Raw genomic sequence first — 112,112 nt, 5'->3', positions numbered from 1 at the left:
TGTGCACCCGCCCGCCGTGCCGGAAGTCGAGGTAGAGCCGGTAGCTGCCGGCCGACGGCACCTCGGCGAGGAAGGTGACCTCCGGACCCGGCCGGGTCCGCCCGTCGCCGGGCGTTCCGTCCGGGTGGACGTGCAGGTACGCCAGATCGCCCCGGCGCAACGCCACCAGGTGCCCGTACGCCCCCAGGTAGGGCTCCAGGTCGGTGACCGGCTGCCCGTCCCGGCTGACGGTCAGGGTGAGTGGCGAGGTGCGGCCGGGCTGCGGCGTGCCGGCCAGGGTGACCGTGTACCCGTCGACTGTGGTGCTGGTCGCCGGGGCGGGCAGCGGTCGTTCGGTCAGCTCGCCGGGGACCGTCACGTCCACCCCGAGGATCAGCGGCTCGCCCCCGGTCGGGGCGAAGTCGGCGAACGCCCGCCACTGCCCGGGACCGGCAAGCGGGGTGTCGACCCGCCAGGTGCCGTCGGGAGCCAGGTCGGGGTGCACGTGGCGGAAGCCGGACAGGTCCCGGCGGGCGACGATCAGGTGCATCCGCTTGTCGTGCGCCACGTCGTACCTGGTCACCGGGCGGCCGTCCGGCCCACCGATGCGGAAGGCGAACTCGCCTGCCGGGGCAGCCACCGGAACGAGTGTGTATCCCCGGTCGGAGACGAGCAGGCCACCGGGAACTCGATCGGTCACCTCGTCGTGCGCGGTGGGGCCCGAGGTGTGGGCGGCGCCGCCGTCGTGCCGGCTCTGGACGGCCGGGGCGGCCGGGTCGACCACCCGGCCGATCCCGTACGCCGCGCCGAAGACCGCCGCGAGACCGAGGGCGAACCCGCCCAGCCTGGTCACCGTGTTCACCTCGGGCCTCCCGCTCACGCCTCGACGAGGTCGTAACCGGCCTCGTCGACCGCCGCCCGGACGGACTCGGTGGCCACGGGCTGCTCACTGGTGACGGTGACCCGGCCGGTGGCGAGATCCACCTGCACGTCGCGCACCCCGGCGATGGCGCCCACCTCGGCGCTGACGGCGCTGACGCAGTGCCCGCAGGTCATGCCCCGCACCTGGTACGTCGTGTCGACCATCGAATCTCTCCCTTCGTCGCCTGCCAGCGTATACCCCCCAGGGGTAATGCCGAGGCAGACTGGTGTCCGATCACGTACCGGTACCCGGTGGGGGTATCCGGTAGGAAGGGACGTTACCATACCCCCCAGGGGTACGCTATCCTCGTCGCCATGACCGCTCCCACCCCGATCCGCGGGTACACCGCCAGCAAGGACCAGCTGCTCGCGCGGCTCCGCCGCGTGGAGGGCCAGGTCCGGGGCATCGAGAAGATGGTCGACGACGACCGCTACTGCATCGACGTGCTCACCCAGATCTCCGCGATCCAGGCCGCGCTCGACAAGGTGGCCCTGGGCCTGCTCGACGGGCACGCCCGGCACTGCATGCACGAGGGAGCGGCCGAGGGCCGGGCCGACGAGATGGCCACCGAGATGATGGCGGCCGTCGGCCGACTCATGAAGCGCGGCTGAACCAACAGACCGGTCCGGCTCCCGCCGTGACTACCATTGCCGACGATGGCCCACCGGACCCCGCCACGCAGCCGGGCGCCGGCACCGCCGGACAGCGGCGCCGGCACGCACCAGCCGGGCCGCGCGGCCACTCTCCGTGATCGCCAGGTCGTCAGCCAGCCATCCGATGCGCTCGTCACCGTGTTCGTCCGGCGGAGGTGAACCGCCAGGCCCCTCGGCACGTACCCCGCATCGGATCGTTGGGAGTCTCGCATTGGGTTCCGATCACAGCCGTTCCGCTCACCCCGCCCCGCCCCGGGTACGACGGATCCTCGTCGCGACGGTGGTGCCGCTCTTCGTTGCCACAGTCGTCGCCACCGTGCTGCTCTGGCCACGGGACGGGGCACCGCGGACCGGCGGTGGCGCGGACGTGCCGCGCCACCACGGCACGGTGACCCGGGTGGTGACCGAAGCCTGCCCGCCGTCGGCCAACCCGGAGGGCGCGCCGGCCACCGGGCCGTGCGGGACCGTGGACGTACGGATCGAGGACGGGCCGAGCGCCGGCCAAGAGGTGCACACGCCCGTCCCCGCCGGGCCCGGGGCGCCACGGGTCGAGGTCGGCGACGAGGTCGTCCTGGTCGAGCTGACCGATCCGACCGATCCCGCCGCCAGCAGCTGGAACATCGCCGAACACCAGCGCGGTACGCCGCTGGTGTGGCTCGCGGTGGTCTTCGCCGCCGCGATCGTCGCGTTCGGCAGGTGGCGGGGCCTGGCCGCGCTGGCGGGGTTGGCCGCCAGCTTCGCCATCCTGCTCACCTTCGTGCTGCCGGGCATCGGTGCCGGCCGGTCACCGCTGCTGGTGGCGGTGGTCGGTGCAGCCCTGATCATGTTCGTGGTGCTCTACCTGACACACGGAGTGACAGCCCAGACGTCGGTCGCGGTGCTCGGCACCCTGGGCAGCCTGGTGCTCACCGGCGTGCTCGCGACAATCGCCACGGCTGCCACCCACCTCACCGGCTTCGGCAGCGAGGACGCCACCACGCTGTCGATGTTCCAGGCCGATGTGGACCTGCGCGGCCTGCTGCTCGCCGGGATCATCATCGGCTCACTCGGAGTGCTCGACGACGTGACGGTCACCCAGGCCGCCACCGTCACCGAGCTGGCGAACGCCAACCCCGGGCTGAGCCGGTTGCAGCTCTACCGGGCTGCCACGCGGGTCGGCCGGGCGCACATCGCCTCGACTGTCAACACCATCGTCCTGGCGTACGCGGGCGCCTCACTACCGCTGTTGCTCCTGCTCACCGCCGACAGCCGCCCCCTCGGGCAGATCCTGACCAGCGAGTTCCTCGCCCAGGAGATCGTCCGCAGCGCGGTCGCCACGCTCGGCCTGATCGCCGCCGTACCCCTCACCACCGGGCTGGCCGCGACGGTGACCGCGGCCGGGTCGACGCCGGTGCGGGGCGCGGACGCCGACGCCCTGACGCCGCGCCCCCGTGCGGACCGGACGGAGGCACTGGCCGCCCTCAGCTCGCCGTCAGCGGGTCGGCCCGACGGGCCCGATCCGGAGCGGCGTTCACCCCCATCCACCGCCACCGCCCGGTGGCCAGAGCCGAACAGGAGCACGGATACGGCATGGTGACACTCCTCAGCGTGACCGGATCGGGCATCCGCCCTGAGAACCGCGTCACTGGTCACTCAACGCCATGGCGAAATGACGCTTTTAGTGGGTATCGGGACGTAGCTCAGGCGGTGGAATCTCGGGTAACCTCGCTGCCGGTCACCGACGAAGGCGCGCAGCGGCGCCTGCGGTGCCACCGCCCAATCGCCAACCGGCGAGCCGGGGACCCAGGCACGTGGGGTGAATCCGCGCCAGCGGTAGGGGCCACTTCCGCCCCGAACCCGTCAGCTAACCCGGTCGGCGGTCGACGGAAGGGAACATTGTGACGGCACCCCTACGCCGCTGGTTGACACCCGTGGCGGCCGTGCTCGCCGCGCTGACCGTGTTCGCCGGGCCCCTCCCGGCCCACGCCGCCCCGACGACCCCCACACCGTCCGGGCACGAGCAGGAGGACGAGCCCCAGCTGCTCGACGACGTGATCGAGCAGACCAACCGGGACTACGTGGCGGCCAAGTCCAAGCTGGACCAGTCCAAGAAGCGGCAGCTCGAACGTTCGCTGGAGGTCGAGCGGGCCAAGGCCGACCTGGCGGCGCTGGCACCGCAGGTCGCGCAGATCGCCGCCCAGTCGTACCGGACCGGGCGCATCGGCGCGATCGCGATGCTGCTGGAGAGCGACGCCCCCGACTCGTTCGTCCAACGGGCCGCGGCGCTCGACGAGATGAACATGGTCAACGAGAAGAAGCTCGCCGAGGTCAACGCGGTCAAGGCCCGCGCGGAGCAGGCCAAGCTGGCCCTCGACGCGGAGGTCCGCGAGCAGCAGAAGCAGACCGCCCTGATGGCGAAGGACAAGCGCGACGCGGAGAAGTCGCTCGCGCTCGTCGGCGGTCAGGGTTTCACCGGCGGTCTGGTGGACGCCACCTCGCCTGTCGCCCGGATCGGCCCGGGTCGCACCGCCGACGGTGACTGGAAGCCGCAGTCGTGCAGCGAGAAGGACCCCACCACCTCCGGCTGCGTCACGCCGCGCACCCTGCACGCGTACAAGGAGGTCAAGCGGGCCGGGTTCAACAGGTTCGTCGGCTGCCACCGCAACGGTGGCCCGTACGAGCACCCGAAGGGCCGTGCCTGTGACTGGTCGTTGCAGAAGAGCGGCTTCAGCCCGTGGCACAACAACGACACCCGCATGTACGGCAACAACGTCGCCGCGTTCCTCATCCGCAACGCCGACCGCCTCGGCATCTACTACGTGATCTGGAACCGGCAGATCTGGTTCCCGGCGACCGGCTGGAAGTCGTACAGCGGGCCGTCGAACCACACCGACCACGTGCACATGTCGCTGCTCTGACCAACCGCTCAGGAGTCCGAGGGCCGTCCCGCATCCCGCGGGGCGGCCCTCGCCCTGTCAGGCGGCGGCAGCTGCCGGGGCGTCCGCCGGTACGGGAGTCACCGGGCGCACCACACCGGCGGCGAGCCGGTACGACATCCCCACCACCGCCAACCGTCCCTGCGCCACCTCGTCCGCCAGCACGGGCGACTGCCCGAGCAGCGTTTCGACGGTTTGGGCGATATGGATGTCGACGATGCCGTCGATATCGGTCACGCCCTCGGCTGTGGCGCGCCGCAGGCTGGGCAGTACGGCGTCGACCACCGCGGGAAGGTGCCCCGGGGGCGCGATGCCTGTGGCGGACGCCTCGCGAGCAGCCTGCACGGCGCCGCACGAGTCGTGGCCCAGCACCACCACCAGCGGGGTGCCGAGCACTGTCACCGCGTACTCCACGCTGCCCAGCACCTCCGGGCCGGCCGTGTGCCCGGCCGTACGGACCACGAAGAGGTCGCCCAGTCCCCGGTCAAAGATGATCTCGGCGGCCAACCGGGAGTCGGAGCAGCCCACGATCACCGCGAACGGGTGCTGCCCGTCGGCCACGGCGGCCCGGTGCCCGGCGTCCTGGTTGGGGTGGCGCGGCGCTCCGCTGACGAAGCGACGATTGCCGGCGGCCAGCTCTGCGTAGGCACGGGCCGGCTCGGTCGGCGTCGCCGCTCGATCGCCGGCCCGCTGCGGGCCCGGCTGCTCGCCAGGCGTACCGGAACGGCTCATTCCCGCACCTCGTCTCCACGCGTTTGACCTGCTCAACAGGGTTTTCAGCCGGGCCGGCGGTGGGCGCTGGCTCGGGCTCCACGGTCACACGCACCGCAAGAGGCGTCAAGGTATGCGTGATTTAGATTTCATACGTAGAACCGAGCCGGCCTCCGGGTGCGGGACCGGGCCGGCCCGGCGGCACCTGACCCGACCCCTCCGGCGGGCATAGGGTGGGGGGACAACAGGAGAGGTGGCTTCCACGATGGCAGGCACGGCGACGACCGGAGGCGGCCGGAACTGGACATTCCTCACCAACCATGGGCACGTGCTGCTGGCCATCGCCCGTAACCCCACCGCTCGACTGCGCGACGTGGCGGCCGAGGTGGGCGTCACCGAACGGGCCGCCCAGGCCATCGTCGCCGACCTGGAGGCCGGCGGTTACCTGCACCGCACCCGCGTGGGGCGCCGCAACGAGTACACCCTGAACCCCGCCGGCCGGTTCCGGCACCCCGCCGAGGCCGACCGCCAGGTGGGTGCCCTGCTCGCACTCTTCGCCGACGCACCCGCCGACGACGTCACGCCCCAACCCTGACCGGCGCCGGCTTCGCGCGGCGTCGTCGTACCCCGCCGTGACCGGCATCGTCGCGCCTGGCTCCGAGCCGCGCTGGCTTCGAGCGGCGGCGTCGTCCCCGCCGGAACGGCGTCGGCGGGCCGCTGCCCGACGCGGCGCAGCGGTAATCTCTGCGGGTGCGCGAATGCCTGCCGCCGAGCGCGACCGAGCCGTCCCGCCGTGCCGTCCGAGCCGTCCTCAGTGGAACGCTGGCGGCCCTGCTCGGCGCTGCCCTGGTGGTCCCCTCGTCCCCGGCGGTCGCGGCAGCACCCACCTGCGGCCCGGCCGGCGAGGACGGCCTGGTGCAGATGCCATGGGCACTGCGCCGGGTGGACCCGGCCGCGGCGTGGCCAATCTCCCGGGGCGCCGGGGTGACGGTTGCGGTCATCGACTCCGGAGTCTCCGCCATCCACCCTGCCCTCAAGGGTCAGGTGCTCGAGGGGCGCGACTTCAACAACCTGCCGGCCAAACAGGGGCAGTGTGACCTGGCTGGTCACGGCACGATGGTCGCCGGCATCATCGCCGGCAAGGAGGGCACCGGGGTGCCGTTCAGCGGTGTCGCCCCGGCGGCGCGCATCCTGCCGATCCGGGTCCTGCCGGATGCCAAGGGCACCAACGACGAGGCGCTGCCGGGGCAGATCGCCGCGGCCATCGACTGGGCGGTCGACAACGGCGCTGACGTGATCAACCTGTCACTGGTGACCCTGCCCCGAAGCGATCTGGCAGAGGCCGTCGAGCGTGCCCTCGCCAAGCGAGTGGTGCTGGTCGCCGCGGCGGGCAACCGACAGGAGACCCAGGAGGACAGGCCCGCCTACCCGGCCGCGTACCCGGGGGTGATCGCCGTCGGTGGTGTGGACGAGCAGGGCGGGCACGTCGGCACCTCGGTCAGCGGCACCTTCGTCGACGTCGCCGCACCCGGACTGAACATCGTCGGCCCGGCACCGGGTGGCTCCGGCTACCGCGCCGAGCCGACGGGCGGCACCAGCTTCGCCGCCGCGTACGTCTCGGGGGTGGCCGCGCTGGTTCGGGCCGCCTACCCGGATCTCACCCCGGAGCAGGTCGCCGACCGGTTGGAACGGACGGCGGACAACCCGCCACAGGGGCGCAACGCCGAGGTCGGCTACGGCGTGGTCAACCCGTACCGGGCGGTGTCGAGCCTGCTGGGCACCCGCACCAACCAGCCGGTCGCAAGGCTTGCCGCACCCGCCGCCGGGGCCGACCCGCTGAGCTGGCAACGCACCGTCGCGATCTGGGCCGCCGCCATCGGCGGGCTGCTCGCCGTACTGCTGCTCATCGCGCGACCGATCATGGCGCGCGGCCGCCGACGTGGCTGGCGCCCCGGCCGCCGTACCGACGAAACGATCACCGGCTGAACGGGCACCGCCCTCGGGGAGATGCGGCCGTGGAATGCGCCACGGCGCTGCTGCGGTCGGCCGCAGCAGCGCCGTGGCGCGAGAAGCTCAGCGCAGGATGCCGGAGGTGCCTCCGCCGTCCGCGCCCCACACGTCCTCGTCCTCCTCCAGCCAGGTGTTGCGGGCGGTGTCCTCCTCGCCGTAGCCGGCGCCGCTGCCCGCCCCGGCCACGCCACCGGCGCCCCGCGCACCCGCACCCCGGCCACCGGCGCCCGCGCCACGCCCGGCACCGCCCCGACCCGCGCCGGCACCGCCGCCACCGGCGACGCCACCCATGCCGCCACCGAGCTTGCCGCCTGCGCCCCGGCCACCGCCGCGACCGGCACCCGCCGCGCCGCCACCCATCATCGGGCCCATGCCCGGGGAGACCGCCCGACCGAGCGCGCCGCCACCCGCGAGTGCCCCGGCGCCGCCCACGCCGCCGCCACTGCCGAGGCCACCGGACGAGCCCAGGCCGCCGCCTCCGAGGCCACCGCCTCCGAGGCCGGAGCCGAGACCGGGCGAACCGCCGCCGCCCGCACCCGCGAGGCCGCTGCTGAACTCGTCGCCCGCGCCGCCGACGCCCGGGACGCCACCGGTGCCCGGGTAGTTACCAGTGCCGGAGTCGTACCCGCCGGAGAGGTCCGGGTGGGCGCCGGAGCCGCTGGGCAGGTTGCCGGTCTCCGGCATGGCGGTGGCGCCGATCGAGGGCGTGGCACCGAGGTCGCCGGCGGACGGACCACCGCCGAGCTTTGGCACTCCACCGCCGCCGCCCCCACCGCCGCCGCCGCCGTTGTCCAGGTTGGGGATCTGCCTCGTCGGCGTCTGATTGCCAATTTGGCCGGCGTCGCCCGGGGTGCCGGGCGCGATGGCCTGGTAGTCGCCGCTCACCTGTTGGAAGACCCTGGTCGCGTCCTCCGACTGGTCGTTGATCCAGTCGGCGATCGCCGTCACCGGGTCGAACCAGCCCAGGAAGTCCGGCGAGACCTTCGCCTCGAAGAAGCCGACCCCGAGGGTCAGCTTGGCGTTGCGCGCCTCCAGGACGTCGTTGACGCAGGTCGCCGGGATCGGAAAGTCGCGCTGGGCCGCGGTGAGCTTGTCAGCGGCGGTCTTGAGGGACTGGACGATGCCGGTGCCCTTCTCCGCGTCCGCCACGATCTGCCCGGTGTCCTTGGAGATCTGCTCGACGTGACCCTTGAACGCCTCGTACGCCGGGCCCTTCCAGGTCGTGCCCAGGTCCTTGATGTTGGTGTCGAGGCTCTGCTTGACGTTGTTCAGATTCTTGATCAGCTGTTCCCAGCCGAGGGCCGCGCTTGTCACGTCCCCCGGCCGGCCGTCGATGACGACCTTCTGGCACATCTCTTCCCAGCTCAGGCCCATCTGCCGTCCTCCCCCGTCCTAGCGACCGTCGCCGTTGCCGGCCACGTCACCGAAGACACGCTGCATGTCGGCGGCGGACATCCTGTTCTGCTCCTCCGCCGTCTCGTAGTTCTGCTTGACCTGGCGCAGCGCCTCCGCCGCGTCGTACAGGTTCTGCGAGAGCTTCCGGACACCGGACTCGGTGCCCTGGTAGAGCCCCTGGTGCTTGGCGGCCAACCGGGCCGCCCAGTCGAACCCGCCGAGCGGGCTCGGCTGCCCGCCCGCCCCGCCGGCCACGCCGCTTGTCGCGCCACCCATCAGGTCCTGGATGTCGACCATGTCGTAGGAGAGCTTGTTCAGGTACGCGGCGTGGGTCTCCAGCCAGGTGATGGCCGAGTCCAGGCTTGTCGCGTCCCACTCGGTCTTGACGCCGGCCTCGCCGGGCGCGGTGACCAGACCCTTCGGCGTCTCGGCGTGGTTGACGTTGTCGATATCCAGGCCGGTGATGGCCAGACCCGACGTCGGGAACCCGCCCACCGGCACCGGGATGTAGAGGTCGTCGTTCTCGTACCGTGCCGGCTGGCCGGTCCTGTCGTCCGTCATCGGTCCCCTCCCCGAAACCCTGACTGGTGGTCTGCGCTCACTGTTGTTGCTGGTGCGGGCCGGACGGCGGTGCCACCTGGCCCGGACCCGGCCAGCCGGACGCTCCCGGCGGTGGCACCGGAGCGGTAGGCGCCTGCGGATAGCCCTGCGCGGGGTGGCCGGGCGGCGGGTATCCGGGCCCAGCCTGGCCCGGCGGCGGGCCGTATCCCGCAGGGTGCTGCGGTGGTGGGGCGTATCCCCCAGGTTGCTGCGGCTGTGGACCATATGCCCCGGGGTGCTGCGGCGGCGGGCCGTACCCGGCCGGTATCGGCTGGGTGGCGGGCCAGCCGGGTGGCGGCGTGCCGGGTGCGCCGGGGTGCGGGCCGCCGGCCGGCGGTGGGCGCCGCTTGCGGCGTCGCAGCACCACCAGCAGGACGACCAGCGCGGCGACCGGCACGCCCAGGCAGAGCACCACCTGGACGATCGCGCCGGCCTTGTTCGTCACTCCGAACTCGACGGCGGGACCGTCATCGTCGCCGGGCCGGGCTGCGGCACCGCCGGGGCGGGTCGGGCTAGCAGCCGCGCCATCCGTCAGCGGGTTCGCCGTCACCGGGGGCACCGACCGGGTCAGCGCGGCCATCAGGTCGACAGTGCCGAAGCCGAATTGCGGGTCACGGCCGGACGGCCCGGCGTCGCGAGCGGTCTTGATCAGCCGGTTGATGACGTTGACCGCGTCGAGGTTCGGGTACTCGGAACGGATCAGCGCCACCACCCCGGAGATGATGGCGGCAGCGGAACTCGTGCCGCTGCCCACCGAGTAGCCGTTCGGCGAGACCCCCTTGGGTGCCGGCCCGATGATGCTCTCCATCGGGCCGGCGATCACCGTCTCGGGCCCCTGCACCGAGCCGGCGAAGAAGCGGCCCCGCTTGTCGAACCCGGAAACGGCGATGACGCCGGGAATGTTGGCGGGCGCGGTGACCTCACGGTCGCCCTGCTCGACGTTGCCCGCGGAAGCCACCACCACGACGTTCTTGCTCAAGGCGTAGTTGATGGCATCCACCAGATCCGGGGGGGCCGTCCTGTTGCCAGCACCGACGGAGAGGTTGATGACGTCGGCCCCATTGTCCGCCGCCCACCGGACACCCAGGAGCACATCCTGGTTGTTGAACGTGTCGCCCATCGAGACCGGGAGGATCTTCGCACCCGGGGCGATGCCCAGCTCGTGCATCGCGCCACCGCCGCGCCCGGCGATGATGCCGGCCATCGAGGTGCCGTGCCCCTTCACCTTGTCGTCGTCACGCTGCCCGTCCCGGGCGGCCGCGGCGCTGGTGCCGTGCCCCGCCAGCACCTGGCCGCGCAGGTCGGGATGGTTGGCGTCCACCCCACTGTCGATGACGGCGACCACGACACCCGCGCCCTTGGTGATCTTGTGGGCGGCGGGGACCTTGAGGTAGTCCAGGTACCACTGGAGGCCACGGACGGTGTCAGCGGCCTGAGCCGGGGCCGGCGCGACAGTCACCGCGGGGGCCAGCGCGGCGCACAACGCCAGCGCGGCCGCGGCCACGGCCCGTGTCGATCGGAAAGGCTTCCCCGTACGCATCGCTCTCCCAGAACCTATTCCGACGCCAACACAATGCGGCTCCGGCCCGGTCGAGCCGGACCGGAGCCGCATCGGTGATTGTCTCAGCCCCACACCTTCGAGTTGCTCATCTCGGTGGAGACGTAGTTCTCGCGGGCGATGCCGACGGCACCACCGATCTCGTTCAGGATTTTGTTGATGTCCCGAACTGAGGCGTCCCACTTCGCCTGGTGCTGCTCGTAGGCGGTGCGGTCCTCGCCCTCCCACTCGAGCTTGGACAGCATCGACCGCAGCGTGTCCAGCTTCTCGTCGATGGTCTTCGAGATCGCCTGCATCTGCTGGTTGCTGCTCTCGAGGACCGCGTAGTCAACCTTGATCGTCACGACTTCCTCCTCTGCTGGCTACGGATCACGGGTTGAGAGCAGAGTGGAACTTGTCCAGCATCTGCTGCTGCTCTTCGTCGTTGACCTGGTGCGTCGTACCCGACTTGTCGAGCAGGTCCGCGATGCTGTCCATCGCGGTCAGCAGGTTGCCGGTGTCTTCGCTCCAACGCTGCATGAGCGACTGGAAGCCCGTGGACGCCTGACCCTTCCACGCCATGGCCAGGTCGTCGACTACGTTCCACAGCTTCTTCAGCTCGCCGTCGACCTCGCTGCGCGTGGACCGCACGTCACTCGCGGCGGTATGGAGAGTCGCAGCTTCGACCTCGAACGCCATGCTTCACACCCTTCCGTCATGTTGTGTGGCGGCGGCTTTGCCGCGCCCCTCCCCCGCGGCAAGGCAGCAACACCCCACCGACGGACACTCCACCTGAGACCGTAGCGGAATCTGTCCAGCCATCGCAGCCCTGACCGGCCAGGATCGATGGATGGCGGTGAATCGCAGCGTCTGTGCCACCCGTTCGGACGGGATTCCGACCCGAACGGGCCCACGACCACCGCGTCGCCACCGTCGATCCTGGGCGGTCCTGTCCCGCGAGCCGGCCCGGAGCGCTCGGTCAGGCCGGCTCGGACCAGGCGGTCTGGATCAACTGCTGACCGTCGCGCCGACGGACGAGCGTGCCCCGACCGGGTGGCTGCGGGCTCGGACGCAGCGTGCCGAAGACCGCGCCCTCCTCCCGGTTGCCGGACATCAGCAGGCCGGGTGAGTCCAGTTCCCGTAGCCGTTGCAGCACCGGCTCGTAGAGCGCCCGGGACACCCCGCCTACCCGACGCGTGACGATCAGGTGCAGACCGATGTCCCGGGCCTGCGGCAGCAGCTCGTGCAGGGCACTCAGCGGGTTGCTGCCACCGGACGCCACCAGGTCGTAGTCGTCCACCAGGATGTACAGGTCCGGGCCCTTCCACCAGCTGCGGTCCCGCAGTTGGGCGGTGGTCACGTCCGGGCCGGGCAGCCGGTTGGACAGCGCGCTGCGGATCGAGCCGAGCCCCTGCGCGAACGCCTGGTTGGAAGGCGCGTAGTCGAGCAGGTGATCGCCCTCCACCGCGCCCAGCAGTCCCCGCCGGTAGTCGGCGATCACCAGTCGCGCCTGGGCCGGCGTGTACCGCTCGGTGATGCCCCGGGCGATCAACCGCAGCAGGTTGGTCTTGCCGCACTCGGCGTCGCCGAACACCGTCAGGTGCGGCTCGTTGGCCAGGTCCAGGTAGACCGGTGCGAGCGCCGACTCGTTGACACCGATCGGCAGACCGGGCGCCGACCGGTCGATGATGCGGGCCAGCTCGGACACCGGCAGCCGGCGCGGCAGCAGCCGAACCTTCGGCGCCGGACGCCCCGGCCAGTTCGCCGCCACGTGCCCGGCCAGCGCTACCGACGCCTCGCTCAGATCCTCGATGTCGCGCCGACCGTCGATCCGCGAGATGGCGGTCAGGAAGTGCAGCTTGTCCCGGGTCAGGCCGCGACCTGGCGACTTCTCCGGCACGTTCATCGCCGAGCGCCTGTCGATCTCGGACTCCGCCGCGTCGCCCAGGCGCAACTCGAGCTTGGTGCCGAGCAGATCGCGCATGTTGATCCGGATTTCGGCCCAGCGCACAGCCGTGAGCACCACGTGCACCCCGAAGCCGAGACCCCGGTTGGCGAGCGTCGTGATCGTCTGTTCCAGCTCCTCATAATCCTGGCGCAGGGTGTTCCAGCCGTCGATCACAAGGAACACGTCGCCGAACGGGTCGTCGGCGAACTCACCGGCGGCCCGGCGACGGCGGTAGCTCGCCACCGAATCGATGCCGTACTGGGCGAAACGCGTCTCCCGCTCGTCCAGCACCGCGACGACCTCGGCCACCGTGCGACGCACCGCCTCGATGTCGCGCCGGCCGGCCACTCCTGCCATGTGCGGCAGGCGCTCCAGGCTGCGCAGCGCGCCACCGCCGAAGTCCAGGCAGAAGAACTGCACCTCGCGCGGTGTGTGGGTGAGCGCCAGCGAGGCCAGCAGCGACCGCAGCATGGTGCTCTTGCCGCTGAGCGAGCCGCCGACGATGACCACGTTGCCGCCCGCGCCGGCCAACTCGACCATCATCGGGTCACGGCGCTGCTCGTACGGGCGGTCCACCACGCCGACCGGCACCGTGAGGCGACCGCGGCCGGGCCAGGACGCCGTGCAGAGCCCGTAGGTCGGGTCAACGGCCAGCGGGCCGAGCAGCTCGCCCAGGCCCGGCGGGTCCGCCAGCGGCGGCAGCCACACCTGGTGCGCGGGGCGGCCCCGACCCTTGAGCTGGTCGATCAGGACGTCCAGCATCGCGACGGCCTTGCCGTCGGCCGGCTGCTCCGGCTCCGGCACGGCGTCCACCGCCACCTGCGGGGCCTGCGCCGGGATGAAGTCGACGCCGTACGGCACGATCCGGCGCTGCACCAGGGCCTGCGACGCGGTGGCCTGCTGGCCGGGTGCCCGGTACGGCCCGGAGACGTACGCGGCCCGGAAGCGCAGCATCGTGCTGGTGTCCGTCTTTAGGTAACCGTGCCCGGGAGCGTTCGGCAGCTCGTACGCGTCCGGCACGCCGAGCACGATCCGGCTCTCCACCGCCGAGAAGGTCCGCAGACCGATCCGGTACGACAGGTGCGTGTCCAGGCCGCGCAGCTTGCCCTCCTCGAGGCGCTGCGAGGCCAGCAGCAGGTGCACACCGAGGGACCGGCCCAGCCGGCCGATCATCACGAACAGGTCGATGAAGTCCGGCTTCGCGGCCAGCAACTCGCTGAACTCGTCACAGATGATCAGCAAGCTCGGCATCGGCGCCAACGGCTCACCGGCCGCCCGGGCCTTCTCGTACTCGAAACGGGACACGTAGTTGCCCGCCGCGCGCAGCAACTCCTGCCGGCGCACCATCTCGCCGGCCAGCGCGTCACGCATGCGGTCGACCAACGGCAGCTCGTCGGCGAGGTTGGTGATCACCGCGCTGGTGTGCGGCAGCGCGTCAAGCGAGGCGAACGTCGCGCCGCCCTTGAAGTCCACCAGGACGAAGTTCAGCTCCTCCGACGAGTGGGTCACCGCCAGCGCGGCCACCACGGTACGGAGCAGTTCGCTCTTGCCGGAACCGGTCGCGCCGATGACCAGGCCGTGCGGGCCCATGCCCTCGTGCGCCGACTCCTTGAAGTCCAGTTCGACGACGTTGCCGTCCGGGCCGACGCCGAGCGGGATGCGCAACCGGTCCCGGTGACCGCGCGGCCGCCAGGTCTGGTGCACGTCCACGGCGGCGGCGTCGCCGACGCCGAGCAGGTCGGGCAGCTCCGTGCTGCGGGCCAGCGGTTCCTCGTTGCTGGCCTGCTGCTGCGACAGGCGGTACGGCGCGATCTGCCGGGCCAGTCCCTCGGCGGCTTCGGCGGTGAGCCGGTCGGGTCGCCCGAGCCGCGACGACGAGCTGCCCCGGATCAGGTCGAGGGTGCTGCCGTCGCCCACGTCCAGGCAGAGCAGCCACCGGCCGGCGTCGCGCGGCACCGTCCCGGAGAGGTCGATCAGGGTGACGCCGAGCAGGCCCTGGCCCACCAGCTGACAGGTCGGGGAGATCTCGCCACCGTCGACCACCACGACCACGTGTGGTGCGGTGGTCAGCGCCTTGGCCTCGGGGGCGAACCGGGGTCGCCCGGCCAGTTCGGCGGCGAGGGACTCCTCGGCCTCGGCCAGGCTGGCGAAGACCAGCCGGCGCGCGCCCGCGGCATCTGTCCGACCGCTGTGGTGGGCGTGGGGTAGCCACTTCACCCAGTTCCAGGTCGACTGCCGATCGGGTGCGGCGACAACGGCGACGACCAGGTCGTCCGGGGCGTGGAAGGTCGTCAGCTGGCCCAGGGCCGCCCGCGTCAGGTCGAGCACCGGCTCCCGGTCGCCGCGCAGCACCACCCGGCTGAAGGCACGCACCGACAGCGCGGTCGGCAGGTCGGGCACTGTGGTGTGTGCACGCACGAACCGACGCAGCGCGATGGCGCTCATCGGCTCCAGGTCCTCCACCGGCTTGGTCTCGGGCGGAACGATCTCCACGGCCAGCCGCTGCGGGCCGAGCGCGATCCGGGTCTCACCGAAGTCGGGTTCGGTGATCCGCCGCTCCCACAGCCGGCGGGACGCGGCGATCGACCAGAGCGCGTCGGGCTCGGGGTGCCGCCAGTTCATCGCGTCCCGCTGCTGGGCCGCCGCCCGCCGGGTGCGCTTGCGCATCTGCGCCAGGTAGCGCATGTAGTCGCGGCGGTCGGCGTTCAGCTCGGCCTTGTCGTTGCCGCCGTTGCTGAGCGAGCCGACGGCCATGCCGAGCATCGAGACCCCGAACAACCCACCGGCGACGTACGTCATCATGCCGCCGCCCCGGCCGGCGTAGAGGAACGCCATCGCGCCGACGCCGCAGACCATCGGCAGGATCATGAGCAGTTGCCCCATCCCGCGGGGCGTCGGCTCGGGTAGCTCGGGCGGGGACTCCAGCACGACCTCGCCGCGCGGCAAGGCCGGCCCCGGCTGGCGTGGGAGTCGGCGGAACACCACCGTGCTCACGGCTGTCTCCTCCCCAGAAGCGGCCCTGCTGTCGTGCCGACGCGACTCGAAGCCCGCGGGTGGGCACTGTACGTGCCCGTCATCGTAGGTAATCTCCCGTGGGCGCGGTGCACCCGCACCGTGGCACTACGGGCCCGATGATCGTAGATGGACACCCAGGAGGCCACTGTGGCGACGAAGACGGCGACCGGTGGCCTGAGCCGGATCACCATTGTGGCTCCTCGTACCCGGATGGATCTGGCCCTGCCCTCGGACGTACCGATGGCGGACCTTCTGCCCACCCTGCTGCGCTACGCCGGGGAGGACCTGGCCGACGACGGGGTGCGGCACGGCGGCTGGGCGCTGTCCCGGCTGGGTGGCGCACCTCTGGACGGCGGTCGCACGGCCGCGCAGCTCGGTGTCCGCGACGGCGAGGTGTTGTACTTCAACCCCCGGTCCGCGACCGCGCCGGAGATCGTCTTCGACGACGTGGTGGACGCGGTCGCGACCGCGACCACCCAGCGGCCGGGTTCCTGGCAGGTCGGCGCGACCCGCTCGTTCGCGGTGCTGTTCGCCGCGGCGGCGTTCGGCGCCGGCGCCGTTGCCGCACTGTTCACCGGCCCTCCCCACCTGCCCGGCGCGCTGTCCGCCGTGCTGGTCGCGGTGGCGCTGCTGGTCGGCGCGGCGGTGCTCTCCCGGGCGGCGGGTGACACCCGGACCGGCTCGGTGCTGGCGATGATCGGGCTGGTGTACGCGGGCACCGGCGGCCTGCTGCTGCTCGCCGGTGACCGAAAGCTGACCGAACTGGCCAGTCCGCACGTTCTTCTCGCGGCCACCGCCGTGGTCGTCGCCGGAGCCGTGGCCGTGCTGGCCGTCGGTGACCGGTACCCGCTCTTCTTCGCCTCGATCGGGGTGGGTGCGGGGACGGGTCTGGGCGCGCTGCTCTGCCTGGTCCTCGGCATCGATGCCGCAGCCGGAGCCGCGGTGGTGGCGGCGGTCGCGTTCGGCGTGGTGCCGGCGCTGCCGATGGTGGCCTACCGGCTGGCCCGACTGCCGGTGCCGTCGATCCCAACCGGCCCGGACGACCTGAAGACCGACAGCGAGTCGGTGAACGGGCGGCAGGTGCTCGAGCGGAGCGACCGGGCCGACCAGTTCCTCACCGGTCTGCTGTGGACGGTATCGGTGCTGGTGCTCGGCGCGCAGCTGGTGCTGGCCCTGGACGGCAGCCTGGCGGCGGTACTGCTGTGCCTGGTGCTGGCCCTGCTGTCGATGCTGCGGGCACGGCCGCTCCTGGGCCGGGCCCAGCGCGTTCCGGTGCTGCTCGCCGGCACGGTCGGTCTGGGCCTGGCCGCCGCCGCCACCTTCGCCGGCGGATCGCTTCCGGTCCGGCTCGGTCTGATCCTCGGCGGCCTTCTGCTGTCGGCAGTGGTCAGCCTGATCTACGGCCTGACCGTCGCCGGCAAGCGCATCTCGCCGGTGTGGGGGCGGCTGCTCGACATCGTCGAGATCATGCTGATCATCGCGCTGGTGCCGCTCGCCTTCTGGGTCTGCGGCCTGTACGGCTGGATCGTCAACCTGCGGCCCTGACCGTCGGGCCGCCGCGACGTCAGCGGGGTTGCCGGCCTCCGACGCCACCCAGCGTCGACGCGACTGGCGCGCTGGCGTAGACGCCCGGGGCGTGCTGCCCGTCCATCGGCCGGGCCGGCGTGCCGGCGCGGTGTGCGACATCCCGGACGACCTTGACCAGCGCCTCGACGTGGTTGTCCATGGCCGCGACCCGGAGCAGCGGCGCCGCCGCGCGCCCGTCGGGCGACACCGCCGCGGCCACCGTGTGCGAGGGGGCCGACGTGGCGGTGATGGCGTCCACCAGGGGACCGAGCGGCGCGTCCGGCCGACCCCGCAGGGTCAGGCAGCGGTGCGTCCAGCCTCCGCCGCGCAGCCCACGCCAGTTCTCCGTCGGCGGCTCCGGCACCAGGTCCAGCCCGGCGGCCGACACCACCGCGGCGCGCAGCTCGTCGCGTCCGAGCGGGCGGTGGGCCAACCCGGCCGCCGTCAGCGCCTTGCCCAACCGGCCGATCCCGGCGGCCAGCGTCCGATGGACGCCGGGCAGCCCACCGCCCCGGCTCACCGTCTCGACCCGTGCGTCCGCGACAGTGAGCCGCAGCGCCACCCAGACGGTACGGTGCGCTGCCGGCGGCGCACCGGGGGCCGGGTACCAGACCAGGGTGTGCGCGACCACCTGGGTCCGGGACACCGGGGCCGAGAAGTCGGCGAGCACCCGCAACGCGTGATCCACCGTCGACGCGTCCACCGAGTCGACCGCGGCGCCGGTGACCGGTTGCAGCGCGACCGCCGCGAACCAGCCCTGGTCGTCCTGCCCGATGCCGAGCCGGGTGCCCCGGTCGGTCAACTCGATGACGTCCAGCTCGGGCGCGAGTGCGGCCAGCCGGGGATCCACGGCGGTGCCGCCGGCCAACGCGGCCGCCGCCCGTTCGCGACGGAGGCGCAGCCGGCGACGCAGCAGCACGTCGTCGAACCACCAGCGACCGGCACGGCGGGCGAACGCGGCAACCACGACGGTCAGCGCAAGTGCGGCCACCGTGGCCAGCAGCCAGCTCGGACCGGCCGTCGCGGCCCAGACGGCGACTGCACACACCTCGAGGACGACGAGCTGGCCGACCAGCACCGGACCGATGCGACCCCGACCCGGCCGGTCGGCCGCCGGGGTGGCCCGCGCCGGAACGTCGGACGGCCTCGTGACCGCACCCGCGGGTGGCGCCTGAACCTGCGTCATCGCTGACTGTCCCTCCTGGACGGTACGGCCCGGTGCCGGGTCGACCCGGCACCGATCCGGCGGTGGCCCCGAGGACCTGCCGTCGGCCCCTTATCGTAGGGAAGCCCGCGACGGCACCCCGAGGACATCGTCGCGGATCCACCCCGCCGGAGGTAAGTCATGCGGACCCGCCGCGATCAGGTGCAGGCGTACCGCTTCGTCACCCGTCGGATCGTCTCCGCGCTCATGTCGGGCGATCCGGAGACGACAAACCTGCCGATGCGACGGCTCGGCATGGCGGTCTTCGGCAGTGTGATCGCCGCGGCGGTGGTGCTCGGCGGCGTGGGCGCGTACGGCCAGTTGACCGGGAACACCGCGCCGCTGGAGGAGAACACGCTTGTCATCGAGCGGGAGACCGGCGCGACGTACGTGTTCGCCGAGGGGCAGCTGCACCCCACGCTCAACTACACCTCGGCTCGGCTGATCCTGAACGAGCCCGACCCCGCGGTACGCACCATGTCGCAGGCCGCGCTGCGCGACAGGCCACGGGGCCAGACCGTCGGCATCGTCGGCGCGCCCGACGCGCTGCCCGACCGCAAGTCGTTGACCGGCCTGCCGTGGTCGGTCTGCGATGTGCCCGACCCGGCCGACCCGCGCCACTCCACCACCCGCGTCGTGATCGATCGGGCGCTGCCCGGTGGCGCTCCGCTCGGCGACCGGGCGGTACTCGTCACGGTGGACGGTCAGCGGCACCTGCTGACCGGCAACTCCCGGCTCGAGGTGCGCGGCGGTGACCAGGCGGTCGCCGCGCTGCGGATGACGGGCACGGCGCCGCTGCCGGTAGGTCAGCAACTGCTCAACGCCGTACCGGCCGGGCCGCCACTGCGCAAGCCGTCGCTGCCCGGGATGGGCGACCGGAGCGGGCTGAGTGTGGCCGACCGACAGGCCACCATCGGTCAGGTCTTTCAGGCGGCGGGACAGCACTACGTACTCGCACGGGAAGGGCTCGTCTCGATCAGTGAGATCACGGCCCTGCTGCTCATCAGCGGCGGTGGTCAGATCACCGACATCACGCCGGACCAGGCCGGTCGACTGTTGACCGAGCAACGGGTGGACGCGGACGGAATGCCCCGGACGCTGCCCACCCTGTACCAGGCCCGGGCCGGGCAGACACTGCTCTGCGCGACGTACCGGGCCGGTACCGGCGGTGGTCCCCCGACGACCACCCTTGAGGTCTTCGACCGCGCTCCGGCGGAGCTGACGGCGAACGAGCCCGGCTCGGTGCCGGTGCGCCAGACCAACCGGGACGCGCTCCGCACGGCCGAGTCGGTGCTGCTGCCCGGCGGCAAGGGCGTACTGGCCCAGGCCGCGCCCGGCGCCGGCACCAGCGGGTCCGGCGCCGCCGGTGCGACTGTCTACCTGATCAGCCCGCAGGGCGTCCGGTACCCGCTCGGTTCCGCCCAGACGCTGGCGGCGCTCGGCTACGAGGGGGTCACCCCGCTGGCGGTGCCGGGCTCGCTGCTCGCGTTGATCCCGACCGGGCCGACCCTGGACCTGGAGGACGCGCTTGTGCAGTTCGCGCCCGGTGACGCGCCGGCGACCGCGTCCGTGCCGCAGCCGGTGCCCTCCACTTCGGCCACCGACACCCCGGGCACGGGCGCCCCGACGAACGGCGGCACGGGCGGTGGGCTGCCCGGGGCATCGATCGGCGCCGACGACTGAGCCGTTCGGACGGGTCGCCCCGGGTCGCGGCGGTGGACTAACCTGGTTTCGCTGACGGTTGTCAACCAGAACGACGGGGATGTTGCCATGACCGGCCGTACGGAAGTCGACCTGCTGTCCCTTGAGGACTTCCACCAGCACCTGGCATCGCGGCTGAGTCAGGCCGAGTCGGTGCTGCGCAAACTCAACACCGAAATGCAGTGCAGTCCACCCGCATTGGGCGCCTTCACCGACGCCACCCAGAATTCGCGCCGCTACAGTGAGGTTCACCAGTCGTACGTGGATCAGGCCGAGCGGCTCCGGCAGGCGGTGCAGGCCGCGCAGCAGGCGACCAGCACCATCCTGGCCAACTACCGCACCGCCGAGGCGCGTAACGCGGCCAACGCCACCGACATCACGGCCGCGCTGACCGGTGTCGACCGGGCGCTGCAGCCGAAGGGGGACGCGCGTGTCTGAGTACACCCAGCGTTACGAGGGCAAGAGCCACCGAGAGCTGTACGACGCGGTGATGGCCGGCAAGCCGGAGCAGATCGACGGGATCGCCGCCCAGTGGGCCGCCCTCAAGGGCATCCTGGACGGCCTCAGCCGGGAGTTGAGCGGCGACCTCGACAAGCTCGGCAACACCTGGACGGGCTCGGCAGGTCGGGAGTTCCAGCGGCGGCTGTCCCTGATCGTCGACCACTCCGACGCGCTGGGCGAGGGCATGGCCGGCGTGAAGCAGGGCCTCACCATGATGGCCGGCCAGCTGCGCACCGCGCACAAGCAGGCCGAGAGCCCGGAAGAGACCGACGACAACGACCAGGCCGTATCCGGCGCGCTCAAGGGTGCCGCCTTCGGCGCTCCGGGCATCCTGATCGGCGGCTTCCTGGGCCACCAGCAGGACAAGGAAGAGCAGGAGAAGGCACACCAGCGGATGGTGAACGTGGTGGCCGAGCTGGCCGCCGGCTACGACCTGTCCGCCTACGACCGGGTGGTCGACCCGCCCCACCCCCACCCGGACACTCCGCAGACGGCCAACGACGATCGGCCGACGCCGCGCAGCGGCCCGGCCGTCACCACGCCGTCGGCCGCTCCGACCGCCACCGGCCTGACCGCGCACACCGGCGGCGCGACCATCGCGGCGCCCGACGGCGTGGCACCTCCGCCGGCCGGCGGGGGTGGTTCCATCCCCGGCCAGGACGCCGGCAGCTCGGTCGTCGTCATCGGGCCGGAGGGCTCCGCCAGCGGGGCCGAGGGCAGCACCACCTCCCTCGCCAGCGCCGACCCGTTGCTCGGCGGGGCGGCCGGCCTGGCCGGGCTGTCCGGGACGACCGCCGTGGCCGCCAGCGCCGCAGGCGGGTCGAGCCTGCTCTTCGGGGCACCGGCCGGTGGGGTGCTGCGCACCTCCGCGCTCGCCGGGTCGAGCAGCACGCCCGGCACGACGGCCCGGCCGACCGGTGGCGCTGCCGCCGCCGAGAGCCGTTCCGCCAGTGGCGTCGGGCGCAGCGTCGACGGTCGTCGCGGCGAGCCCGGTCGGACGGCCGGCGGACGCCAGGGCCTGGCGGGCAACGGCCGGGGCACCAACCGCCCCGGGGTGCTCGGCGGGCACGGTCGCCCCGAGGACGACGAGTCCGACGAGCGGCTGACCTGGCTGACCGAGGACGAGATGGTGTGGCGGGACGCCGGGGACGAAGCGCCGCCGGTGCTCGGCACCGCCGGCTGACCGGTCGACAACGCTCGGCACCGCCTGCTGACCCGTCGGCGGCCGGCGCCACACGAGATCCTCGAATGACCCCTGCCGCCTGCTGCGGCAGGGGTCATCCTGGTTCGGCTCCCGGGCACCCGGCGCGGCCGCGGGCCTACACCGTCCACAGTGTTCACGGTGGTGGTGGTCACCCCGATCGCGCCGGCCGTGGTGCTGCGTCACACCGGTTCGGGCGATAGGTTGGTCGGGTGTCGTCCGCAGCCCTGGTCCGCCCAGCCCGGTGGGCAGTGCTGCGGTCACTGCGGGAGCTGACCCGGCTGGCGGTCACCGCGCTGGTGCTCGCGGTCGGTCTCGGCGGCGCCCTCGCCGCCACGCCGCCGTCCGCCCAGGCGCAACTACGGCCCAGCGCCGTCAGCAGCCGCGTGGACGCCGTTCGACCCGAGGCTGTCGCGGCCACCGAGCGTACGAGCCAGCCGGCCGCGCCCCGGCCGAGCAGCGACGCCGCCGTCGCCACGCCGACCGGCCCGGTCCTCGCGGGCGCGGAGCACGCGCCGGCCGTTGCGCCCGGTCGCGGCACCCCGCCCCGACGCGGCCCTCCCACCAGCTGACCCCAGGCCGTCCGGCCACCCGACGCTCCCCGTGACCCGGCTTCGGGTCGTGCGTCCGGGTGTCCGGTCGCCGCCGCCGTCGCGCGACCCGCAGCCGGACCCGATCCGGCTCGTGAGGTCCCGCCCGGCCGCGATCGACCCGAGCCTCGGGCGGCCATCCGCAGCTCACCCCGACCACTCGGAGCCCGGCGCGTCGACACCAGTCGAGCGACCGGCCCGGTGCCGTCAGGACCCATCCGTCGATACCGTCGTTCGACCGCGAGGTGCTGATCATGCAGACCGTCCTCTCCGCCGTCCTGCCCGACATGCCCCGGGCCGCCGCCATCTGGCTGAGCCTCCTCGGGGTCGTGGTGGTCGCCGTCGCCGCGCTCCTGCTGCGACCCGGCCGGTTCCGCCTCGACCCGGCCGCCCGGATCCGCGACGCGGCCATGCCCAGCCAGCTCGAACAGGCCCAGGAGGAGCGGGAGCAGAGCCGCTACGCGCAGGAGATCGCGGTGGCCGCTGAGCGCGCCACCACCACCGCCCAGCGCCGACGGGCCGAGTGGGTGGCCGCGCAGGAGACCGTCGAAGCCGCCTGGCAGGCACTGGAGGCGGCCGAGACCGGCGTACGGCGACTCGGCGCGGCGGCCGCGATGCCCCTGCCGCACACTGTCCGGACCCCCGCCGAGTACGCCGACCGCGAGCGCTACCTGCACCGGGCCGCGCTGGACGCGTACTGGCGGCGGGAACTGTCGGTGGAGCAGCTCAGCGACGTCTTCGCGCACCGCGACGGCTGGGACCCGCGGCTGCACCCCGTCGAGCAGGAACTCGTGCTGCAGCGGGCGATCCGCGACAACCTGGCGGCCCGGCACACCGCCGCCCAGGAGCGGGAGCAGGCCGCCTGGCGGGCCGCCGAGCTGGCCGTGGCGGCGGCCCGGAGCCTCCGCGAGGAGGCCCACGCGGCGACCGGACGGCGGGTGGCGGAGTCGGCGTCGGTGCTGCCGCTCAGCGAGGTCCTCCGGCCCTCGGCCGAGCAGACCCGGGAGAACACGGTGGTCGCTCGCGGTCGGGCCGCGGTGCCGGCGTTCTGACCCCTGCGGCTGGACGCGTCCCGACCGCGGGCACCGCAGCACGCCGCGCGCGGCCGGACGGTTCGGCAGCAGCGCGCCGGGCCGGACCCGCGCCTGTGGGTTAGCGTGACGGCATGTCCCGACAGGCGTGGGTCCTCGTGGTGATCGCCGGCATCCTGGCGATCGCCACACTCGTCGGCGCGGTGGTGCTGGCGGTACGCCTGGTGCGTACGAGGCGGCTGCTGACCGGGCTCGGCGCGGGCGGCAAGGTGGCCTTCTACGGAGCGCTGATCTACACGATCTTTCGGTGGACATCCTCCCGGATCCGATCTACCTGGACGACATGGGCGTTCTGGCCGGCGCGCTGATCTACCTCACCCGGCTCGTGCACAAGCGCCGGGCGGCCGGCCGTCGCCTGCCCGGGCAGCCGGACGCGCCGCCGGAACCGAAGCGCGCCCGCTCCGTACGATGATCGGGGTTGGCGCACAGGGCGGGGGACGGGACGTGGCGGGCGATCATCGGCTGGACATCAGCGACGACCGGGTCGCCGCCTTCTGCGCGGAACGGCACCTGGCGACGCTTACCACCCTGCGTGCCGACGGCACCCCGCACGTGGTGCCGGTCGGGGTCACCCTCGACGCGGCTGCCGGGTTGGCCCGGGTGATCACCTCCGGCACGTCCCGCAAGGCGCGGCAGGTGGCCGCCGCCGGCGACACGGGCACTCCGGTGGCCGTCTGCCACGTGGATGGCCGCCGTTGGCTGACGATCGAGGGCCGGGCGGTGCTCCGGTCGGATCGAGCCTCCGTCGCGGAGGCGGAGCGCCGCTACGCCGAGCGGTACCGGACACCGCGCCCGAATCCGGAGCGCGTGGTCATCGAGATCACCGTGACCGGGCTGCTCGGGAGCCTCTGACCTGACGTCCGTTACGTGACCGTCTGACCGCTTCGGCATCGGAGCCCACACCTCGGAATCCCGCACCGCCGGCAGCCGTTACACCTGGTCACGACGCCCTGCCCGGCAGCCGGCGGCGGAATGCCGGCCGGAGCAGGGCCGTTACGTCCCCGGTACGCACGGCCGAGACCGCCACGGAGGCGGCACCCCCGAACGGAGACTCGACCATGAACCCGATCGTGCAGAAGAGTGGCCTGTCCGTCGTCGGCCTGCTGGTCGCCGGCGGTTGCGCCCTCGGCCCCGCCGTCGCCGCGCAGGCGGCCCCCGCGCAGGGCGCCCCGTCCTCGTCGAGCCAGACCAACCGCAGCGCCGAACGGATCCTCGACGTCGACTACCAGGCCCAGCCGAACTTCTTCTACTGCGGCCCGGCCGCGACCCGGATCGCGCTCTCCGCGCAGGGCAAGGCGCTGTCCCAGGACGAGGTGGCCAAGCGGCTCGGCACCACCGAGGCGGGCACGCCATCGGCCCTGGACACCACCCGCGTGCTCAACGAACTGACCGGCGGTCGCTACCGGACCACCGAGATCCGCGACTCGGTGGCCCGCCCCGACCAGGTCGAGCAGCTGCGCCGGGACGTGCTGGCCGCGATCGACGCCGGCCGTCCGGTGGTGGCCAACATCAAGGGCACGACCGTGGACACCGATGGCAACCCGCACTCGTACGAGGGCGGCCACTACCTGACGCTCGTCGGCTACCGCGACGGTGGGGACACCATCCGCGTCGCCGACCCGGCCGACCCGGCGCTTGGCGAGTACTGGATGAGCCTGCCGAAGGTCGCCAACTGGATCGCCGAGCGCGGCTACTCCTCCTGATCCGACGGTTTCACCGGGCCGGCCTCTCCCGCGCGGAGAGGCCGGCCCGGTCGCCGTCGCGCCGACGGGCGGCGAGGTGCGCTCGCCGGCGTGCCCGGGCGGCCCGAGTCGGCCGGGCGCGATGCAGATGGCCTCGAGCCGGCGGGTTGATGGCCGCCTCGCCGGCGCCGGCCGCTCTGCGCACGATCCGGTTGGCGTCGTCCGGTTCACAGCCGGCCGCCCGGAGCAGGTCGCTGGCCGCGGTACGCAGGCCGGTGACGAGCGCGTCGCCGAACGATTTGACCCCGAGAGCGGCGGATCGCCCGGCCAGCTCGGCGCACTCCTCGACCAGCTTCCGGGTGCACCGAGGGGTTTCGCCGACCCGGCACTCCCTCCGCATCTCCTCCACCGCCTGTCCCAGCCGGGCGATCGCGTCCGGCAGCTCCGACGGGATCGGCTCGTCGTACTGCAGGGCGGTCGTCGACCAGCGGGCCAGTGCGCGGGTGTCGAGCAGCAGCCGCTCCAGGTGTGAGGTGCTGCGGGCGTACTCGTGGAACTGTTGGCGGCGGTGCCAGCGCGCCGGCGCGATGGTGACCACCTCCTCCGCCCCACTCAGCGAGTCGTTCAGTCGTCCCACGTCGCCCTCGGTGCCGCGAAGCCGCTCCAGGACACCCTTCGTCCGGTCGACGTCGCGTTCGCGTACCGCCTGTGCCAGCTCGGCGAGCTGCTCGCGCAGGACCGCGAAGATCGGCGCAGCGGCGCGGTCCAGCACGCGCATCGGGTTGACCGGCACCAGCAGCGCCACGACCAGGAGACCGACCGCGCCGCCGACGACCGCGTCGACGATCCTCGGCAGTTCCAGGCCGCGCTCCATCGGCGCCAGCGTGGCGATCAGTACGGCGGTACCACCGGCCTGGCCGACAAGCGGGCCGCCCTTCCCGGCCACCAGGAGGGCGCTGGCGATGGCCAGGGCGACGACCACGCCGGTCTGCCACGGCCCGGAGCCGATGAGGAAGCGCAGCGTGTCGCCGATGACGATGCCCAGGCCGACGCCGAACAGCAGCTCGAAGGTGCGTCGGGCCCGCTGGCCGATGGCGGTGGCGATCGTACCGACGGCGGCGGCGGGAGCGAAGACGTGCGCCCCGGGGCCGAGGAAGTGCTGCGCGATCAGGCCGGCGAGCGCCGCTGCCAGCCCGGCCTGGACCGCGATCACCAGGGTGACCTCCAGCTGCCGGACCCGGATACGGCTGGCCTGCCCGCTGCGGTGCCACACCCGATCCACCGTCCGGCCGCTGCGCTCGGCGGCCTCGCCGAGCGTCGACCGGTTCCGGTCGGCTGGTGGTCGGTCGTCGGGCATGGCTGCGGTTACCCCGGGCCCGACGGGCCAATCGTGCTCCTCCGTCCCGTGCGCACCACGAACACCGGCAGCCCCCATCCGTCACCCCGTCCGAGGACGACGGTTCTCCCGTCAAATCCATCGGCGACCGTGGGTTTGCCCGAACGCTGCGGGGTACCAGGGGCCACACACCTACCGACCGCAACCGGCAAGGGGCCCAGATGACCAACCCACAGACCACCGGCGACCAGGACATCGTCGACATCCTCGTCGCCGATCACCGCGAGGTCGAGACCCTCTTCGTCGAGCTGGAGACCCGACAGGGCACTCCCGAGTACCGCCGCCAGCTCGCCGACGTCGTGATCGCCGAGCTGGTTCGGCATGCGGTGGCCGAGGAGGCGTACGTCTATCCGACGGCTCGCAAGGCACTGCCCGACGGCGACCAGCTCGCCGATCACGAGATCGAGGAACACTCCGACGCCGAACGGACCATGAAGGACCTGGAGTCCGTCGACCCGTCCGACCCCCGCTTCGACGAGCTGCTCGCCCACCTGACCAGCACCATCCGCCACCACGTGCAGGACGAGGAGAGCGACCTCTTCCCCCGGCTGCGGGCCGCCACAGCCCGGGAGGAGCTGGTCGAGCTGGCCGGCAAGGTCACGGCGTTCAAGAGGGTCGCACCGACCCGGCCGCACCCGAGCGCGCCGGACCACCCGCCGGCGAACAAGCTGCTCGCCCCCGGCACCGGGATGATCGACCGGCTGCGTGACGCACTGAGTGACCGGCCGACCTCGGTGGACGAGCTACGCGAGAAGCAGCAGCACTGACCGACGTACCGTCCGACAGAGACGATCCCGGGCCGCCGAATCCTCGGCGGCCCGGGGCATCTCCGGTCGGTCAGCGGACCTGATCGCCCTCACCGGTACGCGCCTGCGCCTGATCCACGCCCTTGTCGATCTGGTCGTCGTACTTGCCGCCCGTGCGCTTGTCGGCCATCTCGCCGGCCTTCTCCATACCCTGGTCGACCTGCTTGTCGTGCTTGTCCGCGACGTCCTTGGCCTTGTCCATGAAGTCACCCACGGCGTGCCTCCTCAGGTAGTTCCCCTTCGCGTTCCCTGGGCCGGTCAGCGCAAACGCCGACGGTCCGGGCGTGGATGGCGAAGGCCCGGCCGACCGACCCGCGTCGGCGTACGATCCGCGCGGGCGGCCGAAGGGGAAGACATCCGTTCGTCCGACGGCCCGCCCAGCGCTGGCGCGATTCGGGTGTCGGCGCAGCGCCGGCCGGGTACCGACCTCGCCGAGATCGAGGAGGGCCGACATGACGGCAGACGAACCCGGGGCGGACGCCGGGCCGACAAGCAGCGCCACGCCGACAACCGGCACGGCGACCGGCACAACGGGCACCACTCCCCCGACCGGTACCACGGCGACCGGTGAGGCCGGGCCCCGCCAGGCGTGGGCTGCCCTGCCCTGGCTGGTCCGGACCGCGGTGCTGTGGAGCGCCTGCCTGGTGGTGATCATCGCCGGGCTCTACCTGCTGGGTCGGATCGCCGTCCTGCTGGCCCCGCTGGCCATCGCCCTGGCCGCCACCATCTTTCTCACCGCGCTGCTCGATCCGGTGCTGCTCCGGCTACGCCGCCTGCGCCTGCCTGCGGCACTGGCGGCGCTGCTCACCGTCCTGCTGCTGCTCGGCATCCTGGTGGGGGTCGGCGCGCTTGTGTGGAACCTGACGGCCAGCCAGTTCGACCAGCTCAGCCAGGAACTGACCCAGGGGTTGGACCGCAGCCGAGAATTCGTCACGTCCACCCTGCCGGTCAGCGACGCCCAGCTCGACAAGCTGATCGACCAGGCCCGGGAAGGGCTCAGTGGCAGCTCTCCGGACCCGGTGGCGGGCGCCCGAACGGCCAGCGAGGTCGTCGGCTCCGCGCTGCTCGCCCTGGTGCTGCTCTTCTTCCTGCTCAAGGACGGCCGGTCGATGTGGCACTGGACGCTGTCCCGGATGACCGGCCCGAACCGGCCCGTGGTGGCCGAGGCGGGCCGGGCCGGCTGGCAGACGTTGGGCGCGTACAGCCGGGGGACCATGCTGATCGCGGCGATCGACGCGATCGGCATCGGCCTGGCGTTGGTGCTGTTGGGGGTGCCGCTGGCCCTGCCACTGGCGCTCATCACCTTCCTCGGCGGCTTCATACCGATCATCGGGGCCACGGTGGCCGGCGCGGTCGCGGTGCTGGTGGCGCTGGCGGCCAACGGGCCGACGACAGCTCTGCTCACCCTCGCCGCGGTGGTCGCCGTGCAGCAGATCGAGGGCAACCTGCTGGAGCCGCTGGTCATGAAGCGTCAGGTGCGGCTGCACCCGGCAGTGATCCTGGTGGCGGTCACCGCCGGCACCCTGATCGCGGGCATCGCCGGTGCCTTCGTCAGCGTCCCGATCACCGCAGTCCTCTGGCGGATCATCGACACCGTGCAGCGTCGCCGCTCCAGCACGGAGGCGGCGGCACACTCCTGAGGCGGCACGCCGCGTCGCTCACGAGCGGCGCGGCGCAGCCGTCGTCCGGGCGAGATGGGTCGTGAACCAGGTACCGGCATGGTCGGCCACCTGGTCGAGCGCGCCGGGCTCCTCGAAGAGATGGGTGGCTCCCGGCACCACCCACAGCTCGCCGATCTCCCCCAACTCGGTGCGCGCCCGCTCGTTGATCGTGATCACTTCCTCGTCCAGGCCGCCGACCAGCAGCAACGTCGGGGTACGCACCTGATCCAACGCCGCGCCGGCCAGGTCGGGTCGGCCGCCCCGGGACACCACCGCACCCACCCGGTCGGCGCGGGACGCGGCCGCGACAAGCGCGGCGGCGGCACCCGTGCTGGCACCGAAGAGACCGATCGGCACGTCACCGGCGGGGCGCTCGGCCGCCAACCAGTCGACGATCCCGGCCAGCCGACTCGCCAACAACCCGATGTCGAACCGCAGTTCGGCGGTACGCGCGTCCACCTCGTCCTCGGCCGGGGTGAGCAGATCCACAAGCACTGTCGCGAGGCCGCGCTCGTTCAATGTCCGGGCCACCGCGACGTTGCGCGGGCTGTGCCGCGAGCTACCACTGCCGTGCGCGAACAGCACCACGCCGACCGGCCGGGCGGGCAGCAGCAGATCGGCGGGAAGCTGGGCGTCCCGGACCGGAATGCTCACCGTGCTGCGTTGCTCATCCATGCCGCACCTCCACGTGCTCGCCTTGCGCCCGCTTACCCCGCCCGCCGCGCCACACGCGCCCGGCGCTCGCCGCGCCACACGCGCCCGGCCACCCGCCGCGCCGGACGGCCCCGATCGCGCAGGTCCAGGCACGGCGTTTGCCGGGTGGGCCGCCGGGTACGCGACGAGGAGACCGCAGACCGTGTAGGCGCAGCCGCGCCCCGACGGATCGCGAGGATCACGATGGCCAAGCAGCAGATTTCCCGGCAGCAGCAGATGACCGAGCGCGCCAAGCGTGAACAGGACGCCGAGCGCAACCAGGACTTCGGGGACCAGGCCGCTTCGGCCCGGCTGCCCGACGACCCCAAGGCGGCAGCGCCCCGGGACGCGATCGGACGCCCGTCGACAGGCGAGCCGATCTGACGTACGCCTGTGACGGCCGGGGCGGGAGCACTCCCGCCCCGGCCGTCACTGCTCGTGCTCGGGCAACCGGAGTAGCGGCGACCGGCCCGGCGGCTGCTCCGGCGCCGGCCCCGAGGGCTCGGCCGGCGGGACCGGCACGGTCACCGGCTCGTTGCAGGTGACCCGCAAGATCTGGTCGTGGTGACGCAGCTCCACCACGTCGTCCGGGCCACCGTGGCGCAGCGAGTACGTCGTCTGGTGCGGTCGGACGTCCACCCGCAGCGCCAGCCCGCGCCACTGTAGGGAGAACTCCAGGCGACTGAGCCGGCTGGAGAGTCGGGGCGCGAAGGACAGCTCGCCGTCGTGGTCGCGTAGGCCACCGAAGCCGCTGACCAGGGCGAGCCACGCGCCGGCCAGCGAGGCCATGTGCACGCCGTCACGGGTGTTCTCGTTGAGGTCGTGCAGGTCCATCAGCGCGGCCTCGCGCAGGTAGATGTGCGCCAGGTCGGGATGGCCCACCTCGGCGGCGAGCACGGACTGGGTGCAGGCCGACAGTGACGAGTCGCGTACCGTCCGCCGTTCGTAGTAGAGGAAGTTGCGCACCTTCTGCTCGGGGGTGAACGCGTCCCCCCGCCAGTGCATCGCCAGGACCAGGTCGGCCTGCTTGACGACCTGCTTGCGGTACAGCTCGAAGTACGGGTAGTGCAGCAGCAGCGGATACTTCTCGGTGGGCGTGTGCGGGAAGTCCCACTCCTGGAGCCGGGTGAACCCCTCCACCTGCTGGTGCACGTCCAGCTCGTCGTCGTACGGCACGTGCATGGAGGTGGCCGCGTCGCGCCAGCTCGCCGCCTCCTCGTCGGTGACCCCGAGGTGGAACGCCTCGTCCCGGTAGCGCATCACCACCTCGGCGGCGGTGAGCAGGTTCCGCTGTGCCATCAGGTTGGTGTAGATGTTGTCGTTCTTCACCGCGGTGTACTCGTCGGGGCCGGTGACGCCGTCGATGTGGAAGCGGCCGTGCCTGTCGTGGTGCCCGATCGAGCGCCACAGCCGGGCGGTCTCCACCAGCAGGTCCAGCCCGATCTCCCGCTCCATGGCGGTGTCCCCGGTGACCAGGACGTACCGGCGTACCGCGTCGGCGATGTCCGCGGCGATGTGGAACGCCGCCGTGCCGGCCGGCCAGTATCCGGAGGACTCCGGCCCCTCGATGGTCCGCCACGGGAAGGCGGCGCCCTTGAGGTTGAGGGTCTCGGCCCGTTCCCGGGCCAGCTCCAGGGTGCTGTGCCGCCACTGCAGGGCGCTGCGCACCGCGCTGGGCTGGGTGTACGTGAGCACGGGCAGGACGAACATCTCGGTGTCCCAGAAGGCGTGCCCGTCGTAGCCGGGGCCGGTCAACCCCTTCGCCGAGATCGGCCGCTGCTCGGCCCGGGCACCGGCCTGGAGCACGTGGAACAGACCGAACCGCACGGCCTGCTGGATCTCCGGATCGCCCTCGACCAGCACGTCGGCGGCGTCCCAGAACTCGTCGAGGTAGTTGCGCTGCTCCCGGTGCAGCCCGTCCCAGCCGTCGAGGCGAGCCCCGGCCAGCGCCGCGCCGACCTGGTCGCGGAGCGCGGGCAGCGAACGACGACTGGACCAGCCGTACGTCAGGTACTTGACCACCCGCAGCTTCTCGCCGGGCTTGAGCACGCAGCCGATGGTGGTGCGGACCCAGTCCTCGTACCCCTCGGACTCGATTGTGGTGTGGTCCGGGCCGTGCACCTCGTGCTCCATGGCGGCGGCCACCCGCAGCCCGGAGACCTTGGTGCGGTGGATGAGCTGCCCGCCGTCCGGGGTGGTCAGCTCCTCCTCGGCCTGCAACGGCGACTCCAGCACGGCCGCGACCCGGGGGTCCTTGCTCTGCGCCGGCAGTGACTCGTTGGCCACCAGCTCGGACTGGACGATCAGCCGCAGCGGGCGGTCGACCGCCTCCACCTCGTAGCTGATCGCGGCCACCGACCGTTGGGTGAACGACACGAGCCGGGTGCTGCGGACCTTGACCTCGCGGCCGGCCGGCGAGCGCCAGTGCAGCTCACGGTGCAGGGTGCCGGCGCGCATGTCGAGGGTCCGCTCGTGGGACAGCAGTTCGCCGTAGCGGACGTCGAGCGGCTCGTCGTCGACGAGCAGCCGGATCAGCTTGCCGTTGGTGACGTTGACGATTGTCTGCCCGGACTCGGGGAAACCGTAGCCGGCCTCCGCGTACGGCAGCGGACGGAGCTCGTAGAACGAGTTGAGGTACGTGCCGGGTAGGCCGTGCGGTTCGCCCTCGTCGAGGTTTCCGCGCAGCCCGACGTGCCCGTTGGAGAGCGCGAAGACCGACTCCGACTGGGCCAGCACGTCCATGTCCAGGCGGGTCTCCCGGATGTGCCACGGCTCGACGGGATAGGCCCGTTCCCGGATCACGCGCTGCCCCGCTCACCTGTCGACGCCTGGCCGGACGTGCGCGGCACCCCTGCGGCGGCGTCGCCCGCGTCGAGCAGGTCGGCGAGGTCCTTGACGACGATGTCGGCGCCGTGCGCGAGCAGTTCGTCGGCCTGCCCGACCCGGTCGACACCGATGACGTACCCGAAGCCGCCGGCGCGGCCGGCCGCCACCCCGGAGAGCGCGTCTTCGAAGACGGCGGCCTGGGTGGGGTCCACGCCGAGGATCCTGGCCCCGGCCAGGAAGGTGTCGGGTTGCGGCTTGCCGCGCAGCTTCTGTTCCCGGGCGACGAGCCCGTCGACCCGCGCCTCCAGCAGAGCTTCCAGCCCGGCGGCGGCGACCACCTCGCGCCCGTTGGCGCTCGCGGTGACCACCGCCCGGCGCAGCCCGGCGGCGGTCGCCGCCTCCAGGTAGCGCACCGAGCCCGGGTAGACCTCGACACCGGAGGTGCGCAGCTGTTCCAGCAGGAGGACGTTCTTGCGGTTGCCGACGCCGTTGACGGTGTCGGCGTCGGGTGGGTCGTCCGGGCTGCCCTCGGGGAGCACGATCCCCCGGGAGGCGAGGAACGACCGGACGCCGTCGGCGCGGGGCCGGCCGTCGACGTAGCGGTTGTAGTCGGGGCCGGGGTCGAACGGCTGGAAGGGTTCTCCGGTCGCCGTGGCGCGCTGCCGCAGGAACTCGTCGAACGTCTTCGTCCAGGCGGCGTTGTGCACCCGGGCGGTCTGCGTCAGCACACCGTCCAGATCGAAGAGACAGGCGGTCACATGAGCAGGTAGGCCCAGCACGGTACGAATCTAACCACCCGGCCGGGCCCGTAAACCCGTTTTGGACGCCCGTGGCGCGGCTCAGTTCGGTCGTAGTGTCCAGACCACCGTCATCGCCGAGGTGGGCGTGCCGTCCTCGGTGGTGATCTCCACCTCGACACCGAACTCGGGCCGCCGACCGGATTCCAGCTCGGCGATCACCTCGGGAGCCGGCCGACCGAGCCGCGCGGTGGCCAGCACCGGCCCTCGGGCCAGTTTGCGGTAGGCGATCTCGGCCCGGACGGCGAGCGGCACGGCCCGGTCGAGCAGCTGCCCGAAGGCGGCCAGCACGACCGTGCCGGAGGCCGTCTCGCCGAGCGTGAACATCGCCCCGGCGTGCGGGCCGCCGACGTGGTTGTGGGTGGCCGGCGTATCGGGGAGCCGGACGACGGCCCGCACCCCGCCGTCCGCCTCCGGGGCCACCTCGACGAATTCGATGCCGAGCGTACGGGCGAACGGCACCGCTTCCAGGATGCCGGCCGCCACCTGGCGGGAGTCGACTGTCATGGCCCGACGTTACTTCTCGGTAATGAGGGCGGCAACCAGGGTTTTCCCAGTTACGAGACGGGTCAGAGGTTGGCGATCGTCCGCAGGATCTCCGCGTAGAAGTTGCCGTCGATGCTGCGGAAGAGGGAGAAATCCTTGTCCGGGTCACCGAAGAACGGCCGCAGCGTCCACGCCAACTGGGTGCCGACGAAGCCGAAGAGCAGGATCCAGATGTAGAGCAGCGTCATGCTGGCCGGCCGCTGCGTCGGCTCACCGCGCCGCACCGGCGGGCTGCCCCACGGGCGCTGCGCCGCCGGGTAGCCGGGCGCGAACGAGGCGCCGGAGGGCTGGCCGCTCCACTGCGTCGGAACCTGCCCCGGGGCCGGTGCGGCGGTCACGGCGGTCGTCGCGTCGGGCGCGGCCCCGTTCGCGGCCGAGGCGGCAGCCGCTCCGGCCGGCACGGCGACCGGCTCGGCAACCGCACCGGCGGCCCCCGCCGACCCGGCGGACACCGTGGCAGGCACGGCACCGGCGGGCACCGTGGCGGGTACGGCACTGGCGGGCACGGCTGCGGGGGCGTCGCCCGTCGCCGGGGCGAGCAGGCCGTGGTCGTTGAGCACCTGCATCCCGCCGGTCAGGAACCGCAGCCCGACCAGCGCCGACAGCGTCAGGATCGCGACGTTGAGCAGCTTGAAGAAGCCGTAGTCGGGCGCGGTGATCAGGAAGAAGAGGCTGATCGGCGCGAACGCCACCGCGAGCATCGAGGTGACGGTGATCGCGACCATCACCAGCGCCAACGACTGGCGCACCGACAGCCGGGCGCCGAACACCAGGTTGAACAGGTACAGCGTGGGCAGGCAGATGGCAAGCGTGACCAGGAACAGCAGCGGCAGTTTCAGCGCCGACGTGAGCGCCATCAACGGGCTGTGGAACGCCCCGAGCACCGCCCCGTAGCAGGCGAGCGCGACGGCGGAGCTGGCCAGCATCCGCCCCGTCAGGGCGTTGAGGTCGCCATCGGCCACGATCTGCTGCCAGATGCCCTGCCGGTCGCGCAGGATGCGCTCGATGACGAGCGGACTGGGACGGTCACCCGACACGGGTGCACCCCTCTCGGTATGTCACAAACGGGACCAGGTGGGCAGACGGTAGGGCACCGGACGGACATCCCGCCACCCCGCCGCGGCGTGGCGTCACCGCCAACCCACGTCGATCCGGGCGCCGCGCTCGTCGAAGAAGTGCAGCGCGTCCATCCGCACCGACACGGCGAGCGGGTGACCTGCGGTGACCGCCGGGTACGGCGCCAGCCGCACCGCCAACTCCGCCGGGCGACGGTGGTGCCGACCCGGGTCGGGGAGGACGCTTGTCTGCCCGGAGGCGTTCGGTACGTCCTCGGGCTCCACCGGCTTGCCAGTGAGTCGCTGCATCACCGCACCGAAGCGGCGCAGTCCTCGCTGGCCCACCGGCGGCGGATCCAGTGGCGCGCCCATCTCGTCCACCATGATCGCGGTCGCCCCGATGTCGAGGAACGCCAGCGACTCGTGCCCGTGGTGCTCCAGGTAGCGGATCCGGCCACGCAGCACGTCACCCGGGCTGTCCGGGGCGACCGGGGTGAGCGCCTCGGCCCGCATCCCGACCACGATCCGCTCACCGTGGTAGTGCGCCACCGCCCGGCTACGGATGTCGTTCCACGGCAGGTAGAGCGACTGGTCGCCGAGGTTGAGCGTGACGTACCGGTCGAGGTGGACGTAGACCGACGCCTCCAGCAGGTTCATCCGGGGGCTGCCCAGGAAGGCTGCGACGTAGAGCGTCGCCGGGCGGCCGTACACCTGGGTGGGTGTGCCCACGTCCTGGAGCACGCCGCGGCGCATGATGGCCACCCGGTCGGCCATGGTCAGCGCCTCGGCCTGGTCGTGGGTGACGTAGACGGTGGTGACGCCCAGCTCCCGGGTCAGCCCGGAGATCTCGGCGCGCAGCTCGGCGCGGAGCCCACTGTCCAGGTTCGACAGGGGCTCGTCCATCAGGAACAGTCCGGGTCGTCGGACGATTGCGCGGCCCATCGCGACCCGCTGACGCTGGCCGCCGGAGAGCTGCCCCGGCTTGCGGGCGAGGACGTCGCTGATGCCCAGGGCACTGGCGACGTCGGTGACCCGCTCACCGCGCGGCTCCGGTTCCACGCCGGCCAGCCGCAGCGGAAAGGCGATGTTGTCGCCGACGGTCATGTGCGGATAGAGCGCGAAGTCCTGGAAGACCATGGCGATCTTGCGGTCGCGTGGCGGCAGGTCGTTCGCCAGCTCTCCGTCCAGCAGTACGGCGCCCTGTGTCGGATCCTCCAATCCGGCGATCATTCGCAGCACTGTGGATTTGCCGCAGCCGGATGGCCCCAGCAAAACCATGAACTCGCCGTCGTTCACATCCAGATTTATGCTGTCGACGGCCAACGTGCCGTCCTTGAAAATCTTGCTCACATCTTTGAGCGCGACGGTGCTCACCGTCACCTCCCCCAGGTCGTCGGCCGAACCCCCAGAAGACTGTGACTAGGATCATTGGTTTCGCACATCGGGTAAACGTCTCATGTTCGGCCCATGACACCCCAATTACGCGGCACGAGTGCCGAGGCGATCAGCAGCCCGCCGACGGTTCTGTCTGCTCGCCCAGGAACACCCGGCGCACCACCCGCTCGGCCGCCCGCCCGTCGTCCAGGCCGCAGAACCGGCCCCGGAAGTGCTGGCGGGCCTTCTGCGCGGCGTCCGAACGCACCGCGTCCGTGCGAAACAGGTCGAGCAGGTCGGCGAACGTGGTGGCCACGGCCCCCGGTGGCTCCGCGGTGACGTCGAAGTAGACACCCCGGGCCAGGCGGTACGCCTCCCAGTCCGGCGTGTAGAGCACGATCGGCCGGTCCAGCACGGCGTAGTCGAACATCGCCGACGAGTAGTCGGTGACCAGCACGTCGGCCACCAGGTACAGATCCTCCACGCGCTGATAGCCGCTGACGTCGCGTACCCGCTGGACTTCCAGAGGTCGGCCGGGCCGCCGCTCCCGGTCGTGGAAGTAGTGGCTGCGCATCAGCAGCCGCCCCGAGTCGCCGAGCGCGGCCACGAACCGGTCCGGATCGAAGGGCGGCCGGTAGCCGGGCAGGTGCTCCCGGTGCGTCGGGGCGTACAGCACCACCAGCTCGTCGGGCCCGAGGCCGAACTCCGCGCGCAGCCGGCGTACCTCGTCCGGGCTGGCCGTCACCAGCCGGTCGTTGCGCGGATAGCCCACCTCAAGCGTCGTGTAGGTCGCCGGATAGGCCCGGTCCCACATCTGGGTGGAGAAGCTGTTGGCGCTGACGCTGTAGTCCCAGCGGTCCACCCGGCGCAGCAGGCCACCGAAGTCCATCCGGCCCGCGCCGATCGGGTAGCGCTGCTGGTCCAGACCCATCACCTTCACCGGCGTGCCGTGGTGGGTCTGCACGTGCACCTGCTCCGGCCGCTTGCGCACGAAGTCGGGGTAGTTCACGTTGTTGACCAACCACCGGGCCCGCGCGAGGACCCGGTAGTACGCCGGGCTGCCGGCGACCACGTACTCCACCCCGGCCGGGACGGCGTCCACCCGGTCGCGGCGCACGATCCACACGCCCCGCACCTCCGGGGCCAGCCGGCGGGCCGCCTCGTAGATCGCGGCCGGGTTGCACGAGTATCCCCGGTACCAGTAGGCGGCGTACACCGCGAGCGTCGGGTCCACCGGCCGGCGCAGCTCCGCCCGGTAGTACTCGCGCAGCAGCCCGTCGCGGGTCAGCCGCGCGCCGCGCCGGGCCACCGGCCCGACCCGACGTCGGGCGGTACGTGCCTGCCTGCGGGCCGTGTCACGAGCCCGGCTGGCGGCCCGCAACGCGCTGAACGTCCGCCACCGGCCGGCCGCCACCAGTCGGTGCTTGACCCCCTCGACACCCTCCGGCACGGGATATCCGCCGTCCGGCAGCCACCGCGCGTAGTCGGCGGTGATCTGCGCGAAGAACGCCTCCCGCAGTTCCGGGGCGATCCGCTGACCGTTGCCGAGCACCGTCAGGTAGTGCCAGATCATCCGTTCGAAGACCGCCGGCCGCAGCGCGTCCACCGCCGGTGACCAGGCATCCATCAGGTGGAAGACCCGGTGCCACTGCGGGAACACCTCGAAGTGCCGGTCCCCGCGGGTCTTCGTGATCGCGCCGGCGCGGCGCTGCCGGTAGTTGACGCAGACCCGATCCAGTATGCCGATCCGCTGCGCCGCCATCAGCACCGGGTAGCTGAACGACACGTCCTCGTACCAGCCGTCCGAGAAGCGCAACCCCAGCTCGACCAGGAACTCCCGGCGAACCAGCCGGTTCCACGCGGTGTGCAGCAGCCGCATCGCCTCCGGCCGCTCCCGCAGTCGGAAGGTGGCCGTCCCGGGCGACTCCGGGAACACCTCGGCCATCGCGCTGCGGGTGGCGGTGTCGTTCCAGTGCGTCCGGACGTGGTCCACCAGCAGCACGTCCGGCCGGGTCGCGCGCAGTCGCTCGGCCACCTTCGGCAGGCAGTCCGGCACCAGCCAGTCGTCCCCGTCGAGAAACCACACGTACTCGCCGACGGCCTGGTCCAGCCCGATGTTGCGGGCTGGACCGAGGCCGACGTTCTCCGACAGTCGGACCGACCGGACCCGCTGGTCGCGGGCCGCGTACTCGTCGATGATGTCGCCGCTGGCGTCCGGCGAGCAGTCGTCGACGGCGATCACCTCGAGGTCGGTCTCCGACTGGCCGAGGATCGAGTCCAGGCATTCGCGCAGGTAGCCCTGCACCCGGAAGGCCGGCACCACGAAACTGAGCAGGGTCATCCGGCCGTCCCTCCGTCAGCGCGGTGCGACACCTCCCGCGCCCACCGGCGCGGCCGACGCCCGCGCGCTACGGGCCGGCCGGACGAACCAGGCCAGGACGGCGCTCGCCACGAAAACCACGAGAAGGTACGCACCGAGTGTAGCCATGCCGATACTCAGGACGCCGGCAATCGCCGCGAGGGCCAGGAGCGCCGACCGTCCGTCCCAGCCCAGCGTCGCGGCGTGCAGTGGTGGCGCCGTCTGCCGCTTCTCCAGCCGGGCGGTCAGGTCGTAGTGGTGCACGGTGAGCACGAAGACGTAGCCGAAGATCAGCCACCCCGGCGCGCCGCCGACCACCCCGACCGCTATCGCGAACAGGTACTCGGCGGCCCGCAGCGCCGCCGGGACCAGCCAGTCCAGCGGACCGTTGTGCGCGGCGCCGGCACCGAGGCCACCGGCCAGCAGCACCAGCAACGCCACCGGCACCGCCCAGCGCAGCCCGTCCGGCGCGTCACCGACCAGGGCCGCGACCAGCAGCACCGCCGGGCCGAGCGCGGCGAGCACCGCCAGCGTGAGCGGCCCCATCGGGCGGACCACCGGCATCCGGCGGGCCAACGGGCCGTCGTCGCGGTGCAGGGTCGCGTCGACCGTGTCCAGCACCGGCACCCGCATCCAGCGAGCCCGCAGCGTACGCAGGGCACCGGTGTACGCGAACGCCAACGCGCCCCAGACCAGCACCGCGATGAGGCTGACCAGCGGGTTGAACAGCGCCACGGTCAGCGCGACAAGCGCCCACCGCTCGCCGATCGGGAACACCACGGTCCGCTTCAGCCAGTACGACAGCGAGCCCGTGTCCGCCTGCACCCGTGTCGACGCGGCGTTCAGCCGGTCACCGATCCCGCCGCTGGCGCCTCCGGCCGCCCGGGGCCGGCGTGCCGCCTCGTCGTGCAGCACCCCGTACCAGGTGTCGGTCATGTGCCGGACGGTCTGCAACGTCATCGCGGCGATCGCCAACGCCCACCCGTTGCCCAGCCCGGCGTGACTCACCCCGAAGCCGAGACCGGCGTAGACCAGGTACTCCTTCGCCCGGTCGGCCATCGTGTCCAGCCAGCCGCCCCAGGCGCTGAAGTGCCTGGTGTAGCGGGCCAACTGGCCGTCGACGCAGTCCAGCACGAAGCCGAGGTAGAGCAGCACCGCGCCACCGACAAGCGCCGGCCGTCCACCGACCCCGAACAGCACCGCGGCGGCCAGCGCGAACAGCACCGAGATCACCGTGACGCCGGTCGGGGTGAGCCGCATCCGTGCCGCCAGCCGCACGACGTACGGGGACCAGGTGCTGACGAAGTACGTGGAGAAGAAGTCGTCCTTCTCCTTCACCGACAGCCGTAGCTCGGCGCGGTCCTCGTCGACAGCCGTCACCGCCGCTTCGGCGGCGACCAGCCCGGCGCTGTCCTCGACCCGGTGCGCCACGAGCAGACGTACCCGCTGAGCGAAGATCAGGGTGCCGAGTGCCGCGAGACCCGCGACGAGCCGGTCCACGGCGGACCCGGGGCCGGCGTGTCCGGCTCCCTCGGCGGCCGGCAGCGGCGACACGTCGCCGGCCGGGCCGAGCGGAACCGCGACGGGTCGCGCGCCGACGGCGGCGGCCCGCGCGGCGGCGGCCAGGGTCGGCAGGTCGTCGACGCCGACGCGCAACGCGCCACCGAACACGCCTGTGGCGTCGCCGTCGAGGGCGTCCAGCGGGCCGGCGTCGACGATCTGGCCGCGCTCCTCGCGCACGGCCGTCCGTCCGGGCACCGGTGGGTCGGTCAGCACCAGCGCCACCGTCGGCCCCACCGGGCTGGTGGCGAGATGCCGCAGTACGGCGGTGTGCGCCACCAGGTCGGTGCCGCTGACCAGCAGTGGCCCGTCGGCGGTGTCGGCAAGCGCGGCCAGCTCGTCGAGGGTGGCGGCGAAGCGCACCTCGGTCGCCCCGGCCCGGCGCAGCTGGGTCGCGAGACGGTCGGCCAGCGGCTCACCGGACGCGGTGGTCAGGCCCGTCGCGGACGTCCCGGCGGCGAGCACGATCGCGAGCGTCACCGCGGAACCGCGGCGTGGTACGCGTCGAGCGCCTCGGCGATGGTGCCGTCGAGCGTCAACCGGCCCGCGTCGAGGTACAACCCCCGACGGCAGAACCGGGTCAGGTCCTTTTCGTTGTGTGACACCAGCACCAGCGTGCGCCCCTCTCCGAGCAGACGATCAATCGTCGCGTAACACTTCTCGCGGAACTCCGCGTCCCCGACCGCGGTCACCTCGTCCATCAGCAGGATCGGGTGCGGCAGGTGCGAGATGATCGCGAAGCCGAGCCGCACCTTCATTCCCGACGAGTAGTGCCGCACCGACGTGTCGATGGCCCGTTCCACCTGCTCGCCGGCGAACTCGACGATCTCGTCGAAGTGCCGCTTCAGGTAGCTCGCCGACAGTCCGTGCAGCCCACCGACCAGGTGCAGGTTCTCCCGCCCGGTCAGGTCGTTGGAGAAGCCGGCGGACAACTCCAGCAGCGGCGCCACCGCCCCGTGCACCCGGATGTCGCCCTCGTCGGGGATGAGCACCCCGGCGATCAGCCGCAACAGGGTGCTCTTGCCGGTGCCGTTGCGGCCGATCACCCCGACGGTCTCGCCCGGCTCGAGGGCGAACGACACGTCGCGCAGCGGCCAGAACTGGCCCGGCAGGGCGCCGCGCCCGCCCCGGTGGATGAACAACTCCCGCAACCGCAGTTGGCGGCGACGGTTGCGGACGAACCGGATGCCCAGACCGTCCGCCTCGATGATCGGCGCGGCCACGTCAGAGTTCCTTGAGCACTGCGGGCTCCAACCGGCGGAACGACCACCAGCCGGCGGCCAGCACCAGCAGGCTGCCGCCGACGGTGGTGGCGAGCAGCCGGGCGTCCGGGAACTCGTCCGGGTACCAGATCGCGTGGTGCAGTTGGAAGATCCCGACCAGCGGGTTCAGCTCGTACACCACCTTCAGCCAGCCCGGCAGGTTGGACTCCCGGACCAGGCTGAGCGGATAGATGATCGGCGTGGCGTAGAACAGCACCCGGATGATCAACCGCAGGACCCGCTCCACGTCGCGCATCAGCACGTTCCACGCCGACAGCAGCAGGGCCAGCCCGACCAGCAGCACCGCCTGCACCGTCACCGCGAGCGGCAGGGCGAGCAGCGACCAACCGGGGTGGATCCGACCATGCGCCGCGTAGATCACCGCGATGGCGATCAGGATCGGCAGGCCGGCCGCGTACTCGGCGAACCGCCCGGTGACCCGACCGATCGGGAAGACCTGCCGTGGCACGTTCATCGTGGTGATCAACCGGGACTGGCCGGTCAACGCGTTGGTGGCCTCACTCAACGCCGAGCTGGCCCACATCCAGGCGAAGATCCCGGTGATCAGGAACAGCGGGTACGAGCCGGCCGCCTCGCCGAGGTGCCGCCCGGTGTCCCGGGAGTAGAGCACGCCGAAGACGAACCAGTAGATGGCGCCCATGCCGAGGGGCTCGATCAGCGACCAGAAGTAGCCCAGCACCGACTGCTGGTACTTGACCGCCAGATCCCGTCGGACCAGGATGCGCAGCGAGTTGCGGTGCGACCACAGGGCCGCGACGCCAGAGGTCACCGCAACCTCCCGCCTCCTGAAACGGACGACAGGCTAGCAGTCGGTGAACGACTGCCCCGAATCGACCGGACTCAGCACTCGATCACGTTGACGGCCAGACCGCCGCGCGCCGTCTCCTTGTACTTGACCTTCATGTCGGCGCCCGTCTCCCGCATGGTCTTGATGACCTTGTCCAGCGACACCTTGTGCACACCGTCGCCGCGCAGGGCCAACCGGGCCGCCGTGATCGCCTTGATGCTAGCCACCGCGTTCCGCTCGATGCAGGGGATCTGCACCAGGCCACCCACCGGGTCACAGGTCAGGCCGAGGTTGTGCTCCATCCCGATCTCGGCGGCGTTCTCCACCTGCTCCGGGGTGCCACCGAGCGCCTCGGCCAGCCCCGCCGCCGCCATCGAGCACGCCGAGCCGACCTCACCCTGGCAGCCGACCTCCGCGCCGGAGATCGACGCGTTCTCCTTGAACAGCACGCCGATCGCACCGGCCGTCAACAGGAACCGCACCACGCCGTCGTCGTCGGCGTTCGGAACGAAGCGGCTGTAGTAGTGCAGCACCGCCGGGATGATCCCCGCCGCGCCGTTCGTCGGCGCGGTCACCACCCGCCCGCCTGCCGCGTTCTCCTCGTTCACCGCGAGCGCGAACAACGTCACCCAGTCCATCGCGTGCAGCGGGTCCGCCGTCCCGGCCTCCGCCTCCAGGCCGCGCCGCAGCTCCGCCGCACGCCGCCGGACCTTCAAACCCCCAGGGAGTACGCCGTCCCGCTCGCAGCCGCGCTGCACGCACTCCCGCATCACCCGCCAGATCTCCAGCAGGCCCGCCCGGATCTCCGCCTCGCTGCGCCACGAGCGCTCGTTGGCCAGCATCACCTCGCTTATCGACAGCCCGGTGCGCGTGGTGACCTCCAGCAGCTGCGCCCCGGTCAGGAACGGGTACCGCACCCGCGTGCTGTCCGGCTTGATGCGGTCCGCGCCCGCCGCCGCCTCGTCCACCACGAAGCCACCGCCGACGGAGTAGTAGCTCCGCGCCCTCACCTGCACCCCGGCCGCGTCGAAGGCCACGAAGGTCATCCCGTTCGGGTGGTACGGCAGCGACCGGCGGCGGTGCAGCGTCAGGTCCCGGTCCGGATCGAAGTCGATCTCGTGCGCGTCCAGCAGGCTGATCCGCCGCTCGGCGCGGATCCGCTCGACGCGAGGACCGACGGTGTCGGTGTCGACCGTCTCCGGCGCCTCGCCGGCCAGCCCCAGCAGCACCGCCCGGTCGCTGCCGTGCCCGTGCCCGGTGGCGCCCAGCGAACCGAACAGCTCGGCCTGCACCCGCGCCGTCTCGGTGAGCAGCCCGTCGGCCTTGAGCCCCGCCACGAACGTACGGGCGGCCCGCATCGGCCCGACCGTGTGCGAGCTGGACGGCCCGATGCCGACGCTGAAGAGGTCGAAAACACTGATCATGGCTGCGCTTCCTCGGCGTCGTCCCGTGGTGCGGGAGCCGCCCGGTCGTGGCCACCGGTCTGGCAGCCCCGCTCGTGGCCGCCCGGTCGGGTGGCCGCCGGCCACCCGGGATGTGGGTGCCCGACCAGCGAGCCTACCCGCCCAGCTCACCACCCTCCCGGCAGCTCACCGCCGCAAGATCCGGGGGACGGGTGTGGGAGGAGTCGGGGAGGGTTGGCCCGGGTAATGCACCTACGGGTCCACGAGTCGCCGATCCTCCTCGGGACCGAGGGCGGGATGGCCACCCCTTCGTACCGTGGATTGCAGACGCGGCGCACCGCCGCAGAGTGGGAGTACGACGATGAGTCGCAAACTGGTTCGGCCCCGCCAGGGGCGCATGCTCGCCGGTGTCTGCGCCGGCCTCGGTCAGCGGTTCGGCATGTCCGCCGGGATGGTTCGGCTGCTGTTCCTGCTGTCGCTGCTGCTGCCCGGCACCCAGGTGATCGTCTACCTGATCCTCTGGGTCCTCATGCCGAACGAAGACCGCTACCTCGCCTCCACCGGCCACTGACCACTGCCCCGAAACCCGCCCCGACCGCAGATCTTGAACGGAGGGCCGGCGCGGGCCGCGCGCGGCACTACAGGGAAGCGCCCGCTCCGACGGTCGTCGGGGCGGGCGCTTCCGCGCGGTACGGCGGAGGTGGGGAGGTGTCCCGGGTCAGGGTGCGGTGTAGGTGACAGTGACCTGCTGGAAGCCCAGCGAGCGCAGCAGCCCCTCCAGCATCTTGCGGGTGTTCTCCTCGGCGCGGGCGGAGAGCCCGCTGTCCCGGGCGGCGGCGGTGATCCGTTCCTCGGCCAGCTGGTAGACCTGCTGCTGCCGGTTGGGGTCGTTGCCGACCAGGTCGCCGAGCCGGTTGAGCAGACCCCGCTTCTCGGCGAAGACGTAGCTCTTCTCCATGTCGAGATTGGTCTCGCCGAGCTGCGGCGCGGGCAGTTTGATCTCGACCGACTTGCCGTCGGCGGACTGCACGATGGCACCCTCACCGATCTTGGTGAAGTCGACGTACGCCTCGACGCTGCCGGCCCCGACGAACAGGGTGCGTTCGTTGAGCAGGAAGTCCGGGACGTTGCGCCTGTCGTTCTGGGTGTCGACCACTACCTGGAAGTTGCCTTCGGCGGCCACGTAGCGGCTGAGGTCCTGGATCGACTTCAGCAGCGGCGGCTGGCTGCGGTCGGTCTGCTCCTTGGCGAACGGGTTACGGAAATCGGGCAGGAACCCGGTCGCCTGCACGCCGAGCAGCACCACCACGGCCAGCGCGGCGGCACCGAGCAGCAGGAGCAGCCCGCGGGCCGCACCACCGCCCCCGTTCGCACCGCCGCCCCCACCGGCTCCGCCTTGCCCACCGCTCGGGGGGCCACCGGGTGTGTCCGTCATCGGGTCGGGTGTCGCCGCCGAGCGCTCCTTGAGGTCGTCGCCGGTCGGGTAACCGGGGAACTCCCTCGTGGGCTCGTTGATGCCAGCTTCGCGGGCCATCACACTCACCGTCCTCGTCAGACACGTCGTCTACCAATGACGGTACGGCCCCCGTACGACAGCCGCGCGTCGAGCGGCCGGAATGCGTAAACGGGCAGGTCAGGCGAACGCGGAGAGCCCGGTGAGCCGCTGACCGACGACGAGCTGGTGGATCTCGGACGTGCCCTCGTACGTCAGCACGCTCTCCAGGTTGTTCGCGTGCCGCATCACCGGGTACTCCCCGGAGACGCCGTTGGCGCCGAGGATGGTGCGGCACTGCCGGGCGATGGCCAGGGCCTCCCGCACGTTGTTCAGCTTGCCCACGCTCACCTGCTCCGGGCGGAGTCGGCCGGCGTCGGCGAGCCGGCCGAGGTGCAGCGCGAGCAGTTGACCCTTGACCAGTTCGACTGCCATGTCGGCGAGCTTGGCCTGGGTGAGTTGGAACCCGGCCAGCGGCCGACCGAACTGGGTACGGCTGGTGGCGTACGCCAGGGCGGTCTCCAGGCAGTCCCGTGCCGCGCCGAGCGAGCCCCAGACGATGCCGTACCGGGCCTCGGTGAGGCAGCTCAACGGCGCCTTGAGCCCGACCGCCTCGGGAAGTTGGGCGTCGGCCGGGAGCCGGACGTCGTCGAGCGCGATCTCGCCGGTCACCGACGCGCGCAGGGACATCTTGCGGCCGATCTCGCGGGCCGTGACGCCGGGCGTGTCCATGGGTACGGCGAATCCGCGTACGCCCTCGTCGGTGCGTGCCCAGATGACTGCCACGTCGGCGATCGGCGCGTTGGTGATCCACATCTTGGCGCCGGTGAGGATCCAGTCGTCCCCGTCGCGCCGTGCGCGGGTGGTCATGGACGCCGGGTCGGAGCCGTGGTCGGGCTCGGTCAGGCCGAAGCAGCCGATCGCCTCGCCGGTGGCCATCGCCGGCAGCCAGCGCTGCTTCTGCTCCTCGCTGCCGTAGCGCCAGATGGCGTACATCGCCAGTGAGCCCTGCACCGAGACCAGTGAGCGGAGCCCGGAGTCGCCGGCCTCCAGCTCCTGGCAGGCCAGCCCGTACGCGACAGCGGAGGCGCCGGCGCAGCCGTAGCCGGTCAGGTGCATGCCGAGCAGACCGAGTTTGCCGAACTCCAGGGCCAGCTCGCGGGCCGGCACGCGGCCCTGCTCGTACCAGTCGGCGACGTGCGGGCGGACCCGGTCGTCGACGAGCTGGCGGACGACGTCGCGGATCTGCCGCTCCTCCGCGCTGAGCGAAGGGTCCAGGTCGAGCAGATCGAGGGCAGTCATGCCGTCACCTTAACGAAGCCTCAGCCAGCGTCGCTTCACTCGATCGGCCCGCTGAGCACCAGCACGCGGGCGTGGATCTGGTTGCGCTGTTGCAGGGCGGCGCGCAGGGCGCGGTGCAGCCCGTCTTCCAGGTAGAGCCCACCGTTCCACTGGACCACGTGCGGAAAGAGGTCGCCGTAGAAGGTCGAGTCCTCGGCGAGGAGCTTGTCGAGCGCCAACTCGCGCTTGGTGGTGATCAACTGATCCAGGCGCAGCGGACGGGGCGGAATCTCCGCCCACTGCTTGAGCGTCAGGTTGTGCTCCGGGTAGGGACGCCCGTCCCGGACCGCTCTGAAGATCACGACGGCACGCTCCCCTCCCCGTGGCCGGGCCGACCGACGACGCCGAGCCGGGCCGCGGCGGGCACCGCGTGGCGCGGCACCGATGACCGTGCCAGCCTAGCCGCCCAGCGCACGAGTCGTTCTGCTCCCCGATGTCAGTTTCGCTATCGCTCGTCCGATCCTCAAGCCGGACGAACGGGACGGCCCGCTCAACTCCACCGTCCGCGCCGTACCACCTCGTCCATGCCGCGCCGTCCCCGGCGCAGCGACGGTGACCGATGGTCCGGTGCGCGGTAACCGATTGTGACGGCGCCGATGGGCTGGTACTCCTCCGGCACGCCGAACGCGTCCCGGTAGGCGGCCAACCGCTGCGGCGGAATCCCGAAGAAGCACGCCCCCAGCCCCTCGTCCACGGCGGTGAGCAGCATCAGCAGCGCGGCGAAGCCGGTGTCCACGTGCCAGTAGGGCACCGGCCAGCGGTCGGCCGACCGGTCCGTCCAACCCTTGTCCGGCTCCGCGTACCGCCGCAGGTAGGCGGACTCGTTGGCGTGCGGCACCACGATGAGCGGCGCCCGGCGCATTCCCGCCAGCCAGCGCTCCCGGCCTCCGCCCTCCGGGGTGGTGGCGGCCCAGAACAGTTCCCGGTCGGCCGCCTCCTCCAGCACGAGGAAGCCCCAGCCCTGGGCGAACCCCGCCGACGGGGCGTGGACGGCGTGGTCGAGCAGCCGGTCCAGCACGTCGGGCGGGACGGGACGGTCCGGGTCGTAGTTGCGCACCATCCGCCGACGGCGGACGACCTCGGCGAACTCCATCAGGCTCCGGGACGGATGCCCCAGGCACCCCGCCAGGTCGTGCCGGGCTTGAGGGTGAGCACGTCCTTGCCCGAGCGGAACGCGTCCGGCGGGCAGGTCATCGGCTCGATCGCCACCGAGCGCCGGTGCCGCTCGCCGGTGAGCGCGTCCCCGGTGAACACCTGCCACCAGCCGAACTCCGCGTCCGCCCAGATGCTCACCCCGGACGACGAGTCCGGCGCGGCCAGGCTCACCGAGGAACCGCCGTCGGCGTCGCGGATCACCTCGCCGAAGCAGGCGTCCAACTCCGCGCCGCCGATCCGACGCGGGCTGGTCCAGTCGTACTCGGTGCCCGCCACCGGGGTCACCCCGACCGGGAGCAGCCGACCGTCCACCAGCACGCGGGTACGCGCCGGCAGCCGCATGACCAGGTCGTCCACCGCGACACCCGGCAGTTGCAGGTACGGGTGCACGGAGAAACCGAACGGGGCCACCTCGGCGCCGATGTTCGTCACCTCGTGCTCGGCGCGCAGACCGTCCGCGCCGACGCTCCACCGGCTGACCAGTCGCAGCGGCCACTCGTAGCCGGGCTGCGGCGGCAGGTCGTAGCCGAGGGTCACCGCGTCTACGGACTGCTCCAGCAGCCGCCACGGCACCCAGTTGACCAGCCCGTGGATGGCGACGTGCCGCTCCGGCTCGGTCAGCGCGAGCTGGTGCGTCCGGTCGGCGAACGGGTAGCGGCCGTCGCGGATCCGGTTCGGCCAGGGCGCGAGCACCTGCCCGGCGCAGCCGGGGCACACCTCGTCGGCGCGGTACCCGTCGAGCAGGTCGACGCCGTCGTGCCGGTACGTCCGCAGCCCGCCGCCCACCTCCACGATGACGGCCTCGTGGCCCGCGGCGGCGATGGTCCACTGTGCGCCGGAGAAGGGGCGCTGGTCGGGGCTTTCCATGTCGGCGACCCTAACCGGTCACGGCTTGTCGCCGCTCGACGCCGTCGTGGCCCGGTAGCGCAGCAGCGCCGGGAAGGCGACCGCGAGCACCACCACGAGCACCGCCGAGGCGAGCCCACCGGCGACCCAGGCCACCCCACCGCCGAGACCGGCGGCCATGGTGCCGGCCCGCAGGTCACCCAGGCGCGGCCCGCCGGCCACCACCACCGTGTTGACGCCCTGGAGCCGACCGCGCATCCGGTCCGGCGCGTACACCAGCAGCATGGACTGGCGCAGTACGGCGCTTACCAGGTCGGCGGCGCCGGCCACGGCGAGCAGCAGGACCATCAGCCAGAGCTGGTGGGCGAGCCCGGCGGCGGCGATCGCCAGGCCCCAGCCGACCACCGCGACCACCAGGCCGACCCCCTGCCTGCGGAGCCGACCGATCCAGCCGGAGGTCAGTCCGCCGATCATGGAGCCGATCGCGATGGCGCTGTAGAGCAGGCCGACCGAGCCGCCGCCACCGAACCGCTCGTGGGCGATCTCCGGGAACAGCGCCCTCGGCATGGCCAGGATCATCGCGATCAGGTCCACGCCGAAGGAGAGCAGCAGCACCGGCGTGGTGGCGAGGTACCGGAATCCGTCGATCACGCTGGCCAGGCCGGCACGTCGGGCCTGGCCGTCGGCGGTCGGCTCGGGCGGGAGCGAGGGCAGCCGCAGCGCGGCCCACAGCATGGCGGTGAACAGCACCGCGTCCAATCCATACGCGATCGGCAGGACGACAGTGGTGTCCGGCGAGGCGGAGAGGATCAGGCCGGCGGCGAGCGGGCCGGCGACCGAGGCCGCGGTGAAGGTCGTGTAGTTCAGGGTGGTGGCCGACGCCACCAGGTCGTCCGGCACCAGCCGGGGCAGCATGGCGCTGCGGGCCGGCGAGGTGATCGCGAACGCCACGGACTGCACCGCCATCAACGCCAGCAGCAGCACCGGGCTGCCCACGTTCAGCAGCGCCTGGACCAGCAGCCCGAGGGTGGATGCCCAAAGCAACAATGACCCGCCGAGCAGCACCGCCCGGCGGTCGCGGGCGTCGGCCACCGCGCCGCCCCAGAGCCCGAAGATCAGCAGGGGTACGAACGCAGCCACACCCAGCAGGCCCACCCAGAACGAGTCCCGGGTCAGCGCGTACATCTCCACCGGCACGGCGACGGCGGTGAACTGGAAGCCGAACATCGCCACGGTGTTGCCGAGCCACAGCCGCCGGTACGCCGGTACGCGCAGCGGGCGGACGTCGATCGCCCAGCGGCGCGCTCCGCGCGGCCGGGCCTCCTGTACGCCCGTCACGGCGCCAGCCGCTCGACGACCCAGTCGCCCGCGTCGAGGCGACGGAAGCGGAGCCGGTCGTGCAACCGGCCGGCCCGCCCCTGCCAGAACTCCACCGAGTCCGGCCGGACGCGCAGACCACCCCAGTGCGGCGGGGTCGGGATGACGTCCGCGTCGGCGTACCGGTCGGCCACCTCCCGGTAGCGCTCCTCCAGCGCGGCCCGGTCCGGCACCACCTGCGACTGCGGGCTGGCCCACGCGCCCACCTGCGAGCCGCGTGGCCGGCTCGCGAAGTACGACTCGGTCACCGCCTGGTCGACCGGGGCGATCGACCCGGCGACCACCACCTGACGCTGCATGGGAAACCACGGAAAGACCAGGCTGGCGTACGGGTTGGCGGTCGCCTCGACGCCCTTGCGCGACAGGTGGTTGGTGAAGAAGACGAAACCCTCCGGGTCGTACCCCTTCAGCAGCACCGTCCGCCCGCTCGGCCGGCCGGCCGGGTCGGCGGTGCCCACCACCATCGCGTTCGGCTCGGGCAGCCCGAAGGCCACCGCGTCGGCGAACCAGCTGTCGAACTGGGTGTGCCAGTCGGCGGCCAGGTCAGCTTCGGTCAGGCCCAGGTCCGCGGCGTACTCGTTACGCATCGCGGCCGGGGCGGGTGTGTCGCCCGTCACGTCCCCACTCCTCCTCGGCGACCCGACCAGCACCCTCCCGCGCTGGCCAGTCCGCATCGCCCAGTCTCACCGAGTGACGCGGAGAATGCGCGTCCTCAGATGTCGTGTGCAGCACAGTCGCAGCGGGTCGCGTATCCGGTTACACAGCAGGCAAGATGTTCCGAACACATCCCTGAGGGTCGCCTAAGGCGCTCGGCCGACCGGGCCGACTCAGCTGATCAGGCGCACCGAGCAGATGCAGGAGAGCGACATGGCCGATTTCAAACCCGGTCTGGAGGGCGTCGTCGCCTTCGAGACCGAGATCGCCGAACCCGACCGCGAGGGTGGCGCGCTGCGCTATCGCGGGGTCGACATCGAGGATCTGATCGGCCAGGTCTCGTTCGGCAACGTCTGGGCGCTGCTCGTCGACGGCCGGTTCGGGCCGGGCCTGCCGCCGGCGGAGCCGTTCCCGGTGCCTGTGCACTCCGGCGACATCCGGGTCGACGTGCAGTCGGCGGTCGCGATGCTGGCCCCGTACTGGGGGCTCAGCCAGCTGCTGGACATCTCCGACGAGCAGGCCCGTGCCGACCTCGCCCGGGTGTCGGTGACCGCGCTCTCCTTCGTCGCACAGTCCGCCCGTGGCCTCGGCCTGCCCGCGGTGCCGCAGAAGGAGATCGACAAGGCGCAGACCATCGTCGAGCGGTTCATGAAGCGCTGGCGGGGCGAGCCGGACCCCCGGCACGTCAAGGCCGTCGACGCGTACTTCATCTCGGCCGCCGAGCACGGCCTGAACGCCTCCACCTTCACCGCGCGCATCGTCGCCTCCACCGGGGCGGACGCCGCGGCCTGCATCTCGTCGGGCATCGGCGCTCTCTCCGGGCCGCTGCACGGCGGCGCGCCGTCGCGCGTGCTCAGCATGTTGGAGGCCGTGGAGCGCAGCGGCGACGCGGAGGGCTACGTCAAGGGCGTCCTGGACCGCGGCGAGCGGCTGATGGGCTTCGGCCACCGGGTCTACCGTGCCGAGGACCCGCGCGCCCGCGTGCTCCGGCGCACCGCCAAGGAGCTGGGCGCACCGCGCTTCGAGATCGCCGAGGCGCTGGAGAAGGCCGCCCTCGCCGAGCTGCAGGCCCGCCGCCCCGACCGGGTACTGGCCACCAACGTCGAGTTCTGGTCGGCTGTGGTCCTGGACTTCGCCGAGGTGCCCGCGCACATGTTCACGTCGATGTTCACCTGCGCCCGGATGGGCGGCTGGAGCGCGCACATCCTGGAGCAGAAGCGTCTGCAGCGGCTGGTCCGCCCGTCCGCCCGCTACGTCGGCCCGGACACCCGCAAGCCCAGCGACGTCGAGGGCTGGGCGGCCATCCCGCACGGCGTCTGACCGGTACGCAGGGCCCCTTCTGGCGACTCACGTCCAGGAGGGGCCCTTTCTGTGCGGCCCGGACATCGACACCGGGGTGTGGCGAAGGACTCAGGCCGGCCCTCGGGACCCCGACTTCCCCGGCCCGGCCCGGGTGCGAGGATGAGGGCCGGCAGTGTCGCCGGATCGCCGGTACGGATCCCGGCCGCCGTGCGCCCCGTACGCGCCCGCCGCCGGTCCGCGCCGAGCCCTCCCTCGCCCATGCGGAAGGACCTTCAAGACCGTGGCTGACGCACCGATCATCCGGATTCCCGACGAGATCAAGCCCGCCGACGGACGTTTCGGCTGCGGCCCGTCCAAGGTCCGTCCGGCGGCCGTGTCCGCGCTCGCCGAGGTGGCGACCAGCTACCTGGGCACGTCGCACCGGCAGAAGACGGTCCGCGACCAGGTGGCCCGCCTGCGCTCCGGCATCGCCGAGTTCTTCTCGCTGCCCGAGGGCTACGAGGTCGTCATCGGCAACGGCGGCACCACCGCGTTCTGGGAGGTCGCCACCTTCGGTCTCGTCCGCGACCGGGCGCAGTTCGCCAGCTTCGGCGAGTTCGGCGCGAAGTTCGCCAAGTCGGTCTCGGACGCCCCGTTCCTGGGTGAGCCGACCGTCCGCAAGGCCGCTGCGGGCAGCGCGCCGACGCTGGTCGCCGAGGCCGGCGTGGACGTGTACGCGACGCCGCACAACGAGACCTCGACAGGTGTGGCGGTGCCGATCAGCCGGGTGGCCGGTGCGGACGAGGGCTCGCTGCTCCTGGTCGACGCCACCTCGGGCGCCGGTGGCCTGGAGGTAAACGTCGGCGAGACCGACGTCTACTACTTCGCGCCGCAGAAGTGCTTCGGTTCCGACGGCGGCCTGTGGCTGGCCCTGATGTCGCCGGCCGCGCTGGAGCGGGCCGCCGAGATCAAGGCGTCGGGGCGCTACATCCCGGCCTTCCTGGACCTGGTGACCGCGATCGACAACTCGCGGCTGGAGCAGACGTACAACACCCCGGCGCTGGCCACCATCTTCCTGGCGGCCGAGCAGACCGACTGGATGAACGCGCAGGGCGGTCTGGCCTGGGCGGCCAAGCGCACGGCGGAGAGCGCCGCGACTGTGTACGGCTGGGCGGAGCGGTCCACGGTGGCCACCCCGTTCGTCACCGACCCGGCGCTGCGGTCCAATGTGGTTGCGACCATCGACTTCGCCGACGGCGTGGACGCCACCGCGATCGCCAAGGCGCTGCGGGCCAACGGCATCGTGGACACCGAGCCGTACCGCAAGCTCGGCCGCAACCAGTTGCGCGTGGCGCTGTTCCCGGCCGTCGAGCCGGCCGATGTCGAGGCGCTGACCGCGTCGATCGACTACGTGGTCGAGCACCTCTGAGCATCGTCACGGTGGGTGGTCGTCGAGGGCTCGACGGCCACCCACCGTGATCATCGCCGCAGCTCAGTCGCGACATGCGGGGTGTCGCTTCCCCCACCCCGAGACAGATGCGCGTACGGTGGTCCGAGACGCCTGGGTGGCCGACTCGTGGCGTGCGGCCAGCGAAGCGGGACGGAGGCAACGTTATGCGCCCAGTACGCTTCGTCGCCCTCTCCGAGGACGGCCAGGCCCTGGTGCTCGCCGACGAGGTCGGGCGACTCCTCGCCCTGCCGATCGACGAACGCATCGCCGGCGTGATGCACCCCGAGCCGGGTGCCCCGCCGCTCGCGGTGGCACCGACCACTGCCGATCCGATTCCCTCACTGTCTCCTCGGGACATCCAGGCCCGCATTCGCTCCGGTGAGTCCGCGGAGGATGTCGCCCGGATCGCCGGGGTGCCTGTCGACCGGGTGCTGCGCTACGCCGGCCCGGTGTTGCAGGAGCGGGCGATGCTCGCCCAGCACGCCCGCCGCACCCGCCTCAAGGGCGCGGAGAAGCCCACCCCGCTCGCCGAGGTGGTCAACGGCCGGCTGAGCCAGCACGGCATCGACACCGAGAAGATCTCCTGGGACGCCTACCGGCGCGACGACGGCACCTGGCGGATCATCGCCACCTGGCCGTCCGGCAAGGCCACCGCGCAGGCCATCTGGGACATGGACAAGGCTCGGCAGGTGGTCACGCCGCACGACGACATGGCGCAGTACCTGTGCGCCGAGCGGCCCACGCCGATCCTCGGCCAGGAGCCGGCACCGGAGCGGACCGGGCACGGCCTGCCCGGCCCGTCGCGTGGCGAGCCGAGCCGTGGTGGGCACGGGTTGCCTGCCGCGTCTGAGCACCCGCGCCCCGGCCGCGATCCGATCCGGGCTGGCCGGGACGCGCTGCTCGCCTCCCTGGACCGCCCGCTCGGCGGCTCGTCGGGTCGTGGCCTTGAGCCGCGTACCCCGGCTGCTCTGGCCGGGTCGGACTCTCCCCGGCAGCGGCCGGTCGGCGGCGGCGCTGCCGCGCTGCTCGGCGGCGGTCAGGGCTCGGCCTTCGACGACGACTCGGACGCGCCCAAGGAGGTCCCGGCCGTGCCGTCGCTGGCGGTGCTGCGGCCCCGCCGGACGGGTACGGCCGCTGCGGCGGCCGGCGGCGAGTCCACCGACGCCAACGGCAAGCCGCGCAAGCGCCTGCCGAGCTGGGACGACGTGCTCTTCGGCAGCGGCCCGGCGGCCCGCGAGTCCTCCTGACGCGTGAGACGTCGGCGGGTCGGCTGACCGCCACCGCCGACACGCGGCAGTCACTGCGTGATCCACGCGGCATCAAGGAAACCGGGCCATCGATCCGAACAAGAAGCCCCGACTTCCAAGAACCCGAGTGGATCACGCCTGGCTCGACAAGTCAGAGCGGCCAGGCGGCGAGGCGGTCGTAGCGCGACCGGAGGCCGAGGTGGCTGCGGACCAGCACCAACTCGGTCGCCCGCCACTCCGGTCCCTGGTAGTCGTTCAGGGCGACCCGGTCGGCGTCGACGGCAGCCGAAGCCACCCGGTCGCCGGGCCGGGCCACGGTCAGGTGCGGGCGGAACGGCCTGTCGTCGTACGGCAGCCCGACGTGGCGCAGCCGATCGCGGATCAGCCGGGCCAGTGCGTGCAGCGCGTCGACGTCGCCCCGGACATCCGTCCAGAGCACTGTGCGTCGACCGTCGCCGAACACGCCGCCGCCGCCGAGACTCAGCCGGGGCGAGGCGTCCCTGTCGTCGCGGAACCCCTGGGCGGCGAGCCCGAGCGCGCTCCGCACGTCGGCCAGGCGGGCGGTCTCGACCTCACCGAGGAAGGCCAGGGTGAGGTGCAGGTCGGCCGGGTCGGCGAGCCGGACGGCGGTGCCGGCGGCGGCCGCCGCGCCGACCCGCAGCCGGACGACCTGCGCGCCGAGATGGGTGATCGCCTCGACGGGCGGGTAGACGGCGACGAAGAGCCGCATCGGTCGGCCGGTCAGCGGTGCCGTTGGCGGTGTCCGGCGCGGGCCGCCGGCAGGGTCAGGCCGGCGGCGTGCAGCACACCCTCCACGCGTATCCGCTCGATCTGCTGGTCGACGCCGCTCAGCTCGGCGAGGTGTTCGGTGATGCCGAGGGCGCGGCAGGCCAGCCGGAGTCGGTCGTCGTACGCCTGGAGCACCGCGCCGTGCCAGACCATGGACCGGGCGTTGCCGCCGAGCCGCTGACCACCGAGGCGGCGCAGGTCGGCGGCGAGCTGTTCCAGTGGGCGGCGGTCGGCGCGGTCGAACTCGCTGAGGTCGATGTCGCGGGTCAGCGCGTCGGCTTCGATGGCCCGGTCGAGGCGGGCGATGGTGCGGCGTTCCCGCCGGCGCTCGCGCCACTCGGACCAGCCGCAGACCACGCGGTCGATGATCTCGTCGGCGCAGAAGAGCAGGGCGAACGCGGCCGGGAGGCTGGCCACGGCGAGGAACGCCAGGGCGAGCATCAGCGCGCGTTCGACTCCCACATATCGACGCTAAGCCCCGTCGTCCCGCCCCGCCACCGAATTGGCCGCATCCGCGCTATCCGCCGATCCGGACCTCCGCACGTTTCCCGACCGTGCGCGCGGGCCCCGTTCCGGTCGGAAGGGGCCCCACGCGCGGCTCAGCAGTCGGTGGAGGTGACGTAGAAACGGGGCATGGGCAGCACCCGGAAGCGCAGTCGCGCACCGGCGCGGCGCAGTTGCCAGGTGAGGGCGATCAGCGCGGTGGCCAGCGAGATCAGCCCGCCCATCCAGATGCTCGCGCCGGCGCCGAAGTGCTCGGCGACCCAACCGATGAGCGGTGCGCCGACCGGGTTGGTGCCCAGGAACACCAGCACCCACAGGGCCATCACCCGGCCCCGGAAGGCGGCGTCCACCCCGAGCTGGACGCGCTGGTTGGCGGCCTGGGCGAAGAAGACCATGAAGAAGCCGGTGGGCACGAGCAGCACGACGACCAGCCAGTACGTCGACGCGAAGCCGACCAGGGTGCCGAAGCTGGCGCAGGCGATCGCGGCGCCGAGCACCAGCCAGACCGAGGGTCGGCTGCGCCGACCCGTGCCGCTGAGCGCACCGCACAGCGCGCCGACGGCGAGGGCGGTGCTGAACAGGCCGAAGGACGCGGCGCCGGTGTGGAAGACCGTCTTGGCCAGCGCGGCCAGGGTGAGCTGGAAGTTGAACAGCGACATGCCGATCACCGACATCACCGCCATCGGCAGCAGCAGGTCCGGTCGACGCCACACGTACCGCAGCCCGTCGACGACCTTCGCGGACGCCCGCTCGTCGCGCGGTGGGAGTGCGTCGCGCTGCAGTTCGCTCGTCCGCATCCGGACCACGTTGACAAGTGGCGCGATGGAGCTGACGGCGGTGAAGAGGAAGACCGGGCCCACGTCGAAGGCGGCGATGGCCAGGCCGGCGACCGCCGGGCCGACGATCCGGGCGGAGTTGAACACGGCGGCGTTCAGCGACAGGGCGTTGGGCAACAGCGGCGTGCCGACCAGTTCGGAGACGAACGCCTGGCGGACCGGGGTCTCCACGGCGTTGGCCGTGCCGAGCAGGGCGGCGAACGCGAACACGTGCCAGAGCTGCACCAGGTCGGTCAGCACCAGCAGGGACATCCCCAGCGCCAGCACCGTCCAGAAGGCGTTGGCGGCGAAGAGCAGCACCCGCTTGTCGTACCGGTCGGCGAGGCGGCCGGAGAGCAGGGTGAGCAGCAGCACCGGGGTGAACTGCAGCGCGGTGACCACGCCGAGCGCGGTGGCCGAGTTGTCGGAGAGCTCGAGGACGAGCCAGTCCTGGGCGATGAACATCATCCAGACGCCGATCAGTTTGATCAGCTGCCCGGACGCGAAGAGCCGGTAGTTGCGGACCTGTAGGGACTGGAACATCGTGCTCAGCTTGGCCTGCACTCTTGGTGCGCCTCCTTCGGACGTACACGTCATCGACAGGTGACGGCACGGCCGGAGTGGCGCGGGCGCGGGCTCAGGCGCGAGCGAGCTGCTGGAGAATCTCGGCGGCCCTGTGCAGGGTCTCCCGGTCGTTCTCGTCGAGCTCGGCCAGCCGGTGGGCCAGCCATTCGTTGCGGGCCCGCTCGAACTGGTCGAGCACGGCCTGCCCCCCTTCGGTCGCCGCGAGGATGACCTGCCGGCCGTCGGTCGGATGGGGGGTCCGCTGCACGAGGCCGCGGTCCTCCAACTTCGCGACGATCTTGGTCATCGTCGGTGGCTGCACCCGTTCGACATCGGCCAGTTCCCGAGGCGTCAGCGCGCCCGCCAGCCGCAGGCTGGTGAGCGCGGAGAGCTGGGTGACCGTGAGGTCGCCGACCGGTCGGGCCTGGCGGACCCGCCGGTTGAGTCGGGTGATCGCATCTCGCAGCTGGGGAGCCAGCTGCGCCGGTGGCACGCGTTCCGCCGTCACCGTCCGCTCCGTCACGATAGTTAGCTTAACTAATGAGCCTGGCTAACGACATCCGTTATGACCAGGCTCACGGGGACGTTTGTGCTGTTCCGGGCGGGGAATCCTGCTCGGCTCCCCGCCCGGACGGCAGGTCAGAGCACCAGCGACTCGATCGGCCCGCGCAGGAAGTACAGCACGAAGAGCACTGCCACCCCGTACAGCAGGGGGTGGATCTCCCGGGCCTTACCCCGGGCCAGCTTCAGCACCACGAAGGTGATCAGACCGGCGCCGATCCCGTTGGAGATCGAGTACGTGAACGGCATCAGCACGATGGTGAGGAACGCCGGAATGGCGATCTCGTAGTCGGACCAGTCGATCGTCCGCACGGCGGTCATCATCAGGAAGCCGACCACCACCAGGGCTGTCGACGCCGCCTCGAACGGCACGATCACGACCAGCGGCGCCAGGAACATCGCCAGCAGGAAGAGCACGCCGGTGACCAGGCTGGCCACGCCGGTCCGGGCACCCTCCCCGACACCGGCAGCACTCTCGATGTACGACGTGTTGCTGGAGGTGCTTGCCGCACCGCCGGCCGCCGCGGCGATCGAGTCGACAAGCAGGATCTCCTTGGCCTTCGGTGGCGTGCCCCGCTCGTCGAGCAGGCCACCCTCCTGGCCGACCGCCACCATCGTGCCCATGGTGTCGAAGAAGTCCGTGATCAGCAGCGTGAAGACGAACATCAGCACGACCACCCAGCCGGCCCGGCCCCACGAGTCGAGCACGTTGAACTTGCCGAGCAGCGACAGGTCCGGCACGTCCACCACCGTCTTGGGCAGCTCGGGCACGTTGAGCGCCCAGCCCTTCGGGTTGGGTTTCCCGTCGACGAACGACGGGCCGATGTTGGCGACCGCCTCGACGATGACCGCCAGCACTGTGGAGGTCAGGATCCCGATCAGGATCGCCCCCTTCACCCGGCGGACCACAAGCACCAGCGTGAGCAGCAGGCCCACCACGAAGACCAGCAGCGGCCAGCTCACCAGCTTGCCGCCGATGCCCAGGCCCACAGGCACCGTGGTGTTCGCGACGTCCGGGATCCGCCGGACGAAGCCCGCGTCCACCAGACCGATGATGGTCAGGAAGAGGCCGATGCCGACGCCGATCGCCGTCTTCATCTGCGTCGGCACCGCGCGGAACACAGCGGTACGCAGGCCGGTGAGCACCAGCACGGCGATGATCACACCCTCGATCACCACCAGGCCCATCGCGTCGGCCCAGGTCATCTCGGGGGCGATCTCGTACGCCACCAGGGCGTTGACGCCCAGGCCGGCGGCGAGCGCCAGCGGGAACCGGCCGACCACACCCATCAGGATGGTCATCAGGCCGGCGACCAGCGCGGTCGCCGCGGCCAGCGCCGGAATCGGGAGGGACTTGCCGTCACCGTCGACGGCGCCGCCCAGGATCAACGGATTGAGCACCACGATGTACGCCATCGTGAAGAAGGTGGCCAGGCCACCGCGTACCTCACGGCTCAACGTCGAGCCGCGGGCGGAGATCTCGAAGAACCGGTCGAAGCCGTTACGCGGATGAGCGGGGTTGGGAGGTGTGCCGTTCTCGGGCGGCGCTACTGCCATCAGGACCTCGCAGGTGATCTTCCGGTTGTCGCGCGCATCGTCCCAGATCACCGGCGGGCAGGGGAAGCGGATCGCGTACGCTTGCCCGATGCCGAACGACCAGCCACCGCGTCCCGCGCCGCTGGACCCGCCGATGGTGCCGTTCGCCGTCGCCGGGCTGATCGCCTGGGCGGTCGTCGGGCTGGTGCTGCTGGTGTTCTTCCGGGGCTGGCTGACCGAGCACGATCACGAGAACTGGCTCTGGACCTGCCTGGCCGGTTTCCTGTGGGGGTTCCCCGGCCTCGCCGTCATGCTGCGTCACGACGCCAACCGACGCCGCCGCCGCGCGAACTGAGCGCACCCGGCCACGCGCGAGCGCTCAGGGGTGCCCGTACGGCTCCGCCGGCTCGGCCGCCTCCACCGAGCCCGGGGCACGGCTGACCGACATGGCCTCCACCGCGCTGTCGTCGTACACCGTGGGAAGATCCTCCACCGCGGTCTCGGCGGCCTCGATCAGCGTCTCGGAGTGGGCGCCGCAACCGTGGTCGGCGCTTACCACCCGGCCGTCGTCCGGGGCGTAGAAGTTGCCGCAGGCGCCGAACGCCTGCCGCAGCGAGCCGGCCAGCGGCAGGTAGAAACCGCAGGTCCCGCAGCGGGCGGCGGCCGGGGCGGCGGTGGAGATGGCCGCCGTGGGGCCGTGGTCGCCGTCGTACCAGCGCTGTGCCGCGTCGGCGCGCCCCTCCCGGGAGAGCACCCGTGCCCGACCGAGACCCAGCTCCCAGGCCGTCTCCTCGACCGCCGGGTCGTCGGAGAGCAGGTAGCCGGGAGCCAACCGCTCGTCCTCCGGGGAGGTCGGCAGCAGGTCACCAGGGCCGAGGTCGCCCGGCTTGAGCCGCTCCTGCCAGGGCAGCCAGCCGGGCGCGAGCAGCGCGTCCGGGCCGGGCAGCAGCACCGTCTCGCAGATCGTCACCGTCTTGCTGCGCGCCACGCGGGTGACGGTGACCGCCCACCGCCAGCCGCGATAGCCGGCGAGGAGGCACTCGAAGTAGTGGGTGACCAGCCGTTCACCCTCGGCAACGACCTGCAGGTGGTCGCCGACGTCGTCGGCGTCCACCTCGGTGATGCCAGCGCGGGCCACCTCGACGGCGGCGGCGCAGACCTGGTCGAGACGGGCGGCACGGGTGGAGACGGGCCTGGTCACCCGACCATTGTTCCCCATGCTCCCCGCAGGGGTGACAGGGACTCCCGGGGAACCTTTCACCGCAGTGGTGCGGCGTACCTGGATCAGATGGGCGAGGATGGTGCACATGCCGTCGTACTCCCGCTCCGGGCGATCCGTCCTCGGGCGGACCGTCGGCACCGGCATTCGGGCCGTTCGCCTGCTCCTGCGTGGTTCGGTGGGCGGCGGCCGCTGGGTGACCCGCCGGGCCGGCCGGGCCCGGACCCGAGGCGCCGGCGGCGAGGTCGGCATGATCCGCCTGTTCGACCTGCACGCCGTCTCCTGCGCCGGTGACACGCTCATCGCCATCGGCCTGGCCGGGACGATCTTCTTCAACGTGCCGCTCGGCGAGGCCCGCAGCAAGGTCGCGCTCTATCTGCTGGTGACCATGGTGCCGTTCGCGATGCTCGCCCCCGTGGTGGGCCCGCTGCTGGACCACTTCCGGCACGGCCGGCGGTACGCGCTGGCCGCCACCATGCTCGGCCGGGCGTTCCTGGCCTGGCTGATCTCCGACTACATCCACGGCTTCGGGCTCTATCCGGCCGCGTTCGGTGTGCTCGCGCTGTCGCGTGCCTACGGCGTGGCCCGGTCCGCGGCGGTGCCCCGGTTGCTGCCGGAGGGGCTGGGCCTGTCCCAGGTGGGCGCGCGGGCCAGCGTCTACGGCACGGTGGCGGGTGCGCTCGTCGCGCCGATCGGGTTGGCGGCCTTCTGGTTCGGGCCGCAGTGGCCGCTGCGCGTCGCGTCGGTGATCTTCCTGATCGGCATGGTGATCTCCCTGCGGCTGCCGCCGAAGGCGGACTCGGAGCCGCCGGAGCGGGTGCCCCGCGCGCTGCGTGCGCTGGGTCGCCGTAAAGACCGGCCGCTGGGCCGGGGCCGACCGGCCGGGCGGCTGGTGATCGCCACCCTGGTCGGCGCCGCGACCCTGCGCGCGGTGTACGGCTTCCTGCTGCTGTTCCTCGCCTTCGCCATCAAGAAGGGTGACCTGACCACCGGCGTGTTCGGCCGGGACCTGGGCGCGGAGTGGGCGCTGGGGCTGATCGGCGGTGCGCTGGCCGTCGGCAGCTTCCTGGCGACCGCCGTCGGCACCCGCTTGCGCATCCACCGGCCGACCGCCATCCAGTCCAGCAGCATGATCATCGTGGCGGGGGTGGGGGTGCTCGCCGTCATCCAGTTCTCGCTGCTGATGGTGGCCCTGCTCTGTCTGGTCACCGCGCTGGTCAGTGGGGTGGCCAAACTCGCCGTGGACGCCTCGATCCAGGAGCGCATCCCGGAGCGGCTGCGGGCCAGTTCCTTCGCCCACTCCGAGACGGTGCTGATGCTCGCCTTCGTCGTCGGTGGCGGGCTCGGGCTGGTCCCGTTCGACGGCCGTACCGGCATCGCGGTCGCCGCCGGCGTGGGCATCCTGGCCGCCGTCCGGGGGATACTGGTCGCTGCCCGGCTGCGCGCCGAGAAGCTCGCCGGCCGGCCGCTGGGTGACGACGAACTGGCCGAGGACGAGCCGGAGGCCGAGCCCGCGAACGTCGCACCCACCTCGCCGGCGCCCACCCAGGCCAACCCACCGCAGCACGACGAGCCGGGGCTCGCGCCGCCCGGCTACCACATCTACCGCCCCTCCTCGTCGGTCGGCGGCCCGGGCGGCGGAGCGGACGACGAGACCCGCCGAGAGTCCCCCGGCTCGCTCTCGTGACCGGCCTACTGGTGGTGACCGCGGTGCCGGCCGAGGCGGACGCCGTACGCGCCGGCCTGACCGACGCCAGCGTCACAGTCGCCCCGATCGGGGTGGGCCCGGCCGTCGCGGGTGCCGCCACGGCACGGCTGCTGGCCCTGGCCGAGGCGGCCGGCCGTCCGTACCGCGCGGTGGTCAGCGCCGGTGTGGCCGGTGGCTTCACCGGGCGGGCCGCCGTCGGCGACACGGTGCTCGGCACCGCGAGCATCGCCGCCGACCTGGGCGCCGAGTCGCCCGACGGCTTCATCGCTGTCGACGAACTGGGCATGCCACCCGCGCTGCTCGGTGGAGGCAGCATCATGCCCGCCGACCCGGGCCTGCTCGCGGCGCTGCGGGCGGCCCTGCCAGCGGCTACGACCGGTCCGGTGCTCACCGTCAGCACGGTCACCGGCACCGCCGCCAGCACCGACGAGCTGCGCCGCCGGCATCCGGAGGCGGTCGCCGAGGCCATGGAGGGGTACGGAGTCGCGGTCGCCGCCGCGCAGGCCGGGGTGCCCTTCGCCGAGCTGCGCACCATCTCCAACCCGATCGGTCCCCGCGACCGCGACGCCTGGCGGCTGCGCGAGGCCCTCACCGCGCTGACCACAGCGGCTCCAGCGTTGCGCTGAGCGTGCGACTGGCCGGCGCCGCCCTCGCTCACCTGTAACTCAACCGGCCTGGCCGACCCAGCCGCAGTGCCGCGGGCCGGCGGGCCTCGATCTCGAAGCCGCACGCCAGCAACAGCTCGATGCCGGCGTCCTCGGCTATCGCGGCGGCGTCGTCGATACCCGCCTCACGCATATCGGTGACAAGTGCAGTGACCAGCCTCCGCCCGAGCCCCAGCCGTCGGTGACGGGGATCAACGAGCACCCCGTCGAGCGCCATCTCCCGCTCCGGTAACTGCGGGTCCCATTCCCCGTGCTCGAGGTGCGGACTCCGTTCATGGGCCCGCAGCTCGCCGACCAGCTGCCCGTCGGGAAGCTCGGCGACGTACCGCCAACAGACGGACGGCAGGTCGCCACCCACCACCCGGCGTACCCGGGTCGTCCGTCGGATCTCCGCACCCCACCGTCTGTTGTCGCGGTAGCGCCGGTTCAGCTCGTAGGCCGCCGGCGGCAGCGGCAGGGGATAGCGCTCGGGCGGCAACCTGTACCACGCCGCCCACCACGCGCCCGGCCAGTCCCGAGGCTCGTAGACCGGCCAGACGTCCAGATGCGCCGGGTACCGCCGCTCTGCCATGTCCCGCATGTCGTCGTGCGGGACAGACGTCGGTTCGATGACGGCGGGTCTCGCCGTTGGCGTGCCGAACGCGACCTCCCCTCTCGCGGCCCGGACGAGGCGCTCCACCGTCCGGAATCGCGGATCGGCGACCCGCCCCGACTCGATCCGCGCCAGCGTCGGCTGCGGCACGCCGGCCCTCTCGGCCAACTGCCGCTGACTCAGATCGGCCTGGCGACGCAGAGCACGGATCACCTTGCCCAGGTCGGCTCCGACAGTCTCGATGGTGCGGTCAGTCACGTCGGTCACAGGGCGATGTTTCCGCGAGCTCAGAGGGCTATCAACACCCTCGCCGGACCTGTGGATAAGCCTGTGGACAACCGCCGGGACCGGTGGACGGTGGATGGTCCACCCCGCCGTCCTTTGGAGCTGATGCCGCAAACGAATCACCACTTCGGCTCCGCTACTGCCCGAGGCCCACGGATGTCGCTTTCTGGCCGTCTGGATTCGGCCTCGCGCAGTGATGCATTGACGGCATCAGCTCCAAAGGAAGCCCGAGGCAGGTGCCCGGTCCCGCCAGACCGGCCCGGCCAGCGCGGCCCCGACGCCAGCCCGCCAGGCCAGACCGGCCCGGCCCAGCCACACGGGCCCGCCCAGTCGGTCGTGGATCACAGTGGGCGGGGCGCGCACGGGCCGCGGGTCGGGTGCGGGACTAACGTGAGGGTGTGGCGCTCTCCCTGGCGATCTCGCCCTGCCCCAACGACACGTTCGTCTTCGACGCCCTGGTGCACGGGCGAGTGCCCGGCGCGCCGCCCGTCGAGGTGACGTACGCCGACGTGGACGTCACCAACACGGCAGCCGAGCGGGGCGCGTTCGACCTGGTGAAGGTGAGCTACGCGGCGCTGCCCTGGCTGCTCGACGACTACCACCTGCTGCCCTGCGGGGGCGCCCTCGGTCGCGGGTGTGGACCGCTGGTCCTCACCAGGGGTGACCGCGCGGACCTGGCCGGCGCCACGGTGGCGGTGCCCGGCGATCGGACGACCGCGTACCTGCTGTTCCGGCTCTGGTCGGCCGGGCAACCACCGGCCCGGATCGAGGTGGTTCCGTTCCACGAGATCATGCCGGGCGTCGCGGCTGGTCGCTTCGATGCCGGGCTGGTCATCCACGAGGCCCGGTTCACCTACCACCGGCACGGGTTGACCGCGCTCGTCGACCTCGGCGAGTGGTGGGAAGCCGACACCGGGCTGCCCATCCCCCTCGGCGCGATCCTGGCCCGGCGCGGCGCGGTCGACCCCGTGGCCGCGGCCGGCTGGATCCGCGAGTCGGTCCGCCAGGCCTGGGCGGACCCGACGGCCAGCCGGGAGTACGTCCTCGCGCACGCCCAGGAGATGGAACTCGACGTGGTGGACCGGCACATCGGCCTCTACGTCAACGAGTTCACCGCCGACCTGGGCGACGCCGGCTTCGCCGCGGTGACGGCGCTCCTCGACCGCGCCGCCACCGCCGGACTGGTGCCTCAGACCTCCAGCTCGCGGGCCACCGCGTGGACCAGCTGAGCGATCTTCTGCGCCGCCTTCTTGTCCGGGTACCGGCCCCGACGCAGGTCCGGCTGGACCTTCGCCTCCAGCACCTTGATCATGTCTTCGACCAAGCCGTGCAGTTCCTCAGCCGGCCGACGTCGCAGCTCCGCCATCGACGGCGGCGCGTCCAGCAGCTTGACGCCCATGGCCTGTGCGCCCCGGCGGCTGTCCACCACGCTGAAGTCGACCCGCTGACCACCCTTGAGGTCGGTGACGCCCGCCGGCAACGCGGCCTTGGGCAGAAACACGTCGCCGCCCTCGTCACTGGTGACGAAGCCGTATCCCTTGGCCGTGTCGTACCACTTCACTCGACCCGTAGGCACCTGAAAACCCCTGCTTCACTTGAGCCGCTACTGCTTCCAGGCTAGCTGGATCAAGCCGTCGAGCGCCGCTGGGAATCCGGTGAGATCGTCCAGCACCACTGCCGCGCCAGCGTCCCGCAGCTCATCCGGGGAGCACGGCCCGGTCGCGACAGCGATTCCGGGCACCCCCGCCGCGCCCGCCGCCACCATGTCCGCCACGTGGTCACCGACGTAGTGGGTCGCGCCGTGCTCCCGCAGGGCTGTCGCCTTCTGCTCGGCGAACAGGTCACCGGCCAGCTCGTCGACCGTGAGACCGAGGTGCTCCAGGTGCAGCCGGGCCAGCCGGGCGATCTTGGACGTGACGACAAGCACACGACCGCCCCGCGCGCGGATCGCCTCGATGGCCTCCCGCGCCCCGGGCAGCGGAAGCGTCGGGGTGATCGCGTACGCGGGGTAGAGCTCGCGGTACGTCAGCACAGCCGACTCGACCTGCTCCGGCGGGAACCAGTGCGCGATCTCGGTACGCAGCGGCGGGCCGAGCCGGGACACCGCCAGCTCGGCGTCGACAGGCACACCTGTCCTCGCGGTCAACGCCCGGTACGCGGCGGCGATGCCGGGGCGGGAATCCACCAGGGTCATGTCGAGGTCGAATCCGACGGTCAGTGCGGGCATGTCGAGAAACGTACCGGTGACCCCCAACCGGCCGGACGTCCGAGGGGCGCGACAGCCCCACCCCGGGCTAGCGTGGAAAGACGATGACCACCTCACTCGCCGACCACCTGCGGTCGCTGCCCGACGAGTCGCTGGCCGCGCTCCTCCAGCTCCGGCCGGACCTCGTCGTGCCCGTGCCCGCCGATGTCTCCGCCCTGGCCATCCGCGCCCAGTCCCGGGTCTCGGTGGCCCGTGCCCTGGACGGGCTGGACCAGTTCACCCTTCTGATCCTCGACGCCGCCCGGCTCACCCGACACCCGGACGAGGGCACCACGGCCACCGACGCGGTGCTCGCGATGGCGACCGCCGGGCCGCACCCGCCGGCACCGACCGCCGTCCGGGCCGCCGTGGGCCGGCTACGAGCACTTTTCCTGCTGTACGGCCCGGAGCACGCGCTGCACGTGGCGGGCGCCGTCGACGAGGCGACCCCGTACCCCGCCGGCCTCGGTCGACCGGCTGCGGACCTGGACCCGCGCACGGCAGCGCTCTGCGCGGACCCGGCGAAGCTGCGCCGGACGCTGCTCGCCGCGCCCCCGTCGGCCCGGGCGATCCTGGACCGGTTGGCGGCCGGACCGCCCGTCGGGAGCGTGCCCCCGGGCGCGTTGCAGGCACCGCCGATCGGCACGCAGGACGCCGTTCTCGCCGACCCGACGAACGGTGGCGCGCCGACCGGCTCACCGGTGCGTTGGCTGGTCGACAACAGGCTGCTGGTCCCCATCTCCTCCGGCTCGTCGACGGCCAGCGGCACGGTGGAGCTGCCCCGCGAGGTGGGTTTGCTGCTGCGCCGCGACAGCGGCCCGCTCGGGCCGTTGCGCAGCAGTCCGCCGCCGGTGGCCGCCGCCCCGCGTGAGCCGAAGGCCGTCGACTCGGCCGGCGCCGGCCAGACCATGGAGGCGGTACGGCACACCGAGGGGTTGCTGGAGCAGCTGGCCGCCGAGCCCGCGCCGGTGCTGCGCTCGGGTGGCATCGGCGTTCGGGACCTGCGCCGACTGGCGCGTACCGCCGGGCTGGACGAGCCGACCACGGCCCTTCTGCTGGAGGTGGCGTACGCGGCGGGGCTCGCCGGTGAGCTGGAGATGTCCGGTTCGGCGAGCGGCCGGTACGGCGCGGATCAGCAGGTGCTGCCGACCGGTGGGTACGAGGTGTGGCGTGCCGCCTCGCTGGCCCAGCGGTGGGAGCACCTGGCCCGTGCCTGGTTGACGATGACCCGGCAGGTCGGCCTGGTCGGCCGGCGGGACGACCGGGACCGGCCGATCACCGCGCTCTCCGCCGAGGCCGAGCGTGCCGGCGCACCAGCCACCCGGCGGGCGGTACTCGGGGTGCTCGCCGACCTGGAACCGGCGACCGCGCCCACCCCGGAGGAGGTGCAGGCCCTGCTGGACTGGCGTGCGCCACGGCGCAGCCGGGGTCGGGAGGCCGCCCACCGGGAGGTGCTGGCCGAGGCGGCGCAGCTCGGCGTGACAGGCCTGGGGGCGCTCACCTCGTACGGGCGGTTGTTGCTGGGCGAGCTGACGTCGGCCGATGAGCCGGACGGCGACCCGCTGGGGTTGCACGTGGACGCGGAGAGCGGCGACCCGTCGAGTGCCGCGCGGGCGTTGGACGCGTTGCTACCCGCCCCGGTCGATCACTTCCTGGTGCAGGCCGACCTGACAGTCGTGGTGCCCGGGCCGCCGGAGCCGGCGCTCGCCGCCGAGCTGGAGGCGACTACCGAACCCGAGTCGGCCGGCGGGGCGAGTGTGCACCGGGTGACCACGGCGAGCGTGCGGCGGGCGCTGGACGCCGGTTACACGGCCGACGACCTGCACGAGTTGTTCCGGCGCCGGTCGCGCACCCCGGTGCCGCAGGGGCTCAGCTACCTGGTGGACGACGTGGCTCGGAAGCACGGCGGGTTGCGGGTCGGAGCGGCCGGGGCGTACCTGCGCAGCGACGACGAGGCGCTGCTCACCGAGGTGCTGGCCGACCGCAGGCTGGAGCAGTTGGCGTTGCGCCGGCTGGCGCCGACGGTGCTGAGCACCCCGTACCAGGTCAGCCGGATGCTCGTCGCGCTGCGGGACGCCGGGTACGCCCCGGTGCAGGAGGACGGCACGGGCGGCACGATGCTGTCCCGGCCACGGATCCGGCGTGCTCCGGCGCGGGTGCCGGTGACCACCCGGACGTTGGACCCGCTGGCCGCGCCGAAGCTGCCGATGCCCCGGCTGCTCGGGGTGGTGGAGCACATCCGGCGCGGCGACGCGGCGGCGCGGGCGGCCCGGCGGGCGCCGGCAGTCGTCCGAGGCGGGGCGGCGGGGCTGGGCGGTGGCCCGGTGCCCGCGCACACCCACACCGAGGCCCTGGCGGTGCTTCAGCAGGCGGTCCGCGACAAGGCGCTGGTCTGGGTCGGTTATGTCGACGCCCACGGGGCTACCGCGTCCCGCCTGGTCAAGCCGGTGTCGATCGGCGCGGGCTACCTGCGGGCCGAGGATGAGCGGACCGAGATGCTGCACACCTTCGCACTGCACCGGATCACGGCTGCGGTGCTGGCGGACTGAGCAGGGGCACCGCCGCCGGCCGTGCTCGGTCCGCGGCGGCTGCCCGCTCGGTCAGCGGCGGCTGCGTCGGAAGGTGCCGACCACCGAGACGATCAGCAGCAGGGCGAAGCCGGCGCCGGCGGACTCACCTACCGAGTCGACGAAGCCCTGTCGCAGCACCAGCCAGCCGAAGAGGAACCATCCGACCAGGAGCGCCGCCGCGAGGGCGTACGCGGCAACTGTCGCGCGGGACACCTCGTCGGGTGGCGCCTGTTCATGCTCTGCGATCACGTCCCGGTCGACAGTCATGCCCAGCCTCCCCGCCCGGTGCGGCCCTGGACTCCCAAGAGTGTCACTACCGGGACGCGTGTGACAGGGGATAAACCCCGAGTCGGGCGGGATGTTCAGGTGCCGGGGCGGCGACCGATCAGCACCACCCGGGTGCCGACCTTGCCCAGCTCCCACATCCGGACGGCGTCGGCGTGCAGCAGGTTGACGCAGCCGTGCGAGCCGATCGACTTGTCGTGCAGGTAGGTGGTGGTCTCGTGGAACCCCATGCCCTGGGTGAAGTGCTGCCAGTAGGGCAGCCACACCTCGTACGGGTTCGACCACTCCCTGGGGTTGCGGTAGTTGACCGTGTAGGTGCCGGACGGGGTGCGGTAGCCGGACATGCCGGTGCGGGTCACCGTCGGCCCGAGGACCACCTTGCCGCCCCGGAGGGCCCAGACGGTCTGCCGGGTGAGGTCCACGCAGAAGGTGGTGCCGGCGCCGGCCTTGCAGCGGGTCGTGTCGGTGGTGGCGAGGCGCTGGGCCACGTCGAGGGTGGTCGGTCCGGCGCGTCCCTCGACGGGGCGAATCCCGTACCTCTTCTGGAACTTCTTGATGGCGGCGCAGTCGGCGGCGGACTGCCGCCCGTCCACGGTCACCGGCCCGAACCCGCCCAACCGGGCGAGGTACGTCTCCACGGCGCGCTGGTGCTGGCCCTGGGGGCAGCCGGCGACGGTAGGCGTACCGCTGGCGGGGGTCGGGGTGGGAGCCGTGCGGGTCGGCTTCGGTGTGGGTTTCGGTGTGGGTTTCGGTGTGGGCACGGCCGGTGTGGGCCGGCCGCGCTGGTCCGGCCCGGACGTGCCGCTCGCCCCCGATGCCTGTTCCGCCGCACCGACCGGGGCGGCTCCCCCGCCACCACTCCCGCCGGACTGCGGATCGAACGTGCACGCGCCGGCACCGACCAGCACGACCACCGCCAGGGCAATCAGCAGGGAAGTGTTGCGGACACGCCTCATGGCACCTCCCCTGGACGATCGTCCCTTTGCTAGACGTTCGTGAGTGCCGTCTTGGTTGCACCCGGTGCTCATCTTTCTTTCGACGTTCTCCGCCGTGCAACACTGGATGGTCGGCCAGCGGCGGGTATGCGACCCGTTCCGGCCGGACGGCCAACCGAGGAGAGGACGCTGGCGTGAGTGGTGGACCCCTGATCGTGCAGTCGGACAAGACCCTGCTGCTGGAGATCGACCACCCCGACGCGCAGGCCTGCCGGATGGCGATCGCTCCCTTCGCGGAGCTGGAGCGCTCTCCGGAGCACGTGCACACGTACCGGCTGACCCCGCTCGGGCTCTGGAACGCCCGGGCAGCGGGGCACGACGCCGAGGGCGTGGTCGACTCGCTGATCAAGTACTCGCGGTACCCGGTGCCGCACGCGCTGCTGGTGGACGTGGCCGACACGATGGACCGGTACGGCCGGCTCCAACTCGCCAACGACCCGGCGTACGGGCTGGTGCTGCGTGCGCTGGACCGGCTGGTGCTGATCGAGGTGGCCAAGAGCAAGAAGCTCGCCGGGATGCTCGGCGACAAGATCGACGACGACACGATCCGGGTGCACCCGTCCGAGCGTGGCCGGCTCAAGCAGGCGCTGCTCAAGCTGGGTTGGCCGGCGGAGGACCTGGCCGGTTACGTCGACGGTGAGGCGCACCCGATCGAGCTGGCCGAGGCCGGCAAGGACGGGCGTAAGCCGTGGACGCTGCGGTCGTACCAGCGGGAGGCCGTGGAGGCGTTCTGGGCCGGCGGGTCGGGCGTGGTGGTGCTGCCCTGCGGCGCAGGCAAGACCCTTGTCGGCGCGGCGGCGATGGCCGAGGCGAAGGCGACCACCCTGATCCTGGTGACCAACACGGTGGCCGGCCGGCAGTGGAAGCGGGAGCTGATCGCCCGCACGTCGCTGACCGAGGAGGAGATCGGCGAGTACTCGGGCGAGCGCAAGGAGATCCGCCCGGTCACCATCGCCACGTACCAGGTGCTCACCTCGCGGCGCGGCGGCGCGTTCACCCACCTGGACCTGTTCGGCGCCCGTGACTGGGGCCTGGTCGTCTACGACGAGGTGCACCTGCTGCCCGCGCCGATCTTCCGGTTCACCGCGGACCTCCAGGCCCGCCGTCGGCTGGGCCTCACTGCGACTCTGGTACGCGAGGACGGCCGCGAGGGCGACGTGTTCAGCCTGATCGGTCCGAAGCGCTACGACGCGCCGTGGAAGGACATCGAGTCGCAGGGCTGGATCGCCCCGGCCGAGTGTGTCGAGGTCCGGGTGACCCTTACCGACGCGGAGCGCATGTCGTACGCGACGGCGGAGGCCGAGGAGCGCTACCGGATGGCGGCGACCGCCCGCACGAAGCTGCCGGTGGTGAAGGCGCTCGTGGACAGGCACCCGGACGACCAGGTGCTGGTGATCGGCGCGTACATCGACCAGTTGCACCAGATCGGCGAATATCTCGACGCGCCGATCGTGCAGGGCTCGACCACGAACAAGGAGCGGGAGCGGCTCTTCGACGCGTTCCGTACCGGGGAGATCCGCACGCTGGTGATCTCCAAGGTCGGCAACTTCTCGATCGACCTGCCGGAGGCGGCGGTGGCGATCCAGGTGTCGGGCACGTTCGGGTCGCGGCAGGAGGAGGCGCAGCGGCTGGGTCGGGTGCTCCGGCCGAAGGCCGACGGCCGGCAGGCGCACTTCTACACGGTGGTCTCCCGGGACACGATCGACACGGAGTACGCGGCGCACCGGCAGCGCTTCCTCGCCGAGCAGGGGTACGCGTACACGATCGTCGACGCCGACGACGTCCTCGGCCCGTCCCTCCCGACCTTCGACTGAGTTGTTGTCTCCTTGATCGACTCGGTTTCCAGGAAATCGCGGTGTCCGAGGCGCTTTCATGCCACGGCTTCCTGGAACCCGAGTCGATCAGAGCGGCGGATCAGGAGAAGTTGACCAGGAAGTAGTAGTTGGTCGGGTTTGACCACACACCGTCTGCCGTACGCCCGCGCACGCTCATGGTGTGCGAGTTGGTCGAGGTGGGCGTGTAGGTAACTGTGGCGACCCCGGCCGCGTTCGCCGCCACCGTCGCCGGCTCCCCGTTGTCGATCGTGTACTCGAACTCCACCATCCCGGGGCCGCCCTGGGTGAAGGTGAAGTCGCCCGGAACGCCGACGCCACCTGCCCACTGGCTCTCCGGGTAGGTGGTCGACACCACCCGCGGCGCGGTGCCGACCAGGAACGGGTAGTCCGTCTGCGGCGTGTACTCGCCCGCCTCGGTGCGACCCCGCACGGAGAACACGTTCGCGCCGTTGCGATCCATGGTCACCGAGATGTCGGTGACCAGCGAGTCGGTCTCCTTCGGCACGCTCTGCCAGGCACCGCCGTTGAGCTGGTACTCGTAGGTCTTCACCTCGCCGATCTCGGTGTCGACACCGAACCTGCCGACCGTGCCGATCCCGCCACGCGGGGTGTACTCGTCGTACACGCTGCTCACGTTGACCCGCGGATCGCGGACCCGGAAGTAGTACCGCCGCTCGGCGCTGGCCGTGCCGTCCGCCGCTCGGCTGGTGACCGTCAGCAAGGTGTAGCCGTCGTGCATGGGCGCGATCTCGACGGTCGCCTTGCCGTCCGGTCCGGCGGCCACCACCTGCTCCTCGCCGCTGTACTCCAGCACGTAGCGGTACTCCACCACGTCGGAGCGGCCCGGGTTGAAGGTGAAGCGACCCGGCTGGCCGGGCTGGCCTCCGTCGCCGTTCTCCGGGTATTCGCTTGACGTCACCACCGGAGCATCGCTGACCTCGAACGTGTAGGTCCGCGTCGGCGAGAACGATCCGTCCAGGAAACGCGTACGGACCGTCAGCGTGTTGCTGCCGGAGCGCTCGGGGGTGATCGTCGCCCGAGCCCAGCTGTACTCCGGGTCGACGGTCTGCTCGGGACCGTCGTTGAGCCGGTAGAGATAGGCGTCCACATCCGGCATCGCGGTGTCGAAGTTGAACTCACCGGGGATGCCCACACCGCCCCACGCGCCGAACTCGTAGTAGTCGCTGGAGGAGACGGTCGGCTTGGTGTCGATGACGTTGAACTGGTACTGCTCGACCTCCGAGACGGTGCCGTCGGCGGTGATGCTGCGCACGTTGAGCGTGTACCAGTTCGGCTCGGTAGGCGTCCAGGGCAGCACGGCGGTGCCGTCCGCCGCCGCGTCGACGCGTCGCATCTCGTCGTACTGGAACGCGTACTCGTACGCCACCACTCCCGTCCGCCCAGGCCGGAAGGTGAAGCTGCCCGCGCGGTCCACCACGCCGTCGTGGTCCGGGAAGGAGAAGTCGGCCGACTCCACGATCGGGGTGTCGCGGACCTGCACGTCCTCGGTGTACGCGCCGACCATCTCGGCGCCGACGTAGCTGCGCACCTGGACCCGGACGAGACCGGTCTGGGTGAACACCACCGGGACGACAGTGGTCCCGTCGGCGTTCGCCGGCACCCGAACCTCCGCGCCGTCGCCGATCCGGTAACCGAACTCGGTGACCCCCTCGACGTTTGTCGAGATCGCCAGTTGGCTCGGCAGGCCGACACCGCCCATGGTCACCCGGACCCCGGGGGCCGTGGACTTGACGAAGAAGTCGTACTCGGCCACCTCGGAGGAGTTCGAGGCGCTGTCCACGCTGCGCACGCTCAGGTACTCGACGAACGAGGTGGGCGTGTATTCGAGGGTGACGTCCGCGCCCGGCTTCGGAGCGGCGATGTAGTTGTACGTCTCGCCGAAGCGTCCCCAGTAGTAGCCGACCACGTCCTTCGATCCGTTCGCCTTGAAGGTGAACGTGCCGGGTACACCCGAGCCGCCGTGGGGTTCGCCGTCGTCCGGGTACTTGACCGAACTGATCAGGGGTGTGGCCGGCCGCTCGCCGTCCACCTTCACGAAGCACTGCTTCGCCCAGGATGAGTAGTCGTGACCGTCGTAGGCGCGAGCGGTCCACGCCACCACGGTGCCGTGCGGGTACTGCCCCATGTCCCAGGTGACCTTGGAGAGGGCGCCCGAGTAGCTCGATCCGGACAGCTCGGAGCGCTGGTCCTCGTGGCCGACCGGCCAGGCGGCGAACTGCCCCCAGTAGTCGTAGTCGTAGGGGTCCGCGTCCGCGCCCTGGACCATCAGGGTGTAGTTGCGCGCCGCCACGGGCTGCGGCTTGTCCCTGGTGCCGCAGGACCACGACGGAAACTCAAGCCCGATCTGCGTCACGGTCGGCGCGTGGTTGGCCTCGGTACGGATCGACGGGTACGGGCGGAGCTTACGGCCGTGGGAGAGGTCGCCCTCGTAGCCGTGCGGCACCCGGAACTCGACGGTGAGGGTCTTCACGCCCTGCTTCGCCAACTTCTGCAGGGCGGGCATGACGTCCCACGCCAGGTAGCCGGGGCAGGTCGCCTCGCCACCGGCCTGCACGGTGCCGAGCAGTTCACGTCGGCGCGGCGCCGAATCCCAGCTCGTGGTGGCCGTGATCGCATCGGTGCGCCACAACTCGACCGGCTGCGCCGAGGCGCAGTCGGCAGCGGACGCCTCGGCGATGACCAGATCCGCCTTGTGGATGACGGCGCCGCTGAAGCGTGTGATGTCGAAGCTGAAGTAGGACCGGGACCTGTGCTTCTTTCCGCCCGCATCGGTCCACGCGCCGATCGGCGCGTCCCCCGACGGGTTGACGAACGACTTCTTCGGCAGCTGGGAATCCGTGTAGGCCCAACCGGACTTGTTCACGTCCCACTGCTGGTAGGCCTGAGCCGGCGCGGCGGTCACGCTGACCAGACCCGCGCCGAGCACTATGCCGAGTGACCCGGCCAGCAATCTTCGTGCGCGCACGACGATGCCCTCCCCCGTAGGCGATGGCGTGCATCGCCATCGAGGGGCCAGAGCATATCGAGGCATGGCCAGGTGTCGGCTAGCCGATTCGGCTGGTCTCTGACAGTCATCCGGACCAAGATCACCCTTGCGGCGTAACGCGATCCGGCGTCCAGTCGGCGCGGGTCAGCGCTTGCCGGACTCCGCGACGAAGACACCGCGCCCCGGCCGACCAACCAGCACACCCTGCTTGCGCAGCGTCGCCACCGCTCGGCTGATCGTGGACTGCGAGACGTCATACTCGTCGGCCAGAACCCGCCCGGACGGAAGCTGCGAACCAGGCGCGTAGGTCCCGTTCTTGATCTTCTCGAGAAGATCGGCGAGCAGCTCGTCCATTGTGGGCGGGATAGGCACGTGGAGCCCCTTGCAGTCGGTTGGCCCGCCCAGTATTGATCAGCCGCCTCGACACAGGCAACGCATGTAGTGCGAGTGACATAAGTGGGTAGATGACTCGGCGACATGCTTGACATAGGTGACTCGGTGGCAATAGCGTCGCTCTCGGTGATGCGGTGCTGCTGCGGTCGGTTGGCGCCTCTCGTATCGGTCTCGCATCGCCGCCGAGACCTCATTCACCGCGCTCCCCCGGCGCGGCCTGCCGCCGTACCTCCGGAACGGCTGCGGGGTGGGGCGGCCTCCGTCGACCGCAACCGACGGAGGCCGCCCCGCACGTCGATCCCGTCCGACGAAGGGCAGCCGTCGATGAGCGAGCGTTGGGTGATCCACCTGCCGATCACCGCGCCGGACCTGCTGCGCGCACGGATCTTCGCGCGTACCGCAGCTCGGGTGCTGGTCCGGCTCAGCGCGCGGGTCGAGCCGGGCGGGGTGACCGTCTCGGCGGAGGACCAACAGGGCGTACGCCATTGGGTGTTCTGTGACCGGCCACTGCCCGGCGGCGCGCGATGTGCGCTGCCGGTCGACCACCTCGCGCCCTGCGCGCGACGGCTCGGTCAGCCCTGACCGACGCCTCTCAACGGGAGAAGCGGTCCACCAGCACCGCCAGCCGGCGGTCGTGGCCCTCGCGGCGGAGCCGGCCGCTGCGCATCAGCGTGACCAGCCCGTGCAGGCCACTCCAGAACGTCTCGGTGACCACTTCCAGGTCGTCGTCACCGGCCGCCGGGCGCACCGCCTCGGCCAGCTCGGCGAAACCCCGGGCCAGATCGGTCGGGACATCCTGGCTGGCGAACGGCAGGGTCACGGCGAGGGTGAACATCGCGTCGTAGAGCGCGGGCCGCTGCTCGGCGAAGGTGGTGTACGCCGCGGCCACGTCGGCGACCGCCCGCCGAGGGTCGGCGGCCGAGGTCCGGGCAGTGGCCAGGGCGGTGGCCAGCTCGGCGAAGCCCTCGACGGCTACCGCCGCCATGATGGCGTCCTTGCCCTTGAAGTGGCTGTAGAGGACGGGCTGGCTGTATTCGATCTCGGCGGCGAGCCGGCGGGTGGTGACCGCGTCCCAGCCTTCCGCCAGGGCCAGATCGCGGGCCGCGGCGATGATGGCCCGTTCCCGTTCCGCCCGCTCGCGCTCCCGGCGCGTCTGAGTCGACATGACCGCAATACTAGCACCGCTAGCGATCCTGCCGTTGCTCTGCTAGCGTCGTTCTTGCATCTAGCGGCGCTAGCAATTGGAGCGGACCATGTTGTCACCCCTGGCCTACGGGCTCGCCGTCGTACTCAGCCTCTTCGTCGTCTTCATCGGCGCGCGGTTCCTGCTGGTGCCGCAGGCCGCGGCCGCCGGGTACGGCGTACCGGCCCGATCGGACGGCGACTCCGCCTACCTGACGGTCAAGGGCCTGAAGGACCTCACCTTCGGGCTGCTCGGCCTCGCCCTGATCGCCTTCACCACCGCCGAGTCGGTCGCGTGGTTCATGCTGATCGTCGCGCTCGTCCCGCTGGGCGACACACTCATCGTGCTCCGCAACGGCGGAACGAAGGCCGTGGCCTTCGGCATCCACTTCGCCACCGCCGTGGTCGTCCTCCTGGACGCCGCACTCCTGTTCGCTCTCTAGCGCGCGCCACTTGATCGACTCGGTTTTCAGGAAGTCGCGGCATCCGACGCGGGACGATGCCCCGGTTTCACGGAAACCGAGTCGATCAAGCACGCCGGCCCGGGACCAGCAGTGGTCCCGGGCCGGCGTCACACGAGCCTGACTACTTGATCAGCCTCCAGGGGCCGCTCTTGTCGCCCGGCTCCTGGCCGCGCGTCCACCACTTCGCCTCGTACACGTGGCCCTTGAAGGACACCCGGTCACCGGCGTTGTAGACCTTGGTGAGCGTCCAGGCCGCCGGGCTGTTGTCCGGTGGGGTCGGGGCGATCTCCTCCCAGGAGCCGTTGCGGTCACCCGGCTTCTGGTTGCGGGTGTACCACTGGGCCCGCCACTTCTTAGCGTCGTACATGGCGAAGTCACCCGAGTTGAAGATCCGCGACGCGGTCCAGATCGCCGTACCGTCCTCGGCCATGGCGATTTCCTGCCACGCGCCGTTGGCGTCGGCGCCCGGCTTCTGGTTCTTCGTGTACCAGGAGGCCAGGAAGACCCTGCCCTGGTAGGTGACCCGGTCCCCGGCGTTGTAGACGGTCGACGAACTCCACTGCGTCGGCAGGTTCACCGTCAGGACGGCGGTGGCCTCCACCGGGGTGAGGTGGTCGTCACCCGCGTACGACGCGGTAAGCGTGTGCTGACCGCCCGCGAGGCCCACCGGGAGGGTGAACGTCGCGGTCCCGTTGGTGAGCGTGGTCGAGCCGCGAACTGTCGTACCCTCGCGCAGCTCCACAGCGCCGGCGACAGGCGTGCTGCCGGCCGCGACGCGCACGGTCACCGTCGCCGCGGTGCCCCAGTTGGTCGGGGCGGCGGTGACGGTCATCGTCGGGACCTGCTTGGCGATCGTGAACACGGCCGGCTGGGCCACCGCCTCGCCACCGTCGGCGCTCCTCGCCGACACGATCCAGCCGTACGAGGTGCCCGGCAGCAGCTTGTCCCAGGTCGCCGTGGCGACGCCGTTCGAGGTCACCTCGTCGGTGCCGATCGTGCCGGACGGCACGTACGCGGCGAGCGAGTCGGTGGTGAACGACGTCTTGCGGGTGCTGAGATCCACCGGCAGGGTCAGGTTGTCCTCCGACCCGTTGTAGCGCGGCTTGGGCTGGCTGCCGTCCTGGCGGACGTCGTACTCGGTCGCCCCGAAGTTCTTGAGGAACGGCGAGTACGTGTCGATGTGCATCTCGGCGCGGTCCACGTCGAACTGGAGCAGGCGCAGGAAGCTCGCGCCGAACTGCAGCCGGTCGGTGGCCCTGTGGTCCGGGGTGCCGTCGCCGTTGACGTCGATCGTGCCGTCCGGGGCGACCCGCGTCGGCCACAGCTCGGCGGCGGTGACCGTGTAGAACTGGTAGTCCGCGAGCAGCTCGACGACGTCGTGGCTGACCGTGACGCCGATCTTCGACTTCAGGTTGGTGCCGACGCCGTGTTCGTGACCGGCGAGGACCAGGAAGACGTTCGGGTTGACCTCGACGACCTGCTTGAACAGCGGCGAGCCGTCCGGTGCGGAGAAGTCCGCGCCGCGACCGTCCGGGTTGGGCGACGGCTTCAGGTAGTCGTGGGAGAGCAGAATCCCGTTGCGGTCCTTGTACCGCTTGAAGATCGAGTCAGCCCACTTGGCCTCGGCCGGCGTTACGCCGTACGACAGGCCGACCGCCACGAAGTCCAGACCACCGGCGGAGAACAGCAGGTAGTTGTTCTGATTGTCCCTGCCCGGCGTGACGGACCCGTCGGCGTTCGTCTTCTCGTCCCAGGCGTGGTATTCGGTGCCCTTCGGCCAGCCCTTCGCCGTGCCGTAGTACCTGTCGGCGCTGAAGGTCCGACTGAACCGGGACGTGGGGCCCGTCTCGGCGCCCAACTGGTCGTCGTGGTTGCCCGCGATGACCTGGTTGACGACGCCGTTGTCGTCGAGGATCTTCTGGAAGCCCGAGGCGGTGGCGAGTTCCTTCTCGACCTGCTCGTGCAGACCGGGCCGCTTCAGCGAGCCGTCCGGGTTCTTGGCCAGCGGGTCGTAGTAGTCGTTCTCGATGACGTCGCCTGTGTGCGCCGCGTACGCGATCTTGCGGCTGGCGGCGTTGTCGGCGATCCACTGCATCTGGTCGCGGTACGCGGCAGACCAGATCGCCTGCTCCTCGGCCGTCTCGACATCCGTGGGCTCGGCGTTGCCGTCGAAGTCGTCGTACGTGCCGCCGGCCGCGCCCTCGGTGACGTACTGGGTGTCGGTGAAGTGCGCCAACGAGAAGTCGTACGACGCGGGATCCTCGAAGCGGTCCTTGTCGTTCTGCGCCGACGCGTCGTGCGGCGACAGGTCGTCGGCGAACGGGTCCTCGCCTGTGACGAGCACGTGCACGACGCCGCCGTCGCGGTAGCCGGCCTCGACCTGCGCGGTCAGGACGGTGTCCTGCCCGGCCTGCCCCCGCGAACTGGTCAGCACGACCCACTTCTTGGTGGCCGGGTCCCACGCCCGCAGCGCCACGATCCGCGCCGGGTCGATGGTGCCCGACCAGCGCAGCGTCGGCTCCTGCTTGGTGGCGCCCAGCGGCAGGTCGTACCGCTGGAAGATCACCCCACGGCTGGACGGGGTGTCGATCGTCGCGCCGTCGAGCGGACGCAGCGAGGCGACGTCCACTGTCTTGTCGTGCTGCACGTCCAGCGTGGTCGGCACGTCGGCCGCCTCGCCCTGGTAGCCGCCAGTGGGCAGGACCACGTCCGCCCTGGTGAAGGTGGCGGTCAGCCCGACGCCCTCGGCGCCGGGGATCCGGGCGGACAGCTCGGCCGAGAGCGGATCGGTGCTCTTGATCGTCGAGTTCAGCTCGGTCGGAACGTCCGGGATGCTCGCGCTGCTGAACCGCACCTCGCGGGTGGCGGTGTTGCCGAGCGCGTCGGTCGCCGTCAACGCGATGGTGTGCTCACCGGCCGGCAGGCCGTGGCCGATCTGGTCGCCCTGCTTGACGGCCGTGCCGTCGAGGGTGATGGCCGGCGTACCCACCACGCCGGAGGCGTCCTTGATCTTGACGTTGAGCGCGACTGTCGAGGTCAGCCGCTGCCCGGCCGCCGGGACACTGCTCTCGACCTCCGGGGCGGTGTTGTCGGTGGTGAAGCGCCGCGTCGAGGTCTTGTCCCCGACGACCGCCTTGATGGTGTGCGCGCCGTCCGGGATCGTCGTCGTGTCCACGTCGGCGCGCTTGCCCAGCGCCGGCAGCGCCGCGCCGTCGGGTGCGGTGACGTCGAACAGGACCATCTTGGTCAGCACCGAGTTGTAGCTGCTGCCACAGGTGCCATCACCGAGGTACGTGGTCACCTGGGAACCGGCGGGGTAGCTCGCCGAACCGATGGTGACAGTCGTCTGGGCGGTCGAGCGGGTCAGCTGCGTCGCCTTCGCGTCGGTCGGCAGCAGCTGGAAGTCCCGCAGCGTGTAGTCGTCGAAGTTGTCGCAGCCGCCCGGCTTGGCGCTGCCGTGGTCGTTGCCCGCGACGAACTCCACGGCGTTGACGCCCGGCACCAGCCACTCGTTCGGGAACGCGAGGTCGGCGGTCTCCTTCTCCCACATGCCGATCTCCAGCGGGATGCCGTTGATCAGCACTCTGTTGTCGTACCCGTTGTCGCTGCCGTTGCCGCCGACGAACACCTTCAGGTGCGCGTCGCCGCCGCTGCCGAGGGTGTCGACAGTACGGGTCGTCGGCGCGCCCGCGACGGTGAAGTGGAGTTCGGCGTCCCTGTTGGCCGCGCAGGTGCCGTCGCCCAGCGCCAGCGTGGCGGCGGTCGTCTCCGCCTTCGTCACGGTCGTGCCGCTTGTGGTGACGACGTACGTGGTGCCGGCCGTCACCGTGCCCGCGGTGCTCAGGGTCAGGCTCGTGGCCTCCCGGTTGAGGGTGAAGTCGTCATGGTTGGCGCAGGTCGCGCCGTTCAGGGTGCCGTTGTAGTCACCGGTCCGGACCTCGACGACGTTGTCACCGAGGCGCAGGAACCGATTGGGGAACGCCAGCCTGACGTCCTCCGCTCCGGTCGCGCCGTAGTCGCCGCCGAGGTCGACCCGGTGGCCGTTGACAAGCGCGTAGCTCTGGTAGCGGGCCTCGATCGAGTTGCCCGCCTCGACCCGGAGGCCGAGGGTTGCGGTGCCGGTGGCCAGCACCTCCGCGTTCTCGGCGGGCTTGTCGTCGATGGCCAGCGACTCGACGTGGTCCCTGCCGCCGCTGGGCAGAGCGGCGATGACCGGCCGCGTGCCACGGACACGGGCACCGTCACCGGGGGTAACGACCGCCGCGCCGGCCGGCGAGTTGTTGACGTCGACAGTCACGGAGGTCTTCGCGCCCGACAGGGTGGTCGCGCTGACGGTGTGCGTACCGTTTGTCAGCTTCGTGGTGTCCAGGTCGGCGCGCAGGCCGGACGTGCTGCCCGGCTCGCCGGAGATGACGAAGGTCAGGGCCTGGTTGAGCAGCTTCGCCGAGCTGCCGCAGGTGCCGTCGCCGAAGCTGTAGCTGAACAGGTTCTGCTCGCCGTCGGCCACCACGCCGAGCAGGCTGAGGCTGATGCTGCTCAACGCGTAGTCGTCGTAGTTGGGGCAGCGGCCACCCTCGCCGTTCGGCAGCTCCTCGTAGCCGACGGTGGTCTTGGTGGTCGTGTCGACCCAGTTCGCTCCGGCCTGGACGGTGACGGTGTTGGTGCCGGGCTGCAACCAGTCACCGGGGAAGTCGAGGGTGCCGACCTGCCCGCCCGGGATGTTCGGGAGGTACACCCGGTCGGCCTCGGCGGTGTGACCGTTGACGGTGATGTAGTTGCGGTACCGGGCCTCGGTGCCGTTGCCGCCCATCTCGAAGGCGAAGTGGGCGGTGCCGGCCGTCTTGTCGGCGCCGATCCGGTCACCGTCGACGGCGAGGGTGGTGACCGAGTCGTTCTCGGTGACCGGCTCGACGACGACGGGGACCTTACCCTCGACGTTCTGCCCGTCGCTCAAACTGATCAGCGGCGCGTTACCGCTGGTCGTGACCGTTTGCGCTCCTGCGAGGGTGGGGCTGACGATCGTCGCCGGTCCGGCGATGAGCAGGAGCGCCACCGCGGACAGGAGTCCGCGTGTTCGCTCCCTACGCGCACGTGGTGCGTGCGTCATGGCGAGGTTTCTCCTTCGTTGGGGTGCGATTTCGTTGGGTGCGAGGAACCGCCGACGCCGAGCACCGGAATGCCGACCGCGGCGGGCAGGGGGGCCAGAGCGGTTGGCCGGTCTCAGGAGGGGCGGGCGAGGGCGACCCGTCGGCGACGTACCTGACGCCGCAGCAGCACGACGACGGCCGCGACGAGCAGCAGGGGGCCGACGCTCCCGGCGACCTTCCAGCCGGTGGCGGGGCCGTGGTCGGGCACGCTCGCCTCGCTGGCGGCGGGCACGTCGCCGAGCACCCAGTCATGGGCGTACCGGCCGGGGCCGTACACCTGGCGCTGGCCGCGCGGGCCGGTCGCCACCGTCTGGTACGCCTGGTCGAGATCGCTCAACATCCGGACCTCGATGCGGGCCGCGCCGACCGACCCCACGCAGGCGTAGTCGACGTCCACACCGGAGCGCACGAGGTCGCGTGGCGGGTGGACGGTTCCGGCGCACGCATGCCCGTCGCTGCTGACCGTCATCTGTGCAAGCAGGTAGCTCGCGAACGGCGCGGACGAGGCAAGCACCGTCGAGTCCGAAGGCTGGAAGGAGATCGCGCCGTCGAGCAGAACACGGTCCTGCGGCAGCAGGCCGAGTTTGACGCCGAGCAGAGTCAGTTCGTCGACGCCGCCCGCCTTCCACGTCAGACGCACCACCTCGGGGCGGGTCGCGTCCGCCGCGACGGCCACGGTCTGCGGATAGCCGTACGGGTGCGCTCCGGCGGGAACCGCCATCGCGAGCAGGGTGACTGTGAACGCCACCGCGATCACGACGCGGCGGGGCCACCGTGCGGTTGAGGGCATGCCAGCGCTCCGGTCTACAGGTGCTGTGGCACGCCGGTGGGCGCGGCCGTTCAGTGACCCTGCCGGCCGTTGGCGAACTCGCCAGGCGAGCTTGATGAGAAACGGGCGCAGCGGGGATGAACAGTTAGTTGATCAACTGCGCTTTCGCGCGTGTCGTCAGCTGCCCGACCGCTCAGGCGGCGCTGACGTCCTCGGCCCGAAGCTGCCGACGGGTCGACTGATGCAGAGCCGTCGCGCTGCCCGCCGTGTCGAGGTGCTGGTGAGCGGTATACCGCAGAGGTATGAATATGACTCTGAGGTATACCGCTGACGACCGCATCCGCCCCCACGGAGGTGACCGAGGGTCACCGCAGGCCACCGGCGGACTGCCGGCTGCGCCCCAGCCGGGGTTAGGGGAAATCACTCGTCCAGGTGGACTCCGCGACGAAAACGCCGCGACCCGGTCGGCCAACCAGCACACCCTGCTCCCGCAATGTCGCCACCGCCGGGTGCTGGCCCGGCGGCCGGTGTGCCCGCCGACCACACCGCGCCCTGCTCGCCCCGGCTGAACCGGCGGTGATGAGGGACGGAAAGGGGCTGGCGGGGCACACCCCGCCAGCCCCCGACACTGCTTGCGTCAGCCGGCGCCGCCGGCGCGGAACGCCACCCAGGCGTCGCTCATCCGGTCGGCCTGACCTGCGGTGAACATGTCCATGCAGGAGTCCTGCGTGTAGTCCATGAAGTTGTGGATCGGGTCCAGCCCGGGTGCGGTGCAGGTGTCCGCGCCCACCGGGCAGTCGAACTGAGGCGCCGCCTCGCGCGGGGTGTCCGCGACGAAGTCGCCGGACGCGGAGCAGCCGTGCGCGAAGGTGTGCTCCAGCATCAGCCAGTGCCCCACCTCGTGTGTGAGCGTGTCACCGAGGGCGTACTTGCCGGCCGTGCCGCCCGGCATCGACTCGTCGAGCATCACCACGCCGTCGATGTAGTCGCGGCCGTTGTTGTAGCCCTTCGGGAAGTACGCCCAGCCGAGCAGGCCACCGCCGATGTTGGCCGCGTACACGTTCAGGGTGCGGGAGTCGCCGGTGTAGAGGGCCTTCTTCATGTCCCGCTCGTTCTTGCCCGGCTCGACCGTGTACCAGGCGCTGTTCACCGTGAACGTGGTGTCGACGAGCGAGAACCGGAACGGGGTGTCCGAGGCGTTGGCTGCCGTACGGCCCGCGTACGAGTCGTTGAGCACCGCCATCTGGGCCGCGATCAAGGTGTTCCACCTGGTCGTCTCGGCGGCGCTGAGCGGATGGTCGGAGACCATGTGGAAGACGGTCGGCACGGTGACGCTGCCGTTGGGCAGGCGTGGCGCGTCCTTGATCACGCCGTAGGCGTTGGCCTCGTTCTTGGAGTACAGCGCCGGTTCCTGGGCTGTGGCGCCCTCGGCGGCCCGCGCCGCAGTGCCCGGGTCGCACGCCGCGACACCCGGGGAGGCGGTCACGGGGGCGGCCGTGGCGAGCGCTCCGGAGGCGCCGCCGGAGGCCAGGAACGTGGCGGTGGTGGCGGTGAGGACCGCCAGTCGGAAGACAGGTCTCCTGTGCATCGGTGCACCTTTCAGTGAGGGAGCGGTGCGCTGTCGATGACGTCGTCGTTCGGGTATGAGACCACGTTGGTGACACCGGCAAAAGACCTGCGTACGGCCCTGATGTGGGATGTAACGGCAGGGGCACGGGGCGCGCTGTTAGGGCCCGACGTCAGCGGCTCAGGACGTTCTCCCGCCGCATGTGGGACAGCTTCTCCGGATTGCGGACAGCGTAGATCCCCGTGATGAGGCCGCCCTCGATACGCACGGCCACGACGGTGTCCAACTCGCCGTCGAGGTGGACGATCAGCGCCGGGTAGCCGTTGACCTGCGCCGGCCGCCACGACGTGCTGCCCGCGACCTTGCCCCAACCAGAGGCCAACGCGCGGGCCACCTTGTCGGCACCGAGGATGGGCCGCGGGACGGCCTGCTTGATCCCACCACCGTCGCCGAGAAACACCACATCCGGCGCGAGGATGTCGAGTAGGCCCTGCAGATCCCCCATGTCGACCGCCCGCTGGAACGCGTCGAGCGCGCACCGGGCCTCCGCCGGGGAGACGACCTGGCGGGGCCTGCGGGCCGAGACGTGTGCCCGGGCCCGGTGCGCGATCTGGCGGACGGCAGCGGGGCTCTTGTCGACGGCTTCGGCGATCTCGTCGTACTCGAGGTCGAACACCTCGCGCAGCACGAACACCGCCCGTTCGGTCGGCGCGAGCGTCTCCAGCACCAGCAGCACGGCCATCGAGACGCTGTCGGCCAGCGCGACGTCCTCGGCCACGTCGGGCGCCGTGAGCAGCGGCTCGGGCAGCCAGGATCCGACGTAGGACTCCTTGCGGCGACCGAGCGTCCGCAACCGGGTGAGCGCCTGGCGGGTGGTGATGCGGACCAGGTAGGCGCGTTGGTCGTGGACTGCGCCCAGGTCGACGCCCGCCCACCGCAGCCAGGTGTCCTGGAGTACGTCCTCCGCGTCGGCGGCCGAGCCGAGCATCTCGTACGCGACGGTGAAGAGCAGGTTGCGGTGGGCGAGGAAGGCCTCGGTGGCCCGGTCCGGCCGGTCGTCGGCTGCGGTCTGCGGCATGTCCACCACTGTGAACTCCTGTTCGCTGTCGACTGCGTCACCCACCAGATGCCGGAGCCAGCCGTTCTGTGACACCTTCCCGCCTGTGGCGGTGGTCACCCTGCTCGACCGTCACAGGGCTGCGCTCACCGGCATCTCATGGTCGTCCGATCGAACACCACGGCTAAGGACGGTAACCATGGACGCCCGGTTCAACATGTTCGAGAACGAGTTCGCGATGAAGTTCTTCAAGCGGTTCGCGAACGTCGGCATGGTGCTGCAGCAGTCGCCGCTGCCGAAGTCCACGCAGGAGCTGGTGTCGCTGCGCGCGAGCCAGATCAACGGCTGCGGCTGGTGCATCGACACGCACGTCAAGGAGGCCGTGGCGGCCGGCGAGAGTGCGGTTCGACTCAGCCTGGTCGCCGCCTGGCGCGAGTCGACCGTTTTCACCGAGGCCGAGCAGGCCGCGCTCGCGCTCGCCGAGGAGGGCACCAGGCTCGCCGACGCCTACCAGGGAGTGTCCGACGAGACCTGGGCTCAGGTGCGCAAGCACTACGACGACGACCAGGTCGCCGCGCTCGTCGCGCTCGTCGCCCTGATCAATGCGGCCAACCGGCTCGCCGTGATCGTGCACCAGCGGGGTGGCTCCTACGAGCCCGGCATGTTGGCCGCCGCGTTCGGCTGAATCGGCAACGGACCCGGCCCGGGATCATCCGATCCCGGGCCGGGCGCACGTCAGAGGACCCGGGTCACCTGCTCGGCGGCGATCACCGCGTCCCGTCGCGCCGGGTCGAGGTTGGCGCTGATGACCACTGACGCGCCCGCCGACAGCGGCGCGAGCAACCACTTCAGCGGCTGCTCGGTCTCGGCGGCGTCGACAAGCAGCCGGTCGCCGGCACGCAGGTCGAGCATCGTGGCGAACTCCCGGGCGAGCGCTCCCCACTGGCCGTAGGTCGTGCCGTCCGCGGTCGCGGGATCCGACGGGTGGATGGCGGTGTGGTCGGGCGTCACGTCGGAGTGGCGGAGCACCTCGGCGGACCAGTCCAGCCAGCCCAGCGGCACGTCGGCCAGCCGCCCCGGCCCGGTGCCGACGAGGTAGCGGTGCGGGGCGTCCGGCACGTCCTCCAGCCAGTCGTCCTGCCGCTCGGGAGTCACGAAGACCGCGTCGAACGGCCGGTCACCGCCGGGCTCCAACGCCGCCAGGCCCGCCGTGGCGCGCGGCCGGAACGACACCGCCAGGCCGCAGGCCCAGGCACCCATCAACACCGCGGCGGTACGCCAGTGCGGCGGCAGCAGGACCGCCACGCGGCTGCCGGGGCCGAGACCGCAGCCGTCGCGCAGCAGGCTCGCGCTGCGCGCCGCCCAGACGCCTACCTGATGTGCGGTCAGGTCGACGCGCTCGCCCGTCGCCTCGTCGCGGTAGCTGAGCAGTGGGCTATCGGCGGCGGCGGGCGGGACCGAGAGGTCGGCCGTGGCGTGTGACTGCATCTGCGTGCTCCCCGGGTGACGACGTCGCCACCACCCTACGCAACGACTTTGGTCGTACGCCGCATCGTCGGTGCCGCTCTGCTGTCCTTCTGGCGGAACCCGCGGCCGCGGCCCACGGATCCGTCGAGCGCCGGGGCGACCCTGGCCGGCGACATCGCGGTAAGCGTCGTCACGGTGGTCCTGGTCGGCGGCGCCTGGTGGCGGCTGCGCCGTGCTTCGCCGACTGTTCATGTCGGCGCAAGCTGAAGCTCCCCGACAACTGTCAGCCTCCGTGCGGGTACGACCTAACGGAGGAAGTCCTTGACACTCAGAAGAGCATTCACCGCGCTCACCGCAGCCGGTGTCGCCGCCGCCAGCCTGACCGGGGCCACCCCCGCGTCGGCCGGCGCGCACCACCACCCTTCGCTCGCCTTCGACCGGGTCGCCACGTACCCGGTGTTCCAGAACCGTCCGGCCGGCGAGGATTCGGCGACCGCGACGGTCGCCGAGATCTCGGCGGTCAGCGAGGACGGCCGCACCCTAATCCACACCGACGCGCTGGCCCGACGCATCGGCTTCCTGGACATCTCCCGTGCCGACCGGCCGCGCGGCCTCGGCACGCTCTCCCTGGCCCAGCTCGGCGACGCCGAGGACGAGCCGACCTCGGTCGCCGTGGTCGGCCGGTACGTGCTGGTGGTGGTGAACACCAGCGCCAGCTTCACCGAGCCGTCGGGCCGCCTCGACGTGATCGAGCTGGCCGCTCGGAAGCGGGTGGCCAGCTTCGACCTCGGCGGTCAGCCCGACTCGATCGCGATCAGCAAGGACCAGCGGTACGCCGCGATCGCCATCGAGAACGAGCGTGACGAGGAGGCCACCCCGCCCGGCGGCGAGGAGGGCGACCTGCCCCAGGCGCCCGCCGGTTTCGTGCAGATCGTCGACCTGACCGGGAAGTCTCCCGCCGGTTGGCGGCTGCGGCCGGTCGCGCTGACCGGGGCGGACGGCAGCGCGCTGCCCGCCCTGGCCCAGGCCGGCCTCGCCGCGCCGACCGACCCCGAGCCGGAGTACGTCTCGATCAACAGCCGCAACCAGCTGGCCGTGACGCTTCAGGAAAACAACGGCGTTGCCCTTGTCGACCTGCCCACCGGCCGGATCACCACGGTGTTCAGCGCCGGCACCGTCACCATCAGCGGTATCGACACCAAGAAGGACGGTGTCATCGACCTGACCGGCGGCATCACCGACGTGCCGCGCGAGCCGGACGCGGTGGCCTGGGTCGACGACCGCTATCTCGCCACGGCCAACGAGGGCGACTGGCACGGCGGCACCCGTGGCTGGTCGATCTTCGACAGCCGCAGCGGACGCGTCGCCTGGGACGCCGGCAACACCTTCGAGCGGCTCGCCGTCAGCTACGGGCTGCACAACGAGGACCGGGCCGGCAAGAAGGGCACCGAGCCGGAGGGCGTGGCCGTCGCCGAGTACGACGGCGTCCGGTACGCCTTCGTCGGCTCGGAGCGGAGCAACTTCGTCGCCGTCTACGACCTGGGCAACCCCACCCGGCCGGTGTTCCGGCAGGTCCTGCCGACCACAAACGGGCCGGAGGGGCTGTTGCCCATCCCGTCGCGCGGACTGCTCGCGGTCTCCAGCGAGGAGGACGACGCCGCGGTCAACGTCCGGGCCTCGGTGTCGCTCTTCCAACTCGGCAAGGGCACCCCCGAGTTCCCGAGCATCGTCTCCGGCGCGGACCGCACTGGCACCCCGATCGGCTGGGGCGCGCTCGGCGCGTTGAGCGCGGTGCCGGGCAAGCGGGACCAGCTCTACAGCGTCACCGACGCGGCGTACAGCCAGACTCGGATCCTCACCATCGACGCGAAGCGGTCGCCGGCCCTGATCACCGGCGCGCTGCCGGTGCGGGATGCGGCCGGCACACCCGTCGGGTACGACGCGGAGGGCGTCTTCGCCCGCCCGCAGGGCGGCTTCTGGCTCGCTGTCGAGGGTGCCAAGGGCGCGGAGAACAAGCTGGTCCGGCTCGACGCCGCCGGGGTGACCCGGCAGACCGTTGCGCTGCCCGCCGAGGTCGCCGCCGGCCTGGGCAAGCAGGGCCTGGAAGGGGTCACCGCGACTACCGACCGGCAGGGCCGGGAGGTCGTCTGGGTAGCCGTGCAGCGGGAGCTGAGCACGGACCCGGCCGGGATCGTCCGGCTCGGCCGCTACGACGTCACGGCAGGCACCTGGAGTTGGTACGGATACCAGTTGGGCACCACCACCGTGCCCGGTGACTGGATGGGCCTCTCCGAGATCACCGTGGTCGGCGACCGGCTCGCGGTCATCGAGCGGGACAAGCTGAGCGGCCCGGCCGCCACGGTCAAGCGGATCTACACGGTGCCGCTGCCCGCTGCGGCGGCGACCGGCCCGCTGACGGTGCTGCCGAAGAAGCTCGCCGTCGACGTGCTCCCCGCGCTGCGCGCCACGAACGGCTGGACGCAGGAGAAGCTGGAGGGTCTGACCGTGGCCGGCAACGGCGAGGTGTACGCGATCACCGACAACGACGCGGTCCAGGACGCCACCGGTGAGACGGTGCTCCTGCGTCTCGGGTCCAGCCGAAAGGTGTTCGGACACCGCTGATCCGTCGTCCACCTCGGCCCGGCGTCCACAAATGGGCGCCGGGCCATTTTTTGACCATGACGACGACGTCGGGTGTCTACGGGCGCCGTTGACCTGTTGTCCGCCCGTCGTCGAGCAGTGGGCCACCCTCCGCAGGCCGGACGGTGCTCAGGGCTGGTCGCGGGCCCCGGAGCCGGCCTGGATGAGCCGGTCCAGGACAGCACGAGCGGCGGCGAGCCGGTCGATGGACGTGGTGATCCGGTTGCGCTCCACCGCGAGCGCGTCGAGGAGTTCTGGGCAGGTGGGGGCCAGCACGGTCACGTCGTCGGGGATGCAGGGAAGGATCTCGCCGATCGCCGTGGTGTTCAAGCCGGCGGACAGCAACAGTTGGATGTGCCGCACCGTGCCCACCGCCTGCGGCTCGTAGTGGCGGTAGCCGCTCGCGAGACGAGCCGGTCTCAACAGCCCCTGCTCCTCGTAGTAGCGCAGCGCCCGTGGGGTGCTGCCGGCCTGCCGCGCCAATTCACTGATCCGCACACCCAGAGCAGATCAGCGCTTGACCTTCACGTCAACGGCAAGGTTTACCGTCGTCGCTGTGACTCACCCCAATCATGAGGACAACCAGCCCGCCACCGTCGCCGTCCTGGGGCTCGGCCCGATGGGCCGGGCGCTGGGCGCCGCGTCGCTCGCCGCCGGTCACCCCACCGTGGTCTGGAACCGAACACCCGGCCGGGCGGCCGCGCTCGTGGCCGCGGGAGCGGTGCTCGCTCCGACGGTGGCCGATGCGGCACGCCAGGCATCGGTCGTCATCGCCTGCGTCATCAACTACCGGGCAGCGCGCGCCGTCCTGTCGGGCCTCGAAAGCCCGCCGAGAGGACCATTCGTCAACCTCGGCAGCGGGCACGCAGCCGAGGCGCGGGACATGGCGACCTGGGCCGCGCAGCGGGGCATCAACTACCTGGACGGTGCCATCCTGACGCCAGCGCCAGCCATCGGGACACCGGCCGCAACGATTCTCTACAGCGGTCCGCGGGCCCTCTTCGACGACAGCCTTCCGTCGTTGGAGAGCTTCGGCGGTTCCAGCATCTACCTCGGTGCGGACGTCGGCACGGCAGCAGCGTACGAAATGGCGTTGCTCGACCTGTTCACCATGTCCGTCGGCGGACTCGCGCACGCCTTCGCCCTGGCCCGTGCCGAGGGCATCCCGCCGGCCGCGTTCGCCCGTTTCGCCAGAGGAATCGGTGGCCTGTTGCCCGACATGGCCGACCGGTTCGCCGAGCAACTCACATCCGGAACCTTCGCCGCCGACGTTTCCAGCATCGCGTCGGCGGGCTCGGCGGTCACCCACGTCGTCGATGCCGCCGCCGCCCGCGGCATCGAGACCGCACCGCTGCGGGCCGTGCAATCGATCATCGACCGGGCCGTCGCGGCGGGCCACGGCGGCGACAGCTACGCCCGGCTCGCCGAATCGCTCGTGCCGGTCGACCACCCGTAGCCGGAGACGTCAGCGGAAACCGCTGTGACCTGGCCATTACACTCGCGCTCACACCAGTTGGGCGGTGGGCGCAGCCGGCGGCGGGGTGACCGCCGGTCACCTCCGTGGGGGCGGACGCGGCCGTAAGCCGTATACCTCAGAGTCATATTCATACCTCTGAGGTATACCGCTCACCAGCACATCGGCACGGCGGACAGCCACAGCGGATGGCCAGCGCCCTTCGCCGCCACCCCAGCCCGTCTTGAGTCGGGACTTACTCGTCTAGGCCGGCAACTCGGGCCCACCGTCGAGCAGCGCGGCCAGCAAGTCCCCGTACTCCTCGACCCTGGTCAGGACCTCGGCGGCGGTGAACGGGCGGACGGCCGGTCGCCGGCCGCGGGCGCCGGCCTCGACCTCGTCCCAGGTCAGTGGCGTCGACACCGACGGCACCGACTGGGCGCGCAGTGAGTACGGCGCCACAGTCGTCTTCGCCGCGTTGTTCTGACTCCAGTCGATGAAGACCTTGCCGGGCCGCAGGTTCTTGGCCATCTTCGACACGATCAGCTTCGGGTGGGCCTTCTCCAGCTCCTGGGCGATCCGGCGCGCGTAGGCGGAGACGTCATCGGCGGACTGGGTGCCAGCGATCGGACAGCACAGTTGCATGCCCTTCTTGCCTGACGTCTTCGGGTACGAGTCGATGCCGTCGTCGGCGAGCCGGTCGCGCATCAGCACCGCCACCGGGCAGCACTCGGCGAGCCCGGCCGGCGGCCCCGGGTCCAGGTCGACCACCATCATGTCCGGGTCCTCACCGACCTTCCACTGCGGCGTGTGCAGCTCCAACGCGGCGAGGTTGGCCAGCCAGACAACCGTGGGCAGATCGTCGGCGACCACATAGTCGATCGTCTCCCGACCCTTCGTCGACCCGGGCGCGGGCAGTGTCTCCACCCGCACCCAGTCCGGGGTCGCGGCGGGCTTGTTCTTCTCGAAGAAGGACTTGTCGTCCACCCCGTTGGGGAAGCGGATCCGGGTGACCGGGCGGTCGCGCAGGTGCGGCAGCAGCACCGGGGAGATCCGGGTGTAGTAGTCGATCACCTCGCCCTTGGTGAAGCCGACCGCCGGATAGAGGACCTTGTCCAGGTTGGACAGCTCAAGCGGGCGGCCCTCGACGTCCACCCGTAGCTTCTCAGCCGGCATCGTCGACCTCCTCCGGCGGCTTGTCCGGGCGCAACCGCAGCACCCGGGGGAAGCGCAGCCGGCCGTCGGGGGTGCGTTGGCCGTACTTCACCTCCACCACCACCCGGGGTTCTACCCAGATGGCGCCCCTGGCATCCTCGCGCGGCACGCCCGGCGCGAACGGTGACACGCCCGAGCGCAGCGGCTCCAGCTCGGCGAGGAGCTGCCGTTCGATGGCCGCCCCGATCCCACCGCCGACCCGGCCCCGATAGATCAACCGGCCGTCCGGGCCGGGCACCCCGACCAGCAGCCCGCCGATCCGGCGCGCGCCCGGCCGCCAGCCACCCACGACGAAGTCGCCCGTCACCTCCAGCTTGACCTTCACCCAGTCCGGGGAGCGCACCCCGGGGCGGTAGACGGCGCCGACCCGCTTGGCCATCACGCCCTCCAAGCCGTGCTCGCCGGCCGCCTCGTAGGTCGCCGGACCGTCGGCGAAGACCGGCGGCACCGCCCACCGGGCACCGCCGAGCCCGAGCGCGTCGAGGGCCTCGCGGCGGCGCTCGTACGGCCAGCCGGTCAGATCCTCACCGCCGCGGCGCAACAGGTCGAAGATCATGTACGTGACCGGCATGACCGCTGCCAACCGGGCCGCCTTGTTGCGGTCCCGCACGTGCATCCGCTCGGCGAGGGCAGTGAACGAGGGTTGCCCGCCTTGGCCGAGCAGCACCACCTCGCCGTCGAGCAGCACGTCGTCGACCTGCTCGGGAAGGGTGGCCAGCTCGGGGTACGCGGCGGTGATCTCCACGCCGGAGCGGGCGTACAGGTGCTGGACGCCGCCGGAGATGTGGGCGAGCGCGCGGACCCCGTCCCACTTGAACTCGTACGCCCAGCCGTCACCCGCCGGGAGCGGCCCGGTCATCGCGAGCATCGGCTTGAGCGGCGCGCCGGGCACGACCCGACTGTAGTAGCAGGCGGAACACCTCGCGTCATGTTCTTTCGGATGCGAGCATGGTCGATACCGGGGAAGGGAGCGCAGGATGCGTGCCATCTGGAAGGGAGCCGTGTCGTTCGGGCTCGTCTCGATCGGGGTGAAGCTCTACTCGGCGACCGAGGAGAAGGACATTCGGTTCCACCAGGTGCACCGTGAGGACGGTGGCCGGATCCGCTACAAGCGCACCTGCTCGGTCTGCGGCGAGGAGGTCACCTACGACGACATCGCCAAGGGCTACGACATCGGCGGCGGCGAGATGGTGATCCTCACCGACGAGGACTTCGCCGACCTGCCCCTGACCAGCTCCCGCGCGATCGACGTGCTGGAGTTCGTGCCCGCCGAGCAGGTCGACCCGATCCTCTACAACAAGGCGTACTTCCTGGAGCCGGAGGGCACCGCCACCAAACCGTACGTGCTGCTGCGCGACGCGCTCATCGACTCGGAGCGGGTGGCAATCGTCAAGGTGGCGCTGCGCCAACGTGAACAGCTCGCCACGTTGCGGGTCCGCGAGGGCGTGCTGCTGCTCAACACGATGCTCTGGCCGGACGAGATCCGTACGCCGGACTTCGGCTTCCTCGACGAGGACCTGAAGGTGCGCCCGCCCGAGCTGGCCATGGCCAGCTCGCTCATCGACTCGATGACAGGCGAGTTCGAGCCGGACGTCTTCACCGACGACTACCGGGCCGCGTTGCAGGAGGTCATCGACGCCAAGGTGGAGGGTCGTGAGGTCGTCCAGCCGGAGGAGGCCGAGGAGGCGCCGGCCGCGGCGGTGGACCTGATGGCCGCGCTGAAGGCATCGGTGGACCGGGCCCGGGCGGCACGCGGCGAACAGCCCGCACGCGGGGGCGGCGGTGGCGAGCCGACGCCCATCTCGTCGGCCCGCTCGGCGCAGAAGGCAGCCGAGAAGAAGGCCGCAGCAAAGGCACCGGCGAAGAAGACCACGGCGAAGAAGACGACCGACAAGAAGACCGCCGCCAAGAAGGCCGAGCCGGCGAAGAAGGCCGCCGCGAAGAAGGCGGAGCCGGCGAAGAAGACGGCCGCGCGCAAGACCGCACCCCGCAAGAGCGCCTGACCGTACGGCGGCGACGACTGGTGTCCGCCGGACCGGGTACGCTCCGCCGGCTGTTGGCCACCGGAGGAGCCCCCATGCCGTACACCCCTGACCTGGACCGGTTGTTGACGCCCGGTGCCCGCTTCACCGACGAGTACGGCGCGTACCTGATCGAGGCCCACCGGGTGGACGACGTCGTGCTGCCCACCGGCCAGGTGGTCGGGTGCGACCCGCTGGTGTGCCCGGAGGCCGAGCCGTACACGGTGACAGTGGCGCCGGGGCGGTATTCCGCCCGCGCCTGGGTGGCCGTGGTGCTCCGGGAGGGCGCCGAGGTGGACCGGCGGGTGGCCGCGCTGCAACTGGTGGTCTCGGACGAGCCGGCGGTCCGCTGGGAGCCGGCCGTCGCGGGCGACCAGGACGTCGCCGCGCTCGGCCCGGACGACTACTTCGGGTACGGGGTGGACGCGGGCGCCGGCACGCTCGCCGACCCGACGGCGCTCGCCGTCCTCGACGGCTGGGACTACGACCAGGTGGAGGAGGTGTTCATCCCGAACGAGCTGCCCATGTCGCCGGTCCGGGGCCTGATCACCGCCGTTCTCGACGAGGCCACCGGCGCCAACGTCGTCACCGTGGCCACGGGTTGGGGCGACGGCTGCTACGGCACGTGGATCGGACGCGCGGCCGACGGCGGCGTGACGTCGTTCGTGACCGACTTCATGGTGATCCCGAAATAACGTCCCGCGTGGGCGTCGCTGGGCGATCCGAGGCATCCGGGGCGGGCACGGCGGGCCGCCGGGCGAGTACCGTGTGCGTCGGCTTTCCCCCCGGCACCGGGTGCCGGCCACACCTTCGCAGCAGGGAGTCGACGACGTGAGCGAGCGCACGCAGGAGAACCGGTCGGAGGGCCAGAGCCCGGCGACGAAGGCGGGGCGGCGGCTGGCCGCCCAGCTGGCGGCGCAGAAGGCCGCCGAGGCGAAGCGCCGCCGCCAGGCGTGGGCGGGCGGTCTCGCCGGCGTCGCCGTGATGGCGCTGCTGATCGGCGGTTTCGTGTGGATCGACCGGAACCGGAGTGACGACAAGCCCGCCAACCAGGCCGGCGCGACCCCGTCCGCCTCCGCTCCGGCTGCGGACGTCCCCACTGCACCTCCCGCACCGCAGCTGCCCGAGGGCGCCGACCCGGCGCTGGGCAGCAAGCCGACGGTGGCGGCGGGCAAGGGCGAGCTGAAGAAGCTCACTGTCACCCCGGTGATCAAGGGCAGCGGCCCGGCGGTGAAGAAGGGCCAGACCATCACCACCAACTACGTGGGTGTCTTCTACAAGGACGGCAAGGAGTTCGACTCGTCCTGGAACGCCGGGCAGCCGGCCACCTTCGCCATCGGCGTGGGTCAGGTCATCCCCGGTTGGGATCAGGGCCTGGTCGGCGTGACCGTGGGCAGCCGTGTCCAGCTCGACATTCCGGGTGAGCTGGGGTACGGCAATGACGCGGCCAAGGCCGGCGGTCGTCCGACCGGTCCGCTGCGCTTCGTGGTGGACGTGCTCGCCGCCCAGTGACCCGTCCGGATCGCCCCGGTTGTCGCCGGCACGCGATGGACTTGTTCACATGGGGCTTCCTGCCCGTCACCCTCCGGCAGTAGGTTCGGCGTCACCCCGGGCGGCCCGCCGTCCGGGGTGACCATGCGGACGCGGGATGCGGAGGTGCACGTGACGGCGCTGGACGAGCCCGGGCGGACGGCCCGGTTGCTGTGGACGCACTTCGAGCCGGTGCACGCGGTCACGTACTTCCATCCTCGGGCCCGTGCCGCGACCGAGGCGGTCGGCCTGCGCGGCTACTGGCGGGGCTACTTCGCCGGGCGGGCCGCGCCGCTGGGCGCCGTCGAGGCCGCTCCGGTCATCGCCGCGTTCTTCAACTTCGCGCCGCCGATGGTGAGCCGGGCCCTGCCGGCAGTCTGGCGGCTGGCCACCCCGCAGGAGGCGTTGCGCGCCCGGCTGACCGGCGCGGTACAGGCCCTCGCGGAGCTGACCTACGAACTTCCCGAGGGGCACCTGGCCGAGGCCGCAGACCTGCTGGAGCGGGCCGCCTCGGCAGCGCAGACCTCCGGTCGGGTGCTCGGCTCGGCCAACGCGGCGCTGCCGATCGGGGAATACCCCCTGGCCCGCCTCTGGCAGGCCGCCACCACGCTGCGGGAGCTGCGCGGCGACGGGCACAACGCCGCACTGGTGGCCGCCGGCCTGGACCCGGTGGAGACGCTGGCCTGGCGGGTCGCGGTGGACATGTCGGCGGAGAACCTGCTCGGCCGGGGCTGGTCCGAGGAACAGTGGCGGGCCGCCCGCGAGCGGCTGACGCAGCGCGGGTGGTTGACAGCCGACGGCACGGCCACCGACGTCGGTCGCGCCGGGTTCCAGGCGGTCGAGGACGCCACCGACCTGGCCGCCGAGCATCCGTGGCGGGCTCTCGGCCCGGACGACACGGACCGGCTGCGTGAGCTCCTGGAACCGATCGCCCGGTCCTGCCACACGGTGATCCCGCCGAACAGCCCGATCATGCTGCCCGCACTGCCCGGCTGACCGGAGGTCGACCTCTCGGGCAGGATGGGCCCGTGGCGGATGCGGTGGTTTTCGACCTGGACGGCGTGATCGTGGATTCCGAACCGGTCTGGGAGGAGGTCCGGCGGGCGTACGTGGCGACACACGGTGGGGCCTGGCAGCCGGACACCCAGCGCCGGCTGATGGGCATGAGCACCGGCGAGTGGGCCCGTTACCTCAGCGGTGAGCTGGGCGTGCGGCGCAGCGCCGAGCAGGTCGCCGACGAGGTGGTGCGGGAGATGGCCCGGCGCTACAAAGAGCACGTCCCGTTGATCGACGGCGCCGACGACGTGGTGCGTCGCCTGGCGGCGCGGTGGTCGCTGGGGTTGGCCAGTTCGTCGCCGACCCGGCTGATCGCGGCGGCGCTGGAGGCCACCGGCCTGACCGGCGCCTTCGCCGCGACCCTGTCCACCGAGGAGACCGAGCGGGGCAAGCCGGCCCCGGACGTGTACCTGACCGTCGCGCGACGCCTCGGTGTCGACGCGACCCGGTGCGTGGCAGTGGAGGACTCGTCAAACGGTGTGCGGTCGGCAGCGGCGGCGGGGATGCGGGTGGTGGCGGTGCCACACCTGTCGTACCCCCTCGACCGGGACGCCGCCGGGCTCGCGGCCGTGACGCTGACCTCGATCGGTGAGTTGACGCCGGAACTGGTGGAGGGGCTGGGTTGACGCCTGTCGAGCGGGGTAGAAACGACTGATGAAAGCCATCGTGTACGAGCGCACCGGCGACCCTTCGGTGCTGGAACTGGTCGACCGCCCGGTGCCGGAGCCGGGAGCGGGCGAGGTGCTGGTCCGGCTGGCGGTGTCGGGGGTGAACCCGACGGACTGGAAGTCGCGGCGGGCCTTCCCGCCGGACGGGTGGCAGATCCCCGGGCAGGACGGCGCTGGTGTGGTGGAGGCGGTCGGCGAGGGCGTCGACCGCGAGCTGATCGGCCAGCGGGTCTGGATCTGGGAGGCGGCCTGGCAGCGGCCGTGGGGCACCGCAGCGGAGTACACGCTGGTGCCGGTGCGGCAGGCGGTCCCCCTGGGCGACGCCTCGTTCGAGTTGGGTGCCAGCCTGGGCATTCCGTTCCTCACCGCGCACCGCTGCCTGACAGCCGGCGAGTTCATGCCCGACGCGCTGCGCGCCGGCGCGCTGGCCGATCACACAGTGCTGGTGCAGGGCGGGGCGGGGGCGGTCGGCAACGCGGCGATCCAGCTCGCCCGCTGGGCCGACGCCACGGTGATCGCCACGGTGAGCAGCGCGGAGAAGGCACAGCTCGCGGCGGCGGCCGGCGCCTCCTACGTGATCAACTATCGCGAGCAGGACGTCGTCGACGAGGTCGGCAAGATCGCCCCCGACGGGGTCCACACGATCGTGGAGGTAGCGCCGGCCACGAACGCTGCGGCGGACGTGCAGATGATCCGGCAGGGCGGCGCGGTCTGTGTGTACGCCGACAACGGCGGCACCGAGGTGACGCTCCCGATCCGCCCGCTGTACGTGGTGAACGCCCGCTGGCAGTTCGTGCTTGTCTACACGGAGCCGAAGGCCGCCAAGGCGCAGGGTGTGGTCGACGTGGCTGCTGCGGCCAACCAGGGCGGCGTCCGGGTCGGCGCGGACGCCGGTCTGCCGCTGCACCACTACCCGCTTGCCGACACGGCCGGGGCGCACCAGGCGGTCGAGGACGCGGCGGTCGGCAAGGTCCTGATCAGCACCAGCGACGCCTAACGGGTCGCTGGACACCCGATTTCCCCGTCATCGGGACAGACGCGAACAATTTTCGCAACAATGACGGTGCGGGGTCACCCGTGTGGAGCGGGCGGCCCCGGCGCGGTGCGAACGCCGGGGCCGCCCCTGGGGAGGAATGTCAGGAGTACTCCTCTACCCAACAGGCGACAGTGCCCGGTAAAACGTTACGGTGCTGTCAGCTCCCGGACACTGAGCTCGCCGTCGGCGTACCGCGAACGGACGACCTTCTTGTCGAACTTGCCGACGCTTGTCTTCGGCACCGTGTCGATGAACGCCCACCGCTCGGGCAACTGCCACCGGGCCACCGACCCGGCCAGGAAGTCCCGCAGCTCCTCGGCGGTCACCGACGCACCCTCGCGGACCACCACTGTCGCCAGTGGCCGCTCGTCCCACCGCTCGTCCGGCACGCCGACCACGCACGCCTCCAGCACGGCCGGGTGCGCCATAAGCGCGTTCTCCAACTCCACCGACGAGATCCACTCGCCGCCGGACTTGATCACGTCCTTCGCCCGGTCGGTGAGCGTGATGTACCCGTCCGCGGACAGGGTGCCCACGTCGCCGGTACGCAGCCAGCCGTCGCGGAACTTCTCCTCGTCCGGGGCGTCGTCACCGACGTACCGCGCGGTCACCCATGGCCCGCGGACCTCCAACTCGCCCACGGCCGTGCCGTCGGCGGGCAGCGGGTCGCCCGACGGGCCGACGATGCGCGCCTGCACGCCCGCCGGCACGCGGCCCTGCGTGTAGCGGTAGCGCCACTCCTGTTCGCCTGTCGCCCCCGCGGGCGGGCGGGCGACCGACCCCAGCGGCGACATCTCGGTCATCCCCCAGGCGTGGACGACGTCGATCCCGTGCCGCTCGTCGAACGCGTGCATCAACGCCGGCGGGCAGGCCGAACCACCGACGATCACCTCGGTGAGCGAGGACGTGTCCACGTCGTGGCTGTCCAGGTAGGCCAGCAGGTCGGTCCAGATGGTCGGCACCGCCCCGGCAAGGGTGGGCCGCTCGGCGGCGATCATCTCGGCGATCGGCGCGGCCTGGAGGAACCGGTCCGGCATGATCAGCGACGCGCCGGAGAGGAACGCCGCGTACGGCAGGCCCCACGACATGGCGTGGAACATCGGCACGATGGCCAACTCCCTGTCGGTCGGCCCGAGACCGAAGCCCTCCGGCATGCAGACCTGCAAGGAGTGCAGATAGATCGACCGGTGCGAGTAGGCGACGCCCTTCGGGTTGCCTGTGGTGCCCGAGGTGTAGCAGAGCGCCGCGGCGTCCCGCTCGTCCACCTCCGGCCAGTCGTACGTCTCCGGCCGGTCGGCCAGCAGCGCGTCCCAGTGGTGCACGGTGATCCGGTCGCCGGCGGCGGCCACCAGCGGCGCCGGGTCGCCACCGCCGACCACCACCACGTGCCGCACGGTGCTCAGCTCACCGACCACCCGGGCCAGCAGCGGGATGAGCGTGCTGTCGACGAGCACCACCCGGTCCTCGGCGTGATTGGCGATGTAGGCGACCTGGTCGGGAAAGAGCCGCAGGTTGAGGGTGTGCAGCACCGCGCCCATGCTCGGCACCGCGAAGTAGGCCACCAGGTGCTCGTTGTTGTTCCACATGAAGGTGGCGACCCGCTCGTCGCCGGTGACCCCGCACTCGTCGCGCAGCGCGTGGGCCAGCCGGGCAGCGGCGCGACCCACCTCGGCGTACGTCATCCGGCGGGGTTCGCCGCCCGTCCAGGTGACCACCTCGGCCGTGCCGTGCACCCCTGCGCCGTGGTCGAGGATCCGGGAGACCTGCAGGGGGGCGTCCATCATCGTGCTACGCATGGGTAACAAGCTAGTGTCGGCGGTCACACGTTGGGAACCCCCGTAAATTGTCGCTGGTGAGCATCTCCTGGGCCGACTCGTACGTGGGGCAGTTACGCGCGCTCGCCGGGGACCGGACGCTGATGTTCGTCGGCGCCCGAGCCGTGGTCAACGACGACGCGGGGCGCATCCTGCTCATCAAACGCTCGGACAACGGCCAGTGGGCCATGCCCGCCGGGGCGATGGAGCTGGGCGAGTCGATCGCCGACTGCGCGGTCCGCGAGGTCCGCGAGGAGACCGGCCTGCGGGCGCTGCGGGTCTGCGCGTTCGCCCTCTACACCGGCCCGGACCGGACCAGCACCAACATGTACGGGCACACCTACCAGGTCTTCACCACGGCGTTCAAGGTCGAGGAGTGGGACGGGCAGCTGACCCGGGTCACCGACGAGACCACCGACGCGGGCTTCTTCCCCCGCGACCGGTTTCCCGCCCCACTCTCCGGCTCGGTGCTGGAAACCCTGGCCGACCTGGACGTCTTCGAGCAGACGAACCGGCTCATCCTCAAGTAGGGCCTTGCCTCACTGCGGGTGGCGGAGCCCGGCGAAGTAGCCCTCCTGGATCCAGTTCGGGTACGCGACGGGCAGCTTGGTGGCCTCGTTTAGCTCGGTGAGGTCCTCCGCGGTGAGGGTGAGGTCCGAGGCGGCGATGTTGTCGATCAACTGCCCCTGCTTGCGGGCACCGACGATCACGCTGGTCACCGCCGGCCGGGACAGCAGCCAGGCGACCGCCACCCGGGCCGGGCTGACCCCGTGCCGCTCGGCGACGGCCTTGAGCACGTCGACCACGCGGAAGGCGTGCTCGGGGTCGAAGGGCGTGAAGCTGGAGTAGCCGGGCTGGGCGCTGCGTGCGCCGCTGTCGGCGACGGCGCCGTCCCGGCCGACCTTGCCGGAGAGGAAGCCACCGGCCAGCGGGCTCCACACGGTCAGCCCGATGCCCTCGTCGAGCGCCATCGGCACGACGTCGCGCTCCACGTCCCGGCCCAGCAGGGAGTAGTACTCCTGCACCGAGACGAAGCCGGCCAGCCTCTCCCGCGCGGAGATGCCCAACGCCTTGGAGATCTGCCAGGCGGCGAAGTTGGCGCACCCGATGTAGCGGACCTTGCCCTGCCGGACGGCGTCGTCAAGCGCGCGGAGCATCTCCTCCATGGGAGTGACCTGGTCGAAGTTGTGGATCTGGTACAGGTCGATGTGATCGGTGCCCAGCCGGCGCAGGCTGTCCTCCAGGTTCTGCATGATGTGCAGCCGGGAGGTGCCCACGTCGTTCGGGCCGGGGCCCGTGCGGGAGTGCACCTTCGTCGCCAGGACGACGTCGCGGCGCCGCTTGCCGAGCGCCTGGCCGAGCAGTTCCTCACTCTCTCCGTCGCTGTAGCCGTCGGCAGTGTCGACGAAGTTGACGCCCGCGTCCAGAGCGGTGTCCACCAGTCGCTGCACCTCGGGCAGCGCCAGCCCGCCGAGGGTGCCCCAGAGCGGGTGCCCGCTGCCGCCGAAGGTCATCGCGCCGAGCGAGATCTCCGAGACGTACACCCCGGTGCTGCCCAACAGTCGGTACTTCACGTGTGTCGCTCCTCTGGTGCAGGGCCGTCGGCACTCCGGCGGTCACTGTGTCGGACACTGTGTCCGGCAATGAGCGTACGTCGTCGGTCGCGCCCCCGGCCACCTAGGATCTCGACCATGCCCTCGATCACCCGACGTCGCCCGCCCAACCCGGAGGGGCGGGCCGCTGTCGAGGCACGGGTGTTGGCGGCCACCGAACGGCTGCTCCAGGAGGGCGTCCGCTTCACCGACCTCGGGGTGCAGCGGATCGCCGCCGAGGCCGGCGTGGCCCGGTCGACCTTCTACACCCACTTCCGGGACAAGAGCGAACTGCTCATGCGCCTCGCCGGCACCATGCGGGAGAGCTCCTTCGACCGCACCGGCAGCTGGGATCCGGGCGGGCCCGACCCGCTGGCCAGGCTGACCGAGGTCTTCGCCGACGTGATCCGGATCTACCGGACGTACGCCCCGGTGCTCGCGGCGGTGAGCGAGGTCGCCGCGTACGACGAGGCGGTTCGCGAATACTGGGCGACAGGGCTGGAGCAGTTCGTGTCGCGCACCGTCGAGGCGCTTCGCATCGAGCAGCGGGCCGGGCGTACACCCGCCGACCTGGACGTGGTGGCCGCAAGCCGGCTGATTGTGGTCGGCGGTGACCGCTTCCTCGCCGACCACGTCAGCACGACCTCGCCGGACCCCGCCGCCGACGCGGCAGCCGCCCGGGAGTTGGCCGCAACCTGGTGGTACGGCGTCTACCGCCGCCCCGCCTGACCCATCGTCGGCCTGGTCGGGTGGTCCGCCGAACTATTCGGCTCCCGCCACGAAGACACCTTGCCCCTGCTGGCCGTAGACCAGGTTCCGCTCGTGCAGCTCTTTCACGGCGCGATAGGCCGTGGAGCGCGCGACGTTGTAGATCTCGCCGATCTCGGAGACCGACGGCAACTGATGGCCGGGCGGATACTCCCCGGACTTGATCTTCTGCTCGATGTCGTCGGCAACTCGGCGGTAGTGCGGTGGCCTGGTCGGCATGGCGGCTCTCCTGGACTTCAGCGGAGATCATGTTTCCAGCCCAGGCCCGATTCAGACAACCCGACAATCCAGCAGAGTGGCTACAGTGAGAACTTGACTACAGTGAGACAGTAGATACAGTGAGACAGTGACTGATCGGCTCCTGGACTTCAGCACCCTGGGAGTTCTCCAGTCTCTCCGCCCTGGGGAGCACGACGCATGGACTCTGCCCCCGGGGCGGGCCACTCGTGTCCACCCGGGGGAAGGTGCCGACCATGCCAATCGACGAACCGGCGTCCAAGGCAACCGAACTGTTCGTGGCGAAGCAGGTTCTCGATGCTCACTGGTCAAGGGCACTCGACCGACCGTGGCGAGCAGGTGGGTGCCTGGAGTGCCGGGGTCGCGACAACTGTCCGCAGCTCGATTGGGCCATCACCCTCATCGCGGACACCGCTTCGGTGATGTTTCAGAAGTAGAGTTGCTTGATCGACTCGAGATCGCCGAAGTCGGGGTGTCCCCGGCGCTCGGATACCCCGACTTCGGCGATCTCGAGTCGATCAAGTCGGGCTCGGGCGGCTTCGTCAGGCCGCCGCCGAGGCGGCGACCTCCGCCGCGCTCGACCGTCTCAACAGCCAGCACGCGCAGCCGCTACGCCTCGTGGCCGGGTGACACCGGCCGCCCCGGCTCGGGGCGGCCGGCAGGTAGGCACCTGTCAGATCATCGTCTGGGACTTGGATTCCATGTCCGCGGCTGCCTCTTCCTTCGATTCCTTGGTCAGCGGCTTACCGCCCGGCGCGGCTGCCTTGCCACCCAGCGGGTCGGCGCCGCCTGTGGCACCCTCGGGGCCGGCCCCGCGCAGCGTGCTGTTGGGCATCGCCAGGGTGACAAGCACCGCCACGATGGCGACGAGCCCGGCGGTCAGGAAGACCAGGTGCAGCGACTCCACGAACGACGCCTGGATCGCTCCCCGGACGGCGCCGGGCAGCGCCATGATCGTGGCCGGGTCGTTGATCGAGATGTTCGTGCCGCCGCTCGCCGCGACCGCCGCCCGCTGCTCCGGCGGGAGCTGGGCGATCGCACCGGGCAACCGGTCGGCGAGCTGCGAGTTGAGCCGCGACGACAGCACCGTGCCGAGGATCGCCACCCCGAACGAACCGCCGAGCGACCGGAAGAACGTCGCCGAGGAGGTGCCTGCGCCCAGGTCGCGGACGGACACCGCGTTCTGCACCGCGAGGACCAGCGACTGCATGCACAGGCCGAGGCCGACGCCGATCACCACCATGAAGCCGAACGCCACCCAGAGCGACGTGCCCACCTGCAACCGGGTGAACAGGAACATGCCGACCAGCAGGGTCACCGACCCGGCCACCGGGAACCACTTGTACCTGCCGATCCGGCTCATCGCCCGCCCGGTGAGGATCGAGGTCACGATGATGCCGGCCATCATCGGCAGCATCAGCAGACCGCTGCGGGTCGGCGAGGCGCCCTTGACGATCTGCAGGTACAGCGGGATGAAGATGATCGACCCGAACATCACCAGGCCGAGCACGAAGCCTGCGGAGTTGGCAAGCGCGAACGTGGCGCTCCGGAACAGCCGCAGCGGCAGGATCGGCTCGGCGACCCGCGCCTCCTGGAGCAGGAAGAGCACGGCCAGCACCGCACCGGCGACGAAGAGGCCGATGATCAGACCGGAACTCCACGGGTACTCGTTGCCGCCCCAGCTCAGCGCGAGCAGCAGGCAGCTCACCCCGGCCACCAGCAGGCCGGCGCCGAGCCAGTCGATCGCGTGGTTCCGCCGCTCGAACGGGATCAGCCGCATCACGTGGTAGCAGACCACGATGGCCAGGATCGCCAGCGGCACGTTGATGTAGAAGATCCACCGCCAGTCGGTCTCGGCGAAGTACCCACCGACCAGCGGGCCGGCCACCGACGCGATTCCGAACACCGCCCCGAAGAGACCCTGGTAGCGGCCTCTCTCGCGGGGTGAGACCACGTCCGAGATGATGGTGAACGCCAGCGTCAGCAGACCACCGGCGCCGAGGCCCTGGATGCCCCGCGTGATGATCAGCTGGGTCATGTTCTGCGACAGGCCGGCCAGCAGCGACCCGAGCAGGAACGTGCCGATCGAGAAGAGGAAGACCGGACGACGCCCGTACAGGTCGGCCATCTTGCCGTACAGCGGGGTCGACGCGGTCGAGGCGAGCAGGTACGCCGTCACCACCCACGAGTAGTGGTTGATCCCGCCCAGCTCACCGACGATTGTCGGCAGGGCCGTACCGACGATGGTCTGGTCGAGCGCGGCCAGCAGCATGCCTGTCATCAGGCCCAACATGAGCAGCCGGATCTGCTGGCGATTCAGTACCGGCGCGGCAGAGGCTTCGGTGGTCATCAAGCCCTCTTTCCCGACCACCCCAGAACATGCTCCCGACCACCCCAGAACATGCGTTGATCATGAAGTTATTGCCCCGACACGCCGAACGGGGAGGCAATAACTTCATGATCAACGGGGTCTGGCTGGGGGGTCAGGCGGCGAAGGTTTTGGTGATCTTCGCGCAGAAGGCGGGGAGGTCGTCGGGCTTGCGGCTGCTTGTCAGGTTGCCGTCCGTTACGCACTCCTCGTCCACCCAGGTGGCGCCGGCGTTGGTCAGGTCGGTCCGCAGGCTGGGCCAGGAGGTGATCCGCCGACCACGCACCACGTCCGCCTCGACAAGCGTCCACGGGCCGTGACAGATCACCCCGACCGGCTTGCCGGCGTCGAAGAACGCCTTCACGAACCGCACCGCGTCCGGGTCGGACCGCAGGAAGTCCGGGTTCGCCACCCCGCCCGGCAGCACCAGCGCGTCGTACCCGGCGGCGTCCGCCTTGTCCGCGGTGACGTCCACGTCGTACGTCTTGGACTGGTCCAGGTGGTTGAAGGACTGGATGGAACCGGGCTTGAGCGAGACCAGCTCGGCCGTCGCGCCGGCGTTCTCGACGGCCTCGCGCGGCTGGACGTACTCGACCTCCTCGACGCCGTCGGCGGCCAGGAAGGCGATCCTCTTGCCCTGCAATGTCGCTGCCATCTCGGTACATCTCCTTTCCGGGGTACCTCAATTCCCTTCCCGCCCCCCAACGCCCGAAACACCCCACGCCGGTGACGACCGGCACCGCACCGACGAGGGCGGGACGAAAGGCCGTCGGACCTGCGGCGCAGCCGCCTCGGCGCAGGTTTGTCCCGAGGGCCGCTGGGGACCCGGGGAGGCATGGCAGGAGCAGCAGCGGAACAGCGCCGGCTCGCCAGCGTCGTGGAGAGCTGGCTCGGGCGCCCGGTCCTCATCGTCGGCGACGCCATGCTTGACGAGTGGCGGTTCGCCGACTCCGACCGGCTCTGCCGGGAGGCGCCCGCCCCGGTCCTCACCCTGCGGCGACGGATCTCCGCAGCCGGTGGGGCCGCGAACACCGCAGTCAACGTCGCCACCCTCGGCGGTCGAGCCGTGCTGGTGGCGCCGGTCGGCGCGGATGTGGCCGGCGACGAACTGCACGACTGTCTGGACCGGGCCGGCGTCTGGGACCGTACTGTCAACCAGCCTGGTCGGCCCACCCCGGTGAAGCGGCGGATGCTCGCCGGCAACCAGATCCTGCTCCGGGAGGACTCCGGCGACGCCGACGACGCGCTCGACCCGGACGGGGTGGCCCGGCTGCTCACGGCCTTGGACTGCGCCACGGAGGAGCTGCGCGCGGCCGCCGGCGGAGAGGCGCCGACCCTGGTGGTCTGCGACTACGGCCTGGGGGCACTGCCCGCGCCGGTCCGCGCGTGGCTGGTGGAGCAGCGCGAGCGGTACGCCACAGTCGCGCTGGACGCGCACGACCTCGCCGACTGGCGGGGGCTCGCACCGACTGTGGTCACACCCAGCTTCGCCGAGGCGACCCGACTGTTGGCCCGTGCCGGTGGCGCGCACCGCTCGACCGCCGGCACCGACCTGCACCTGGAACACCCGGACAGCGATCCGGCCGACGGGCCGTCCGAGCTGAGCGTCGGCGCCGCTCCCGGCGGGGCCCGCGTCGACGACCGCCCCGGCCCGGTCGGCGAGCCCACACTCAGCGAGGGCCGGGTGGCTCTCACCGGCGACGGCCTCAGCGTCACCGGCACCGGCGTCACAGTGAACACCGAGGCCGGAGCGGGCGTGGACCGGGCCGTACTGGCCGAGTCGCGCCTCGCCGAGCTGCGCGCGCACACCGGCGCGGACGTGGTCGCGGTGACCCTGGACACCGACGGCGCAGTGGTCGGCGGCGCGGACGGGGAACGGCGGCGCAGCCACAGCACCCCGGTGCCCGCGAGCCACGCCGTGGGGGCCGGAGACGCGTACCTGGCGGCCATGACACTGGCCCTCGCCGCCGACGCGCCGCTGCCCACCGCCGCGCAGCTCGCCCAGCTCGCGGCCACCATCACCGTGTCCGACACCGGTACCTGCGTGTGCCTGCGGGACGACCTGCTCGCCGCCCTCGACATGCCGTCGGAGGCCACCGGGCACCCGGCCGTGGTCGGCACCGACGAACTGGACGCGATCGTCGCCGAACATCGCGAGGCGGGCCGGTCGGTGGTGTTCACCAACGGCTGCTTCGACGTGCTGCACCCCGGGCACGTGCGCTACCTGGAACAGGCCCGCGCCCTGGGCGACCTGCTCATCGTGGCGGTCAACTCGGACGGCAGCGTACGCCGGCTCAAGGGGCCGGACCGGCCGGTCAACCCGGTCGAGGACCGGGGCGCCCTGCTGGCCGCGCTGTCCTGCGTCGACCACGTGGTGGTGTTCGAGGAGGACTCGCCCGCCGCGCTCATCGAGGCGGTCCGGCCCGACGTGTACGTCAAGGGCGGCGACTACCCGCCGGAACTGGTGCCCGAGGCGCCGCTGGTGCGCCGGCTCGGCGGTCAGGTGCGAACGCTGGGGTACGTGCCGGACCGGTCCACCTCGGCGATCATCGAGCGGATCCGGTCGCACAGCCAGGACCCGTCGCCGCATGCCGCCGACCCGTCGCTGAGCCCCCGCACCCAGGCGTCGTGAACCGGCCTCTCGCCCTCGGCAACCCGGCGGAGTTCCGCGCCGACCGGCCGGTCGACGTGCTGATTCCGACCCGTAACCGGCCCGCCGAGCTGGCCGTCACCCTGGCCGGGCTCGCCGCCCAGGGCGGAGTGCCCGGCTTCGGTGTGGTGGTCAGCGACCAGTCCGACGGAGACCCGGCGTACGCCCACCCCGCAGCGGCCACCATGGTCCGGGCGCTGCGCCACGCGGGCCACCCCGTGCTGTTGACCCGCCGGCTGCCGCGCCGCGGGTTGGCCGAGCACCGCGCCTACCTGCTCGCCGCGTCGTCGGCCCGGTACGTGCTCAACCTCGACGACGACGTCTGGCTGGAACCCGGGGCGCTGCACCGACTGGTCACCGCGATCGAGGAGCTGGGCTGCGGGTTCGTCGGCAACGGCGTGCACGGTCTGTCGTACACCGACGACGTACGACCGGACACGCACCGGCACTACGAGGAGTGGGTCGGCCGGCCCGTTCCGGAGCGGGTCCGGCCGGGCACCCCGGAGTGGGACCGGGCCCGCATCCACTCGGCAGCCAACCTGCTGCACGTCACCGCCGAGCTGGCCCTGCCGTCGGGCGCGTGGCGGGCGTACAGGGTGTCCTGGATCGGCGGGTGCGTGCTCTACGACCGTGCCAAGCTCGTCGACTCCGGGGGCTTCGACTTCTGGCGACGGTTGGACGAGAAACACCAGGGCGAGGACGTGGCCGCCCAGCTCGCGGTGCTGGCCCGCCACGGCGGGGCGGGAATCCTGCCCAGCGGCGCCTACCACCTGGAGTCCCCCACCACTGTCACCGAACGCGACGTGGAGGCGTGGGAGGTCGTCCTCGCCGACGAGGACACCCCGCAGCCGGCCTGAGCCCCGCCTACGGGCTGAGCAGTTCGCGGGCCGCCTCGCACACCTCGGCCGTCGGCACGTCGGCGACGAACGAGTCGCGGTGCGGGCACTCGCCGTCGCCGGGCCGGTGCGGGTAGATGCCCGGCGTGCAGTCCACCCCGCAGACCGGGCAGTGCACCATCCAGGAGCTGATCGGCCGGTGCCGGCCCCGCAGCGGTGTCGCCGTGTTGATCAAGTTGCCGACCCAGAAGATGCCCACCGTCGACGCGCCCACTGCGGCGGCCAGGTGCAGCGGACCGGTGTCGTTGGAGATCACCAGCGCGCAGCCGGCGTAGCAGCCCGCCAACCCACCGAGGCTGAGCGTGCCTACCTGCGGCCGGACCGGCACCCCCGCCGCAGCGACCACCTGGTCCACCACCTCCCGCTCGGAGGGTGTCCCGGTGACCAGTACCTCGTACCCGTCACCGTGCAGCTCGCGGGCCACCTCGGCGAACCGCTCGGCAGGCCAGCGGCGGCGGGTGTCGCTGGCGCCGGGATGCAGCGCAACCCGAGGACGGGTCGGCGGGCCGAGCACCTGCTCCGCCTCGGCCCGGTCGGCGTCGGTGACCGTAAGCGTCGGCACGATTGTGGTCGCCGGGGCGCCCACCAGGGCCACCGCCTCCAGATAGCGGATCACCTCGTGCTGGTAGTACACGTAGCGGACCCACCGGTCCAGCGGCGGCGCGTCCTCGGCGCGCAGGCCCGCCGTCACCCGGGCACCGAGGCGGCTGATCAACGGGTTGGAGTTGGCGCCACCGCCGTGGAGCTGCACCGCAAGGTCGAAGCCCTCGGCGTTGGCCGCCGCCACGAAGTCGTCCATCGTGGACGTCGACTCGCCGGGCTCGGGCTCCCGGATGCCGGGGCCCGGCGGCACCACAAGCACCCGGTCCACCGGGCCGGGCCGGTCGCGCCAGAGCTTCGCGTGCCACGGCGCGCCGAGCAGCACGATCTCCGCCGAGGGGTACGCGGCGCGCAACGCCTCCAACGCCGGCAGGACGAAGATGAAGTCGCCGAGGGCGTTGGCGCGCAGCACCGCGATCCGGCGCACGTCTTCGACTCGCCCGGCCGTCGGGCCGAGCAGGGACGGGGTGACCACGTGGCGCGCTACGGCCGGTCGATCTCGCTGGCGGAGTCCGGGTGGTGCATCTCCCGGTCCGCGGCGGGATCGGCCGGGATGGGCGTACCCCCGGCGAGGCCGCCGGAGCGTGGCCCGGTGCGGCCGACGGTGATGGTGCGCGTCGTGGGCCGTGCCGCACGGGGCAGGCGGACCCGCAGCAGCCCGTGGTCCATCACCGCGTCGATGCCCTCCGGGTCGACGCGGGACGGCAGGTCGACGCGGTACTCGAAGCCGCGGGTCTCGAAACCCCCGGGGATGCCCTGCTCGGCGTTGACCTCCGCCTCGGAGCGGGCCCGCACGCACAGCTCGCGGTCGTCCAGCTCGACGGCCACCTCCTCGGGCGCGACGCCCGGCAGCCGGACGACCACCTGCCAACCGTCGGCGGTCTCGGTCAGCTCGACGTCGGACGACCCGGCCCGGCCGCCGACCAGCCGGCTCAGCTCGGCGCGCAACGACTGCAGCTCGCCCATCGGGTCCCACCCCTGCTGCCGTCCGCGCCAACCCCGGCCGGAACCGCCGGCCTGCTGCTGCTCGCTCATCGCGCGTCTCCGATCCGCTGGGTGGCCGTGGTGGGCCGCAGTGAGCTGGGCGCGTCCAGGCCGGCGTCGCGGTCGACGCCCACACCGAGCCGGTCGACCAGCTCACCGCCGAGCCAGGCGCTGATACCGAGGATCGCCACCGCGACCACCTCGATGGCGATCAGCGAACCACCGGCGGCCCGCGAGTCAGCGTTCAACCGGACCGCCCACACGGCGACGAAGAGCAGGATCACCGCGACGTTGGCACCCGCGTGGAGCAGAGCCACCCGCTTCGCGCGGGTGCCGGTCGGTATCGCCAGCAGGTCGAACGAGCCGGCCGCCGCGGCGAGCAGACCGCCGACCAGGCCGACGGTGATGTTCCAGTACGCGACCTCACCGAGGAAGTCGGGCCCGCCGACCGTGTCGACGATGTCGAACAGCACCGCGGTGACCAGCAGCGCGACCGGGAACATGACCAGCATCGGATGGACTGGATGACCCAGCACCTTGAGTCGGCTCTCCATCTCCCGGCCTCCACTGGTCGGCGTTCCTGCGGACGGTACGTGCGGCGGGCGTGTCGGAGGAGGCCGTACCCCCGGCGACCGAGGGCAAACCTCACGCTGGTCACGCGGGCCTAGGCTGGCAGCGGTGGCGCCGCCACCCGGGTCAACGGCTGGAGGAGGATCACGTGACGGTGGAGATCACCTCGCACGAGGAACTGCGGGAGCTGCTCGGCACGCCGGGCGTACGCGCCGCGAACAAGGAACGCGCCCGCCTGCACGAGCGGGACCGGCAGTGGCTCGCCGCCGCGCCGTTCTGCCTGATGGCGACGGCCGGCGCGGACGGCACCTGCGACGTCTCACCCAAGGGCGACCCGGCCGGGTTCGCACTGGTGCTCGACGACACGACGATCGCGCTCCCGGAGCGGCCGGGCAACAAGCGGGCCGACGGCTACCGCAACATCCTGGACAACCCGCACGTCGGGCTGCTCTTCCTGATCCCGGGTCGCACCGACACGCTGCGCGTCAACGGGCGGGCCCGGCTGGTCCGCGACGCGCCCTGGTTCGACGACATGGTCGTCAAGGGGCACCGGCCGGTGCTCGCAGTGGTGGTGGACATCGAGCAGATCTTCTACCACTGCGCGAAGGCGTTCCTGCGGTCCGCGCTGTGGCAGCCGGAGACCTGGCAGCCCGACGCGCTGCCATCCCGCGCTCGCCTGATCAAGGAGGTCGAGGCGCCCTCCGAGAGCCTGGATGACCTGGAGAGGCACTACGGCCCGGAGTACGCCAAGAAGATCTACGTCTGATCCTCCGGGGTGACCGACACCATCCACAGGTGGCCGTCCGGGTCGGCGAAGACGCCCGCGTACCCCCAGGGTTGTGGGGTCGGCGCGGTGACCACCTCGCCGCCGGCGGTGTGCGCCCGCTCGACGATCGCGTCCGCCTCGGCAGGGGTGGTGGCGGCGAGGCCGAGCAGGCACTCGCTCTGCCCCCTCGGCGCCACCTCGTGTCCGCCGATCACCCAGCCGAAGCCGCCGGTCGGGATGAGCATCAGGCGCAGTCCGTCGTTCACCACGAACTGCAACGGCTCCGGGATGCCGTCATCGGCCAGCTCGCCCACCGCCTCCAGGTCGAGACCGTCGCGATAGAAGCGGTACGAGGTCGGGCGGTCGGCGATCGGCAGGCTGATGATCAATGGCGTAGGCGGCATGGACGGCACCTCC

General features: G+C 71.8%; 106 protein-coding genes and 1 riboswitch (1 of these 107 only partly in view). Of the genes, 45 read left to right on the top strand and 61 right to left on the bottom strand.

Features of this window, described 5'->3' with window-relative positions; all coding sequences use genetic code 11:
* Together ACLQ26_RS15890 and ACLQ26_RS15885 are read right to left on the bottom strand one after the other, a co-directional pair.
* Window positions 1-841, bottom strand: partial view of a hypothetical protein gene (locus ACLQ26_RS15890; protein ID WP_425745121.1) — the 5' portion only. Its footprint begins 116 nt before the window's first position; 841 of the gene's 957 nt are visible here — the first part of the coding sequence; it begins with the start codon at window positions 839-841; the stop codon falls past the left edge of the window.
* 14 nt (window positions 842-855) lie between these two features.
* Entirely contained in the window at window positions 856-1,065 is a 210-nt protein-coding gene (locus ACLQ26_RS15885) for a heavy-metal-associated domain-containing protein (protein WP_007454941.1), read from the bottom strand.
* A gap of 150 nt (window positions 1,066-1,215) precedes the next feature.
* Here ACLQ26_RS15885 and ACLQ26_RS15880 point away from each other — a divergent pair, with 150 nt between their 5' ends.
* From ACLQ26_RS15880 to ACLQ26_RS15870, 3 genes are all read left to right on the top strand, one after another.
* Entirely contained in the window at window positions 1,216-1,512 is a 297-nt protein-coding gene (locus tag ACLQ26_RS15880; RefSeq protein WP_030329541.1) for a metal-sensitive transcriptional regulator, read from the top strand.
* A 253-nt stretch (window positions 1,513-1,765) separates the two neighbouring features.
* Window positions 1,766-3,130, top strand: a complete 1,365-nt coding sequence (locus ACLQ26_RS15875; protein ID WP_425745120.1) for a YibE/F family protein — start codon at window positions 1,766-1,768, stop codon at window positions 3,128-3,130.
* Between the two features lie 166 nt (window positions 3,131-3,296).
* Window positions 3,297-3,427, top strand: a riboswitch (cyclic di-AMP (ydaO/yuaA leader).
* Window positions 3,428-3,431: 4 nt separating this feature from the next.
* Window positions 3,432-4,451 (top strand): coiled-coil domain-containing protein, encoded by a 1,020-nt coding sequence (locus tag ACLQ26_RS15870; protein ID WP_425745119.1) that lies wholly within the window; start codon window positions 3,432-3,434, stop codon window positions 4,449-4,451.
* 57 nt (window positions 4,452-4,508) lie between these two features.
* Here ACLQ26_RS15870 and ACLQ26_RS15865 read toward each other — a convergent pair whose 3' ends face one another.
* Complete coding sequence (locus ACLQ26_RS15865) at window positions 4,509-5,201, bottom strand: carbonic anhydrase (RefSeq protein ID WP_425745118.1); 693 nt, start codon at window positions 5,199-5,201, stop codon at window positions 4,509-4,511.
* Window positions 5,202-5,445: 244 nt separating this feature from the next.
* Between ACLQ26_RS15865 and ACLQ26_RS15860 the strand changes: the two genes are divergently transcribed.
* Both ACLQ26_RS15860 and mycP read left to right on the top strand, forming a co-directional pair.
* Window positions 5,446-5,775 (top strand): helix-turn-helix transcriptional regulator, encoded by a 330-nt coding sequence (locus tag ACLQ26_RS15860; protein ID WP_425745117.1) that lies wholly within the window; start codon window positions 5,446-5,448, stop codon window positions 5,773-5,775.
* 155 nt (window positions 5,776-5,930) lie between these two features.
* A complete protein-coding gene (gene mycP, locus ACLQ26_RS15855; RefSeq protein ID WP_425745116.1) occupies window positions 5,931-7,166 on the top strand; it encodes a type VII secretion-associated serine protease mycosin in 1,236 nt (411 codons plus the stop codon).
* 87 nt (window positions 7,167-7,253) lie between these two features.
* On the opposite strand, the gene ACLQ26_RS15850 is transcribed toward mycP, so the two are convergent.
* The 6 genes from ACLQ26_RS15850 to eccCa all read right to left on the bottom strand — a co-directional run bounded on the left by ACLQ26_RS15850 (window position 7,254) and on the right by eccCa (window position 15,664).
* Window positions 7,254-8,564: a WXG100 family type VII secretion target gene (locus ACLQ26_RS15850; protein ID WP_425745115.1), complete on the bottom strand. Its 1,311-nt coding sequence runs from the start codon at window positions 8,562-8,564 to the stop codon at window positions 7,254-7,256.
* Window positions 8,565-8,582: 18 nt separating this feature from the next.
* The gene (locus ACLQ26_RS15845; protein ID WP_425745114.1) at window positions 8,583-9,146 is read right to left on the bottom strand and encodes a hypothetical protein; all 564 of its coding nucleotides are present in this window, start codon (window positions 9,144-9,146) and stop codon (window positions 8,583-8,585) included.
* A gap of 37 nt (window positions 9,147-9,183) precedes the next feature.
* Entirely contained in the window at window positions 9,184-10,689 is a 1,506-nt protein-coding gene (locus ACLQ26_RS15840; protein WP_425745113.1) for a S8 family serine peptidase, read from the bottom strand.
* A gap of 119 nt (window positions 10,690-10,808) precedes the next feature.
* Window positions 10,809-11,087: a WXG100 family type VII secretion target gene (locus ACLQ26_RS15835; protein WP_425745112.1), complete on the bottom strand. Its 279-nt coding sequence runs from the start codon at window positions 11,085-11,087 to the stop codon at window positions 10,809-10,811.
* Window positions 11,088-11,112: 25 nt separating this feature from the next.
* Window positions 11,113-11,421, bottom strand: coding sequence for a WXG100 family type VII secretion target (locus ACLQ26_RS15830; protein ID WP_363684829.1), 309 nt, complete (start codon window positions 11,419-11,421; stop codon window positions 11,113-11,115).
* Between the two features lie 280 nt (window positions 11,422-11,701).
* Window positions 11,702-15,664, bottom strand: a complete 3,963-nt coding sequence (eccCa, locus tag ACLQ26_RS15825; RefSeq protein WP_425745111.1) for a type VII secretion protein EccCa — start codon at window positions 15,662-15,664, stop codon at window positions 11,702-11,704.
* A gap of 147 nt (window positions 15,665-15,811) precedes the next feature.
* On the opposite strand from eccCa, the gene eccD reads away from it, so the two are divergent.
* The gene (gene eccD / locus ACLQ26_RS15820; RefSeq protein ID WP_425745110.1) at window positions 15,812-17,230 is read left to right on the top strand and encodes a type VII secretion integral membrane protein EccD; all 1,419 of its coding nucleotides are present in this window, start codon (window positions 15,812-15,814) and stop codon (window positions 17,228-17,230) included.
* A 19-nt stretch (window positions 17,231-17,249) separates the two neighbouring features.
* Here the strand turns inward: eccD and ACLQ26_RS15815 are convergent, their stop codons facing one another.
* The gene (locus tag ACLQ26_RS15815; RefSeq protein ID WP_425745109.1) at window positions 17,250-18,437 is read right to left on the bottom strand and encodes a type VII secretion protein EccE; all 1,188 of its coding nucleotides are present in this window, start codon (window positions 18,435-18,437) and stop codon (window positions 17,250-17,252) included.
* 159 nt (window positions 18,438-18,596) lie between these two features.
* Between ACLQ26_RS15815 and eccB the strand changes: the two genes are divergently transcribed.
* The 9 genes from eccB to ACLQ26_RS15770 all read left to right on the top strand — a co-directional run bounded on the left by eccB (window position 18,597) and on the right by ACLQ26_RS15770 (window position 25,242).
* Window positions 18,597-20,138 carry a type VII secretion protein EccB gene (eccB, locus tag ACLQ26_RS15810; RefSeq protein WP_425745108.1) on the top strand — a complete coding sequence of 514 codons (1,542 nt, stop codon included), beginning with the start codon at window positions 18,597-18,599 and terminating at the stop codon, window positions 20,136-20,138.
* An 87-nt stretch (window positions 20,139-20,225) separates the two neighbouring features.
* A complete protein-coding gene (locus tag ACLQ26_RS15805; protein WP_425745107.1) occupies window positions 20,226-20,594 on the top strand; it encodes a hypothetical protein in 369 nt (122 codons plus the stop codon).
* Window positions 20,587-21,840, top strand: coding sequence for a WXG100 family type VII secretion target (locus tag ACLQ26_RS15800; protein ID WP_425745106.1), 1,254 nt, complete (start codon window positions 20,587-20,589; stop codon window positions 21,838-21,840). Before ACLQ26_RS15805 ends, ACLQ26_RS15800 begins: the two co-directional genes overlap by 8 nt.
* A 230-nt stretch (window positions 21,841-22,070) precedes the next feature.
* Window positions 22,071-22,430: a hypothetical protein gene (locus tag ACLQ26_RS15795; protein WP_425745105.1), complete on the top strand. Its 360-nt coding sequence runs from the start codon at window positions 22,071-22,073 to the stop codon at window positions 22,428-22,430.
* Between the two features lie 272 nt (window positions 22,431-22,702).
* Window positions 22,703-23,500 carry a hypothetical protein gene (locus tag ACLQ26_RS15790; protein ID WP_425745104.1) on the top strand — a complete coding sequence of 266 codons (798 nt, stop codon included), beginning with the start codon at window positions 22,703-22,705 and terminating at the stop codon, window positions 23,498-23,500.
* Between the two features lie 113 nt (window positions 23,501-23,613).
* Complete coding sequence (locus ACLQ26_RS15785; RefSeq protein ID WP_425745103.1) at window positions 23,614-23,847, top strand: hypothetical protein; 234 nt, start codon at window positions 23,614-23,616, stop codon at window positions 23,845-23,847.
* On the top strand, window positions 23,823-23,951 hold the full coding sequence (locus ACLQ26_RS15780) for a hypothetical protein (protein WP_425745102.1): 129 nt from the start codon (window positions 23,823-23,825) through the stop codon (window positions 23,949-23,951). Before ACLQ26_RS15785 ends, ACLQ26_RS15780 begins: the two co-directional genes overlap by 25 nt.
* A 32-nt stretch (window positions 23,952-23,983) precedes the next feature.
* The gene (locus ACLQ26_RS15775; RefSeq protein WP_425745101.1) at window positions 23,984-24,391 is read left to right on the top strand and encodes a pyridoxamine 5'-phosphate oxidase family protein; all 408 of its coding nucleotides are present in this window, start codon (window positions 23,984-23,986) and stop codon (window positions 24,389-24,391) included.
* 206 nt (window positions 24,392-24,597) lie between these two features.
* Complete coding sequence (locus ACLQ26_RS15770; protein WP_425745100.1) at window positions 24,598-25,242, top strand: C39 family peptidase; 645 nt, start codon at window positions 24,598-24,600, stop codon at window positions 25,240-25,242.
* 10 nt (window positions 25,243-25,252) lie between these two features.
* On the opposite strand, the gene ACLQ26_RS15765 is transcribed toward ACLQ26_RS15770, so the two are convergent.
* A complete protein-coding gene (locus ACLQ26_RS15765) occupies window positions 25,253-26,578 on the bottom strand; it encodes an FUSC family protein (RefSeq protein WP_425745099.1) in 1,326 nt (441 codons plus the stop codon).
* Between the two features lie 200 nt (window positions 26,579-26,778).
* Here ACLQ26_RS15765 and ACLQ26_RS15760 point away from each other — a divergent pair, with 200 nt between their 5' ends.
* The gene (locus tag ACLQ26_RS15760) at window positions 26,779-27,384 is read left to right on the top strand and encodes a hemerythrin domain-containing protein (protein WP_425745098.1); all 606 of its coding nucleotides are present in this window, start codon (window positions 26,779-26,781) and stop codon (window positions 27,382-27,384) included.
* A 70-nt stretch (window positions 27,385-27,454) separates the two neighbouring features.
* Here the strand turns inward: ACLQ26_RS15760 and ACLQ26_RS15755 are convergent, their stop codons facing one another.
* On the bottom strand, window positions 27,455-27,625 hold the full coding sequence (locus ACLQ26_RS15755) for an antitoxin (protein ID WP_425745190.1): 171 nt from the start codon (window positions 27,623-27,625) through the stop codon (window positions 27,455-27,457).
* 250 nt (window positions 27,626-27,875) lie between these two features.
* Between ACLQ26_RS15755 and ACLQ26_RS15750 the strand changes: the two genes are divergently transcribed.
* Complete coding sequence (locus ACLQ26_RS15750) at window positions 27,876-29,063, top strand: AI-2E family transporter (RefSeq protein ID WP_425745097.1); 1,188 nt, start codon at window positions 27,876-27,878, stop codon at window positions 29,061-29,063.
* A gap of 18 nt (window positions 29,064-29,081) precedes the next feature.
* Here ACLQ26_RS15750 and ACLQ26_RS15745 read toward each other — a convergent pair whose 3' ends face one another.
* Window positions 29,082-29,759 carry a dienelactone hydrolase family protein gene (locus ACLQ26_RS15745; protein ID WP_425745096.1) on the bottom strand — a complete coding sequence of 226 codons (678 nt, stop codon included), beginning with the start codon at window positions 29,757-29,759 and terminating at the stop codon, window positions 29,082-29,084.
* 222 nt (window positions 29,760-29,981) lie between these two features.
* Between ACLQ26_RS15745 and ACLQ26_RS15740 the strand changes: the two genes are divergently transcribed.
* The gene (locus ACLQ26_RS15740; RefSeq protein ID WP_007454876.1) at window positions 29,982-30,161 is read left to right on the top strand and encodes a hypothetical protein; all 180 of its coding nucleotides are present in this window, start codon (window positions 29,982-29,984) and stop codon (window positions 30,159-30,161) included.
* A 45-nt stretch (window positions 30,162-30,206) separates the two neighbouring features.
* On the opposite strand, the gene ACLQ26_RS15735 is transcribed toward ACLQ26_RS15740, so the two are convergent.
* The 10 genes from ACLQ26_RS15735 to ACLQ26_RS15690 all read right to left on the bottom strand — a co-directional run bounded on the left by ACLQ26_RS15735 (window position 30,207) and on the right by ACLQ26_RS15690 (window position 43,788).
* Entirely contained in the window at window positions 30,207-32,579 is a 2,373-nt protein-coding gene (locus ACLQ26_RS15735) for a glycoside hydrolase family 65 protein (RefSeq protein ID WP_425745095.1), read from the bottom strand.
* Window positions 32,576-33,382, bottom strand: a complete 807-nt coding sequence (locus tag ACLQ26_RS15730) for an HAD family hydrolase (RefSeq protein ID WP_425745094.1) — start codon at window positions 33,380-33,382, stop codon at window positions 32,576-32,578. Before ACLQ26_RS15730 ends, ACLQ26_RS15735 begins: the two co-directional genes overlap by 4 nt.
* A gap of 60 nt (window positions 33,383-33,442) precedes the next feature.
* A complete protein-coding gene (locus ACLQ26_RS15725) occupies window positions 33,443-33,907 on the bottom strand; it encodes a DUF4442 domain-containing protein (protein ID WP_425745093.1) in 465 nt (154 codons plus the stop codon).
* A 62-nt stretch (window positions 33,908-33,969) separates the two neighbouring features.
* On the bottom strand, window positions 33,970-34,983 hold the full coding sequence (locus tag ACLQ26_RS15720) for a hypothetical protein (RefSeq protein WP_425745092.1): 1,014 nt from the start codon (window positions 34,981-34,983) through the stop codon (window positions 33,970-33,972).
* A gap of 93 nt (window positions 34,984-35,076) precedes the next feature.
* Window positions 35,077-36,375 (bottom strand): ABC transporter ATP-binding protein, encoded by a 1,299-nt coding sequence (locus ACLQ26_RS15715; RefSeq protein ID WP_425745091.1) that lies wholly within the window; start codon window positions 36,373-36,375, stop codon window positions 35,077-35,079.
* A gap of 130 nt (window positions 36,376-36,505) precedes the next feature.
* On the bottom strand, window positions 36,506-38,716 hold the full coding sequence (locus ACLQ26_RS15710; RefSeq protein WP_425745090.1) for a bifunctional glycosyltransferase/CDP-glycerol:glycerophosphate glycerophosphotransferase: 2,211 nt from the start codon (window positions 38,714-38,716) through the stop codon (window positions 36,506-36,508).
* Between the two features lie 15 nt (window positions 38,717-38,731).
* Window positions 38,732-40,774, bottom strand: coding sequence for a DUF5941 domain-containing protein (locus tag ACLQ26_RS15705; RefSeq protein ID WP_425745089.1), 2,043 nt, complete (start codon window positions 40,772-40,774; stop codon window positions 38,732-38,734).
* The gene (locus ACLQ26_RS15700) at window positions 40,771-41,517 is read right to left on the bottom strand and encodes an ABC transporter ATP-binding protein (protein ID WP_425745088.1); all 747 of its coding nucleotides are present in this window, start codon (window positions 41,515-41,517) and stop codon (window positions 40,771-40,773) included. Before ACLQ26_RS15700 ends, ACLQ26_RS15705 begins: the two co-directional genes overlap by 4 nt.
* Window position 41,518: 1 nt before the next feature.
* On the bottom strand, window positions 41,519-42,346 hold the full coding sequence (locus tag ACLQ26_RS15695; protein ID WP_425745087.1) for an ABC transporter permease: 828 nt from the start codon (window positions 42,344-42,346) through the stop codon (window positions 41,519-41,521).
* A gap of 71 nt (window positions 42,347-42,417) precedes the next feature.
* Complete coding sequence (locus ACLQ26_RS15690) at window positions 42,418-43,788, bottom strand: L-serine ammonia-lyase (RefSeq protein ID WP_425745086.1); 1,371 nt, start codon at window positions 43,786-43,788, stop codon at window positions 42,418-42,420.
* 340 nt (window positions 43,789-44,128) lie between these two features.
* On the opposite strand from ACLQ26_RS15690, the gene ACLQ26_RS15685 reads away from it, so the two are divergent.
* On the top strand, window positions 44,129-44,338 hold the full coding sequence (locus ACLQ26_RS15685; RefSeq protein WP_234589045.1) for a PspC domain-containing protein: 210 nt from the start codon (window positions 44,129-44,131) through the stop codon (window positions 44,336-44,338).
* Window positions 44,339-44,485: 147 nt separating this feature from the next.
* On the opposite strand, the gene ACLQ26_RS15680 is transcribed toward ACLQ26_RS15685, so the two are convergent.
* From ACLQ26_RS15680 to pdxH, 7 genes are all read right to left on the bottom strand, one after another.
* Entirely contained in the window at window positions 44,486-45,301 is an 816-nt protein-coding gene (locus ACLQ26_RS15680; protein ID WP_425745085.1) for a DUF4230 domain-containing protein, read from the bottom strand.
* 99 nt (window positions 45,302-45,400) lie between these two features.
* Complete coding sequence (locus tag ACLQ26_RS15675) at window positions 45,401-46,561, bottom strand: acyl-CoA dehydrogenase family protein (RefSeq protein ID WP_425745084.1); 1,161 nt, start codon at window positions 46,559-46,561, stop codon at window positions 45,401-45,403.
* Between the two features lie 35 nt (window positions 46,562-46,596).
* A complete protein-coding gene (locus ACLQ26_RS15670; protein ID WP_089002310.1) occupies window positions 46,597-46,902 on the bottom strand; it encodes a type II toxin-antitoxin system VapB family antitoxin in 306 nt (101 codons plus the stop codon).
* 188 nt (window positions 46,903-47,090) lie between these two features.
* On the bottom strand, window positions 47,091-47,693 hold the full coding sequence (locus ACLQ26_RS15665; protein ID WP_425745083.1) for a nitroreductase family protein: 603 nt from the start codon (window positions 47,691-47,693) through the stop codon (window positions 47,091-47,093).
* Window positions 47,693-48,622 (bottom strand): aldose 1-epimerase family protein, encoded by a 930-nt coding sequence (locus tag ACLQ26_RS15660; protein ID WP_425745082.1) that lies wholly within the window; start codon window positions 48,620-48,622, stop codon window positions 47,693-47,695. Before ACLQ26_RS15660 ends, ACLQ26_RS15665 begins: the two co-directional genes overlap by 1 nt.
* A gap of 18 nt (window positions 48,623-48,640) precedes the next feature.
* Window positions 48,641-49,939 (bottom strand): MFS transporter, encoded by a 1,299-nt coding sequence (locus ACLQ26_RS15655; protein WP_425745081.1) that lies wholly within the window; start codon window positions 49,937-49,939, stop codon window positions 48,641-48,643.
* Window positions 49,936-50,652 carry a pyridoxamine 5'-phosphate oxidase gene (pdxH, locus tag ACLQ26_RS15650; protein ID WP_425745080.1) on the bottom strand — a complete coding sequence of 239 codons (717 nt, stop codon included), beginning with the start codon at window positions 50,650-50,652 and terminating at the stop codon, window positions 49,936-49,938. Before pdxH ends, ACLQ26_RS15655 begins: the two co-directional genes overlap by 4 nt.
* 193 nt (window positions 50,653-50,845) lie before the next feature.
* Here pdxH and ACLQ26_RS15645 point away from each other — a divergent pair, with 193 nt between their 5' ends.
* The 3 genes from ACLQ26_RS15645 (at window position 50,846) to sepH (ending at window position 54,610) form a co-directional block, all read left to right on the top strand.
* Entirely contained in the window at window positions 50,846-51,952 is a 1,107-nt protein-coding gene (locus tag ACLQ26_RS15645) for a citrate synthase 2 (RefSeq protein ID WP_393290092.1), read from the top strand.
* Window positions 51,953-52,214: 262 nt separating this feature from the next.
* A complete protein-coding gene (gene serC, locus ACLQ26_RS15640) occupies window positions 52,215-53,342 on the top strand; it encodes a phosphoserine transaminase (RefSeq protein ID WP_425745079.1) in 1,128 nt (375 codons plus the stop codon).
* 185 nt (window positions 53,343-53,527) lie between these two features.
* Window positions 53,528-54,610, top strand: coding sequence for a septation protein SepH (gene sepH, locus ACLQ26_RS15635; protein ID WP_425745078.1), 1,083 nt, complete (start codon window positions 53,528-53,530; stop codon window positions 54,608-54,610).
* 151 nt (window positions 54,611-54,761) lie between these two features.
* On the opposite strand, the gene thpR is transcribed toward sepH, so the two are convergent.
* The 5 genes from thpR to ACLQ26_RS15610 all read right to left on the bottom strand — a co-directional run bounded on the left by thpR (window position 54,762) and on the right by ACLQ26_RS15610 (window position 59,400).
* Window positions 54,762-55,340, bottom strand: coding sequence for an RNA 2',3'-cyclic phosphodiesterase (thpR, locus tag ACLQ26_RS15630; RefSeq protein WP_425745077.1), 579 nt, complete (start codon window positions 55,338-55,340; stop codon window positions 54,762-54,764).
* Window positions 55,341-55,351: 11 nt separating this feature from the next.
* A complete protein-coding gene (locus ACLQ26_RS15625; protein ID WP_425745076.1) occupies window positions 55,352-55,861 on the bottom strand; it encodes a hypothetical protein in 510 nt (169 codons plus the stop codon).
* Between the two features lie 137 nt (window positions 55,862-55,998).
* Window positions 55,999-57,282, bottom strand: coding sequence for an MFS transporter (locus ACLQ26_RS15620; RefSeq protein ID WP_425745075.1), 1,284 nt, complete (start codon window positions 57,280-57,282; stop codon window positions 55,999-56,001).
* Between the two features lie 73 nt (window positions 57,283-57,355).
* Window positions 57,356-57,805: a MarR family winged helix-turn-helix transcriptional regulator gene (locus ACLQ26_RS15615; protein ID WP_425745074.1), complete on the bottom strand. Its 450-nt coding sequence runs from the start codon at window positions 57,803-57,805 to the stop codon at window positions 57,356-57,358.
* A gap of 116 nt (window positions 57,806-57,921) precedes the next feature.
* Window positions 57,922-59,400 carry an NCS2 family permease gene (locus tag ACLQ26_RS15610; protein ID WP_425745189.1) on the bottom strand — a complete coding sequence of 493 codons (1,479 nt, stop codon included), beginning with the start codon at window positions 59,398-59,400 and terminating at the stop codon, window positions 57,922-57,924.
* A gap of 88 nt (window positions 59,401-59,488) precedes the next feature.
* On the opposite strand from ACLQ26_RS15610, the gene ACLQ26_RS15605 reads away from it, so the two are divergent.
* The gene (locus ACLQ26_RS15605) at window positions 59,489-59,734 is read left to right on the top strand and encodes a DUF2530 domain-containing protein (RefSeq protein ID WP_007454822.1); all 246 of its coding nucleotides are present in this window, start codon (window positions 59,489-59,491) and stop codon (window positions 59,732-59,734) included.
* Window positions 59,735-59,758: 24 nt separating this feature from the next.
* On the opposite strand, the gene ACLQ26_RS15600 is transcribed toward ACLQ26_RS15605, so the two are convergent.
* Window positions 59,759-60,688: a DUF3027 domain-containing protein gene (locus ACLQ26_RS15600; RefSeq protein WP_193376564.1), complete on the bottom strand. Its 930-nt coding sequence runs from the start codon at window positions 60,686-60,688 to the stop codon at window positions 59,759-59,761.
* Between ACLQ26_RS15600 and ACLQ26_RS15595 the strand changes: the two genes are divergently transcribed.
* Together ACLQ26_RS15595 and ACLQ26_RS15590 are read left to right on the top strand one after the other, a co-directional pair.
* Window positions 60,687-62,285, top strand: a complete 1,599-nt coding sequence (locus tag ACLQ26_RS15595) for an MFS transporter (RefSeq protein WP_425745073.1) — start codon at window positions 60,687-60,689, stop codon at window positions 62,283-62,285. The genes ACLQ26_RS15600 and ACLQ26_RS15595 overlap by 2 nt on opposite strands.
* Complete coding sequence (locus ACLQ26_RS15590) at window positions 62,282-62,932, top strand: futalosine hydrolase (protein WP_425745072.1); 651 nt, start codon at window positions 62,282-62,284, stop codon at window positions 62,930-62,932. The genes ACLQ26_RS15595 and ACLQ26_RS15590 overlap by 4 nt, the downstream gene beginning before the upstream one ends.
* A gap of 28 nt (window positions 62,933-62,960) precedes the next feature.
* Here the strand turns inward: ACLQ26_RS15590 and ACLQ26_RS15585 are convergent, their stop codons facing one another.
* Window positions 62,961-63,830: a helix-turn-helix domain-containing protein gene (locus tag ACLQ26_RS15585; RefSeq protein ID WP_425745071.1), complete on the bottom strand. Its 870-nt coding sequence runs from the start codon at window positions 63,828-63,830 to the stop codon at window positions 62,961-62,963.
* Between the two features lie 416 nt (window positions 63,831-64,246).
* On the opposite strand from ACLQ26_RS15585, the gene ACLQ26_RS15580 reads away from it, so the two are divergent.
* Complete coding sequence (locus ACLQ26_RS15580) at window positions 64,247-65,077, top strand: 1,4-dihydroxy-6-naphthoate synthase (RefSeq protein WP_425745070.1); 831 nt, start codon at window positions 64,247-64,249, stop codon at window positions 65,075-65,077.
* Here ACLQ26_RS15580 and ACLQ26_RS15575 read toward each other — a convergent pair.
* Both ACLQ26_RS15575 and ACLQ26_RS15570 read right to left on the bottom strand, forming a co-directional pair.
* Entirely contained in the window at window positions 65,038-65,424 is a 387-nt protein-coding gene (locus tag ACLQ26_RS15575; protein WP_358096360.1) for a cold-shock protein, read from the bottom strand. The two genes, ACLQ26_RS15580 and ACLQ26_RS15575, sit on opposite strands and share 40 nt — an antisense overlap.
* 27 nt (window positions 65,425-65,451) lie before the next feature.
* On the bottom strand, window positions 65,452-66,075 hold the full coding sequence (locus ACLQ26_RS15570) for an HAD family hydrolase (protein WP_425745069.1): 624 nt from the start codon (window positions 66,073-66,075) through the stop codon (window positions 65,452-65,454).
* A gap of 83 nt (window positions 66,076-66,158) precedes the next feature.
* Between ACLQ26_RS15570 and ACLQ26_RS15565 the strand changes: the two genes are divergently transcribed.
* Window positions 66,159-68,642 (top strand): helicase-associated domain-containing protein, encoded by a 2,484-nt coding sequence (locus ACLQ26_RS15565; RefSeq protein WP_425745068.1) that lies wholly within the window; start codon window positions 66,159-66,161, stop codon window positions 68,640-68,642.
* Between the two features lie 51 nt (window positions 68,643-68,693).
* Here the strand turns inward: ACLQ26_RS15565 and ACLQ26_RS15560 are convergent, their stop codons facing one another.
* Both ACLQ26_RS15560 and ACLQ26_RS15555 read right to left on the bottom strand, forming a co-directional pair.
* Complete coding sequence (locus ACLQ26_RS15560) at window positions 68,694-68,930, bottom strand: hypothetical protein (RefSeq protein ID WP_425745067.1); 237 nt, start codon at window positions 68,928-68,930, stop codon at window positions 68,694-68,696.
* 95 nt (window positions 68,931-69,025) lie between these two features.
* Window positions 69,026-69,904: a L,D-transpeptidase family protein gene (locus ACLQ26_RS15555; RefSeq protein WP_425745066.1), complete on the bottom strand. Its 879-nt coding sequence runs from the start codon at window positions 69,902-69,904 to the stop codon at window positions 69,026-69,028.
* A gap of 173 nt (window positions 69,905-70,077) precedes the next feature.
* Here ACLQ26_RS15555 and ACLQ26_RS15550 point away from each other — a divergent pair, with 173 nt between their 5' ends.
* On the top strand, window positions 70,078-71,757 hold the full coding sequence (locus ACLQ26_RS15550; RefSeq protein ID WP_007454807.1) for a DNA repair helicase XPB: 1,680 nt from the start codon (window positions 70,078-70,080) through the stop codon (window positions 71,755-71,757).
* 100 nt (window positions 71,758-71,857) lie between these two features.
* On the opposite strand, the gene ACLQ26_RS15545 is transcribed toward ACLQ26_RS15550, so the two are convergent.
* Together ACLQ26_RS15545 and ACLQ26_RS15540 are read right to left on the bottom strand one after the other, a co-directional pair.
* Window positions 71,858-74,764 carry a hypothetical protein gene (locus ACLQ26_RS15545; RefSeq protein WP_425745065.1) on the bottom strand — a complete coding sequence of 969 codons (2,907 nt, stop codon included), beginning with the start codon at window positions 74,762-74,764 and terminating at the stop codon, window positions 71,858-71,860.
* Window positions 74,765-74,929: 165 nt separating this feature from the next.
* The gene (locus ACLQ26_RS15540) at window positions 74,930-75,139 is read right to left on the bottom strand and encodes a GntR family transcriptional regulator (protein WP_425745064.1); all 210 of its coding nucleotides are present in this window, start codon (window positions 75,137-75,139) and stop codon (window positions 74,930-74,932) included.
* A gap of 363 nt (window positions 75,140-75,502) precedes the next feature.
* On the opposite strand from ACLQ26_RS15540, the gene ACLQ26_RS15535 reads away from it, so the two are divergent.
* Window positions 75,503-75,760, top strand: a complete 258-nt coding sequence (locus ACLQ26_RS15535; protein ID WP_425745063.1) for a hypothetical protein — start codon at window positions 75,503-75,505, stop codon at window positions 75,758-75,760.
* 10 nt (window positions 75,761-75,770) lie between these two features.
* Here ACLQ26_RS15535 and ACLQ26_RS15530 read toward each other — a convergent pair whose 3' ends face one another.
* Window positions 75,771-76,343: a TetR/AcrR family transcriptional regulator gene (locus ACLQ26_RS15530; RefSeq protein WP_425745062.1), complete on the bottom strand. Its 573-nt coding sequence runs from the start codon at window positions 76,341-76,343 to the stop codon at window positions 75,771-75,773.
* Window positions 76,344-76,431: 88 nt separating this feature from the next.
* Here ACLQ26_RS15530 and ACLQ26_RS15525 point away from each other — a divergent pair, with 88 nt between their 5' ends.
* Window positions 76,432-76,803 carry a DUF4267 domain-containing protein gene (locus ACLQ26_RS15525; RefSeq protein WP_425745061.1) on the top strand — a complete coding sequence of 124 codons (372 nt, stop codon included), beginning with the start codon at window positions 76,432-76,434 and terminating at the stop codon, window positions 76,801-76,803.
* Window positions 76,804-76,945: 142 nt separating this feature from the next.
* Here ACLQ26_RS15525 and ACLQ26_RS15520 read toward each other — a convergent pair whose 3' ends face one another.
* The 4 genes from ACLQ26_RS15520 to ACLQ26_RS15505 form a co-directional block, all read right to left on the bottom strand.
* Entirely contained in the window at window positions 76,946-81,931 is a 4,986-nt protein-coding gene (locus tag ACLQ26_RS15520) for a carbohydrate-binding protein (protein WP_425745060.1), read from the bottom strand.
* 113 nt (window positions 81,932-82,044) lie between these two features.
* Complete coding sequence (locus ACLQ26_RS15515) at window positions 82,045-82,761, bottom strand: hypothetical protein (protein ID WP_425745059.1); 717 nt, start codon at window positions 82,759-82,761, stop codon at window positions 82,045-82,047.
* A gap of 616 nt (window positions 82,762-83,377) precedes the next feature.
* Window positions 83,378-84,328, bottom strand: coding sequence for a zinc metalloprotease (locus tag ACLQ26_RS15510; RefSeq protein WP_425745058.1), 951 nt, complete (start codon window positions 84,326-84,328; stop codon window positions 83,378-83,380).
* 151 nt (window positions 84,329-84,479) lie between these two features.
* Entirely contained in the window at window positions 84,480-85,484 is a 1,005-nt protein-coding gene (locus tag ACLQ26_RS15505; protein WP_425745057.1) for an RNA polymerase sigma-70 factor, read from the bottom strand.
* A gap of 79 nt (window positions 85,485-85,563) precedes the next feature.
* Here ACLQ26_RS15505 and ACLQ26_RS15500 point away from each other — a divergent pair, with 79 nt between their 5' ends.
* On the top strand, window positions 85,564-86,049 hold the full coding sequence (locus ACLQ26_RS15500) for a carboxymuconolactone decarboxylase family protein (RefSeq protein WP_425745056.1): 486 nt from the start codon (window positions 85,564-85,566) through the stop codon (window positions 86,047-86,049).
* A 50-nt stretch (window positions 86,050-86,099) separates the two neighbouring features.
* Here ACLQ26_RS15500 and ACLQ26_RS15495 read toward each other — a convergent pair whose 3' ends face one another.
* Window positions 86,100-86,852, bottom strand: coding sequence for a TIGR03089 family protein (locus ACLQ26_RS15495; protein ID WP_425745055.1), 753 nt, complete (start codon window positions 86,850-86,852; stop codon window positions 86,100-86,102).
* A 300-nt stretch (window positions 86,853-87,152) separates the two neighbouring features.
* Between ACLQ26_RS15495 and ACLQ26_RS15490 the strand changes: the two genes are divergently transcribed.
* Window positions 87,153-89,453, top strand: coding sequence for an esterase-like activity of phytase family protein (locus ACLQ26_RS15490; RefSeq protein WP_425745054.1), 2,301 nt, complete (start codon window positions 87,153-87,155; stop codon window positions 89,451-89,453).
* Window positions 89,454-89,600: 147 nt separating this feature from the next.
* Here ACLQ26_RS15490 and ACLQ26_RS15485 read toward each other — a convergent pair whose 3' ends face one another.
* A complete protein-coding gene (locus tag ACLQ26_RS15485) occupies window positions 89,601-89,969 on the bottom strand; it encodes a MerR family transcriptional regulator (RefSeq protein WP_425745053.1) in 369 nt (122 codons plus the stop codon).
* A gap of 58 nt (window positions 89,970-90,027) precedes the next feature.
* Here ACLQ26_RS15485 and ACLQ26_RS15480 point away from each other — a divergent pair, with 58 nt between their 5' ends.
* Entirely contained in the window at window positions 90,028-90,927 is a 900-nt protein-coding gene (locus tag ACLQ26_RS15480; protein WP_425745052.1) for an NAD(P)-dependent oxidoreductase, read from the top strand.
* 261 nt (window positions 90,928-91,188) lie between these two features.
* On the opposite strand, the gene ligD (ACLQ26_RS15475) is transcribed toward ACLQ26_RS15480, so the two are convergent.
* A complete protein-coding gene (gene ligD, locus ACLQ26_RS15475; RefSeq protein ID WP_425745051.1) occupies window positions 91,189-92,100 on the bottom strand; it encodes a non-homologous end-joining DNA ligase in 912 nt (303 codons plus the stop codon).
* A complete protein-coding gene (gene ligD / locus ACLQ26_RS15470) occupies window positions 92,090-93,031 on the bottom strand; it encodes a non-homologous end-joining DNA ligase (protein ID WP_425745050.1) in 942 nt (313 codons plus the stop codon). Before ligD (ACLQ26_RS15470) ends, ligD (ACLQ26_RS15475) begins: the two co-directional genes overlap by 11 nt.
* Before the next feature lie 85 nt (window positions 93,032-93,116).
* Here ligD (ACLQ26_RS15470) and ACLQ26_RS15465 point away from each other — a divergent pair, with 85 nt between their 5' ends.
* The 6 genes from ACLQ26_RS15465 to ACLQ26_RS15440 all read left to right on the top strand — a co-directional run bounded on the left by ACLQ26_RS15465 (window position 93,117) and on the right by ACLQ26_RS15440 (window position 98,411).
* Window positions 93,117-94,142, top strand: a complete 1,026-nt coding sequence (locus tag ACLQ26_RS15465) for a Ku protein (RefSeq protein WP_425745049.1) — start codon at window positions 93,117-93,119, stop codon at window positions 94,140-94,142.
* Between the two features lie 74 nt (window positions 94,143-94,216).
* Entirely contained in the window at window positions 94,217-94,855 is a 639-nt protein-coding gene (locus tag ACLQ26_RS15460; protein WP_425745048.1) for a DUF4241 domain-containing protein, read from the top strand.
* A gap of 100 nt (window positions 94,856-94,955) precedes the next feature.
* On the top strand, window positions 94,956-95,672 hold the full coding sequence (locus ACLQ26_RS15455; RefSeq protein ID WP_425745188.1) for an FKBP-type peptidyl-prolyl cis-trans isomerase: 717 nt from the start codon (window positions 94,956-94,958) through the stop codon (window positions 95,670-95,672).
* Window positions 95,673-95,795: 123 nt separating this feature from the next.
* On the top strand, window positions 95,796-96,686 hold the full coding sequence (locus ACLQ26_RS15450) for an SCO6745 family protein (RefSeq protein ID WP_425745047.1): 891 nt from the start codon (window positions 95,796-95,798) through the stop codon (window positions 96,684-96,686).
* Window positions 96,687-96,718: 32 nt separating this feature from the next.
* Window positions 96,719-97,372 (top strand): HAD family hydrolase, encoded by a 654-nt coding sequence (locus ACLQ26_RS15445; protein WP_425745046.1) that lies wholly within the window; start codon window positions 96,719-96,721, stop codon window positions 97,370-97,372.
* Between the two features lie 28 nt (window positions 97,373-97,400).
* A complete protein-coding gene (locus tag ACLQ26_RS15440) occupies window positions 97,401-98,411 on the top strand; it encodes an NADPH:quinone reductase (protein WP_425745045.1) in 1,011 nt (336 codons plus the stop codon).
* A gap of 185 nt (window positions 98,412-98,596) precedes the next feature.
* Here the strand turns inward: ACLQ26_RS15440 and ACLQ26_RS15435 are convergent, their stop codons facing one another.
* Window positions 98,597-100,246 carry a fatty acid--CoA ligase gene (locus ACLQ26_RS15435; protein ID WP_425745044.1) on the bottom strand — a complete coding sequence of 550 codons (1,650 nt, stop codon included), beginning with the start codon at window positions 100,244-100,246 and terminating at the stop codon, window positions 98,597-98,599.
* Window positions 100,247-100,302: 56 nt separating this feature from the next.
* On the opposite strand from ACLQ26_RS15435, the gene ACLQ26_RS15430 reads away from it, so the two are divergent.
* A complete protein-coding gene (locus ACLQ26_RS15430) occupies window positions 100,303-100,794 on the top strand; it encodes an NUDIX domain-containing protein (protein ID WP_393290172.1) in 492 nt (163 codons plus the stop codon).
* Between the two features lie 9 nt (window positions 100,795-100,803).
* On the opposite strand, the gene ACLQ26_RS15425 is transcribed toward ACLQ26_RS15430, so the two are convergent.
* Window positions 100,804-101,838 (bottom strand): aldo/keto reductase, encoded by a 1,035-nt coding sequence (locus ACLQ26_RS15425; RefSeq protein ID WP_425745043.1) that lies wholly within the window; start codon window positions 101,836-101,838, stop codon window positions 100,804-100,806.
* Between the two features lie 117 nt (window positions 101,839-101,955).
* Between ACLQ26_RS15425 and ACLQ26_RS15420 the strand changes: the two genes are divergently transcribed.
* Entirely contained in the window at window positions 101,956-102,585 is a 630-nt protein-coding gene (locus tag ACLQ26_RS15420; RefSeq protein ID WP_425745042.1) for a TetR/AcrR family transcriptional regulator, read from the top strand.
* A gap of 33 nt (window positions 102,586-102,618) precedes the next feature.
* Here the strand turns inward: ACLQ26_RS15420 and ACLQ26_RS15415 are convergent, their stop codons facing one another.
* The gene (locus ACLQ26_RS15415; RefSeq protein ID WP_425745040.1) at window positions 102,619-102,843 is read right to left on the bottom strand and encodes a GntR family transcriptional regulator; all 225 of its coding nucleotides are present in this window, start codon (window positions 102,841-102,843) and stop codon (window positions 102,619-102,621) included.
* Window positions 102,844-103,097: 254 nt separating this feature from the next.
* Between ACLQ26_RS15415 and ACLQ26_RS15410 the strand changes: the two genes are divergently transcribed.
* Window positions 103,098-103,298: a hypothetical protein gene (locus ACLQ26_RS15410; RefSeq protein ID WP_425745039.1), complete on the top strand. Its 201-nt coding sequence runs from the start codon at window positions 103,098-103,100 to the stop codon at window positions 103,296-103,298.
* Window positions 103,299-103,534: 236 nt separating this feature from the next.
* On the opposite strand, the gene ACLQ26_RS15405 is transcribed toward ACLQ26_RS15410, so the two are convergent.
* Both ACLQ26_RS15405 and ACLQ26_RS15400 read right to left on the bottom strand, forming a co-directional pair.
* The gene (locus ACLQ26_RS15405; RefSeq protein ID WP_425745038.1) at window positions 103,535-105,211 is read right to left on the bottom strand and encodes an MDR family MFS transporter; all 1,677 of its coding nucleotides are present in this window, start codon (window positions 105,209-105,211) and stop codon (window positions 103,535-103,537) included.
* 133 nt (window positions 105,212-105,344) lie between these two features.
* Window positions 105,345-105,884, bottom strand: a complete 540-nt coding sequence (locus tag ACLQ26_RS15400; RefSeq protein WP_425745037.1) for a type 1 glutamine amidotransferase domain-containing protein — start codon at window positions 105,882-105,884, stop codon at window positions 105,345-105,347.
* Window positions 105,885-106,064: 180 nt separating this feature from the next.
* Between ACLQ26_RS15400 and rfaE2 the strand changes: the two genes are divergently transcribed.
* Both rfaE2 and ACLQ26_RS15390 read left to right on the top strand, forming a co-directional pair.
* Window positions 106,065-107,861: a D-glycero-beta-D-manno-heptose 1-phosphate adenylyltransferase gene (gene rfaE2, locus ACLQ26_RS15395; RefSeq protein ID WP_425745036.1), complete on the top strand. Its 1,797-nt coding sequence runs from the start codon at window positions 106,065-106,067 to the stop codon at window positions 107,859-107,861.
* Complete coding sequence (locus ACLQ26_RS15390) at window positions 107,858-108,736, top strand: glycosyltransferase (RefSeq protein WP_425745035.1); 879 nt, start codon at window positions 107,858-107,860, stop codon at window positions 108,734-108,736. The genes rfaE2 and ACLQ26_RS15390 overlap by 4 nt, the downstream gene beginning before the upstream one ends.
* 7 nt (window positions 108,737-108,743) lie before the next feature.
* Here the strand turns inward: ACLQ26_RS15390 and ACLQ26_RS15385 are convergent, their stop codons facing one another.
* The 3 genes from ACLQ26_RS15385 to ACLQ26_RS15375 are packed head-to-tail and all read right to left on the bottom strand — an operon-like array spanning window position 108,744 to window position 110,913.
* Window positions 108,744-109,850, bottom strand: a complete 1,107-nt coding sequence (locus tag ACLQ26_RS15385; RefSeq protein WP_425745034.1) for a glycosyltransferase family 9 protein — start codon at window positions 109,848-109,850, stop codon at window positions 108,744-108,746.
* Between the two features lie 8 nt (window positions 109,851-109,858).
* On the bottom strand, window positions 109,859-110,410 hold the full coding sequence (locus ACLQ26_RS15380; RefSeq protein ID WP_425745033.1) for an Hsp20/alpha crystallin family protein: 552 nt from the start codon (window positions 110,408-110,410) through the stop codon (window positions 109,859-109,861).
* The gene (locus ACLQ26_RS15375) at window positions 110,407-110,913 is read right to left on the bottom strand and encodes a DUF2231 domain-containing protein (RefSeq protein WP_425745032.1); all 507 of its coding nucleotides are present in this window, start codon (window positions 110,911-110,913) and stop codon (window positions 110,407-110,409) included. Before ACLQ26_RS15375 ends, ACLQ26_RS15380 begins: the two co-directional genes overlap by 4 nt.
* A gap of 164 nt (window positions 110,914-111,077) precedes the next feature.
* Between ACLQ26_RS15375 and ACLQ26_RS15370 the strand changes: the two genes are divergently transcribed.
* Window positions 111,078-111,695: a pyridoxamine 5'-phosphate oxidase family protein gene (locus ACLQ26_RS15370; RefSeq protein WP_425745031.1), complete on the top strand. Its 618-nt coding sequence runs from the start codon at window positions 111,078-111,080 to the stop codon at window positions 111,693-111,695.
* Here the strand turns inward: ACLQ26_RS15370 and ACLQ26_RS15365 are convergent.
* Window positions 111,686-112,099 (bottom strand): VOC family protein, encoded by a 414-nt coding sequence (locus tag ACLQ26_RS15365; protein ID WP_425745030.1) that lies wholly within the window; start codon window positions 112,097-112,099, stop codon window positions 111,686-111,688. The two genes, ACLQ26_RS15370 and ACLQ26_RS15365, sit on opposite strands and share 10 nt — an antisense overlap.
* Between the last annotated feature and the right edge of the window lie 13 nt (window positions 112,100-112,112).

The sequence above is a fragment of the Micromonospora sp. DT43 genome (genome assembly GCF_049841645.1).
Classification (GTDB): Bacteria; Actinomycetota; Actinomycetes; order Mycobacteriales; family Micromonosporaceae; genus Micromonospora.
The sequence above is the reverse complement of the archived record's forward strand: the minus strand, read 5'-3'. Positions and strand labels throughout refer to the sequence as shown.

What these genes read in the sequence shown, in the direction of transcription:
- ACLQ26_RS15885 (WP_007454941.1), bottom strand. Translation starts at nt 1,065, where the DNA reads ATGGTCGACACGACGTACCAGGTGCGGGGCATGACCTGCGGGCACTGC.
- ACLQ26_RS15880 (WP_030329541.1), top strand. Translation starts at nt 1,216, where the DNA reads ATGACCGCTCCCACCCCGATCCGCGGGTACACCGCCAGCAAGGACCAG.
- ACLQ26_RS15865 (WP_425745118.1), bottom strand. Translation starts at nt 5,201, where the DNA reads ATGAGCCGTTCCGGTACGCCTGGCGAGCAGCCGGGCCCGCAGCGGGCC.
- ACLQ26_RS15860 (WP_425745117.1), top strand. Translation starts at nt 5,446, where the DNA reads ATGGCAGGCACGGCGACGACCGGAGGCGGCCGGAACTGGACATTCCTC.
- ACLQ26_RS15850 (WP_425745115.1), bottom strand. Translation starts at nt 8,564, where the DNA reads ATGGGCCTGAGCTGGGAAGAGATGTGCCAGAAGGTCGTCATCGACGGC.
- ACLQ26_RS15845 (WP_425745114.1), bottom strand. Translation starts at nt 9,146, where the DNA reads ATGACGGACGACAGGACCGGCCAGCCGGCACGGTACGAGAACGACGAC.
- ACLQ26_RS15830 (WP_363684829.1), bottom strand. Translation starts at nt 11,421, where the DNA reads ATGGCGTTCGAGGTCGAAGCTGCGACTCTCCATACCGCCGCGAGTGAC.
- eccD (WP_425745110.1), top strand. Translation starts at nt 15,812, where the DNA reads ATGGACACCCAGGAGGCCACTGTGGCGACGAAGACGGCGACCGGTGGC.
- ACLQ26_RS15815 (WP_425745109.1), bottom strand. Translation starts at nt 18,437, where the DNA reads ATGACGCAGGTTCAGGCGCCACCCGCGGGTGCGGTCACGAGGCCGTCC.
- eccB (WP_425745108.1), top strand. Translation starts at nt 18,597, where the DNA reads ATGCGGACCCGCCGCGATCAGGTGCAGGCGTACCGCTTCGTCACCCGT.
- ACLQ26_RS15805 (WP_425745107.1), top strand. Translation starts at nt 20,226, where the DNA reads ATGACCGGCCGTACGGAAGTCGACCTGCTGTCCCTTGAGGACTTCCAC.
- ACLQ26_RS15790 (WP_425745104.1), top strand. Translation starts at nt 22,703, where the DNA reads ATGCAGACCGTCCTCTCCGCCGTCCTGCCCGACATGCCCCGGGCCGCC.
- ACLQ26_RS15785 (WP_425745103.1), top strand. Translation starts at nt 23,614, where the DNA reads ATGTCCCGACAGGCGTGGGTCCTCGTGGTGATCGCCGGCATCCTGGCG.
- ACLQ26_RS15780 (WP_425745102.1), top strand. Translation starts at nt 23,823, where the DNA reads ATGGGCGTTCTGGCCGGCGCGCTGATCTACCTCACCCGGCTCGTGCAC.
- ACLQ26_RS15770 (WP_425745100.1), top strand. Translation starts at nt 24,598, where the DNA reads ATGAACCCGATCGTGCAGAAGAGTGGCCTGTCCGTCGTCGGCCTGCTG.
- ACLQ26_RS15765 (WP_425745099.1), bottom strand. Translation starts at nt 26,578, where the DNA reads ATGCCCGACGACCGACCACCAGCCGACCGGAACCGGTCGACGCTCGGC.
- ACLQ26_RS15760 (WP_425745098.1), top strand. Translation starts at nt 26,779, where the DNA reads ATGACCAACCCACAGACCACCGGCGACCAGGACATCGTCGACATCCTC.
- ACLQ26_RS15755 (WP_425745190.1), bottom strand. Translation starts at nt 27,625, where the DNA reads ATGGACAAGGCCAAGGACGTCGCGGACAAGCACGACAAGCAGGTCGAC.
- ACLQ26_RS15750 (WP_425745097.1), top strand. Translation starts at nt 27,876, where the DNA reads ATGACGGCAGACGAACCCGGGGCGGACGCCGGGCCGACAAGCAGCGCC.
- ACLQ26_RS15745 (WP_425745096.1), bottom strand. Translation starts at nt 29,759, where the DNA reads ATGGATGAGCAACGCAGCACGGTGAGCATTCCGGTCCGGGACGCCCAG.
- ACLQ26_RS15740 (WP_007454876.1), top strand. Translation starts at nt 29,982, where the DNA reads ATGGCCAAGCAGCAGATTTCCCGGCAGCAGCAGATGACCGAGCGCGCC.
- ACLQ26_RS15725 (WP_425745093.1), bottom strand. Translation starts at nt 33,907, where the DNA reads ATGACAGTCGACTCCCGCCAGGTGGCGGCCGGCATCCTGGAAGCGGTG.
- ACLQ26_RS15710 (WP_425745090.1), bottom strand. Translation starts at nt 38,716, where the DNA reads ATGACCCTGCTCAGTTTCGTGGTGCCGGCCTTCCGGGTGCAGGGCTAC.
- ACLQ26_RS15690 (WP_425745086.1), bottom strand. Translation starts at nt 43,788, where the DNA reads ATGATCAGTGTTTTCGACCTCTTCAGCGTCGGCATCGGGCCGTCCAGC.
- ACLQ26_RS15685 (WP_234589045.1), top strand. Translation starts at nt 44,129, where the DNA reads ATGAGTCGCAAACTGGTTCGGCCCCGCCAGGGGCGCATGCTCGCCGGT.
- ACLQ26_RS15680 (WP_425745085.1), bottom strand. Translation starts at nt 45,301, where the DNA reads ATGGCCCGCGAAGCTGGCATCAACGAGCCCACGAGGGAGTTCCCCGGT.
- ACLQ26_RS15675 (WP_425745084.1), bottom strand. Translation starts at nt 46,561, where the DNA reads ATGACTGCCCTCGATCTGCTCGACCTGGACCCTTCGCTCAGCGCGGAG.
- ACLQ26_RS15665 (WP_425745083.1), bottom strand. Translation starts at nt 47,693, where the DNA reads ATGGAGTTCGCCGAGGTCGTCCGCCGTCGGCGGATGGTGCGCAACTAC.
- ACLQ26_RS15660 (WP_425745082.1), bottom strand. Translation starts at nt 48,622, where the DNA reads ATGGAAAGCCCCGACCAGCGCCCCTTCTCCGGCGCACAGTGGACCATC.
- pdxH (WP_425745080.1), bottom strand. Translation starts at nt 50,652, where the DNA reads ATGCGGACTGGCCAGCGCGGGAGGGTGCTGGTCGGGTCGCCGAGGAGG.
- ACLQ26_RS15645 (WP_393290092.1), top strand. Translation starts at nt 50,846, where the DNA reads ATGGCCGATTTCAAACCCGGTCTGGAGGGCGTCGTCGCCTTCGAGACC.
- sepH (WP_425745078.1), top strand. Translation starts at nt 53,528, where the DNA reads ATGCGCCCAGTACGCTTCGTCGCCCTCTCCGAGGACGGCCAGGCCCTG.
- thpR (WP_425745077.1), bottom strand. Translation starts at nt 55,340, where the DNA reads ATGCGGCTCTTCGTCGCCGTCTACCCGCCCGTCGAGGCGATCACCCAT.
- ACLQ26_RS15610 (WP_425745189.1), bottom strand. Translation starts at nt 59,400, where the DNA reads ATGGCAGTAGCGCCGCCCGAGAACGGCACACCTCCCAACCCCGCTCAT.
- ACLQ26_RS15605 (WP_007454822.1), top strand. Translation starts at nt 59,489, where the DNA reads ATGCCGAACGACCAGCCACCGCGTCCCGCGCCGCTGGACCCGCCGATG.
- ACLQ26_RS15595 (WP_425745073.1), top strand. Translation starts at nt 60,687, where the DNA reads ATGCCGTCGTACTCCCGCTCCGGGCGATCCGTCCTCGGGCGGACCGTC.
- ACLQ26_RS15600 (WP_193376564.1), bottom strand. Translation starts at nt 60,688, where the DNA reads ATGTGCACCATCCTCGCCCATCTGATCCAGGTACGCCGCACCACTGCG.
- ACLQ26_RS15570 (WP_425745069.1), bottom strand. Translation starts at nt 66,075, where the DNA reads ATGCCCGCACTGACCGTCGGATTCGACCTCGACATGACCCTGGTGGAT.
- ACLQ26_RS15565 (WP_425745068.1), top strand. Translation starts at nt 66,159, where the DNA reads ATGACCACCTCACTCGCCGACCACCTGCGGTCGCTGCCCGACGAGTCG.
- ACLQ26_RS15560 (WP_425745067.1), bottom strand. Translation starts at nt 68,930, where the DNA reads ATGACTGTCGACCGGGACGTGATCGCAGAGCATGAACAGGCGCCACCC.
- ACLQ26_RS15555 (WP_425745066.1), bottom strand. Translation starts at nt 69,904, where the DNA reads ATGAGGCGTGTCCGCAACACTTCCCTGCTGATTGCCCTGGCGGTGGTC.
- ACLQ26_RS15540 (WP_425745064.1), bottom strand. Translation starts at nt 75,139, where the DNA reads ATGGACGAGCTGCTCGCCGATCTTCTCGAGAAGATCAAGAACGGGACC.
- ACLQ26_RS15535 (WP_425745063.1), top strand. Translation starts at nt 75,503, where the DNA reads ATGAGCGAGCGTTGGGTGATCCACCTGCCGATCACCGCGCCGGACCTG.
- ACLQ26_RS15530 (WP_425745062.1), bottom strand. Translation starts at nt 76,343, where the DNA reads ATGTCGACTCAGACGCGCCGGGAGCGCGAGCGGGCGGAACGGGAACGG.
- ACLQ26_RS15525 (WP_425745061.1), top strand. Translation starts at nt 76,432, where the DNA reads ATGTTGTCACCCCTGGCCTACGGGCTCGCCGTCGTACTCAGCCTCTTC.
- ACLQ26_RS15520 (WP_425745060.1), bottom strand. Translation starts at nt 81,931, where the DNA reads ATGACGCACGCACCACGTGCGCGTAGGGAGCGAACACGCGGACTCCTG.
- ACLQ26_RS15515 (WP_425745059.1), bottom strand. Translation starts at nt 82,761, where the DNA reads ATGCCCTCAACCGCACGGTGGCCCCGCCGCGTCGTGATCGCGGTGGCG.
- ACLQ26_RS15510 (WP_425745058.1), bottom strand. Translation starts at nt 84,328, where the DNA reads ATGCACAGGAGACCTGTCTTCCGACTGGCGGTCCTCACCGCCACCACC.
- ACLQ26_RS15500 (WP_425745056.1), top strand. Translation starts at nt 85,564, where the DNA reads ATGGACGCCCGGTTCAACATGTTCGAGAACGAGTTCGCGATGAAGTTC.
- ACLQ26_RS15495 (WP_425745055.1), bottom strand. Translation starts at nt 86,852, where the DNA reads ATGCAGTCACACGCCACGGCCGACCTCTCGGTCCCGCCCGCCGCCGCC.
- ligD (WP_425745051.1), bottom strand. Translation starts at nt 92,100, where the DNA reads ATGCCGGCTGAGAAGCTACGGGTGGACGTCGAGGGCCGCCCGCTTGAG.
- ACLQ26_RS15465 (WP_425745049.1), top strand. Translation starts at nt 93,117, where the DNA reads ATGCGTGCCATCTGGAAGGGAGCCGTGTCGTTCGGGCTCGTCTCGATC.
- ACLQ26_RS15460 (WP_425745048.1), top strand. Translation starts at nt 94,217, where the DNA reads ATGCCGTACACCCCTGACCTGGACCGGTTGTTGACGCCCGGTGCCCGC.
- ACLQ26_RS15450 (WP_425745047.1), top strand. Translation starts at nt 95,796, where the DNA reads ATGCGGACGCGGGATGCGGAGGTGCACGTGACGGCGCTGGACGAGCCC.
- ACLQ26_RS15440 (WP_425745045.1), top strand. Translation starts at nt 97,401, where the DNA reads ATGAAAGCCATCGTGTACGAGCGCACCGGCGACCCTTCGGTGCTGGAA.
- ACLQ26_RS15435 (WP_425745044.1), bottom strand. Translation starts at nt 100,246, where the DNA reads ATGCGTAGCACGATGATGGACGCCCCCCTGCAGGTCTCCCGGATCCTC.
- ACLQ26_RS15420 (WP_425745042.1), top strand. Translation starts at nt 101,956, where the DNA reads ATGCCCTCGATCACCCGACGTCGCCCGCCCAACCCGGAGGGGCGGGCC.
- ACLQ26_RS15415 (WP_425745040.1), bottom strand. Translation starts at nt 102,843, where the DNA reads ATGCCGACCAGGCCACCGCACTACCGCCGAGTTGCCGACGACATCGAG.
- ACLQ26_RS15410 (WP_425745039.1), top strand. Translation starts at nt 103,098, where the DNA reads ATGCCAATCGACGAACCGGCGTCCAAGGCAACCGAACTGTTCGTGGCG.
- ACLQ26_RS15405 (WP_425745038.1), bottom strand. Translation starts at nt 105,211, where the DNA reads ATGACCACCGAAGCCTCTGCCGCGCCGGTACTGAATCGCCAGCAGATC.
- ACLQ26_RS15400 (WP_425745037.1), bottom strand. Translation starts at nt 105,884, where the DNA reads ATGGCAGCGACATTGCAGGGCAAGAGGATCGCCTTCCTGGCCGCCGAC.
- rfaE2 (WP_425745036.1), top strand. Translation starts at nt 106,065, where the DNA reads ATGGCAGGAGCAGCAGCGGAACAGCGCCGGCTCGCCAGCGTCGTGGAG.
- ACLQ26_RS15380 (WP_425745033.1), bottom strand. Translation starts at nt 110,410, where the DNA reads ATGAGCGAGCAGCAGCAGGCCGGCGGTTCCGGCCGGGGTTGGCGCGGA.
- ACLQ26_RS15375 (WP_425745032.1), bottom strand. Translation starts at nt 110,913, where the DNA reads ATGGAGAGCCGACTCAAGGTGCTGGGTCATCCAGTCCATCCGATGCTG.
- ACLQ26_RS15365 (WP_425745030.1), bottom strand. Translation starts at nt 112,099, where the DNA reads ATGCCGCCTACGCCATTGATCATCAGCCTGCCGATCGCCGACCGCCCG.